Source organism: Salisaeta longa DSM 21114 (assembly GCF_000419585.1).
GTDB lineage: Bacteria > Bacteroidota > Rhodothermia > Rhodothermales > Salinibacteraceae > Salisaeta > Salisaeta longa.
This window is the reverse complement of sequence record NZ_ATTH01000001.1, coordinates 1,896,015-2,010,507: the sequence shown is the minus strand read 5'-3', so window position 1 is coordinate 2,010,507 and position 114,493 is coordinate 1,896,015. Positions and strand designations below refer to the sequence as shown.

Annotated in this window: 99 protein-coding genes, 3 tRNA genes, 1 pseudogene and 1 CRISPR repeat array (2 of these 104 only partly in view); of the genes and pseudogenes, 56 read left to right on the top strand and 47 right to left on the bottom strand. The window is 65.0% G+C overall.

The window, feature by feature from the left end:
• Positions 1–1,141, top strand: partial view of a S10 family peptidase gene (locus tag SALLO_RS16155; RefSeq protein ID WP_022835850.1) — the 3' portion only. It extends 371 nt beyond the left edge of the window; 1,141 of the gene's 1,512 nt are visible here — the last part of the coding sequence; its start codon lies off the left edge, out of view; the stop codon is at positions 1,139–1,141.
• A gap of 26 nt (positions 1,142–1,167) precedes the next feature.
• Here SALLO_RS16155 and SALLO_RS0108335 read toward each other — a convergent pair whose 3' ends face one another.
• The 7 genes from SALLO_RS0108335 to SALLO_RS0108305 form a co-directional block, all read right to left on the bottom strand.
• Positions 1,168–1,845 (bottom strand): hypothetical protein, encoded by a 678-nt coding sequence (locus SALLO_RS0108335; RefSeq protein WP_157621345.1) that lies wholly within the window; start codon positions 1,843–1,845, stop codon positions 1,168–1,170.
• 134 nt (positions 1,846–1,979) lie between these two features.
• On the bottom strand, positions 1,980–2,711 hold the full coding sequence (gene ubiE, locus SALLO_RS0108330) for a bifunctional demethylmenaquinone methyltransferase/2-methoxy-6-polyprenyl-1,4-benzoquinol methylase UbiE (RefSeq protein WP_022835848.1): 732 nt from the start codon (positions 2,709–2,711) through the stop codon (positions 1,980–1,982).
• A 123-nt stretch (positions 2,712–2,834) separates the two neighbouring features.
• Complete coding sequence (gene fabF / locus SALLO_RS0108325; protein WP_022835847.1) at positions 2,835–4,094, bottom strand: beta-ketoacyl-ACP synthase II; 1,260 nt, start codon at positions 4,092–4,094, stop codon at positions 2,835–2,837.
• 138 nt (positions 4,095–4,232) lie between these two features.
• Positions 4,233–4,472, bottom strand: coding sequence for an acyl carrier protein (locus SALLO_RS0108320; protein ID WP_022835846.1), 240 nt, complete (start codon positions 4,470–4,472; stop codon positions 4,233–4,235).
• A gap of 163 nt (positions 4,473–4,635) precedes the next feature.
• Complete coding sequence (holA, locus tag SALLO_RS16150) at positions 4,636–5,730, bottom strand: DNA polymerase III subunit delta (protein WP_022835845.1); 1,095 nt, start codon at positions 5,728–5,730, stop codon at positions 4,636–4,638.
• Between the two features lie 12 nt (positions 5,731–5,742).
• Positions 5,743–6,270: a hypothetical protein gene (locus SALLO_RS0108310; protein ID WP_022835844.1), complete on the bottom strand. Its 528-nt coding sequence runs from the start codon at positions 6,268–6,270 to the stop codon at positions 5,743–5,745.
• Between the two features lie 47 nt (positions 6,271–6,317).
• Positions 6,318–7,043 carry a NuoI/complex I 23 kDa subunit family protein gene (locus SALLO_RS0108305; protein WP_022835843.1) on the bottom strand — a complete coding sequence of 242 codons (726 nt, stop codon included), beginning with the start codon at positions 7,041–7,043 and terminating at the stop codon, positions 6,318–6,320.
• 260 nt (positions 7,044–7,303) lie between these two features.
• On the opposite strand from SALLO_RS0108305, the gene SALLO_RS0108300 reads away from it, so the two are divergent.
• Complete coding sequence (locus SALLO_RS0108300) at positions 7,304–10,417, top strand: PAS domain S-box protein (RefSeq protein ID WP_022835842.1); 3,114 nt, start codon at positions 7,304–7,306, stop codon at positions 10,415–10,417.
• Positions 10,418–10,619: 202 nt separating this feature from the next.
• Complete coding sequence (locus SALLO_RS0108295) at positions 10,620–10,961, top strand: hypothetical protein (protein WP_157621341.1); 342 nt, start codon at positions 10,620–10,622, stop codon at positions 10,959–10,961.
• 702 nt (positions 10,962–11,663) lie between these two features.
• Here the strand turns inward: SALLO_RS0108295 and SALLO_RS0108290 are convergent.
• The 4 genes from SALLO_RS0108290 to SALLO_RS0108275 form a co-directional block, all read right to left on the bottom strand.
• A tRNA-Val gene (locus tag SALLO_RS0108290) sits at positions 11,664–11,737 on the bottom strand.
• A gap of 82 nt (positions 11,738–11,819) precedes the next feature.
• Positions 11,820–12,431, bottom strand: coding sequence for an anti-sigma factor family protein (locus SALLO_RS16145; RefSeq protein ID WP_022835840.1), 612 nt, complete (start codon positions 12,429–12,431; stop codon positions 11,820–11,822).
• A 115-nt stretch (positions 12,432–12,546) separates the two neighbouring features.
• Positions 12,547–14,637, bottom strand: a complete 2,091-nt coding sequence (locus SALLO_RS16140) for a ComEA family DNA-binding protein (protein WP_022835839.1) — start codon at positions 14,635–14,637, stop codon at positions 12,547–12,549.
• A gap of 22 nt (positions 14,638–14,659) precedes the next feature.
• Positions 14,660–15,475 (bottom strand): PorV/PorQ family protein, encoded by an 816-nt coding sequence (locus SALLO_RS0108275; RefSeq protein WP_022835838.1) that lies wholly within the window; start codon positions 15,473–15,475, stop codon positions 14,660–14,662.
• A gap of 217 nt (positions 15,476–15,692) precedes the next feature.
• Here SALLO_RS0108275 and SALLO_RS0108270 point away from each other — a divergent pair, with 217 nt between their 5' ends.
• Both SALLO_RS0108270 and SALLO_RS0108265 read left to right on the top strand, forming a co-directional pair.
• On the top strand, positions 15,693–17,108 hold the full coding sequence (locus tag SALLO_RS0108270) for a TrkH family potassium uptake protein (RefSeq protein ID WP_022835837.1): 1,416 nt from the start codon (positions 15,693–15,695) through the stop codon (positions 17,106–17,108).
• Positions 17,109–17,142: 34 nt separating this feature from the next.
• Positions 17,143–17,814: a potassium channel family protein gene (locus SALLO_RS0108265; RefSeq protein ID WP_022835836.1), complete on the top strand. Its 672-nt coding sequence runs from the start codon at positions 17,143–17,145 to the stop codon at positions 17,812–17,814.
• Between the two features lie 38 nt (positions 17,815–17,852).
• Here the strand turns inward: SALLO_RS0108265 and SALLO_RS0108260 are convergent, their stop codons facing one another.
• From SALLO_RS0108260 to SALLO_RS0108250, 3 genes are all read right to left on the bottom strand, one after another.
• A complete protein-coding gene (locus SALLO_RS0108260; RefSeq protein WP_028567050.1) occupies positions 17,853–18,821 on the bottom strand; it encodes a L,D-transpeptidase in 969 nt (322 codons plus the stop codon).
• 70 nt (positions 18,822–18,891) lie between these two features.
• Positions 18,892–19,932 carry a potassium channel family protein gene (locus tag SALLO_RS16135; RefSeq protein WP_022835834.1) on the bottom strand — a complete coding sequence of 347 codons (1,041 nt, stop codon included), beginning with the start codon at positions 19,930–19,932 and terminating at the stop codon, positions 18,892–18,894.
• Between the two features lie 3 nt (positions 19,933–19,935).
• Positions 19,936–20,454, bottom strand: coding sequence for a hypothetical protein (locus SALLO_RS0108250; protein ID WP_022835833.1), 519 nt, complete (start codon positions 20,452–20,454; stop codon positions 19,936–19,938).
• Between the two features lie 178 nt (positions 20,455–20,632).
• On the opposite strand from SALLO_RS0108250, the gene SALLO_RS0108245 reads away from it, so the two are divergent.
• The gene (locus SALLO_RS0108245) at positions 20,633–21,154 is read left to right on the top strand and encodes a cyclic nucleotide-binding domain-containing protein (protein ID WP_022835832.1); all 522 of its coding nucleotides are present in this window, start codon (positions 20,633–20,635) and stop codon (positions 21,152–21,154) included.
• 43 nt (positions 21,155–21,197) lie between these two features.
• Complete coding sequence (locus SALLO_RS16130; RefSeq protein WP_022835831.1) at positions 21,198–22,187, top strand: endonuclease/exonuclease/phosphatase family protein; 990 nt, start codon at positions 21,198–21,200, stop codon at positions 22,185–22,187.
• 44 nt (positions 22,188–22,231) lie between these two features.
• Here the strand turns inward: SALLO_RS16130 and add are convergent, their stop codons facing one another.
• Positions 22,232–23,314, bottom strand: a complete 1,083-nt coding sequence (gene add, locus SALLO_RS16125) for an adenosine deaminase (protein ID WP_022835830.1) — start codon at positions 23,312–23,314, stop codon at positions 22,232–22,234.
• Between the two features lie 190 nt (positions 23,315–23,504).
• On the opposite strand from add, the gene SALLO_RS0108230 reads away from it, so the two are divergent.
• The 3 genes from SALLO_RS0108230 to SALLO_RS0108220 all read left to right on the top strand — a co-directional run bounded on the left by SALLO_RS0108230 (position 23,505) and on the right by SALLO_RS0108220 (position 27,208).
• The gene (locus tag SALLO_RS0108230) at positions 23,505–25,856 is read left to right on the top strand and encodes a glutamine--tRNA ligase/YqeY domain fusion protein (protein WP_022835829.1); all 2,352 of its coding nucleotides are present in this window, start codon (positions 23,505–23,507) and stop codon (positions 25,854–25,856) included.
• 342 nt (positions 25,857–26,198) lie between these two features.
• Entirely contained in the window at positions 26,199–26,564 is a 366-nt protein-coding gene (locus SALLO_RS0108225) for a hypothetical protein (protein ID WP_022835828.1), read from the top strand.
• A 275-nt stretch (positions 26,565–26,839) separates the two neighbouring features.
• Entirely contained in the window at positions 26,840–27,208 is a 369-nt protein-coding gene (locus tag SALLO_RS0108220) for a hypothetical protein (protein ID WP_022835827.1), read from the top strand.
• Positions 27,209–27,350: 142 nt separating this feature from the next.
• On the opposite strand, the gene SALLO_RS16120 is transcribed toward SALLO_RS0108220, so the two are convergent.
• The 4 genes from SALLO_RS16120 to SALLO_RS0108200 all read right to left on the bottom strand — a co-directional run bounded on the left by SALLO_RS16120 (position 27,351) and on the right by SALLO_RS0108200 (position 31,995).
• Positions 27,351–28,151, bottom strand: a complete 801-nt coding sequence (locus tag SALLO_RS16120) for a hypothetical protein (RefSeq protein WP_022835826.1) — start codon at positions 28,149–28,151, stop codon at positions 27,351–27,353.
• Positions 28,152–28,306: 155 nt separating this feature from the next.
• Positions 28,307–29,143 (bottom strand): thiazole synthase, encoded by an 837-nt coding sequence (thiG, locus tag SALLO_RS0108210; RefSeq protein ID WP_022835825.1) that lies wholly within the window; start codon positions 29,141–29,143, stop codon positions 28,307–28,309.
• Between the two features lie 13 nt (positions 29,144–29,156).
• Positions 29,157–30,068 (bottom strand): 5'-nucleotidase, lipoprotein e(P4) family, encoded by a 912-nt coding sequence (locus SALLO_RS0108205; protein ID WP_022835824.1) that lies wholly within the window; start codon positions 30,066–30,068, stop codon positions 29,157–29,159.
• 166 nt (positions 30,069–30,234) lie between these two features.
• Positions 30,235–31,995, bottom strand: a complete 1,761-nt coding sequence (locus SALLO_RS0108200) for an ATP-binding protein (RefSeq protein ID WP_051141340.1) — start codon at positions 31,993–31,995, stop codon at positions 30,235–30,237.
• An 879-nt stretch (positions 31,996–32,874) separates the two neighbouring features.
• On the opposite strand from SALLO_RS0108200, the gene aroB reads away from it, so the two are divergent.
• From aroB to rnr, 3 genes are all read left to right on the top strand, one after another.
• On the top strand, positions 32,875–33,960 hold the full coding sequence (gene aroB / locus SALLO_RS0108190) for a 3-dehydroquinate synthase (protein ID WP_022835822.1): 1,086 nt from the start codon (positions 32,875–32,877) through the stop codon (positions 33,958–33,960).
• A gap of 96 nt (positions 33,961–34,056) precedes the next feature.
• A complete protein-coding gene (locus SALLO_RS16115) occupies positions 34,057–38,889 on the top strand; it encodes a translocation/assembly module TamB domain-containing protein (RefSeq protein ID WP_022835821.1) in 4,833 nt (1,610 codons plus the stop codon).
• A 64-nt stretch (positions 38,890–38,953) separates the two neighbouring features.
• Complete coding sequence (rnr, locus tag SALLO_RS0108180; protein ID WP_022835820.1) at positions 38,954–41,134, top strand: ribonuclease R; 2,181 nt, start codon at positions 38,954–38,956, stop codon at positions 41,132–41,134.
• Between the two features lie 111 nt (positions 41,135–41,245).
• Here rnr and SALLO_RS0108175 read toward each other — a convergent pair whose 3' ends face one another.
• From SALLO_RS0108175 to SALLO_RS0108140, 8 genes are all read right to left on the bottom strand, one after another.
• On the bottom strand, positions 41,246–41,653 hold the full coding sequence (locus SALLO_RS0108175) for a cupin domain-containing protein (protein ID WP_022835819.1): 408 nt from the start codon (positions 41,651–41,653) through the stop codon (positions 41,246–41,248).
• 99 nt (positions 41,654–41,752) lie between these two features.
• Positions 41,753–42,583 carry a phosphoenolpyruvate hydrolase family protein gene (locus SALLO_RS0108170; RefSeq protein WP_022835818.1) on the bottom strand — a complete coding sequence of 277 codons (831 nt, stop codon included), beginning with the start codon at positions 42,581–42,583 and terminating at the stop codon, positions 41,753–41,755.
• Between the two features lie 125 nt (positions 42,584–42,708).
• Positions 42,709–43,920 (bottom strand): Tm-1-like ATP-binding domain-containing protein, encoded by a 1,212-nt coding sequence (locus SALLO_RS0108165; RefSeq protein WP_022835817.1) that lies wholly within the window; start codon positions 43,918–43,920, stop codon positions 42,709–42,711.
• A 352-nt stretch (positions 43,921–44,272) separates the two neighbouring features.
• Positions 44,273–44,917 (bottom strand): RNA-binding domain-containing protein, encoded by a 645-nt coding sequence (locus SALLO_RS0108160; protein WP_022835816.1) that lies wholly within the window; start codon positions 44,915–44,917, stop codon positions 44,273–44,275.
• A 39-nt stretch (positions 44,918–44,956) separates the two neighbouring features.
• Positions 44,957–45,985 carry an NAD(P)H-dependent glycerol-3-phosphate dehydrogenase gene (locus SALLO_RS0108155; protein WP_022835815.1) on the bottom strand — a complete coding sequence of 343 codons (1,029 nt, stop codon included), beginning with the start codon at positions 45,983–45,985 and terminating at the stop codon, positions 44,957–44,959.
• Positions 45,986–46,025: 40 nt separating this feature from the next.
• Positions 46,026–46,706: a glycerol-3-phosphate 1-O-acyltransferase PlsY gene (gene plsY / locus SALLO_RS0108150; RefSeq protein ID WP_022835814.1), complete on the bottom strand. Its 681-nt coding sequence runs from the start codon at positions 46,704–46,706 to the stop codon at positions 46,026–46,028.
• Between the two features lie 84 nt (positions 46,707–46,790).
• On the bottom strand, positions 46,791–47,390 hold the full coding sequence (locus SALLO_RS0108145; protein ID WP_022835813.1) for a hypothetical protein: 600 nt from the start codon (positions 47,388–47,390) through the stop codon (positions 46,791–46,793).
• A 25-nt stretch (positions 47,391–47,415) separates the two neighbouring features.
• Positions 47,416–48,603 (bottom strand): DNA double-strand break repair nuclease NurA, encoded by a 1,188-nt coding sequence (locus tag SALLO_RS0108140; RefSeq protein WP_022835812.1) that lies wholly within the window; start codon positions 48,601–48,603, stop codon positions 47,416–47,418.
• 83 nt (positions 48,604–48,686) lie between these two features.
• Here SALLO_RS0108140 and SALLO_RS16110 point away from each other — a divergent pair, with 83 nt between their 5' ends.
• Together SALLO_RS16110 and SALLO_RS0108130 are read left to right on the top strand one after the other, a co-directional pair.
• Positions 48,687–49,691 carry a hypothetical protein gene (locus SALLO_RS16110; protein WP_022835811.1) on the top strand — a complete coding sequence of 335 codons (1,005 nt, stop codon included), beginning with the start codon at positions 48,687–48,689 and terminating at the stop codon, positions 49,689–49,691.
• A gap of 34 nt (positions 49,692–49,725) precedes the next feature.
• Positions 49,726–50,874 (top strand): coproporphyrinogen-III oxidase family protein, encoded by a 1,149-nt coding sequence (locus SALLO_RS0108130; protein ID WP_022835810.1) that lies wholly within the window; start codon positions 49,726–49,728, stop codon positions 50,872–50,874.
• Between the two features lie 81 nt (positions 50,875–50,955).
• Here SALLO_RS0108130 and SALLO_RS0108125 read toward each other — a convergent pair whose 3' ends face one another.
• The 3 genes from SALLO_RS0108125 to SALLO_RS0108115 all read right to left on the bottom strand — a co-directional run bounded on the left by SALLO_RS0108125 (position 50,956) and on the right by SALLO_RS0108115 (position 52,850).
• A complete protein-coding gene (locus SALLO_RS0108125) occupies positions 50,956–51,621 on the bottom strand; it encodes a 50S ribosomal protein L25 (RefSeq protein WP_051141339.1) in 666 nt (221 codons plus the stop codon).
• Positions 51,622–51,745: 124 nt separating this feature from the next.
• Complete coding sequence (locus SALLO_RS0108120) at positions 51,746–52,690, bottom strand: ribose-phosphate diphosphokinase (RefSeq protein ID WP_022835808.1); 945 nt, start codon at positions 52,688–52,690, stop codon at positions 51,746–51,748.
• Positions 52,691–52,776: 86 nt separating this feature from the next.
• Positions 52,777–52,850 (bottom strand) — tRNA-Gln (locus SALLO_RS0108115).
• Between the two features lie 189 nt (positions 52,851–53,039).
• Here SALLO_RS0108115 and SALLO_RS16105 point away from each other — a divergent pair.
• Entirely contained in the window at positions 53,040–53,843 is an 804-nt protein-coding gene (locus SALLO_RS16105) for an aspartate/glutamate racemase family protein (protein ID WP_022835807.1), read from the top strand.
• Between the two features lie 26 nt (positions 53,844–53,869).
• On the opposite strand, the gene SALLO_RS16100 is transcribed toward SALLO_RS16105, so the two are convergent.
• On the bottom strand, positions 53,870–55,147 hold the full coding sequence (locus SALLO_RS16100; protein ID WP_169577905.1) for a SpoIID/LytB domain-containing protein: 1,278 nt from the start codon (positions 55,145–55,147) through the stop codon (positions 53,870–53,872).
• Positions 55,148–55,248: 101 nt separating this feature from the next.
• Here SALLO_RS16100 and SALLO_RS0108100 point away from each other — a divergent pair, with 101 nt between their 5' ends.
• The 6 genes from SALLO_RS0108100 (at position 55,249) to SALLO_RS0108075 (ending at position 59,802) form a co-directional block, all read left to right on the top strand.
• Positions 55,249–56,028 (top strand): TatD family hydrolase, encoded by a 780-nt coding sequence (locus SALLO_RS0108100; protein WP_022835805.1) that lies wholly within the window; start codon positions 55,249–55,251, stop codon positions 56,026–56,028.
• A gap of 3 nt (positions 56,029–56,031) precedes the next feature.
• Positions 56,032–57,258 (top strand): bifunctional alpha/beta hydrolase/OsmC family protein, encoded by a 1,227-nt coding sequence (locus tag SALLO_RS0108095; RefSeq protein WP_022835804.1) that lies wholly within the window; start codon positions 56,032–56,034, stop codon positions 57,256–57,258.
• A 9-nt stretch (positions 57,259–57,267) separates the two neighbouring features.
• Positions 57,268–57,939, top strand: a complete 672-nt coding sequence (locus SALLO_RS0108090; protein ID WP_022835803.1) for a heme exporter protein CcmB — start codon at positions 57,268–57,270, stop codon at positions 57,937–57,939.
• A 105-nt stretch (positions 57,940–58,044) separates the two neighbouring features.
• A complete protein-coding gene (locus SALLO_RS0108085) occupies positions 58,045–59,343 on the top strand; it encodes a GlmU family protein (RefSeq protein ID WP_022835802.1) in 1,299 nt (432 codons plus the stop codon).
• A gap of 12 nt (positions 59,344–59,355) precedes the next feature.
• The gene (locus SALLO_RS0108080) at positions 59,356–59,616 is read left to right on the top strand and encodes a hypothetical protein (protein WP_022835801.1); all 261 of its coding nucleotides are present in this window, start codon (positions 59,356–59,358) and stop codon (positions 59,614–59,616) included.
• 94 nt (positions 59,617–59,710) lie between these two features.
• A tRNA-Ser gene (locus tag SALLO_RS0108075) sits at positions 59,711–59,802 on the top strand.
• A gap of 79 nt (positions 59,803–59,881) precedes the next feature.
• Here the strand turns inward: SALLO_RS0108075 and SALLO_RS0108070 are convergent.
• The gene (locus SALLO_RS0108070; RefSeq protein ID WP_022835800.1) at positions 59,882–60,373 is read right to left on the bottom strand and encodes a DUF427 domain-containing protein; all 492 of its coding nucleotides are present in this window, start codon (positions 60,371–60,373) and stop codon (positions 59,882–59,884) included.
• Positions 60,374–60,570: 197 nt separating this feature from the next.
• On the opposite strand from SALLO_RS0108070, the gene SALLO_RS0108065 reads away from it, so the two are divergent.
• The 5 genes and pseudogenes from SALLO_RS0108065 to SALLO_RS18165 form a co-directional block, all read left to right on the top strand.
• Positions 60,571–62,469 (top strand): T9SS type A sorting domain-containing protein, encoded by a 1,899-nt coding sequence (locus tag SALLO_RS0108065; protein WP_022835799.1) that lies wholly within the window; start codon positions 60,571–60,573, stop codon positions 62,467–62,469.
• Positions 62,470–62,569: 100 nt separating this feature from the next.
• A complete protein-coding gene (locus SALLO_RS0108060) occupies positions 62,570–63,214 on the top strand; it encodes a tetratricopeptide repeat protein (RefSeq protein ID WP_022835798.1) in 645 nt (214 codons plus the stop codon).
• On the top strand, positions 63,211–63,828 hold the full coding sequence (locus SALLO_RS0108055) for a hypothetical protein (RefSeq protein WP_022835797.1): 618 nt from the start codon (positions 63,211–63,213) through the stop codon (positions 63,826–63,828). Before SALLO_RS0108060 ends, SALLO_RS0108055 begins: the two co-directional genes overlap by 4 nt.
• 10 nt (positions 63,829–63,838) lie before the next feature.
• The gene (locus tag SALLO_RS0108050; protein WP_169577904.1) at positions 63,839–65,635 is read left to right on the top strand and encodes a BatD family protein; all 1,797 of its coding nucleotides are present in this window, start codon (positions 63,839–63,841) and stop codon (positions 65,633–65,635) included.
• Positions 65,538–66,323 (top strand): annotated as a pseudogene (locus SALLO_RS18165) (hypothetical protein); the annotation flags it as partial. The gene SALLO_RS0108050 and the pseudogene SALLO_RS18165, both read left to right, overlap by 98 nt.
• A gap of 26 nt (positions 66,324–66,349) precedes the next feature.
• Here SALLO_RS18165 and SALLO_RS18905 read toward each other — a convergent pair.
• The 9 genes from SALLO_RS18905 to thiL all read right to left on the bottom strand — a co-directional run bounded on the left by SALLO_RS18905 (position 66,350) and on the right by thiL (position 74,198).
• Complete coding sequence (locus SALLO_RS18905; RefSeq protein WP_022835795.1) at positions 66,350–67,240, bottom strand: hypothetical protein; 891 nt, start codon at positions 67,238–67,240, stop codon at positions 66,350–66,352.
• A gap of 61 nt (positions 67,241–67,301) precedes the next feature.
• Complete coding sequence (locus tag SALLO_RS0108040) at positions 67,302–67,766, bottom strand: hypothetical protein (RefSeq protein WP_022835794.1); 465 nt, start codon at positions 67,764–67,766, stop codon at positions 67,302–67,304.
• A gap of 39 nt (positions 67,767–67,805) precedes the next feature.
• The gene (locus SALLO_RS0108035) at positions 67,806–68,591 is read right to left on the bottom strand and encodes a PspA/IM30 family protein (RefSeq protein WP_022835793.1); all 786 of its coding nucleotides are present in this window, start codon (positions 68,589–68,591) and stop codon (positions 67,806–67,808) included.
• Between the two features lie 135 nt (positions 68,592–68,726).
• Positions 68,727–70,064: a thymidine phosphorylase gene (locus SALLO_RS0108030; protein ID WP_022835792.1), complete on the bottom strand. Its 1,338-nt coding sequence runs from the start codon at positions 70,062–70,064 to the stop codon at positions 68,727–68,729.
• Positions 70,065–70,159: 95 nt separating this feature from the next.
• Positions 70,160–70,399, bottom strand: coding sequence for a 50S ribosomal protein L31 (rpmE, locus tag SALLO_RS0108025; protein WP_022835791.1), 240 nt, complete (start codon positions 70,397–70,399; stop codon positions 70,160–70,162).
• 143 nt (positions 70,400–70,542) lie between these two features.
• Positions 70,543–71,424, bottom strand: coding sequence for an MBL fold metallo-hydrolase (locus SALLO_RS16090; RefSeq protein WP_022835790.1), 882 nt, complete (start codon positions 71,422–71,424; stop codon positions 70,543–70,545).
• Between the two features lie 5 nt (positions 71,425–71,429).
• On the bottom strand, positions 71,430–71,921 hold the full coding sequence (mscL, locus tag SALLO_RS0108015; protein WP_022835789.1) for a large conductance mechanosensitive channel protein MscL: 492 nt from the start codon (positions 71,919–71,921) through the stop codon (positions 71,430–71,432).
• Between the two features lie 3 nt (positions 71,922–71,924).
• A complete protein-coding gene (locus tag SALLO_RS16085; RefSeq protein ID WP_022835788.1) occupies positions 71,925–73,091 on the bottom strand; it encodes an LOG family protein in 1,167 nt (388 codons plus the stop codon).
• A 39-nt stretch (positions 73,092–73,130) separates the two neighbouring features.
• Positions 73,131–74,198: a thiamine-phosphate kinase gene (gene thiL / locus SALLO_RS0108005; protein ID WP_022835787.1), complete on the bottom strand. Its 1,068-nt coding sequence runs from the start codon at positions 74,196–74,198 to the stop codon at positions 73,131–73,133.
• A gap of 719 nt (positions 74,199–74,917) precedes the next feature.
• On the opposite strand from thiL, the gene SALLO_RS0107995 reads away from it, so the two are divergent.
• The 5 genes from SALLO_RS0107995 (at position 74,918) to SALLO_RS0107975 (ending at position 80,979) form a co-directional block, all read left to right on the top strand.
• On the top strand, positions 74,918–75,403 hold the full coding sequence (locus tag SALLO_RS0107995; RefSeq protein WP_022835786.1) for a PTS sugar transporter subunit IIA: 486 nt from the start codon (positions 74,918–74,920) through the stop codon (positions 75,401–75,403).
• A 73-nt stretch (positions 75,404–75,476) separates the two neighbouring features.
• Positions 75,477–75,776 (top strand): Asp-tRNA(Asn)/Glu-tRNA(Gln) amidotransferase subunit GatC, encoded by a 300-nt coding sequence (gene gatC / locus SALLO_RS0107990; RefSeq protein ID WP_028567041.1) that lies wholly within the window; start codon positions 75,477–75,479, stop codon positions 75,774–75,776.
• A 39-nt stretch (positions 75,777–75,815) separates the two neighbouring features.
• On the top strand, positions 75,816–78,350 hold the full coding sequence (locus SALLO_RS16075; RefSeq protein WP_051141337.1) for a YfhO family protein: 2,535 nt from the start codon (positions 75,816–75,818) through the stop codon (positions 78,348–78,350).
• 9 nt (positions 78,351–78,359) lie between these two features.
• Entirely contained in the window at positions 78,360–79,610 is a 1,251-nt protein-coding gene (locus SALLO_RS0107980; protein ID WP_022835785.1) for a cation:proton antiporter, read from the top strand.
• A 43-nt stretch (positions 79,611–79,653) separates the two neighbouring features.
• Positions 79,654–80,979 carry a glycosyltransferase gene (locus SALLO_RS0107975; RefSeq protein WP_022835784.1) on the top strand — a complete coding sequence of 442 codons (1,326 nt, stop codon included), beginning with the start codon at positions 79,654–79,656 and terminating at the stop codon, positions 80,977–80,979.
• Here SALLO_RS0107975 and SALLO_RS16070 read toward each other — a convergent pair.
• Positions 80,976–81,665 carry a TVP38/TMEM64 family protein gene (locus SALLO_RS16070; protein WP_051141336.1) on the bottom strand — a complete coding sequence of 230 codons (690 nt, stop codon included), beginning with the start codon at positions 81,663–81,665 and terminating at the stop codon, positions 80,976–80,978. The two genes, SALLO_RS0107975 and SALLO_RS16070, sit on opposite strands and share 4 nt — an antisense overlap.
• Before the next feature lie 157 nt (positions 81,666–81,822).
• Here SALLO_RS16070 and SALLO_RS0107965 point away from each other — a divergent pair, with 157 nt between their 5' ends.
• Both SALLO_RS0107965 and SALLO_RS0107960 read left to right on the top strand, forming a co-directional pair.
• Positions 81,823–82,296, top strand: a complete 474-nt coding sequence (locus tag SALLO_RS0107965; RefSeq protein ID WP_022835782.1) for a DUF4168 domain-containing protein — start codon at positions 81,823–81,825, stop codon at positions 82,294–82,296.
• 272 nt (positions 82,297–82,568) lie between these two features.
• Positions 82,569–83,093, top strand: a complete 525-nt coding sequence (locus tag SALLO_RS0107960; protein WP_022835781.1) for a DUF2085 domain-containing protein — start codon at positions 82,569–82,571, stop codon at positions 83,091–83,093.
• Here the strand turns inward: SALLO_RS0107960 and SALLO_RS0107955 are convergent.
• Positions 83,053–84,057 (bottom strand): alcohol dehydrogenase, encoded by a 1,005-nt coding sequence (locus tag SALLO_RS0107955; protein ID WP_022835780.1) that lies wholly within the window; start codon positions 84,055–84,057, stop codon positions 83,053–83,055. The two genes, SALLO_RS0107960 and SALLO_RS0107955, sit on opposite strands and share 41 nt — an antisense overlap.
• Before the next feature lie 188 nt (positions 84,058–84,245).
• On the opposite strand from SALLO_RS0107955, the gene SALLO_RS0107950 reads away from it, so the two are divergent.
• The 4 genes from SALLO_RS0107950 (at position 84,246) to SALLO_RS16065 (ending at position 87,254) form a co-directional block, all read left to right on the top strand.
• Positions 84,246–84,632 carry a DUF2237 family protein gene (locus SALLO_RS0107950; RefSeq protein WP_022835779.1) on the top strand — a complete coding sequence of 129 codons (387 nt, stop codon included), beginning with the start codon at positions 84,246–84,248 and terminating at the stop codon, positions 84,630–84,632.
• Between the two features lie 54 nt (positions 84,633–84,686).
• Positions 84,687–85,277, top strand: coding sequence for a thioredoxin family protein (locus SALLO_RS0107945; RefSeq protein WP_028567038.1), 591 nt, complete (start codon positions 84,687–84,689; stop codon positions 85,275–85,277).
• A 78-nt stretch (positions 85,278–85,355) separates the two neighbouring features.
• On the top strand, positions 85,356–86,786 hold the full coding sequence (locus SALLO_RS0107940; protein WP_022835777.1) for a Na+/H+ antiporter NhaC family protein: 1,431 nt from the start codon (positions 85,356–85,358) through the stop codon (positions 86,784–86,786).
• Between the two features lie 276 nt (positions 86,787–87,062).
• On the top strand, positions 87,063–87,254 hold the full coding sequence (locus SALLO_RS16065) for a hypothetical protein (RefSeq protein ID WP_022835776.1): 192 nt from the start codon (positions 87,063–87,065) through the stop codon (positions 87,252–87,254).
• 100 nt (positions 87,255–87,354) lie between these two features.
• Here SALLO_RS16065 and SALLO_RS0107930 read toward each other — a convergent pair whose 3' ends face one another.
• Together SALLO_RS0107930 and pbpC are read right to left on the bottom strand one after the other, a co-directional pair.
• Entirely contained in the window at positions 87,355–87,963 is a 609-nt protein-coding gene (locus SALLO_RS0107930; RefSeq protein WP_157621337.1) for a hypothetical protein, read from the bottom strand.
• Between the two features lie 71 nt (positions 87,964–88,034).
• On the bottom strand, positions 88,035–90,464 hold the full coding sequence (pbpC, locus tag SALLO_RS16060; protein ID WP_084696217.1) for a penicillin-binding protein 1C: 2,430 nt from the start codon (positions 90,462–90,464) through the stop codon (positions 88,035–88,037).
• A gap of 435 nt (positions 90,465–90,899) precedes the next feature.
• Positions 90,900–91,245: direct repeats of the CRISPR family, unit length 37 nt; unit sequence GTTTCAATCCTCTTGGAATGGAGGCAAGACTTCCGAC.
• 1,398 nt (positions 91,246–92,643) lie between these two features.
• Between pbpC and SALLO_RS0107915 the strand changes: the two genes are divergently transcribed.
• A complete protein-coding gene (locus SALLO_RS0107915; RefSeq protein WP_022835773.1) occupies positions 92,644–93,033 on the top strand; it encodes a hypothetical protein in 390 nt (129 codons plus the stop codon).
• Between the two features lie 161 nt (positions 93,034–93,194).
• On the opposite strand, the gene SALLO_RS0107910 is transcribed toward SALLO_RS0107915, so the two are convergent.
• Positions 93,195–94,082, bottom strand: coding sequence for a hypothetical protein (locus SALLO_RS0107910; RefSeq protein WP_022835772.1), 888 nt, complete (start codon positions 94,080–94,082; stop codon positions 93,195–93,197).
• Positions 94,083–94,169: 87 nt separating this feature from the next.
• On the opposite strand from SALLO_RS0107910, the gene SALLO_RS0107905 reads away from it, so the two are divergent.
• Positions 94,170–95,963, top strand: coding sequence for an ABC transporter ATP-binding protein (locus SALLO_RS0107905; RefSeq protein ID WP_022835771.1), 1,794 nt, complete (start codon positions 94,170–94,172; stop codon positions 95,961–95,963).
• Positions 95,964–95,968: 5 nt separating this feature from the next.
• Here SALLO_RS0107905 and SALLO_RS0107900 read toward each other — a convergent pair whose 3' ends face one another.
• On the bottom strand, positions 95,969–96,883 hold the full coding sequence (locus tag SALLO_RS0107900) for a DnaJ C-terminal domain-containing protein (RefSeq protein WP_022835770.1): 915 nt from the start codon (positions 96,881–96,883) through the stop codon (positions 95,969–95,971).
• 169 nt (positions 96,884–97,052) lie between these two features.
• Between SALLO_RS0107900 and accC the strand changes: the two genes are divergently transcribed.
• From accC to ychF, 16 genes are all read left to right on the top strand, one after another.
• The gene (gene accC, locus SALLO_RS0107895) at positions 97,053–98,573 is read left to right on the top strand and encodes an acetyl-CoA carboxylase biotin carboxylase subunit (protein WP_022835769.1); all 1,521 of its coding nucleotides are present in this window, start codon (positions 97,053–97,055) and stop codon (positions 98,571–98,573) included.
• 26 nt (positions 98,574–98,599) lie between these two features.
• Positions 98,600–99,478 carry a cell division protein FtsX gene (locus SALLO_RS0107890; protein WP_022835768.1) on the top strand — a complete coding sequence of 293 codons (879 nt, stop codon included), beginning with the start codon at positions 98,600–98,602 and terminating at the stop codon, positions 99,476–99,478.
• Positions 99,479–99,484: 6 nt separating this feature from the next.
• A complete protein-coding gene (gene rnc, locus SALLO_RS16055) occupies positions 99,485–100,198 on the top strand; it encodes a ribonuclease III (protein WP_022835767.1) in 714 nt (237 codons plus the stop codon).
• Positions 100,198–100,839: an alpha/beta hydrolase gene (locus SALLO_RS0107880; protein ID WP_022835766.1), complete on the top strand. Its 642-nt coding sequence runs from the start codon at positions 100,198–100,200 to the stop codon at positions 100,837–100,839. Before rnc ends, SALLO_RS0107880 begins: the two co-directional genes overlap by 1 nt.
• Before the next feature lie 755 nt (positions 100,840–101,594).
• Complete coding sequence (locus tag SALLO_RS0107875) at positions 101,595–102,257, top strand: AIM24 family protein (RefSeq protein WP_022835765.1); 663 nt, start codon at positions 101,595–101,597, stop codon at positions 102,255–102,257.
• A 272-nt stretch (positions 102,258–102,529) separates the two neighbouring features.
• Positions 102,530–103,525: a COX15/CtaA family protein gene (locus SALLO_RS16050; RefSeq protein WP_022835764.1), complete on the top strand. Its 996-nt coding sequence runs from the start codon at positions 102,530–102,532 to the stop codon at positions 103,523–103,525.
• A 4-nt stretch (positions 103,526–103,529) separates the two neighbouring features.
• Positions 103,530–104,450 carry a heme o synthase gene (gene cyoE, locus SALLO_RS0107865; protein WP_022835763.1) on the top strand — a complete coding sequence of 307 codons (921 nt, stop codon included), beginning with the start codon at positions 103,530–103,532 and terminating at the stop codon, positions 104,448–104,450.
• Positions 104,451–104,495: 45 nt separating this feature from the next.
• Positions 104,496–105,437 carry an ABC transporter ATP-binding protein gene (locus SALLO_RS0107860; RefSeq protein WP_022835762.1) on the top strand — a complete coding sequence of 314 codons (942 nt, stop codon included), beginning with the start codon at positions 104,496–104,498 and terminating at the stop codon, positions 105,435–105,437.
• Positions 105,438–105,449: 12 nt separating this feature from the next.
• Positions 105,450–106,241, top strand: a complete 792-nt coding sequence (locus SALLO_RS0107855; protein ID WP_022835761.1) for an ABC transporter permease — start codon at positions 105,450–105,452, stop codon at positions 106,239–106,241.
• 17 nt (positions 106,242–106,258) lie between these two features.
• The gene (gene rlmN / locus SALLO_RS0107850; RefSeq protein ID WP_028567035.1) at positions 106,259–107,332 is read left to right on the top strand and encodes a 23S rRNA (adenine(2503)-C(2))-methyltransferase RlmN; all 1,074 of its coding nucleotides are present in this window, start codon (positions 106,259–106,261) and stop codon (positions 107,330–107,332) included.
• Positions 107,333–107,404: 72 nt separating this feature from the next.
• Positions 107,405–107,971: a DUF2480 family protein gene (locus SALLO_RS0107845; protein WP_022835760.1), complete on the top strand. Its 567-nt coding sequence runs from the start codon at positions 107,405–107,407 to the stop codon at positions 107,969–107,971.
• A 51-nt stretch (positions 107,972–108,022) separates the two neighbouring features.
• A complete protein-coding gene (locus tag SALLO_RS0107840; RefSeq protein ID WP_022835759.1) occupies positions 108,023–109,186 on the top strand; it encodes a DUF2914 domain-containing protein in 1,164 nt (387 codons plus the stop codon).
• A gap of 25 nt (positions 109,187–109,211) precedes the next feature.
• A complete protein-coding gene (locus SALLO_RS0107835) occupies positions 109,212–109,970 on the top strand; it encodes an SDR family NAD(P)-dependent oxidoreductase (RefSeq protein WP_022835758.1) in 759 nt (252 codons plus the stop codon).
• 107 nt (positions 109,971–110,077) lie between these two features.
• The gene (locus SALLO_RS0107830; RefSeq protein WP_028567033.1) at positions 110,078–111,610 is read left to right on the top strand and encodes a P-loop NTPase family protein; all 1,533 of its coding nucleotides are present in this window, start codon (positions 110,078–110,080) and stop codon (positions 111,608–111,610) included.
• 798 nt (positions 111,611–112,408) lie between these two features.
• Positions 112,409–113,326 (top strand): hypothetical protein, encoded by a 918-nt coding sequence (locus SALLO_RS0107825; protein WP_022835757.1) that lies wholly within the window; start codon positions 112,409–112,411, stop codon positions 113,324–113,326.
• A gap of 105 nt (positions 113,327–113,431) precedes the next feature.
• Positions 113,432–114,493: the 5' portion of a redox-regulated ATPase YchF gene (ychF, locus tag SALLO_RS0107820; RefSeq protein WP_022835756.1), read on the top strand. Its footprint extends 33 nt past the window's final position; the window shows 1,062 of its 1,095 coding nt (coding positions 1–1,062); the start codon lies at positions 113,432–113,434; its stop codon lies beyond the right edge, outside the window.

Here is a 114,493-nt window from a genome sequence, read left to right as displayed (position 1 = left end):
CACGCCCCCGCCCCACGGTGTGCAGGACAATCCGCACAGCTGGCTCAAGTTTACCGATCTGGTGTTCATCGATCCGGTCACCACCGGGTACAGCCGGGCGGCGAAGGGAACGGATGCCTCCGCGGCGTTTCATGGCGTAGAGGCCGATATTGCCTCGGTGGCGCGCTTCATTCGGCTGTACACCACGCGCTACGAGCGGTGGATCTCGCCGAAGTTTCTGGTGGGCGAAAGCTACGGCACCACGCGGGCCGCGGGCCTGGCCGAGACGCTTCAAGAGGATCATGGCATGTACCTGAACGGCATCACGCTGGTCTCCTCGGTGCTCAACTTTCAGGCCTACGACTTTAATGTGGGCAACGACCTGCCGTACGCCACCTACCTGCCCACCTACGCTGCCACGGCGCACTATCACAACGAGCTTCCGGCCGCGCAGCAGCAGAAGTCGCTGGATCAGCTTCTTGCCGACGCCGAGCGGTTTGCCATGAACGATTATACGCTGGCGCTGCGCAAAGGCGACCGACTGGCGGATGCGAAGCGGCAACAGATCGTCGATTCGCTACACGCCTACACCGGCTTGAGCCGGACGTTTATCGAGAACAGCAACCTGCGTATTCACGTCTTCGAGTTCTTTAAGGAGCTGCTGCGCGCGGAAGACCTGACGGTGGGGCGCTTTGACAGCCGGTTTACCGGCCGCGACCGCCGCAGCACCGGCGCAACGCCCGATTACGATCCGAGCTACGCCGTCATCCGCGGGGCGTACACCTCGGCGTTTAATCACTACGTACGCACCGAGCTGGGCTTCACCACCGACTTGCCGTACGAGATTCTGACGGGCCGCGTGTGGCCGTGGAGCTACGACACATCAGAAAATGAGTACCTGAACGTCGCCGAACGCCTCCGCTCCGCGATCCACAAAAATCCGGCCTTGCACGTGCATGTGGCCAGCGGGTACTACGACCTCGCCACGCCCTACTTTGCAAGCGATTACGTGCTAAACCACCTGCAACTTGCGGAGACGTACCAGGACAACATCAGCCGGAGTTACTACCGGGCGGGCCACATGATGTACCTGTACCAGCCGGCACTGGAGACGCTGCTTGAGAACGCAGAGGCGTTTTACCAGCAAGCCCTCCCGGAGTAACGTCGTACGGCGTTCCGCGCGGGGCGCTACTGACGAACAGCGCCCTGCGTGGAGCTTTCGGGCGGCAGAAGATCGTACCGGAATACGTACTCGTGGCCGCCCATTGGAACGTGGATTGCTAGCTTCTGATAGGCCATGTCGAATGGGGCATACACGAAGCCGGAGGCAACATTTCCGGACGATAGCGCGCGGCCTTCGAGAAGTGCAGAGTTGTTGCTCTCTGCCTCGCTGCCGCTAGATCCGTAGCTGCCCCGGTTATCCCGTGAAACCGTCCCGTAATTCTGTGCTTGTTTTCCCATGATGCCCCTGCTCATCTCAGCAGCCATTTGTGCATCCTGGATTGCATCATCGGCCGCAAGCCCCGGTACCTCAGATGCTGCGTAGGCCTGCAGGCGCTTTTCCTCTCCCGATGCTTTGCGAAGCACAATGTACATGTCTTGCGGATTCACCTGTACGGGCGAATCACTTTTGTTTTCAACAGCCAAATACCACTGGACGTAGGACGGTGTCGCTGCACGCATGCTAACCACGACCCGAACATCCTCCTTTTCCTGCTGGAGGTAGCTGTAGGGGCCCGTCATGCGATGACGCACATCCTCCGACTGATTGTTGCTTGGCATGATCACTTTGCCTGAGCTACCACATCCTGTTACCAGCAACAGCAGCGAAAGAAATCCAATAAGCTGAATATTACGTGTTTGCATAGCTATCAGAAAAACAGTTCCAGAAAACACTCCTCACCATTTTAATAAATGGGACAGTAACATTCAAGAATTTTTATCTCACGTCAGAGGATGAAGGCTTGTGTGCGCCAGCCCCAAACGCCTAGCACCTGTATCTATTGAGGGATACGGCCCTTATAGAGCGAAACGATGCCAAATGTGAGGGGCTGCCAGGCCACGTCAACAAAGCCAGCCGCCGCCATGCGTGCGAGGAAGTCGGGGCCGTCGGGGAAGGCGCGTACGGAGGCCGGGAGGTACTCGTAGGCGCTGCTGTCGCCGCTGATGGCGCCGCCAATGCGGGGCAGCACGTGCCGTGAGTAGGCGTCGTAGAGTTGCTTCATCGGGAAGCGGCGCGGGTGGCTGAACTCCAGCACGACGAGGGCGCCACCGGGTCGTATAACCCGTGCAATGCCGCGGAGGCCTGCTTCAAGGTCTTCGAAATTGCGGACGCCGAAGGCCACGAGGCCCGCGTCAAACGCATCGTCGGGCGCGGGGATCTGTTCGGCATCGCCCTGTACGAGGCGAATGCGGGGCGAAAGCCCGCGGCGACGGATCTTCTGGCGGCCCACGTCAAGCATCTGTGCCGAGAGATCGACGCCCACAACCTCACGGGGGTGCAGCCGCCGCTCGGCCATAATGGCCAGGTCGGCCGTGCCGGTGGCCACGTCGATGATACGGCTGTGCGGCTCGGTGGCCAGCCACTGGATGGCCCGGTAGCGCCAGTACTGATCGATCCCGAGGCTTAAGATGCGATTGAGCGCGTCGTAGCGGGGGGCAATCGCATCAAACATCGATTCCACCGCATGGGCTTTCCCATCAACTTCTCCAATGGGCGGTCGGGTAGGCATCGGGCAGCAAGATCATCCAGAGGTATAAGACCGCGCGATGCAACGGCGCGGCCAAGCAGGAGATTCTGCCCGCACGCTCTTCCATCAAGATGGTAAAGAAGCATGCGCTCGGGCAGTGTCGCATCAATCGGTAAAGCGGCGGAACGCTACCGAGGTGTTGTGCCCACCGAATCCAAAGGCATTGCTCAGCGCCACGTCCACCGTGCGTTCTTGCGGCTCGTTGAACGTGTAGTTGAGGTCGCAGGCCGGATCGGGCGCCTCGAAGTTGATGGTAGGCGGTACCACGTTATTTCGAATTGCAAGGATGGACGCGATAGCCTCGATGGCACCCGCAGCTCCGAGCAGGTGGCCCGTCATGCTTTTCGTCGAGGATACGTTCATGTCGTACGCATGGTCGCCAAAGACTTGCTTCAGCGCGCCGGTTTCGGCCGCATCGCCCAGTGGGGTCGAGGTGCCGTGTGCGTTCACGTAGTCGATGTCTTCGGGGTTGAGGCCCGCGCGCTCCATGGTGCGCTCTAGGGCCAGCCGCACGCCGCCGCCTTCGGGGTCGGGGGCGGTGAGGTGGTGCGCATCGGCCGACATGCCCACGCCCAGCACTTCGGCGTAGATGGTAGCACCGCGCGTTTTGGCGTGCTCCAGGTCTTCCAAGAACAATGCACCGGCGCCTTCGCCCATCACAAAGCCGTCGCGCTGCTTGTCGAACGGACGACTGGCGTGGGCCGGGTCGTCGTTGCGGGTGGAAAGCGCGCGCATCGAGGCGAAGCCCGCGATGCCCAGGCGCGTTACGCAGGCATCGGTACCGCCACACACGGCCCCGTCGATGTCGCCGTCGCGGATGAGGCGGTACGCATCGCCAATGTTGTGATTGCCCGTCGCGCACGCCGAAACGATGGCGTGGTTGGGCCCGCGAAAGCCGTGGGCCATCGCAATCTGGCCGCTGGCAATATCCGGAATGAGCATCGGGATGAAGAACGGCGAGACGCGGCGTTCGTCGTGCTCTACGAAATACTTCGTCTGGTCGTAGAACGCCTGCATGCCGCCAATGCCGCTGCCGTAGATGACCCCGATCTGGTCTTTGGTGTCCTGCGGCATCTGTTCAGTATCGAGGCCCGCATCACGCACGGCCTCATCGGCCGCTACAAGGGCGTATTGGCAAAACGGATCCATGCGCCGGACCTCTTTGGCATTGAGGTGCGCCTCGGCATCGAAATCTTTTAGCTCACAGGCAAACGTGGTGCGCAGGCCTTCGGGATCAAACGATTGGATGGTGGCTGCGCCGCTTCGGCCATTCATCAGCCCATCCCAGTAGTCTGCAACGGTGTTGCCAATAGGCGTTAAGGCGCCCATGCCCGTGACTACGACACGGCGGTTGGTGGAAGACATAGGAAAAACGTCAACAGGTCCACAAGTTTAGCAAAGGAACCGCATGCACAGGCATACGGCCCAATATACCGAACCCGGCAAGCCATCACGCCCACAGGCGCCTCGCTCGCCGGGTTTGGCACACAGCCCAAAGGGGGCTTACGCAGCGTTTTCTTCGAGGTAGTCGATTGCGTCGCCCACCGTCGCGATCTTTTCGGCGTCCTCATCCGGAATCTTGATGCCAAATTCCTTCTCAAACTCCATGATGAGTTCGACGTTGTCGAGCGAGTCGGCGCCCAGATCGTTCGTGAACGATGCGTCGCGCTCAACATCGGCTTCGTCTACGCCGAGCTTCTCGACAATGATCGACTTGACTGATCCTTCGATATCGTTAGCCATAAGGGCTACCTCTGGTTGATAGGGAATGTACGGTGTGAATGCTTGTGCCATCTGTAGCACACACCCGGCAGCGTCGACCGTTCCGTATGACGGGGCTGCGCAGGGGGCGTGAGACAGTGACGAATCAGTCAAACGTACGCGTGCGGCGCGTGAGAAGCAATGCCTAGCCGCCCCTTGACGCAGACTTTGCACGCGAGCGCGTGCGGGGAGCATCGGGGATCAGTTGGCGGAGGAGGAGCGCTAAGATCAATTTAGGATCGTGGCTGCTGCCGCCTTTTAGCTCGTAGTCGGCGGCGAGGAGGGCGCGGTAGCTCCGTTCGATGGCGCGGTAGCTGTAGCGCCGCGCGGCTTGTACGTACTCGGGGGCAAAATACGGCGGGACGCCAATGTACTTTGCCACGTCGTATTTTGACGTGGGGGCGTCGTCGGCTTGCAGCTTCCAGAGCTTGTCGATGTAGGCGCTGAGGATGGCGACAATTTTGAGTGCTTCGCCGCGCGGGTTGTTGGCTTGCTGCAGCATCCGGTCGGCGGTGGCGTGGGCCGCGCGCAGTTTTCCTTCGCCCACTTGGCTTTGCAGGTCGAACACGTTGGCCTCGCGCGTTTGGCCGCTGGCCGTGAGCACATCGTCGTCGGTGATGCGCGTGCGGTCGCCGGCGTAGGTAACGAGCTTTTCGACTTCGCTGGCCATCGCCTGCAGGTCGTTGCCCACATAGTCGGCAAGCATTTGCAGGGCCTGCGGGCTAATCTCGCGGCCCTCGTCGCGCACAAAGCGCTGAATCCACTGCGGAACCTCGCGGTCGTACAGCGACCGAAACTCGGCCCACGTGGCGTGTTTTTTGAGCGCTCGGTACGGGTGGGCCGATAGGTTGGGGCGCTTGGTGCAGGCCAGCAGCACCACGGCGTGCGGATTGGGGTGCTGGGCGTACGCCTTAAAGCGTTCCTTGAATTGGTCGCGGTTGGTGCTGCTCAGCCCGGTGCCCACTTGTTCAAACTCGCGCACGACCACCACGCGGCGCTCGGCCATTACGGGGTAGCCCTGGCAAAGCGCAAGGAGCTGCGCGGGCGTCGCGTCGGAGCCGTAGACGATGTCGAGGTTGAAGTCGTGCTGCGCCGGGGGCAGCGCGTGCTCAATCAGCAGCTCCTGCAGGCGTTCGATGAGGTACCCTTCGTCGCCGTAGAAGAAGTACAGCGGATCGAAGTTTTGATGCCGGAAGGCGGTGGCGAGGTCGTCGTACGACGCGCCGGTGTTTTTTGCCATAAGAAGCGTGGGCTACGCGTCGGTGGCAGAGAGGTCGGCCTCGTGGAGGCGCTGCGCGAGCTCGCGGAGGCAGTCGATGTCGTCTTGCACCATGGCGCGCACGAGGGTAAACAGCGTGTGCGTGGTGTCGTGCAAGCGGGCAGTGCGGGTCCATTGCGGTGTGGCGATGGCGTCGAGGCGCTCCACGAGGGCACGGCGTTCGCGCTGCACGGCATCCAAGATGGCAGGCAGCGGCTCGTCGTTCCACCCCGCCGCGCGCGCTAGGTCCGCCCGGTTGGCGGGGGCAAGCACCGGTGAATCCTCGGCGAGGAGGCGTTCGATACGCGGGCCGCGCACATCCGCGTCGAGGGTGGCAAAGCTGCCGTACACCTCGTGCATCGAGAGGGCGTCGGGGGTGGGCCGGCCGGTTTGGACGGCCGGCGGCAGCACATCGAGCATGGGCCGCAGCGCCTCAACCTCATCGATGAGATGAGCCATCTGGGCGATCAGGGCCTCGCGCGCCTCGGTTGGGTTCGGCGGCGGATCCGGAGGGGTAGGCATAAGCCGTAGCGATTAGCAAACAGCGACGGGTGCAGGGGCGCAACGCGCTAGGCCGGGGCGTGCTCGGAGGCCGGAGGCCCTTGCAGGTCTTGGCCGCTGCCCCACGACTGCTCGCCACTGGTGGCCGACCGGTCGTCGCGCAGGTGCGTCGTTTCGAGCTCGTCCATGCCCTCGTCGGCCAGCCAATCCAGGAAGTGCTGGTCCTTTACGCTGTGCAGGTTGTTGTCTTTTTGGAACGACCACTCCTCGCCAAACTGCTGGTTCTTGTACTGGTCGAGGTACTCCAGCCGGTCTTGCAATTGCTCTTTGGGCTGCAAGAGGCGCTCTAAGCCAAAGATGGCCTCGTCGCGGCTCTGGAACGTCAGGTCGTATTCCTTCGACATGACGATGGCCTCCTCGGGGCACACTTCCTCGCAGAAGCCGCAGTAGATGCAGCGGAGCATGTTGATCTCGAACCACTCCGGCTCGCGCTCCTTCACGTTGTCCACTTCGCGGCTCTGCATCGAGATGGCCATGGGCGGGCAGGCGCGGGCGCAGAGGTTGCACGACACGCAGCGCGGCCGCCCCTCTTCTTCCACGAGCACCGGGCGCCCCCGGTAGCTGTCCGGCGGATACCACTGCTCCTCGGGGTATTCGACCGTGTAGCTCTCTTCGTTGGCAATTTTGTTTAGCGAGAAGCCCAAGCCTTTGAACAATTCCGGGACGTAGAGCTTCTCCCAGAAATTTAGTTCGCGCTCGTTTTCTTTTCGCGTGTTGCTGGGCGTACCAGGCATGGATGTAGACGTTCGTGCGCAAAGGATGGCATGTAGCTCTATATACACGTTCCGTGAAGCCCTTTGGGTTCCCGTAGCGCAGGGCGGGGACGTCAAAAGCTGAAAAAGACCCCGTTGGCGTGTGGCTAAATGCACCAACGGTGGATGGCAGTTGAGGCCGTGATGCCTACTCTATGCTGTTTGCAGCGGGACAGGACTGTTGTGGGGCATACCGTTCGTCCCATATATTGCAGCGTCGTTACCAACGAAATGAAAACAGCATGGAAGCGGAAGCCTCCGACATTGCAGGCGGATTGGGGCAGGGGGCGCCCTTGGAGCGCCTTGTGCGCCTCACGCACCACGCGGCCCGCGCCGAAGGGGCGTTTGTGGCGGTGCGGTACGAGGGGCAGTACCACGTGCTGGCCGCAACGGGGCGCGCGCCTACCGAGGCGTGGGCTGCCGACGATCCGTGGATGCGTGCGCTAGAAGCGACACCGGAGGCGCCGGTGGTGCGCACGGCATCTGCGGTGTGGGATGCTGCGCCAACGGTGCGTTGCCTTGTGGGCCAGCGGGCCGAGCATCAGTACGTGCTTGCGGTAACCTACGCGGCCGAGCCCACGGCGGAAGCGATCGAGGCCGCGCAGCACGCCATCCGCGACGGTGCTGTGCTGCTCGACGCGCTCGACGAGGCGCCGGCGCGCTACCGGCTGCTCTTCGAGAAAAATCCGCTGCCGATGTGGGTGTACGATCGCGATACGCTGCGCTTCTTGGCCGTAAATGACGCGGCGGTTGAAACGTACGGGTATAGCCGCGCGGACTTTCGGGAGATGACGCTCTACGACCTGCGGCCGTCCGATGAACGGGCGCGCCTCGATGCGAACCTCGCGGAGGAACGCCCGGCGCGCGAGCGGAGCGGGCCGTGGCGGCACCGCACGCGCGACGGCACCATGCGCTATGTCGATATCGTCTCGCATACCCTCACCTTCAAAAGCCGCCCGGCGGTGCTGGTGTCCGTTCACGATGTCACGGCCCAGCACCAGGCCCACCGGGCCTTGCAGGAGCGCGAAGAGTACCTGGAGGTTACGCTTCAATCCATTGGCGACGCCGTCATTACCACCGACGCCGAGGGGCACGTGCGGCGCATGAACCCGCAGGCTGAGGCCCTCACGGGGTGGACGGCCGACGAAGCGAAAGGGCAGCCCCTCACCACCGTCTTCCATATCATCAACGACGAGACGCGCACGCGGGCAGCCAATCCGGTGGCAGAGGTAATTGCGAGCGGCCACACCGTGAGCCTAGCCAACGGCACCATCCTGATTGCGCGGGACGGAACCGAGCATCGCATTGCCGATAGCGCTGCGCCCATTGCGGCTACGGGCGAGCCGCTGCGGGGCGTGGTGCTCGTCTTTCGTGATGTAACGAGCGACTACGCGCAGGAGGAGGCCCTGCGTCAGAGCCGCGCGCTATTGGAAGAGGCCCAAGCCATTGCGCATACCGGCAGCTTTCGACTCGACCTGCAGGCCCGCACCATCACCCTCTCACGCGAGGGCGGCCGCCTCTTTCAGATGCCGCCCAACACCCCACATCCGCTTGCCCAATTTAGCGAGCGCATCCACCCCGAGGACCTGGATACCGTACGTACGCTACTGGCCTCGCTGGAGGGCGGCGAGGAAAGCTACGACATCACCTACCGCATTGTGCAGCCCGAGGGCAGTGTCCGCTGGGTGCGATCGCGGGGGCGTATGTTGGAAAATGTACAGGGGCAGCCCGCAACCATTGTTGGCATTGCCACGGATGTGACCGAGCGGCGGGCGCGCGAAGCCGCAGCGCAACGCTTTGGCCGCTTGCTCGAAGCCTCCATCAACGAGATTTACTTCTTTCGTGCCGACACCTACACCTTTGTTGATGTCAGCCGCGGCGCGCTTGAAAACCTGGGGTACACGCTCGACGAGCTGCGCTCGATGACCCCGGCCGACATGACGCCGTTCGACCGGGACGGCCTCGATGCGCTCTTTCAGCCCTTGCGCGAGGGCACCGCGGAGCAGGTAGCCATTGAAACGCGGCACATTCGCCGCGACGGCAGCAGCTATCCCGTCGATATTCGCCTGCAACTTTCCGAAAAGGAAGATCCGCCCCTGTTTGTGGCCATCGGACTGGATGCCACCGAGCGGCTGGAGGCGCAAGCACAGCAGATGCACGCCCTGCACCGCATCCAAACGCTGCACAGCATTGGCCGGGCCGTGCTCTCGGCCGCGTCGATTGAGGCCATTGCCGAGGCGGCCTTGCAGCGCCTCACGCACCTGGTGTCGCACGTGCGCTCTAGCGTGGTAACGTACGACGCCGCGCGCGATGTGGCCACCATCCGCGCCGTGCGTGGGCATGAGGCCCCGCAGCTTGCATCCGGCGCGCAACCGTCGCTCGCTTCGTTCCGCGGCGCCCGGGCACTCCAGCGCGACACCGTGCGCTACGTGCGCGACCTGGAGGCCGCCGACCGAACCGCTGCCGAAGACCGCCTGCTGGCGGCCGGGCTACGGTCGTACATTCAGGCCCCGTTGCTTGTGGAAGACAACGTCATCGGGTCGCTCAACATCGCAGCCCAACGCCCCGATGCGTTCAGCGCCGTGGATCGTACCGTGACGCTTGAGGTGGCCGACATGCTTGCGCTGGCCATCAAACAGGCGCGCTACGAGAAACAGCTGATTCGTGCAAAGGAAACCGCCGAAACGATGAATCGGCTCAAGACAACCTTTTTGGCCAACATGAGCCACGAAATCCGCACCCCGCTCACCTCCATCATTGGCTTCTCGGAAGTCATCGGCGACGACCCGTCGGCCGCGGCGACCTACGCCCCGGTCATTCACCGCAGCGGCCGGCGCCTGTTGCGCACGCTCAACTCGGTGCTCGACTTCGCGCAGCTTGAAGCGGGCGCCTTCACGCACGCGCCGGTCGCGCTCAACGTAACAGCGCTGGCCGAGCAGGTGCTCGACGACTTCCGCCCCGATGCGCGCCACAAAAACCTGACGCTTTCCCTGGTTGCCGAGGGGCCCGTAGAAGCGCGGCTCGACGAGCGAGCGCTGGAGCGCGTGCTTGTCAACCTGATTGCCAATGCCATCAAGTTTACGCCCGAAGGAAGCGTCACCGTTTCGGTAACGACCCCCGACGACGCGCACGTTTCCATCGCGGTACGCGACACGGGCGTGGGCATCGATCCGTCGTTCCTGCCCGACGTATTCAACGAGTTTCAGCAGGAGTCGAGCGGCAACACGCGGCAGTTTGAGGGCAGCGGGCTGGGGCTCACCATCACCAAGCGGCTCGTGGAGCTGATGGGCGGCACCATTGCGGTGGAAAGCACGAAAGGCCAAGGGGCGACGTTCACGGTTACGCTGCCCACGTAGCCTGCCGCGGCGGTGGGGGCGCGCCGCCCTTTGGGGACAGGCGTGGGCGCTTGGGGGTGGCGGGTGTAACCTTACGTGCGGCCCATACGTGGAGACGGGTGAACATGCAAGCGCGCGCTTTGCGGTTCGATGCGACGCACCAACGGGTGGCATCCGAACGGTGCGTGGCGCCGCCTACCACGGACCAGAACCGAACAGACCCATGCGACCGTCTAAGCATTTTTTGATTGGTAACTTTCTCACCGCGTACCTCCCCATGCTGCGCCCGCCGCAGCAGCCCCTCGACGATGCCGGCTTTGCCGCGGGCGACTTGGCACGCCGCCTCAAGGCCCGCTCGCGGAAGCGTGCGCGCCGCCGCACACGCCACGCGCTGCTCACCCAGGCCACGTTTGTGCTGGCGCTGCTGCTGGCCCTGGCGGCGGTATCGTGGCCGCCCGCCCCCCGCGCAGCCACGGCAGACGCAGCCATCGAGCGTTCGGTGCCCGCGGCCCCCGCGGCGGTTACGGCGCCTGCGGCCGAATCCGAAGCGCGCACCGCATCGTGAGGTCGTGCATCGGGCGATGTGGTTTCATCATACAGCGGCCGCCGGGGATGGCGGCCGCTTTTTTGTGACGTTGCACGCCATTAGGTGGCGCAGCCCTGCTTCGACGCCTAACGAGTGGAAGCCGCGTCACGAATGAGCCGCATCCGAACGCCCAAAGGCTCCTCAAAAATAGTAGCAGCTGGGCATGCAGGGGGCGCTCGCCGCATCGTCTGGGAGATTCTGACTACAAAAGCTTGGGTTGGGGAAAAGTGTTGTCACCCCGTCCAGTCGTCCAAGCGCTCGGTTGGCCCGCTCGATGCGTTCATAATCCGCGCTTGTAAAGGCAATCTTGGGATCGGAAGGTAGGGGCGCTGGAATGAACGCGCAGACGGACTCGCCGGCAGTCGTGGAGTCGGCGCAGCGTCCTGCACGGTTCTCCATGACAAATACTTTTCGTTAGCGACCAAAATGGATGTCTAAGTAAAAATAAGCCATTAACATTTACTTGGAGAATAGAGTTGGGTTTGCGATGCTCTTTTCTGCCGAGCACCACATCCACCATACTGCACCGATGCCAGTTTGTCTTACCAATGGGCATGCAAGCGACCTTCGATGACGAAGGGGTTCGCTCATAATCACCCGGGGCCCGCGACCAACCAACGCCAAGATGAGGCATGGATCGGATATAGCTCAGGCGGAGCAAAGAAGGGAGAAGCGCAGATGTGGGCCCTCCTGGATTCGAACCAGGGACCTCTCGCGTGTGAGGCGAGCGCTCTAAACCACTGAGCTAAGAGCCCATCAGAAGAAATGCGGTGCTATGCAATGCCCGGCCGGCTGCATGGTGCCCGGCGCTCTATCAAGAACGCGCAAAAGTAGCGGCTACGGGCGCGCCGGCGTGAGCAGCAGGGTGCGCGTCGAGTCGTACGAGCGAACGGTATGAACCGCAGGCGTGCGGCGCGGCATGGGGCGGCGGGCCGTGCGTAGCGGCTGTAGGCCCGACGCGGCGTTGCGCGGCGCGGGCGTCCAGGCGGGGGCGGTGGGAGCCACGGGTGCAACCAGTGTGGCTTCCGGACGCGCCGCCCGCGGATGGTCCGGGAGGCCAATGAGCCCCACAAACACGCCCAGCACCAATGCAAGGGCTACCGAGGAGGCCACGCCGGCGGTCCAGGCCGGGTGGGCCGACAAAAACTCGTGCGACGACTGCCCGGAACGCAACAGCTCGCACTCTACCGTGCGGCAGATGCGGGCCTGCGCGCGCTGCGAGGCGGCCTTGGTGCAGCGGCACCGCTGCAGGAGCTGGCGGGTTGCCTTCAAGTCCTCAATGTGCGCCTTCAGCTGCGGATCAGCGTCAACGTATTGCTCAAAGATGCGGCGCTGCGCCGGTGGCATAGTGCCGTCTACGTACTCACAGAGCCACTCATCCAGCCATTCATACGATGCGTCGTCGTCATCCGACGCGCCGAAGCTGGCGAAATCATCGGGTTGGGTCATGGGATCGCCGTTTCAAGCACGACCGATTGGACATGCGCCATTGCAAATTACGAGGTCTCAACGCATGGCAAGCAACGGGGTTCGCGCCGTGAGCAGAAAGGCCGGCACGCGCCGCCTACGAGGGGCCAAACGTCCAACGCACCTGTAGGCCTACGCTGCGCAGGCGCTGCCCCGGCGTTTCGTTGAGGCCCGAGCCGATGCTGCGCACGTTGCGGTAGCGCGTGACGCCATACTTGGCCTCGATGGTGAGGTCCGACCATGGGCGCGCGCGGACGAGCAGATACGTCCGGTGGCCCTCTCCAAAAAAGGCGGGCACCGAAAAGGCGTAGAGCAGATCGCGCTCGTAGGCAAAGATGCGGCTGGCGTAGTCATCGGTGTCGAAGGCGGCCACGCGGGCGTCGAGGCGAAGCCACGGGGTGGCCTGCCACGTCACATCCTGATAGAGCAGCAGCCCGTATTGCGTGTGCCCTTGTTCGTGCACGCGCTTGCCTTCAAGGCGTGTGCGCAGCTCCAGCGTTTCGCTAAAGGCGTAGCGCGCGTGCCACCGCACCGATTGCCGAATGCGCGGCGTTACGCCATCCAAGAGGCCCTGCGGGGCGGGCACGTCGGTGCCCACGCCTTTGCGCTCGTGGCGCAGCTGCACGTAGTGCGTAAGCCATTGGAAGGGTTCGTGCGTGAGGACCAGGCGGGCGTCGTAGCCGCTCGTGGGACGGGGCACAGCAAACCGCAGCCACGGAAAGCGAAACTGATCGACCGCTGCGGCAAGGGTCCAGCGCGGCGTGAGCGGCACGCGGAGGCCCAGGTATACGCCGGTTTCGTTTTGGGTGGCGCCGTTGCGCTCGCCAAAGGCGTAGCCGTGGAGGCTCGTAAAGCGACGTGGATAGTGACGTGCCATCACGAGGGCATCGAGGCGGCGGGGGATGGATACCGCCGCGCCGGCAATGCCGCCCCAATGGCCGCGCGGGCTGCGGGCGATTTCTCCGAGCACGGTGTAGGAGCCCCAGGTGGCATGCCCGAAGGTCGTGAGCATCGTGGCGCGGTCGCCCTGAAAGTCGAAGCGCTCATACGGTTGATCGGCGCCGCCCAGAGAGGCACCAAACCGCGTGTGGTATCCCGCCGCCCCCACCTGTCCCCACGCCGGGTTCCAGGTGATGGCCCCGCCCCACAGGGTCTCGCGGAGCGCGTCTTTGCGGGCGAGCTCGCTGGTCGTGCGGTGCAGGCCGCCAATGGGCAGGCTGGTAGCGACGGCGGTTGCGGTGGTGTCGGGGGCATCGAGCGATGCATCGAGCGTGCGCCGCGAGGCCCATCCAGAAAGGGAGAGGGTTGGCGAAAGCGCTACGGTGGCGGCGAGGCCCCGAAGGAAGCGATTCTCGGCGGTTGAGCCGGAGGCCGAGAGGCCGTCGCCCTGCCGCAGGAGCGGCTCCACCGGCGCCCGCCCCTTTCCGAACGCCATGCCGCGCCACAGCGCCACACCTTGCCCGAAGGCGGCCGTGTAGTCGCCCACAATGAGGGTGCGCAGGCGGCCCCAATTGCGCAGGGCCAGGGCGGCGCCCGCATGATCGTAGCCGTACGTGCGCGTCGCCGGGTTCCAGCCAAACGCCTCGCCGGGATCCTTGTCGAGCGTAAGGCGCGCGCTCAGGTGCGAACCGACCTGCAGACGGAGGCGCGTGAGCAGCCGCGCGGGACCGCCCCGAAACGTACGGCGCGTCGAGTCGGGGCGGTAGCCGCGGCCCAGGTCGAGGCGGCGGCTGTAGCGCTGCATGACCGTCCCCTCTACGGGGCCCACAAGGGTGCGCCACGCCGGCCAGGCAAGCGACGCGGTCGTTGGGGACGCGTCTCGTGCGGCGCGAAGGTACGGACGCGCCCGGTACAGCACCCGGGGCGTTAGGCCGGGCACGCGCAGCAGGCTGTCAAGGGCCGGAAAGGGGCCGTAGCGCCGGCGGTTGTTTACGATGCGCTGGGCCAGGGCCGGCGTGAGCGCCGGAATGGCACTGAGCGCGGCGGCGGTCGCCTGGTTGACGTCGCGCGGATGGGCGGCGAGCATCATCAGGCGTTCGGCCAGCTGTGTGGGGGTCTCGCTGGTCTGTTCGGCCAACGTCCCGGCGGCCGCGTCGAGGGTGCGGGCAGGAACGTCGGTCGTATCGGCCGGCTGGGCCGCACAGGGGGCAGCAAGCAAGACGAGAAGCGCGAGGGTCGCGTAGCGCATGGCAAGCAAAAGCCCGAGGGCATTACCAGTGGATGCTGAGGGAAGCTGCGGGCGTCCAGCCCAGCACAAGGTGCTGCGTGACGGCCAGGTCGGCGGCGAGGCGCCCCAGCCGAAGGCCCACGCCACTCGTAAAGCGCGTAGGTGCCGTGGTGATGCCCGCGCGCAGCGCCAGCACGTCAACCGGGTGCACCTCCACCCCGCCGCGCACGGCCAGCGGGTAGCGGATTTGCTTGAAGACATCGGCCACAACCGTTACGCGTTCGGTGGCGGCGTAGGCAGCGCCCAGCGCCAGCGTTTGGGGCAGCGTGTGTCCGCCGAGTGCGGCGCCGTGCAGGTTCGTGGCATGCGCGGCCACCGCAAGGGCGGGCCGCGGCCGAAACAGCAAGCCCGCGTTAAACGCGAGGGCCCCGGCGCTGCCATAGCCGGCAATGGCTGTGTGATAGTACCGAGCAGTAGCGCCTGCAAAGAGGGTGCGGCTGGTGCCCAACGACACGCCCCGCGCGTAGCCCGCGCTCACGTGCACCTCGCGGTAGTCCGAAAACCCAAACGTGCTCAGGCCGCCGGCCAGCGTGCCCCAGCCGGTGGGCTCCAGGTACTGAAGCGCCCCGTAGCGAAGCTCCGCGAGCCCGTAGGCCTGGCGCGCAAAGAAGGTGACGGCCCGCGCCGCCCGCGTGGCCCAGGCGGCCGGGTTCGAGTGCACGCCCACGTCGCTAGCGAGCGCGGTGGTGGCCGATCCCAAGGCGCTCGACCGGGCATGCCCCAGCAGGTCGGTAGTCGATTGCGCCGCTACGCTGCCGTACAGCCAGCAGCAGAGAATAAGCCCGCAGGTAACGCGCATCGTGCCGTGTCATCTGATGAGCAAGAGCAGGTGTTCGCAAGACACGGCAGGCGGTGATCCGCAACGTCGCCGCGGCCCGCGGTGCTCTGTAAAGTTGCCATTGATACGCGATGGGTTTGGGGGTATGGAATCGCAATCGTGACGGCTGAGCTGTACCATATGACGTTGGAGCGGCTCCAGCTGCAGCCCGCGCTTGTCCCCGCTACGCATCACGCACATGGCTACTGCCTCAACGTCCAACCACGCCTCGCTGCTGCACCGCCTGTCCATGTGGTGGCGCAGCGTGCCGCCGGCGCAGCTGTTTGTGGGCTCGTTCTTTCTGCTGATTGTGCTGGGAACGGTGGGCTTCAAGGTGCTGCCGGGACTATACACGGGCCCCGAGCTGTCGTGGCTCAACGCCTTGTTTACATCCACCAGTGCGGTGTGCGTCACGGGGCTCATTGTGGTCGACACGGCCACATTTTTTACGACGTGGGGCCAGGCGTACCTCTTGCTGCTTATCCAGCTCGGCGGGCTGGGCATCATCTCGTTCACGTCCATCATCATCGTAGTGCTGGGGCGCCGGTTGTCGTTGCGTCATCAGGCACTCGCCACCGGCGCGGCCGAAATTACCGACGATGTGCACTATGCGGATCTGGCCTGGGCCGTCATGAAGTTTACGCTTGGTACGGAGCTGTTAGGAGCTGTCCTGCTGTACCTCAGTTGGGGCTCTGCCCTAGGCTGGCAGGGGGCGGTGTGGCCGGCCGTCTTTCACTCGATCAGCGCGTTTTGCAACGCCGGGTTCTCCACCTTCTCCACCTCGCTGATGAACTTTCAAGGCAATGCGCCGCTCCTGCTGGTGGTGATGGCGCTCATTGTGATGGGCGGGTTGGGCTTTTTGACGTTAGAGGAGCTAAACGTGTGGTACCGCAAGCGGCAATCGAAACGCTTTCGCCTGTCTACGCACTCGCAGATTGTGCTGGGCACCACGGCGGTGCTCATTGTGGGCGGCGCGGTGGTTATCACGGCCTTCGAGTGGCAGCACACCCTGCAGGGGCTTTCCCTGGTCGATCGGGTCGTGAACGGTTTGTTTGCGAGCGTGACCACCCGCACGGCCGGCTTCAACACGATCGACTACGGCGCAGCGCACCCCAGCACGAATTTCTTCACGATCCTCTGGATGTCTATTGGCGGCTCGCCCGGCTCCACGGCCGGCGGACTCAAAACCACGACGGCGGCCATCTTGTGCCTGGCGGCATGGGCACGTCTGCGCGGCTATCACTACACGCACGTCTCGGGGCGCACCATTCCGCCCGAGACGGTACAGCGCGCCACCAGTCTGTTTGTGCTGGGCTTCGTGGTGGTTACGGCTGGTGTCTTTGTGCTATCGTTTAGTGAGCTGCCAAGCATTCTGGCCATTGCGCCGCAGGGCACCTTTTTGCACCATATGTTTGAAGCCGTCAGCGCGTTTAACACGGTGGGCCTGTCGATGGGCATCACGAGCGACCTTTCCATCACCGGCCGCTGGACAACCATCCTGCTTATGTTTATTGGCCGCGTGGGGCCGCTCACGGTGGCCGCGGCGATGTCTATTGAGCGGCGCACGCAGCGCGACAACTTCCGTTACGCATACGAAGATGTGATTGTGGGCTAACGCGGTTCGATTTTTTCTACCACACGCCAAAGGCATGAAGCGATTCGTTATTGTAGGGATCGGGAATTTTGGATCGAGTGCGGCGGAGGCGCTGTACAGCCGCGGGCACGACGTCATTGCGGTGGACACGCGCGAGAGCGCGGTCGACCAGGTGGCCTCGCACGTCTCGCGGGCGGCCGTGGGCGACGGGCGCAAGCGCGATATGCTGCGTCAGGTGGGCGCCGACGCCTCGGATGCGGCCGTGATTAGCACGGGCGACGACATCACCGCGAGCATCTTGTCTACCATGGCGCTTAAAGACCTGGGCGTGGAGGAGATTTACGTGAAGGTGATCTCGCACGATCACGCCCGCGTGATGAGCCAGTTGGGCGTTACGGAGACGGTTTTTCCGGAGCGCGAGTCGGCCTTCAACCTGGCGAACCGCATTTCTGAGCAGGGCATTCTCAACTACGTGCGCATGTCGGGCGACCTCAGCATTCAGGAGATGGTGGTGCTCGACACGTGGGTGGGCGAGTCGCTGCGCGCGCTAGAGCTGCGGGCGCGATTTGGCATCTCGGTGATTGCGGTGCACGACGTAGAGCGCGATGTAATGGACGTGCCGCCGGACCCCGACGCGCCGCTCAAGGAGTCCGACACGTTGCTGCTCGCCGGCCGGCCCGAGAGCCTTGCGCAGCTGGCCGACGCGGTGGACGAGGACGCGTCGTAGGGTGCGCATTCTCTTTGCGTAAGGCAAACCGGCCTCGTCTACTCGCGGCCCGCGATGCGATCCCACATGCGCTGCTGCTCAGAGCCCGGCGGCACGCTGTACGGGTCGTTGGGTAGCGACACGCGGTCGAGAATGGGGTATCGCTTCTTGTAGATGAACGGCCGCGGCAAGCCCTTCGGCTCGTCGCCCAGCACGAGCACCATAGTGCCGGGGTCGAGCAGGCGTCCGTTGATCGATCCGTAGCCCACGCCGCCCGCGGTGGTATTCCAGGGCTCGGCCCAATCGTAAATCCATTTCGCATCGATGTCCACGAGGCGCACGCAGCCATGGCTGGCTGGGCCGCCGGTGGGCATGGCGTACTGGTGCACGTGGATGCCACGGGCATTGTGGAAATTGAACACCCAGTACATCTCCCACTCCTCGTCGGGCGGACTGAGCGACGAGACGCGGTATTCTTCTTTCCAGTTGAAGTTGAACCGGCCGTTGGGCGTTTCGGTGCTGCCGGCCTTGCCGGTGTTTACGATGCCCCAGCGCACGAGGCGGCCATACTCGTAGGCCGCGAAGGCCTGCACGCGCTTGTGAATGATGAACAGCTTGTTGAGCGAGCGGGCGCCGGGGTAGTAGCGCGGGAAGGGCGAGTACGCCCGGAAGTCGAGTCCGAAGCGCGTGGGCACCACCAGCGTATCGCCCAGCGCTGTGTTGCCGAGGAGCTTGCGGTTCAGGAGCTCCACCAGGTGGGCGCGCTCGGTGCCCAGCTCCACGCTTCCGTCGCCTAGCGTCCGGTAGAACTGGTTGCGCGCCAGCACCGAGTTGCCGCTGGGGTGATCCAGCACGTAGTACTCGTAGAACACGTCGGGCAGCGCATTCAGGCTCGGGGCCCGCGTGCTAAGCAGCTCCTCAAGCTTGTACTGATCGTAAAAGCCCTGGGCGTGGGCGGGTGCAGGGGCCCACAGCACGCCGGCGCCCACCACCATCCAGGCAACAAGGTACAATCGAAAAGAGCGCATGGCCAAGAACGGCATGATTGAAGCGGTAAAGCAGTGAACCGTGTGCTTCGTGCAATGCTGCACGCATGCGTTACGGGCTACATCCTTCACGACGCAGCGTCTCGATAGTTGCCGGGTCGCCCAGTACAATGAGCACATCGCCGGTCTGGATGCGATCGGACGGGGCCGGATTGAAGTGCATCGTCTGCTCGCTCTGGTCGATGATGCCAATGACTACGGCGTCGTACTGCTGCCGGAAGTTGCTCTCGGCGAGCGTTTGACCGGCCAGCGGCGCGCCGGGCTTAATGCGCACCTCCTCCATCTGCAGGCTGAGGCTTCCGGTGTGCAGCACGTGCTCCAAAAACTGATCGACGTTGGGGCGCAGCACCACCTGCGCCATGCGGTCGGCGCCCACCTCGCTGGGGGCCACCACCTTATCGGCCCCGGCATGCAGCAGCTTGCTCCGGTTGCGGTGGTCCATGGTGCGCGTCAGGATGGCCACGTCGGGGTTCATCTCGCGGGCCGTGAGCGTCACGAACACGTTCGAGCTGTCATCCGGCAGGGCGAGGATCAGGCCGCACGAGCGATGGATGCCAGCGGCCGTGAGCGTTTCTTCCTCCTCGGCATCGCCTTCAATGTACAGGTGATTGTTGGCGGCAATGTCTTCAATGACCTCCGGATCGCGTTCTACAACCACGAAGGGGCGATTGGCCTTCTCCAAATCCTCGGCGAGCCGCTGCCCCACCCGCCCGTAGCCACAGACGATGTAGTGGTCGGTAAGGTCTTTGATGCGTTGCTTCATCTGGCGTCGGTAGAAGTTTTCGCTGGCAAGTAGGAGCTGCGCGGCGCGCGTGGCCACAAACGTTACGAGGCCGATGCCCGTGAGGCCAATGAAGACCGTGAACAGGCGGCCGACGGGCGAGAGGGGATGCACCTCTTGAAACCCGATGGTGGCCAGGGTGATGAACGTCATGTAGAACCCGTCAATGAACGGCCAGCCTTCAATGATGCGGTATCCGGCGGTGCCCACGCCAAAGAGCACGCACAGCAGGGCCGTGGCCGAAATGATCTGAAGCTGGGCAACATCGAAGTCGCGCGTCCATCGGGCAAGGTAGCGGCGCGGGGGAGCCATGCGTTAGGCGGAAGCGGTGGAGGCAGGGGCAAGGGAGTAACGCTGCGCCAGCCAAGTAGCGCGGGCCGCGCGGGCGAAGCGCCCGTCGTGCAAGGCGCCAACCGTCTGAATGCTGCGATCGAAGATGGGGGTGTCGCCGGTAATTGCACCGGCAGCAACGCGGTCGGCCAGCGCCGTTCGGGGCACCACGTGCACGCCCGAGGCGTCTTCGTACGCCACATGCAAAGCCGGCGCCCACGCAATGTCGAGGGGCGCAGCCGCTTCGTTGAGGGCCTGCACCGCCGCGTCGATGCCGCAGCCCGAGATGCCCGCATCGTCGGCCTGCACGACGCCCGCGAGCAGTACAAACCGCTGCTTGGCAATCGCGAGTGCGCCGCGCACCGGGCGGCCGTGCGTCGACCACGACGCAAAGAATGGCGCCATGGCCTCGTGCAACGCCGTTTGCTGCGCTTCGGTTAGGGGTGCATCGCTCGTGTGAATCCACAGCCGGGCCGTGGGCGGAAAATCATCAAAAAAAGTCATGGCGGTTGGTCTGCTTGAAAAGGCACAGCGCCCAAAACGCACAGCGCTATGCTTTTGTTTGACGGCGCCAGCGGTGCACCGCTCCACTCGGCTTGCGATTTATCGCCGCTGCGTTGTACGTTTGTATGCTCCCCTACTCGCGCCGCACCCCTTCAAGTCCTGATTGAAACCGCCGGTTATGAAGAAAGCACTGTACATTCTAGGAAAACTGAGCGACTCCGATATCGACTGGATGGTGGCAAACGGTGCCTCGTCCGAGGTAGATGCCGACACCGTAATCATCCGCCAAGGCAAACCGGCCGACTCGCTGTACCTGGTTCTCAATGGCTCGTTTATGGTTATCGATGAGGAGCGGGAGGCCACGGTGGCGGTGCTGGAAAGCGGTGAGATCGTAGGCGAGATGTCGTTTGTCGACGAGCAGCCGCCCTCGGCCACGGTCCGCTCAATTACCGATAGCACGGTTTTCGAGTTGCCGCGGGCCGCGCTGGAGCAAAAGCTGGACGAAGACGACGAGTTTGCCAAGCGGTTCTACCGGGCCGTGGCGGTGTTCTTGTCTGATCGCTTGCGCTCTACGCTCCGCAAAGACGTAGCCAACGGCGACCGCACGCCCAAAGAGGCCTTCGATCCGCAAACCATGGAGCAGATGATTGAGGCCAGCAACCGCTTCGATCGGTTTCTGGAGAAACTGGCCAGCGCATAGGTTCCGCCCAATCCTTCACGTCTGACCTGCCACCCCTGTGCGTATGAAGCGTCTGATTGCAGCACTCGCCCTGCTCGTTGTGCTGGGCGGCATCGAATATGTGACGGGCGTCGAGGTGATGGGCGACCTCGACCTGGTGCCCGAGCAATGGGAGCGTCCGGCGCGCACAGCGGAGGCGCCCCCTACGGCCGCGGCTCCCGCGCCTTCGGCTGCCCCGGCGCAAACGCCCCCGGCCAAGGCCGCACCGGCCGATGCTACGGTGCGCTTCGTCACGTGGAATCTGTACAACTTTGGCCGCTCGAAAAACGCCGAGGAGATCGCCTTCGTCGCCGAGCAGTTGCGCGAGTACGAGGTGGTGGCCATCCAAGAGATTTCCACCTCACCCCCGGGCCCGCAGGCTATTGGGCGGTTGGTGGACGCGCTCGACCGCACCGGCTTCAACTGGGACTACACCATCAGCGACCCCACGACGGGCGACGGCACCGAGCGCTATGCCTTCTTGTGGAAGCCGTCGCGCGTGCGGCTGGTGGGGCGGGCCTGGCTCGAAGACCGCCTGGCCGATACCATCGACCGGGAGCCGTACTGCGCGCGCTTCGAGCACGTGGGCACCGGGCAGCGCATGCTGGTGGCCAGCTTGCACGCCATCCCGCGCTCCAAAGACCCGGAAACCGAGATCCGCCAGCTCCACGCCCTCCACGACCGCTACCCCGACGACAACGTGATGGTGGTGGGCGACTTTAACCTTGACGGCGAAGATGAGGCGTTCAATGGCTTGCGCCGGCGGGGCTACGCCATGGTGCTGCACGATCAAAAGACGAGCCTGGGCCGCAAAGTAGATCCTGGGCCGCAGGGCCACTTGGCCAGCGAGTACGACAACATTTTCTACGAGACGGCAACGCTCGATGCGGTGCGCCGCGGGGTCATCGACTTCACGCAGCAGTTTCCCTCGCTCCGCGCCGCCCGCAAAATCTCGGACCACCTGCCGGTGTACATGCACGTCGGATGGGACGCCGTGCCGCCTGCGCAGCCGTAGCGCGCTGCCTGTCGTAGGGCGGTCGGGGGGCCGCGGGCGCCGGGCTACCAGCGGGGCGTCTGTTCGGTAGCGGGCATCGGGAGATCGGCGGTAACGTCGTCTAGCAGCGCCTCCTTCTCGTCGATGGGCAAGAACGCATACCGGAAGCCGTTGAGGGCAATCTCGCGCAGCGCATTGGCCGTGATGCCGCACCGCTGGTGGACCCGCAGCAGCTCATCGGTCACCGACGTGCGGCTAAACAGGCGGTTGTCGGTGTTTACGGTGACGGGCACATTGGCCTTCACGTAGGTGTTGATGGGGTGCGCCTCGTAGCTGGGCACAACGTGCGTCTGCACATTGCTCGTGGGGCAAATCTCCAGCGGGATACGGTGGTCGGCAAAGTACTGCATCAGCTCGGGATCTTCGCGTAGCGTGATGCCATGGCCAATGCGGTGCGCGCCGCAGTAAAAGAGGGCCTGCCGGATGGAGTCGGGGCCCCACGACTCGCCCGCGTGCAGCGTCAGGTTGAGCAGCGCATTGCGAGCCTTGTAGAAGGCGTGCAGGTGGCCCTTGGGTGGGTTGCCCGCCTCGCCGCCGGCCAGGTCGAAGGCCACCACGCCCCGGTGACGGTACGCCGCGGCCAGCTCGGCCTGCCGCATCGACGCGCTCTCGTAGCGGTCGCGCAGCCCGCACACAATCAGCGACGTCGTGAGGTCGTAGTCGCGCTCCGCCCGCGCGAGGCCCGCGAGCACCGCATCGGTCACGTCCTCCAGCGAAAGGCCCTCCTCGGTGTGCAAGATGGGCCCAAAGCGCACCTCCAGGTAGCGCACGTTCTCCTGCGCATTGTCCTCGGCCAGCTCGTAGGCCACCCGCTCCAGCGCCTCAGCCGTCTGCATCAGCGGGATGGTGTACCGGAACCAGGCAAGGTACGCCTCCAGGGTTTCGGAGTCGTCGATGGCGCGCAAGATTTCGCGCAACCCGTCTTCTGTGTCGGCCGGCAGCACGCTCATCTTGCCCTCGCGGCGGGCGATATCCAACATGGTTGGTAGGCGCAGCGAGCCGTCGAGGTGGCAATGGAGCTCGGCTTTGGGCCACTGCAGCAGATCGTCACGGCTTAGCGAGGCAGCATCGGGGACGTCGGCAGACATAAGCAGAGGGGATCGTGGCAAAAAGAATTGTGCGTCCCAACCGGCCCGTGCGGGCAGCGGTTTCGCAACGGCTGTTATGCCTCGGTGAAGCCCCGCCGGCGCCCGCCGGTCATGGATCTTCCGCGGCCCACAGCCTTCCAACCCTCTTGCACCCTCGCCCCGTTTTCACCGACCGCAGCCCCTGCCTATTGTGAGCGCTTCGCCGCCTTCGGACCGCGACAACTTCATCTACGACATCATCGACGAGGACTTGGCCAACGGCACGCACGACGGACGCGTGGCAACGCGCTTTCCGCCCGAGCCCAACGGCTACCTGCACATTGGGCATGCCAAGTCCATTTGCCTCAACTTTGGCATCAAGCACGACTACGCCGATCGCGCCCGCACGCAGTGCCACCTCCGGTTCGATGACACCAACCCCGAAACCGAATCGATGGAGTACGTCGCCTCCATCAAAGAGGCGGTGCGGTGGCTGGGCTACGACTGGGGCGAGCACCTCTACTTTGCCTCCGATTACTTCGAGCAGTTCTACGCGTACGCCTGCACGCTCATCGCGCAGGGCGATGCGTACGTCGACAGCCTCAGCGAGGAAGAAATCCGCGAATACCGGGGCACGGTCAACGAGCCGGGGCGGCCCAGCCCGTACCGCGACCGCTCGGTGGAGGAGAACATGGAGCTGTTTCGGCGGATGCGCGCCGGCGACTTCCCCGACGGGGCCCACGTGCTGCGCGCCAAGATCGACATGGCGTCGCCCCACATGATCATGCGCGACCCGCTGCTCTACCGCATCAAGCACGCCCACCACTACCGCAACGGCGACGACTGGTGCATCTACCCGATGTACGACTTTGCGCATCCGCTGGAAGATGCCATTGAGGGGATTACGCACTCGCTGTGCACGCTGGAGTTTGACAACAACCGCCGCGTGTACGATTGGGTGCTGGAGCACTGCCTGCCCGCCGAGGAGGTGCCGCAGCGCCCGCATCAGTACGAGTTTGCGCGGCTCAACGTGGACTACACCATCATGAGCAAGCGCAAGCTCCTGCATCTGGTGGAGACCGGTGCGGTGGACGGCTGGGACGATCCGCGGTTGCCTACGCTGGCGGGGCTGCGCCGGCGGGGCGTGCCGCCGTCGGCCATTCGGGCGTTTTGCCACGACGTGGGCGTTACGCGAAGCGAGAGCCGGGTGGAAATTAGCCTGCTGGAGCATGCCATCCGCGACGACCTGAACACGCGCGCGCCGCGGGTGATGGCCGTGCTCGACCCGCTGAAGGTGGTGGTGACCAACGTGGACGAAGACACCGTCGACTGGCTGGAGGTGCCGCACTGGCCGCGCGAAATTGACAACGACGAGACGCGCGCGGTGCCGTTTACCCGCGAGCTGTACATCGAGCGTGACGATTTTCGGATGGACCCGCCGGACGACTTCTACCGGCTGGCGCCCGGCCGCGAGGTGCGCCTGCGCGGCGGCTACTTCCTGACCTGCACCGAGGCCATCACCGACGACGACGGCGCGGTGGTGGAGCTGCGGGCCACCATCGACCCGGCCACGCGCGACAGCACGGCCCCCGACGGGCGCTCGCCCCGCGGCACCATCCACTGGGTGTCGGGCACACACGGGGTGCCCATTGAGGCGCGCCTCATCGACCGCCTGTTCACCGTTCCGGCCCCGGATGCCCAGGACGCGCCCTTCACCGAATTTCTGAACCCCGAGGCCCGCGTGGTACAGGCCGGCATCGTAGAGCCGAGCGTGCGCGACCTGCCCGCCGACACGCGGCTGCAGTTTGAGCGGCAGGGCTACTTCTGGCAAGATCCGGTTGACAGCGCGCCCGACGCGCTGGTGTTCAACCGCATCGTGCCCCTGCGCGACCCGTGGGCCGCGCGCGAAGAGGCGGCGCGCAAGGAGGCGCTGGAGGCCAAACGGAAAGCCAAGGAGGCCGAGAAGGCAAAGCAGCGCAAGCGCTCGATGGAGGCCCAGCGCGACCCGGTCGAGCGCCTGACCGAGGCGCAGCGACAGCGCTTTGCCCACTACCACTTTACCCGCGGCGTGGCCCGCGAGGATGCGGCCGTCCTTGCGGCCGACGATGCGGTGGCCGACTTCTACGAGGCGGCCCTCGACGCGTACGATGCCCCGCAGGCGCTGGCGCACTGGGTGGTCAACGACCTGATGCGCGTGCTGAAAGACCGGTCGCTGGCGGAGTTGCCGTTTGGGCCGGAGGAATTGGCCGCGCTCGTGCGACTGGCCGCGGACGACGTTGTGAATAGCCGCGGCGCGCGCGAGGTGTTCGACGTGCTCGTAGACGCGGGCGGCGATCCGGAAGCCATCGTCGATGCGCGCGGGCTCCGGCAGATCAACGACCGCTCGGCCCTCCAGGAAGCCGTGACGGCCGTCATCGATGCCCATCCCGACGAGGCCGCCCGGTATCGCGCGGGCGAAACGAAGCTGTTGGGCTTCTTCATGGGCCAGGTGATGCGCGAGACGCAGGGCGCCGCCAACCCCGAAGAGGCGCGGGCGCTTTTACGCGACCGCTTGCAAGAATGACACCCTGTCACACCGTGCTGCCGATGGGACAAGCCCCGCAGCCGCGCCCCAGTGCCCGCGTGTGTCTGTGGGGCAATGCCCTACGGCGTTACATTTAGAACGGGCCTCAGGGGCACTGATGGTGGTTCAGGGCATGGCGCCTCGCCCAGGCGCGCGCTCCGGGCGGGCGTGTGCGGGGACGTTTTCCTCGAAGGCGGCGGGCCGCGCACGGTATGGAGCGCTCTTTGTAGTAACGCTTGCCACACAAATGCACGGCCCGATCGTTGCAAGCTCGTGCTGCATTGCTGCAACGCGCCGCTGCATCTCACATACCCTTTCGTTCCACAACAGCACGCCGCTCCTATGGCAAGCATTCAAGAGTCCCTCGAAAAAATCGCAGCAATTGATGGCGCCGTCGGTGCCGCCCTCGTCGATTATCAGTCGGGCATGACGCTCGGCACCATCGGGGGGGGATCTATGGACATGGAACTGGCCGGTGCGAGCAACACCGAGGTGGTTCGTTCGAAGAAAAAGGTGATTGACCAGCTCAGCCTCGACGAGCATATCGAGGACATCCTTATCACCCTCGAATCGCAGTACCACCTCATTCGCATGTTCCACGAGAACGACAACGTATTCACGTACGTCGTGCTCGACCGTGACAAGGCCAACCTGGCCCTGTCGCGCATGACGCTGGAGACCATCGACGAGGAGCTAGAGCTGAAGTAAACAGACGCACGTGTTGTGCCAGTGCATCGGCCGCCTGGCAACGGGCGGCCGTTTCTGTTGGAGGTTACGGGCTCTTTGCACGTTGGGCTTTGAATTCTTCGGTAGCTATTCGCTGTCTAAGGCGTGGCAGCTTTCGTTATCTTGCCTTTCCCCCACGCGATGGGCGATGTTTGATATGCCATTCTGTTGCCCGTACGCGCTAAGGCCCAATGGCGGCTCTCGCGTGTGCTACGGCACTCCCTCGCACCCTACTCACCAACCACCTACCAGAACGTATGGCAAGTATTCAAGAATCGCTCAACCGCATCGCCGACATTGACGGCGCGATTGGGGCCGCATTGGTCGACTACCAGTCGGGCATGACACTGGGCACCATCGGGGGGGGGGGATCTATCGACATGGAACTGGCCGGTGCCAGCAACACGGAAATTGTACGGGCCAACAAGAAGGTGATCGATCAGCTTAGCCTCGACGAGAGCATCGAGGACATCTTGATCACCCTTGAGACGCAGTATCACCTCATTCGCGTCTTTCACGAGAACGACAATGTGTTTACGTACGTCGTGCTCGACCGCGAGAAGTCGAACTTGGCCCTCGCCCGCATCACGCTGGGTGAGATTGATGAGGCGCTAGAGCTGAAGTAGCCCGCGCTGCCCGCGTGTGTCGTAGTGATGCATGCGCATTCCGGCGCGCACAACTCCAACAGGCCGTTGCACGACAAGAGGGTCGCCCCACATGGGACGACCCTCGTCGGTTACAGGGGACAGCCACAGGATGCGGAGGCCATCAGGGACGGCTCAACACGCTGCTGGCCATTCCAAAGTTTACGCGATCGGCGTCGCTTACCACCACCTGAATGTGCGTTGGCAGCTCGCCCGTGGAGGGAACGGGCACCGTGGCGGTGTACTCGCTCGGCGTGCCGGCGTATTCAAGGTCTACCGATGAGACGACAGCGCCCGTTTCATCCACGAGGCGCGCCTTCATCGTGTACGTGTTGCTGTCCCACATACCGCCCGGCTTGGTGGGGCAGCCGCAGAGCATCTGAACTTCAGCGCGCACGTCGAGTGACGCCTCGCCTTCTTCGACGACAACATCAGTCGCTGGCAGCAGCTGTACGATAAAGCCGTGCAGCTCCAGCACCAGCCCATCGCCGGTGATGTCTTGGCCGGGTACCATCAGCAGCGTCTTGGAGGCGCGCTGCACGGACTGCTCGTAGGCGAGCGGGCCCTCGGCCGTAACGAGCACGCGGGTGGGCTTCGTCAGCGGAAGCTCAGCCACGAAGCGCGCAGCCTCATCGCCGGTAAAGATGTCGGCGCCGCGCGTCTTGGCCTGTTCCATGATGGCTTTCGTGCTGCCCGACGTGCCGCGCTGCACGCCCTGCGCCAGGATTTCGTTGGTGATGGCGTTGCGCACGGTGACGCGCGCGCCGCCCACCGGGTCTTGAAGCAGCTTGGCATCGTGCGCCAGCACGTGTACCGTAAGCGTTGTGGGGGTTTGGGCATGCACGGCGCCGGGGCTGCCCACGAGGAGCAGCGCGAGCGCCAGCAGGGTACCGAGGGCGCGAAAAGCAGCGGATGAGGTGGGCATATGAGCGGTAGCCGGTTGGAGTAACAAACGCAAACGCGTGACACAGTGATGCTAACATCTGTACAGCACGCGTTGCCAACGGATGCGTAACGTTCTTTTGACTGCCGCCGTCCCGGCGCGTCCGCGGCGACTACGTGGCAACCGACCATCCGGCGCTAGGAGCCCACGCGGCCCTCGGTGGGGGAGGACGCCTGCGCGTAGAGCCGCCGCGGAATGCGGCCCGCCTGATGCGCAAGCCGCCCGGCGGTCACGGCATGACGCATCGCGCGGGCCATGGCCACCGGGTGCTTCGCTTCGGCAATGGCGGTGTTCGTCAGCACGCCGTCGTAGCCCAGCTCCATTGCCTGCACGGCATCGCTCGCCGTCCCGATGCCCGCGTCAACAATGAGCGGCGTATCGGGCAGGAGCTCGCGGATGAGTCGCAGGTTGTACGGGTTCAACAGGCCCTGCCCGCTGCCAATGGGCGAGGCCAGCGGCATGACGGCGGCACAGCCGACCTCCGCCAGTTTCTGGCACGTGATGGGGTCGTCGTTGGCATAAGCCAACACGGTAAACCCGTCATCAACGAGCGTGCGCGCGGCGTCGAGCAGCTCGTGTGGGTCGGGCAGCAGCGTCTCGTCGTCGCCAATCACCTCCAGCTTTATCAGGTCGGTGCCCAATGCCTCGCGCGCCAGCTGCGCCACCAGCACCGCCTCGCGGGCCGTGTAGCATCCGGCGGTGTTGGGGAGCACCGTGTGGCCGGCATCCCGGATCAGCTGCAAGTGGCTCTCGGGCGCGGGGCGCTCCACATTCACGCGTCGGATGGCCACCGTCACCAGGTCGGCGGCGGCCGCCGCAAGGGCGTCGAGCATGAGCTGCGGATTGGGAAAGCGCCCTGACCCCACGAGCAAGCGCGAGGAAAACGTATGGTCGCCAATCTGTAGCGCGTCGTCGGTTGCGTCGTCGGGGGTTGGCGCCGTCGGATGGTGGGTGGAGGCAGCAGGCGATTCCATGGCGGCAAACGGCTTAGTTGGAAGACTTCGTGCGCAGCGCCTTGTGTTTTTTCTGGAGGCGCTCCAGGTACGGCAGGCCGTAGTTGTAATCGAACAGGGCGCCTTCCCACGATCCGTACTGCGGGTTGGGCAGCACGATCCAGCGCGTGCCCCAAAAGCCCTGGTACTGTTCGGCGAGGCGCCGGCGCGCCGGCACGGACTGCTCCACGTTGGAGATGAAGTCGCCAGCGTTATCGCCGATCAACAGCAAGACGCGGTAGCGATCGGCCACGAAGGCCCGGCGCGGTCCTTTTTCCTCCCACCCGGGGCGCTCGCCCTGGGTGAGGATGACGTCGCTGGTGTCGGAGAGCGGAAAGCCGAGCTGGCGGAGGTTGTCGCGCGTGGCGGCCTCCACGCGGTGGTCGCGGTTGGTGAGGTAGATAACCTGCACCCCGGCGCGGGCGGCGGCCTGGGTAAAGGCCAGCGCACCGGGAATGGCCCCCGCGGCGCGCTCGCGGCACCAGGCGTTCCAGCTCTCGCTGTCGTACGTTTCGTTCTGCCGGATCAGGCGCGCTTGGTAGGCCGAGTTGTCGAGCACCGTCTCGTCTACATCCAGCACCACCGCCGGCGGAAGCGAGCGGTAACGTTCCACGCCGCGGCGGCGCTGCTCCAGCGCCGCGGTCCACGAGGAATCGTGCAGGGCGCGCGTCATCATCAGGTGGGCCGCCTGGTAGGCGCTCCGCGTGACGCCGTCAAACTCCACCGCCGTTTGCGTCCACAACACGCTGTTCAGGTTGGGGTGGCGAAGGTGGGCGCGGCGCTCCAGGCTGTCGATGCGGGCCTGAAGCTGCGCCACGGTGGGGCCATCCGAGGTCGCCGGGCTGCTGCTAGCACAGCCGGAGAGGAGCAAAGCCACGAGCGCAACCGGCACAAGCAGACGCGTCATGAACGGCAGGGGATAGGTGCATGAGTCGGCGGAGGGTACGTACCGCAAGCGGCAGGCAGCGTTCGGGCGCTGCAGGCGAAGGCAGTGAAAAAACGGCGTGCGCTTTTGGGAGACCCGTCGTTGGCTTCCCGCAGGAGCCGCGCGCCACGTGCTCGTTCACGGCGGTCTATATCGAGCGCTTGAGGGCTTCCACCTGCGCCACCACCTCCTTGCGGTCCATGGCGCGGAAGCGCTCGGGGAGGAGGTCGCGGCTCGTGCACTCAAGCACGGCCGCCAGCGTTTGCAGTTCGACCTCGGAGGGGTACGTGGGCGGAATGAAGTCGTCGACGGTGGCCTGCAAAATCGCGGCGGTTACGCGGTCGGTGCCTTGGGCGGCCGCCCGAAACGACGCCCGCGTCAAGAGTGCCTCCATATCGGCCCCGCTGAACGTCCGCTCGCCATCCAAGAGCGCATCGGGCACCTCCGCCATTGGGAGGTCGACGCCGGTGCGGTCCATCATCACGCGCAGCAGCTCCTCGCGCTCGTCGCGGGTAGACGGGTAGAACAGCGCCAGGTGTTCCTCGGCGCGGCCCTGCCGCTTGAGGTCGACGGGCATCAGGTCGGGGCGTGCGGTGACCAAAAAGAAGATGACCCGGCCGCGGTGCTTGGGGTTGCTCATGAACGAAACGATCTGCGAGAAGACGCGCTGCGAGACGCCCGAGTCGCCCTGTGCGTCGCGGTCGCCAAGCGCAGCATCGGCCTCGTCAATCATCACGGCCACCGGCGTCATGGCCTCCAGCAAGTTCAAGATCTTCTCCAGGTTGCCTTCGGTGACGCCCTGCCACTGCGAGCGGAAGTTCTTGAGCTTCACCATCGGAATGCCAATTTCGCCGGCAAAGCAGGTGATCGTAAACGTCTTGCCCGAGCCCACCGGACCGCTGACCAGGTAGCCCATCGGAAGCACATCGGGCCGCCCGTTCTGAAGGGCGGTAGCGGCCTGGCGCAGATGCTTTTTCGCCTCGGTGTGGCCGGCCACAAGGTCGAGCGAGTAATCGGTTTCGATAAACTCCAAGAGCCCGTAGGCTTCCGCTTCAATGAACTCCTTTTTGATGGCCGAGAGCGTCTCGAAGGTCAGCCGGTTGTGGTTTTGCAGCACGTCGGCCAGGATGGTGCGTAGCTGCGTGAAGTTGAGGCCCGCGGTGTTTTCCGCCAGCCCGGCCGCCGAGACGTCGGCATAGCGGCGAAACGTATCGCGCTGCCCGTCAATTGTCCAGTCGATGTAGGTGCGCCGGTCGCTCGCATCCGGAATGGGCACGTGCACCTCCACGGTGTGGGGGCTTTGCACGAGCTGCTGGTTGAGGTCGGTCAGGTTTTCGGTGACGAGGCACGCGGTAAAATCGTGCGCCAAAAAGAGCGGGTCGCGCGACCACTTTTGCAGGTAGACGAGCGCCTGCCGGTCTTCGGCCGAGTACATCGACGCCTCGGCCATGGGCACGATGGTTTCGGCGTAGTCGATGATGCAGGCGATGCGCTTGCCGTCGGCCAGGCGCAGCCGGAAGTAGTTTTCCAGCAGGCTGAAGACGCGCGGTGGGTCTTTGGGCAGCTTCTGCTGGTACTCGGTGCCAAAGATGCTGTCGTAGCCCGAGAGGGCCCGGTTGAAGTCTTTCTTCGACGCCGCGTCGGCGAAGTGGATGCCCGCCGAGCGGTCGTAGAGGATGGTGACATCGCGGGCGGCGAACAGGTCGTTGGTCAGAAAGTCGTGCAGCGGCACGTAGGTGCGGGCGCCGTCGCGGGTTTGCGCGGGCACCAGGTCGCGGACATCGCCGTGTAGGATAAACTCCGATACGGTGTTGGTGAAGTACTTGCGGGCGAGTTCTTTGGCCCAGGCGGGGTAATAGGCGAGATGCGGGGCTGCAGCGGACGAGGGATCGGCAGGTGGTGTAGGCATGGCGATAGAGGTGGTCAGGTTGTGGAAGGAGGCAAACGGCAACGCGGGGACTCACACGCGGGGATTGACACGTGGGCATCTCTTGCAATGTTACGTCGGCCAACCGGTTCGATGCAACCGCAGCGTGCTGCGTGCAAGGCAATCGAATGAGCAATCGTGAATCCGCCCTGTGCGCCTCGAAGACGGCCTCCGCGTCGCTCGCATGCGCACCAGTGGCATGACTAAGGCCCCTCACTCCTCTTGTCATTGCGAGCGAACGCAGTGAGCGCGGGGGCCTTTAGGTCATCCTGGAAGGGGGGCCGAAGGTCATGCCTGTGGCGCAATCTCCGCAATGGGGCGCTCCTGCCCGTACATGGAGATCGCCGCGTCACTCACGTGCGTTCGTTCCTCGCGATGACAAGGAGCGTACTGCTTTTTTGTGTGTTGGGCGTGCAGTTGTTCAGACTCGTCCGAAAAGCCATCTGAACCATTCACGTATCGTTTCTGCACTTCATCCCTTTTGTTATTGCGAGGAGCGGAGCGAGGGCCTAAGATCATACTCGTGGTACGTGGCAATCTCCACAAACGAGCAAGGACCTGCCGCACATTGCAATCAGCGAGACGTACTGATAGAGCAAAAGACGGATCTTCCTTCCGGGGCACGTCATCATCATTTTGCAAATCGCTCCTGATCGGCGTCAGTACGAACCCCAAATTGATGCGATTGCACTGGTGCGGCGTGGTGGGCCTTTGGGACGCTGTGCGGAACGCACGATGGCATGGGACGCTGCGCGACGCCGCGTGCAGATCCGCCGGAAATTTGCGCAGCGCGTGAATCCGATGGGGCGCCGGCTCGTGTGACAAGGCGTCGCTGCAGTCTCCAATCCGCCCCGCCGCCCCGTGCCCGACCCGATCACGCTTTCGTTTGCCGACGGGCGTCGCTACGACGTCCAGTTTCGTCCGCTTGATGCCCTGCCCGCTACGCTGGCCGCGGCCGACGTGCGCCCCGGGCGCTGCCTGCTGGTGACCGACGAGCACGTGGCCGCGCACTATCGCGGGCCGGTGGGGGCCGCGCTGACCAGCGCCGGATGGACGCCGCACGTGCACACGCTGCCGCCTGGCGAAGCCACCAAACGTGCCGAGATGCTGCACCGCATCTACGACGAGGCCCTCCGCTGGGGCATGGACCGGCAGACGCCCGTGTTGGCGGTAGGCGGCGGCGTCATCGGCGATCTGGCGGGGTTTGCCGCGGCTACGCTGCTGCGCGGCGTTCCGCTGGTACACGTGCCCACGTCGCTCATTGCGCAGGTCGATAGCTCCATTGGCGGCAAAACCGGCATCAACCACGCGACCGGCAAAAACCTGATCGGTTCGTTTTATCAGCCGGCGCTGGTGCACACCGACACGGCATGCCTGCGTACGCTGCCTATGCGCGAGTGGACCAGCGGGCTGGCGGAGGTGGCGAAGCACGCCCTGCTTACCGACGGGCCGCTGCGCGCGCTGCTTGCCAAGCACCGCGATGCGCTGTACGCCCGCACCGACGATGCCCCCATCCCGTCGATGGTGCGGGCGGCCGTGGCCGTGAAGGCCGAGGTGGTGCAGGCCGACGAGCGCGAGGCCGGGCGGCGCGCCGTGCTCAACCTGGGGCATACGTTTGCGCACGCCATCGAAGCGGTGGCGGGCTACGGACGCTTCACGCACGGCGGGGCGGTGGCGCTGGGCCTGCGGGCCGCGCTTCACCTGTCCAGTGCGGCGCATCCATCGTTTCCGCTGGACGCGTGCGACGCCCTGGTGCGGCCGCTGGCACCGGTGGACGCCACTGCCGATCTCTCCTTCGAGGCCCTCTACGAAGCCATGCGCGCCGACAAAAAGAACCGCGGCGGCCGTCGCCGCTTCGTGCTGCTGCGGGCGCCGGGCGATCCATACGTCACCAGCGACTGCTCGCGGGCGGCCGTGGCCCGCGCGTGGACGTTCGCCACGTCGTAGATGGATACAGACGCGGCCCCACACGTATGACGATCTCGTTGCACCGCCTTCTGCCACGGCGCTGCGCCCTGCTCCCCCGCTGCCACGCCTGAGCTTGTGTCTGTTCCTTCCTTTGTACGTACCGCGCGCGGACTGCTTGTAGGCGGCCTGTACCTGCTGCTGGCGGCGGTTGTGCTCTTTTTTGGCCTCACGCGCACGCGGGTCGGCCGTGACGTGGTGCGGCAGCAGATTGAGGCGCAGTTCAACGAGCAGTTTCGCGGGACGCTGCGCATTGGCGCGCTGGAGGGCAACCTGGTGTGGGATCTGTTTGCGCGCGACGTGCTTCTGCTCAGCGCCACCGGCGACACCATCGCGCACGTCGATTCGGTGGTGGCGCGGCCCTCGTGGCGGAGCATGTGGCGCGGCTACGCAACGCTCCGGTCGCTCACCCTCATCCGGCCGCACCTGTGGCTGCACCAACGGGCCGATAGCACGTGGACGATTGCGCGGGCGCTTGGTCTTCGCACGGCTGCTCCCTCGAACGGGCCGCCGTCGTTTGCGCTTGGCGATGTGGAGATTGTGGACGGAACGGTGCGCACCACCTCGGCCGCCCCGCCGCCCGCAATCGTCCGAAACGGCTGGCTGTTCGACTACACGACGGCCGAGCTGCGGGGCTTGAATGCGCAGATGCACGTGCAGTGGCTGCCCAAGGCGCGCCGTGTGGACGTAGACGCGCTGCGGTTCGCGTTGTCGGATCAGCGAGCGGCGGTACGCATGACCGGAACGGTGCGGCGCACCGGCGGGGCCTGGCACCTTGACGCCGCCCGTCTGCAATCGGGCGGTACCGACCTGGCCGTGGAGGCCCGCTGGCGCCCGGCCGACGCCGTGGGGCAACGGCGCCTCATGGTGGATGTGGCGCCCAGCACCGTCAACAACACCGCGTGGCAGCGGCTGGTACCGCGCTGGCCGCTGGCGCGCAGCATGCAAGTGGCGGGGCGCGTGCACGGTCCGCTGCGCGGGCTCGTCATCGACTCGCTGATGGTGGCGCACGGCCTATCGCGGGCCTCGGTGCGGGGCACGCTCGTAGGCTGGCCCGATTCGCTGGATGCCGAGCTCGCCGTCCGGCACACCACCGTGCGCCCGTCCGATGTCGACGCGCTGGTGCCCGGGGCGCCGCTGGCCGCGCTGCATCGCACCGGTCCGCTGCGCCTATCGGCCTATGTGCGGAGCACCGTGCACGGGCTATCGTCTGCCGCGACGCCCGTGGCCCTACAGGGCACCGCCGACTGGTCGGTGGCCGGCGCGCCCGGACGGGCCGGCGGCACGGCCCGCCTGCGCTACGCCGCTTCCGACACGCTGGCCTTCCAGGCCGCCCTAACCACGCAACAACTGGCCGTCCACCGGGTGGTGCGGCGCGTGCAGCGGCCCGTGCGTCTCAGCGGCGTGGTGACGCTCAGCGGCGAAGGCCGCAGCCTGCAGGCCCTCCGCACCGCCACGCAGGTGCGCCTCTCCGACGCGCAGCTCGGCCCGCAGCGCCTCGACTCGCTCGCGCTCGATGCGTCGGCGGTGCGCACCGCGGCCGGCCGCCGGGTTGAAGGGACACTGCAGCTTCGGCAACCCGCCGGCGGACGCCTGACGGCACAGGGCGCGTGGGTCGATTCTGTTGCGGTGCCGCGCGTGGCGTTGGAGGCGACGGCCGAGCGCTTCGAGCTGCAGCCGGTGATGGGCGGCCCGCCGACGCAGCTTACCGCAACGCTAACGGCGCAGGCATCGGGGCTGCAGCGGTGGGCCGCCCTGCAGGGTACCGCCGATGTATCTGTGGCACAGGCCATCATTGCACGAAGCGACAGCATCACCACGCTCCCGGCGCATCGCGTGACGGTGGCCCTGAAGCCGCGCAGCGCCACTGGTTCGCGCGTGCGCATCGGCGGCGACGTGGTGGCGGCTACGCTGGCGGGCGACGTGGCCGTCGAGCCGCTGTGGGCCTTGGGGCGCCTCTGGGCGGCCGAGACGCGGGCTGCGGTAACGACCCTGTGGAGCAAGCCGCGCCGCCCCGCGGCGCCCGATTCGCTTGTCACGGCGTCGGCGCAACCATCGCCGCCGTCCACTTCTGCTGCTCGCACCGTGCCTGCGGCCCAGCAAGCCGTCGCGCGCGTGATGCGCGCTGCGGACTATGCGCGGCCGCTGGAGGTCGCCAGCACCCTGCGGTGGAAGCGGCCCGCGATTGTGCGTGCGTGGTGGCCCGCGGCCCCGGCCGTCGACTCGACATTTACAGCAACAATGGCCGCGGTCGTCTCGCCCGACAGCCTCCAACTGCGCGGCACGCTCACCGCCGAGCGCCTGGGCGTGGGCTCATGGCGGGGCCACGATCCGGCGGTTCAGTTTCGGCTGGGCGGCACCCTGCGCGAGCGGCCGTTGCACGAAACGCTTTCGGTGCGGGTGGAGGCGCGCGCCGATCGGTTGGCAAACAGCCGCGTGGCGCTACAAGCGGCCACGGCGTCCTTCGACTTCAAAAACCAGCGCGGCACCCTTGCGGCACAGGCCCAACGCGCAGCTGCAGAAGGGTGGTTCAACCTGCGGGCCACGGTGCAAGCCCACGCGGCCTACAACACGCTAACGCTCCGCGAGCTGTCGCTTGCCGTGCCGCCGGTGGCCTGGGAAGTGCGCGGAACGCCCACCGTGCGCCTCTACCGGGATGCCGTGCAGATGGATCGCCTGACGTTTCAGAGCACGCAGCCGGCCGCGGCCCGCGTGCAGCGCCTTCAACTGGACGGCACGTTCTCGCCGTACCCAACCGACACCTTGGCGGTGGAGGCATCGAACGTGCGGCTCCTTCCGTTCTCGCAGGTCGCTCAGATGAACCATCCGCTGGGTGGTAGCTTGAGCGGGCGCACGGCCCTCACCGGCGGATGGCGCGCACCCGAGCTCAGCGGGTCGTTTGCCGTGCAGCGCCTGTCGCTCGACCAAAACCTGCTGGGGCGCCTCACAGTGTCAAGCCAGTACGCACTCGATCGGCAGGCCGTGCGGCTCAACGCGCGCCTGGCGCCGGCCGATACGACGGTCGATGTCCCCATCTTGGTGCCCGGCGGCCTCACCGATACGCGCCGAAGCACGCTCAGTATGGTGGGCACCGTAGGCCTAGGCACTGCAGGCCGCACGCCTCTCAACCTGTCGGTTAACATCGCCGAGGCCGATCTCTTTTTCTTCAAGTACATCTTCGAGGACGACCTGGGCACTGTCGATGGCTACGTGGCGGGCACCGGCCGCATCGGCGGATACCTCACCGATCCGTTGTTTGAGGCCGATTTGCGCGTGGCCAACGGGTACGCCACCGTTCCCGAGTTTGGGTTGGCCTACAACGTGAGCGGGCCGGTGCGCGTCGATGCGCGCGGCATCCACCTGCAAGATGTGACAGTGCGCGACCAGGGCGAGGGCCGCGCTACCATGAACGGCTCGGTGCTGTTTAACGACTACGAGTTTTTCTCGTTTAACCTGCGCGGCGACCTGCAAGAAATGCAGTTCATCAACGTGGCCGAATCGCAGACGCTGCCGTTCTACGGCGACATCCGCGCGAGCGGCACCGTGCGCCTCGTCGGCCCGCTCTCCAGTGCGCGGCTGTACTCGTCGCGCGTACGTACCACGCCCAACAGTCGGCTCGTCATCCCCGTCATAGAAGGCGGCGTTTCGGAGGATAGCGGCTTCATCATCTTTGCCGACTCCACCGGCCAACTTCCGGACCTGCGCGAGATTAACCGGCGCGACAATGTGCTGGCCGACCGTCCCGAGGGGGAGCCGACGTTCCTCGATGGGCTCGACATCAACCTGAACATTGTAGCGCCCGAGGGCTCGCAGGTCGACCTCGCCTTCGATCCGGTGGTGGGCGACGTGGTGCGCACGACCGGATCGGGCCGCGTGCAGCTGCAACGCACCGAAGGCACCTTCTACGTGTACGGCAGCTTCGATGTGCAGGGCGGCTCGTACCTGTTTACCGCGGGGGAAGTGTTCGTCCGGCAATTTGCGATTGACGGCGGCACGATTACGTGGACGGGCGACCCGATCAACGCGCAGCTCAACCTGAACGCGTCGTACCGCACGCGGGCCGCGCCGGCGGGCTTGCCCGGTTACGACAGCCGCAGCGCGCGCATCCCCGTCATTGTGGAGCTGTTCATCACGGGCACCGTCGAAGTGCCGCGCGTAGACCTTGGACTGGCCATTGATCGCGACCAGCCGGCCCAGCTTGTCGGTACGCGCACGCTCGATGCCATCCTCAACCAGCCCGAGCTGACCACCGAGTACGCCACCAGCGTGCTGCTCACCAACACCTTCTTGCTCACCACCACCTCGGCCGGCGATACCGGAGCCGGCGGCAACCGATTGGCCAGCGCGGGCAACCAGCTGGCCTTTAACAGCGTCTCGCAGCTCGTGGCGAGCCAGCTCAACCGCTACCTGAGCAAGGCGCTGCCCAACGTAGACCTCAACGTGGGCATTCAGGGGGAAAATCCGCAGAACCTGGACATCATCTACGGCGTGGCGCTGCGCCTGCTCAACGAGCGGCTCATCATCCGCGGCGAGGGGGTGTACACGGCCGACGAGGAGGAGCAAACCCAGACGCGCGGCCCGCAGGGCGAGTTTGTGGTGGAGGTGCGGCTCAGCCGCCGTGTATCGGCCGAAGTGTTTTACCGGCGCACCGGCGACACCTTTACGCGCGGGCGCACCCTCACCACCAGCGCCGGGGCCCGCCTGTCGTACCAAACCGAATTTCCGACGTGGAAGCGGCTGCTGTACCGCGTGTTTGGATGGCTCCTGCCCGACCGAACGGCCGCCCGCGGCACAACGTCCGACGACACAACGGCCGACGGCGCCTCCACATCGCCCGACAGCACCGCCGCGCCGCCCGCTTCGGAGGGCACGGCCACCGGCGCCGCTGCGGATTCATCGAATCGGCGTTGAACGTGTGGCCGCTACGTTGGTATCATCTCTCCTATATTGCTTTGTAGACAAAAAGAATTCCTGCGTGGCTCACGATACCGCTGCTCCCTCCGACGATACCATTCGCCGCCGTCTCCTTGAACACCTGCGGGCCCATCCGGACACGGCCTATCGCTCGCACGAGCTGGCGCAAGCGCTCGGGTACGACGACGACAACGATCACTTTTTGGCGTTTTGCGACGTCCTGGCCGACCTGAGCGCCAGTCACCTGGTGCGCCGCGACGGGCGAAAGTACAAGGCCAACCGGCAGCCCAACCACAAGCGGGGCACCCTCTCGGTGCATCCGCAGGGCTTTGGGTTTGTGCAAGATGAGGAGAGCGACGAGGAGTTCTTCATCCGCGAGCACAACATGGCCGAAGCCCTCGACGGCGATCGGGTGCTTGTGGGCGTCGCGGCGCGCTCGAAAGACGACAAAAAGCGCGAGTGCGAGGTGCTCGATGTGCTGGAGCGCCGCCGCACGCAGGTGGTGGGGACCTTTCGGCAGCGGGGGCACTTTGCCTTCGTAGACCCCGACGATCAGCGCGTGCTGCAGGATGTGTACGTGCCCGAGGAGGCGTTCAACGGCGCAGAAGATGGGCAGAAGGTGGTGGCGTCCATCGACCGGTTTGACAGCCGCAAAGCCTCGCCCGAAGGCCGCGTGCTGCGCGTGCTGGGCGATGCCGACGATGCGAACGTGCGCGTGCTGGCGCTGGCCATGAGCATGGACGTGCGCCCCGAGCTGCCCGACGAGGTCATCGCGGCCGCCGAAGCCATCCCCGAAGAGATTCCATCGGATGAGATCGAGCGCCGCCTCGACTTGCGCTCGAAGCCCGTCTTTACCATCGACCCGGACGATGCCAAGGACTTCGACGATGCCATCCACATCCTCCAGAAGCCCGACGGCAACTACGAGGTCGGCGTCCACATCGCCGACGTAAGCCACTACGTGCCCACCGAAGGGCCAATTGAAGACGAGGCCTACGACCGCGCCACGAGCGTCTATCTCGTCGATCGCACCATTCCCATGCTGCCGGAGAAGCTCTCCAACGGGCTCTGCTCGCTGCGGCCGCACGAAGACAAGCTGGCGTTCTCCTGCCTCATGGACGTAACGCCGCAAGGCGAGGTGGTGTCGTACGACATCCGCGAAACCGTCATCCACTCCAAGCAGCGCCTCACCTACGACGAGGCGCAGGCCTACCTGGATGGCGAATCGGGGCCGATGGCGGCGCACGTGCGCCGCGCCTGGGGGCTGGCCGAGAAGCTGACGAAGGAACGCATGAGCACCGGCGGCATCGACTTCGGCTCCGACGAGGTCAAGGTGATCCTCAATGACGACGGCACACCGCAAGAGGTGGTGCGCAAGACCCGCAAGCCGGCCAACCGGCTCGTGGAGGAGTTCATGCTACTGGCCAACCGCACCGTGGCGGCGCACATCGGCGACCCGTCGTACGCGAAGGACCATGCCGCCAACGGCGCTCCCTTCGACGACAACGCACCGCCCTTTGTCTATCGCATTCACGACACGCCCGATGCCGAGCGCATTCGTCAACTGGCGGAGTACGTTCAGGTCTTTGGGCACACCCTCCCGCTTACCGATGGCAACGCGGACTCCGAGGATCTTGCGCAGCTCATCAACTCCGCCCGCGACACGGCCGAGGAGATCGTCATCCGGCGGGCGGCGCTCCGGGCCATGTCGAAGGCCGAGTACAACGTGAACAACATCGGCCACTACGGCCTCTCGTTCGATTTCTACACGCACTTCACCAGCCCCATCCGCCGGTACCCCGACCTGGCGATACACCGGCTCCTGAAGCGTTACCACGCGGGCGGGCGACCCGCCAACGAAGAGCGGCTCACCGCCATTTGCGAGCACTGCTCAGAGCAAGAGCGCGAGGCCGAGCAGGCCGAGCGCGAGTCGGTGAAGCTGAAAAAGGTGGAATACGCCGCGCGCCACGTGGGCAATACCTACGAGGGTGTTGTGAGCGGAGCCACCAAGTTTGGCGTGTTCGTCGAGATCACCGACCTTTTGGTAGAAGGGCTCGTCCACGTGCGCGAAATGGACGACGACTACTACGCGTTCGATGAGTCGACGTACACGCTGCGCGGCGAAAACTACGGCCGCAGCTTTCGGCCGGGCGACACCGTGCAGGTGAAAATCATCGGCGCCGATATCGAGAAGCGCGAAGTCGATCTCGTGTTTGTCGACGACGCCAAATCCGGCAAGTGATGATGGCGCTGGATAAGCGCTCGACGCACGCGTGTGCCCGCGCGGGACGATGGGATCACACCAACGAAGCCTTAACAAAAAGTGGGGGCGGCACGCCTGGTCCTTTTCCGATTACCCATCTGCCGGGATAATCGTGCTCTCTTCCATATCGCGGAAAATCTGCTCGGGACCGGCAGGTGTGTAAACGATAATGAGTTCGAGCGACTCCTCGCCCGTATTCTGCGTGGCATGATATACGCCCTTCGGGATGTAGATAGCGTCTCCGGGCCCAATGGCAACAGGGTCTTTGTCGTCGAGCATCTGCGTCCCAGTCCCGGAGCGGACGAAAATTATCTCATCGGCTTCCGGATGGTTGTGGCGGGCATGCCCGCTGCCTGGATGGACGTGCACTAGGCCAAAGCTCGAGCTGTCGGCCCCGGTAGAGTGCGGGTCGCTGAGCATCTGAAGAGTGCCCCAGTCGAACTGAAGCGTATCGACGTCGTCGGCGGTTGTGATGGCAGCAGGTCCGATATGTTGCATGGCATTTGAGGATTGATTGTGTGAATCAACGTACTGTGTCACTTATTGCGGGGCGGTTGGACGGATGGAAGCCCCAGGGACCGCTACCCGCTCGATACCTTAAAAATTCAACTCCTTGAAGGCACGAGCCTGATGTTCGATCGCCGGTTCGGTAGGCAGCCGCTCGACGCTTGAAGCACCAAAGAACCCGACGACGCCTTCGGTGTGATCAAAAATGTACTGGGCGTCGTCCGGCTCGGCAATGGGGCCGCCGTGGCACAACACAAGGATATCGGGGTTGACGGCCTTTGCTGCATCGTGCATGGCCTGTACACGGTCGGCGGCTTCCTCAAGATTGAGGGCCGTTTCGGCTCCAATATCACCCTTCGTTGTGAGGCCCATGTGCGGCACGAGTACGTCGGCGCCGGCGGTGGCCATGGCCTTTGCTTGTTCGGTGTCAAAGACGTACGGGCATGTCAGGAAGTCCATTTCGTGTGCTAAACGGATCATGTCAATCTCCTTCTGAAAGCTCATCTCCGTCTCTTCCAGGTTTTGCCGGAAGGTACCATCGATGAGGCCCACCGTCGGGAAGTTCTGCACCCCGTCAAAGCCCATCTCTTTAAGTTCGCGGAGGAAGGCCGGCATGAGGCGAAACGGATCGGTGCCGCAGACGCCAGCAAGAACGGGCGTATCCCTCACAACGGGAAGCACCTCGCGGGCCATGTCGACCACGATGGCATTGGCATCACCGTACGGAAGCAGACCAGCAAGGCTGCCGCGCCCGCCCATTCGGTAGCGGCCGGAGTTGTAGATGATGATGATGTCGGTGCCGCCGCGCTCGGCAAACTTGGCCGAGATGCCAGTGCCCGCTCCAGCACCTAAAAGGGGCGTACCGGCGTCTACCTGCGATTGCAAGCGCTGCAACGATTCACTGCGTTCAATAAAAGGCATGGCGGTTGGCGTAGCGTGTGTAAAGAAGCGGACGATGAAAAAGCGAAAGCCCTGTTCTGTTGTGGCCGGGCATCGGGTGGGTTGTCGTCCCATGCATGCCGCTTTTTAGAAGAAGGGCACACCACTCATCCATCAAGCAAATCGATCAGGCGTGTGGCCAATGCGTTCGCAAAGGCCTTGTCGTTAATGTGCGCATCCACCTCCACGAGCTCTACGGACGTGGGGTTAATGTGCTCACGAAGCGCATCGAAGAGAGCAGCGTCAGCCGCGGGATCGTGGAACGGCTCATCAGGGGCATCGATCATGCTCACGCCGCGGAGCGGTAGCATGAGTACGGTGGGGCCGGTGGCAGCGTTAAGCTTCTCGGCAAGAATACGCCCCAGCTCGGCGTTCTCCTCGGGCGTGGTGCGCATCAGCGTGACCTGTGCATTGTGCTGATACAAGGTGCGCTCCTGAAACGCATCGGGCACTGTATCCACAGGGCCAAAATTGACCATGTCGAGGGCCCCAACAGAGACGACCTGCGGGGTGCCCGTTTGCCCGGCAGCGTCGAGGCGCGTGGGGCCCGCGCTCAGCACGCCGCCCACAAGTTCATCGCACCACTCGGTGGTCGTGATGTCTGCCACGCCGGCAATGAACCCATCCTCGATGAGCCCCTCCATGGCGCGGCCGCCGCTCCCGGTGGCATGGAAAGTGACCACCTCGTAGCCTTCCTCTTCAAGATGGTTGCGCACGGCCGTTACGCACGGGGTGGTCACGCCAAACATAGTCGCGGCCACAAGCGGCTTATCGTCGGCTGCGGAAATGGATTGTTCGGCCATTCCACAGGCTGCCCCTACGGCGTTGCCAATCACTTGCCGTGCGATGCGATTCAGCCCGGCAATATCAACCACCGAGTACATCATTGTGATGTCCTTTGCACCGACGTACGGGGCTGTGTCGCCCGATGCCATCGTCGACACCATTACTTTTGGAAGGCCTACGGGCAGCGCCCGCATTACCCCGGTAGCTACGGCCGTATTGCCCGAGCCGCCGAGGCCCAGGACGGCATCAAAGGCATGCGTGTCCAGCCGTTCGCGCGCAATGGCTGTTGCGCCTTCGGTCATCGCATCCATGGCGGCCCCCCGATCGTTGGCCTCGCGCAGTGCTTCAAGCGTAGTACCCGCGGCCTTAGCCACTTCATGGGCGGGAATCGTGGGTTCAACGGTGGGTGCGCCCAGCACCCCCACGTCAAGCAGTACGGCCGTGTGCCCCCGTGCCTCGATCTGGTCGCGGGCAAACGCAAATTCCTCTCCCTTGGTGTCGAGCGTACCAATTAGAAGAATGGTGGAGCTCATTGCAACACATGGGCCTGGTAATGGAAGCGCTTCTATGATTGATGATAAATCTATCGATGTATCTCCGCGCTATCAAAGTCATCTAGATTTAGTACAAAAAAATTACAATTTTTGTATGCTTCGGTTGGCGTTCCCTGGCTCACATCGGGTAATTCTCTTGAGCTGTTTGCGGGTGTGCAGGGCCAACCGTGCAGCGCGTTGCGGCGCTTTCCCGTTCGTTTGTAGCGCCGACCCCGTGGCGCGAAGCCTCGGCAGGTGGCACAGACCGTTCCATGCTGGAATAAAGACAGGTCCTGTCCCGCAGTGCCGTGACACGGCTCAGCAAAGCCCGCGAGGGGTGACAACCAACGGCCTAATACCGTAGCGTAAAGTAGTCGGCGCCGCGGTCGGCGTGTAGGCGCAGCACGTCGGCCCGCACGAGGCGCACAAGAATGACCGACGCCTCGTCGGTCGACACGTCGGCCAACTGGGCAAACTGCGCCACCGTGATCCGGCCATAGTCGTCGAGGTAGCGCATCAGGAGCGATTCGGTTTCGCCGAACGCAAACGTGACACCGTTGGTCGCGTCGCCCGCTTGCATCAGGCGCACCGACTCGTCGCTCGCCTCCACGCTCATCTCCTTCACGCGCACGTACGGCGTGCCATCGCCGGCGGCTGCTGCGTTGAGGAGGCGGTGCGGCTTCTGGTCGCTTTCGGGCACAACCACGAGGAGAACGTCGCGGCCCGGGGCAATGACGATGCGCTCGGTTCGGTACGGAACGGGCGGGGCGGTGTACTGGGCCACGGCCTGATCGAAGGCAAAGGCCTCCTCGCTGGCATCGCTAACGCCGGTGATGGTCCCGTCATCGGCAACGCCAAGCAGGATGCGCCCGCCGTGGGTGTTGGCCAGCGCCACCACCTCTTTGGCAATGCGGGGCGCGCGCGGCACGCGGCGCTTAAACTCAAGACTCACGCCTTCGCCGAGGGCCACCAGTTGTTGCAATTCGCGCAGCGTCATGGGCGCGGGCGGTTGGTGAACAGGGGAGAAGCGGCAGGGCTACGATTCGAGGAGCTCGGGGCGCCAGTTTTCGCGTTTGGCGTCGCGCGTCATGAGGGCGTCGACCATGGCCTCGGGCGCCTGGCCCTCGAAGAGCACGGCGTACACCGCGGCGGTAATGGGCATCTCGATGCCGTGGCGGGCGGCCAGGTCGCGGAGCGACACCGTCGTCTGTACGCCCTCTGCCACCATGTCCATGCGGTCTACGATGGACGCCAGCGCGTGGCCCCGGCCAATCTGTTCGCCCAGGTGGCGGTTGCGGCTGTGTGCGCTCATGCAGGTGACCACGAGGTCGCCGATGCCGGTGAGGCCGGCAAAGGTAGCGGGCTTTGCGCCAAGGGCGAGCCCGAGCCGTTTGATCTCGGCAAGGCCGCGGGTGACGAGCGCGGCCTTCGCGTTGTCGCCATAGCCAACGCCGTCGCTGATACCGGCCGCGATAGCGAGGACGTTTTTGGCGGAGCCGCCCACCTCAACGCCCATCACATCGGTGTTTACGTACACGCGCAGGCGGTCGGTCATGAAGCGGGCCTGGATCGTCTCGGCGGTGTCGAGGTGCGGCGCGGCCACCACCACGGCCGTGGGCTGGTCGAGGGCCACTTCCTCCGCATGGCTGGGGCCGTAGCACACGCTCACGCGGTGGTCCACCGCGGGCCCCAGCACATCGGCAATGACCTGCGACATGGTGCACAGCGTGCCGTTTTCAATCCCCTTGGCCAGCGACACAAGGTGCACCGCGGGATGCAGGAACGGAATCAGTTGCCGGACGAGCGCCCGCATGGCCTGCGACGGAACGGCCAGCGCCCACAGCGACGATGCCTCCGCCGCTGAAGCGAGGCTGGAGGTAACCGTGACGCCCGCGGGGAGCGCCACGTCGGGCAGGTACCGCGGGTTGTGGCGCGTGTGGCGCATGCTAGCTGCCGCCGCGGGGCGGCGCGTCCATAGCGTAACGTCGCGCCCGGCGCGCGCCCAGTGCACCGCGAGCGCCGTGCCCCAGCTGCCCGCGCCCAGAATCGTGATCGGAGCGTTCACAGGAACGGAAGGTTGATCGTAGAAGCCAGTGGAGGCGCGCTCAAATTTCGCCGCGCCCGTGCATCCCTTGCGCCGGTTTGAATGATCCAACCCGGTTCTCGTTGCCCGCCAACAGGCGCTTAATGTTCGATTGATGCGCCGCGATGATGGCGACTGCAACGACGATTCCGAAGAGAAGCAGGCTCAGCGGCTCGTCGGCTTCAAACACGTACCGCCGCAGCGCCACGATGGTGGGGAAGGCCACCGCGCCGGTCATGGAGGCCAGCGACACGTAGCGCGAGGTGAGCAGCACGATGAGAAAAACGGCCATCGTAAGCAGGGTGGAGATGGGCGAGAGGGCCAGCAGAATGCCCGCGGCCGTATTCACGCCCTTGCCGCCCTGAAAGCGCGCCCAGATCGGAAACATGTGCCCCAGCACCGCCGCGAGGCCCGCGAGAAGCCCCACGATGGTGAGTGCATCCCAGCCGCCAAACATAGGCAGCGCGTCGATGCGAATCCACCGCGCAAAGCCGCCTGCCGCCAGCGCGCCCTTGCCCATGTCGATAACCGTAGACAGCACGCCCGCCTTCCACCCCACCACCCGAAACGTGTTGGTGGCGCCGGCATTGCCGCTGCCATGCTCGCGTACGTCAATGCCGTACAGCGCTTTGCCGGCCCAAACACTTCCGGGAATGGAGCCCACCAGGTAGCTCAATACAAGGATGACGGCCAGAGAAAGCATGCGGGTGTGGGGTTGTGCAAAAGAATCGACCGTAGACGTACGGGCACGGCCGGGCAATGGATTCTGCAGCGCTGCAGGCCGGTGTTACAACACGCGGCGCAAAATGGACTGCAGCCGCTCGTGGTCGTCGTCCAGCAGCCGGCTGAGGGCCCGCCCGGCCGTTACGAGCGCATCGCGGCCGCCGTGCGCCCCGCCGTGGGCCGCGTAGGTGCGCTGCAGCACGGCCACCAGAAGGTCGTCGACCGGCACGGCGGGGTCCGGGTGCCGCACGAGCGTGCGGAGGAAGTCGTACGGGGCGCCCAGCGCGGCCACCGCGTCCTCGGGGCACGCCTCAACAAACGCATGCATGGCGGGCGGGTGCGCGGGGAGCGTTTGGTGGAGGGGCGCGTTGGGGCCCCGCCGATACGCCAGGATTTGCGCGCGCACCGTGGTGCGCAGGAGCTCTTGCACCATGGGCAACTCGCGCTTCCGCTCTTCCGCCGAAAGGCCCAGCGCCACGGCCTGCCGGTTGCCGTCGTAGCTGCCTACGGCCACATGGCTCACCAGGCCGTACAACGAGGCGCCATCGTCGGCCGGCACCATCACCCACGAGCCAAACGCGGGCGGGTCGGCCGCGGCGTACACCTCGGCGGTAAACTGTCGGGTGGTCGATTCTACAACTTCGCCAAACGGATCGGTAGGCATAGCACAACAAGGAATGGAGGGGAAGCTACACGCGGGGCCGCTGCTTGCTGAAGCGCTTGCGCGAGCCCTGGGCGGGCAGGCCATCGCGCCGGAAGGTGCGGTCGAGCAGGCGGAAGAACGCCTCGCGCTCCGGTGCGCGCACCACCGCGCGCTCGTGGGCCTCAGACAGCGCAATCGGGTAGCCGTCTCCCTTCTGGCATTCATCCAGCACCAGCGCGTGAATGGTGTCGAGCAGCGCCGGGGCGTCGGCCACCCAGCGCGGGCACTCGATGCGCGCAATCTCGCTGCGGTGCGCTCCCACCGGGATCTTGACGTACACGTAGCAGATGGCGCTTTCGGCCTCGTACGAGGCTTGAATGTGCGAGGTCGATTGAAAGACCGCCGAGCGCTCGCCGACATCCAACACCGCTTGCATGAGCGTGCGATCGAGCAGGCCCTCTAGCGGCGCGCCCTCGGGCACCGCGCCGGTGTCAACAAGCGGCGTCAGCGCGCCAATCTCGGCCAGCACGACGCGCAAAAAGTTGACCACCTCGGTGTTCGCGGGGCGGCTGATGTACGAGGCCAGCGGCAGGGCCTCGTCGCGGAAGGAGCGCAGCATGGAGGCATAACGCGCGATGAGCTCCTCTTCGACGGCGCGGTTGCGCATGCCGCGCAGCATCCAGCGGATGAGCGTGCCATCGGCAAGGGCCACGAGCGGGCGGCCGTCGCAGATGGCGTCGCGCGCCGTATCAAGCAGCATGCGCAGCTCGGCCTCGTCGCGCAGCGCCGATACCACCTCGGTCGTTACGCTGCCCAGGGTTGCATCGAAGTGGGCGTCGAGGCGCTCGCGGAAGTGCAAATCCGGCACGGCATCCAGCACCGGTGGTTCGGTTGTGCCGTACTGAAACGCAATTTTGCTGATGTTGAGCAGAAAGAACGTGGGCTCCACGTGGCGGTCGGGGTAGATCTGAGACCCGTCGGCCGCGACGATGGTGAGCGGCGTGGGCCGCTCGGGTGCCGCGTACCGCGCCGTCGGGTCGTCGCGCAGCTCGGCCACCAGCGGACTTGGATCGCAGGCCTGCACGCGGTCGCGCAGCGCGGCCCAGTCGGCGCCGGCGCAGGCTTCCAATGCCGCACGGGCCCGAGCCAGCTGCTCGGTCCGCCGGTCGCGCATGGTGCGCTCGTGCGTGCGGAAGTCCGCCAGTTGCTCGTGTAATTTCCGGAGATCCAGCATAGGCGGCTACAAACGGCGTTTCATCTTGGCGTGCGCTCTGCGATATTGTATCGACCGTTTCTTCTGAACGATGCGTGGTGTTTATGGCTGCAACCGACTCTCAACGGGCCCGCTGGCTGCTCGTCCTCGATGGTGTCATGCTCGTGCTTATTAGCGCCAACCTGGCGTTGCTCGCAGTGGACTGGCTCTACACCATGCCGTCGGTGCAACGGCTTTTGAGTGCCTACGCCCCCAACGTTTACGCGTTCTATGGCACGTACGTGCACGAGCATTTCATTTTGTACGACCTGGGGTTCGTCTCGATCTTCATCGTAGAAATTACAGTGCGGTGGATCGTGGCCATCCGGCGCGGCACCTACGAGCGCTGGTGGTACTATCCGTTTGCGCACTGGTACGACGTGCTCGGGTGCATTCCGGTGGGCTCGCTCCGGTCGCTGCGCCTGCTACGCATCATTGCAATGGTGCCCAAGCTGCAACGCCTGGGGTGGATTGACGTGCGGCAGCTGGCGGTGTACCAGACGGCGCTGCGGTACTGGGCGGCCCTCATCGAGGAGATTACCGACCGGGTGGCCGCCCGCATCTTGGAGAGCGTAAAAGACGGCATTCGGGAAGGCCATCCGGTGACGGAGCAGATCGTAAACGAAGCCATTGTGCCGCAGCGCGACGTGCTCACCGAGATTGTGACGCAGCGGCTGCAGCAGGCCACCGCGCAGGCGTACATGGAGTATCAGGAGGACTTTCGCACGTATCTTGATGGCGTGATTGCGAAGGCCGTGTCCGAAAATCGCGAGATTGGCACGATTGCGAGCATTCCGGGCGTGGGCGGCACGATAAGCACCTTGCTCGAACATGCCATCAGCGACATTGTGTATCGCGTCATCGACCAGATGGTGGCCGATGTGGCCTCGCCCGAGAACGACGTCGTGCTGGGCCACATTGCCACGATCTCGACGGATGCGGTGCTGATGAGCGACTATGACAAGCGCCTCAGCCGGCTTTCACGGTCCATGCTCATTCAGTCGCTTGACCTTATCCAAGAGCACGTCGAAATTAAGCAGTGGAAGGAGCAGGATCCTTTGCCGTCGTAGGTGCGCCGTTCGTTTCCCATCGTAGCTTGTTGCTGTGGCCGGCCTGTATATCCATGTCCCGTTTTGTCGTACGCGTGCCCCGTACGACGAGAGCTATCAGGTGCCGACCGACGCGACCGCCTTTGATGCATACGTGGAGGCGGTGACGCGGGAGCTGGAAATTTACGCGGCCCGCTATCACGACGAGGCGCCGGTGAAGTCGTTGTACGTGGGAGGCGCTCGGGCGTCGCTGCTGCCGGTCCCCGCGATGCGCGCGCTGGTAACCACCGTGCTCGATGTGTTCGATGCGTCGCTCATCCAAGAGGCCACGCTGGAGGTCCATCCGGCCGATGCGTCGCTCGACTACCTGCAGGCGGTGCACGGCCTGGGGTTCGACCGCGTGAGCCTGTCGGTGCTCTCGTTCTTTGCCGACGACCTCGCGGCCCTGCAGGCCGAGCATTCGGCCGCACAGGCGCAAGACGCGGTGCACCATGCCGAGCAAGCCGGCTTCGAAACGCTTTCGGTTGACCTGCTCTTTGGATGGCGGGAGCAGTCGAGCGATTACTGGAAGGGTAACCTCAACCACGTCCGCCGCATGCACGTGCCGCACGTGGCGCTGATCGAGTGGAACCCCGAGCCCGAGGACGACCCGGTGCGGCACGGCAAACGCCTGTCGTATGCCATGCGCTTCTTGGACGACGAGGGCTATGCGCCGTACGAGCTCACGCACTTTGCCCGCGACGGGCACCGCTCGTTGCATCAGGAGAATTACTACGCGCACGGCAGCTACCTCGGCGTGGGGCCGTCGGCGCATTCATTTTGGTGGCCCGCGCAAACCGACGAGCAACCGGCGCGCCGGTGGGCCAACGTCCAGGATGTTGACGAGTACTGCCGGCTGCTCGGGGAGCCGTACGCGCCCATCTCGTTTCGGGAGGTGGTTCCGCGCACGGCGCGCGCCGAGGAGTACATGCTGCTGCGCCTGCGGACGCTGGAGGGGCTCGACCTGCGCGTGCTCCGCGAGCGCTACGGCGTAGACCTTCAGGCCACGCATCCGCACCTGCTCGATCAGCTGGTGGCGGGTGACCTCATCGAACCGCTCGATCCGTCGGCTCCTTGTGTGCGTCTCACGCCCGATGGGCGGCTCGTGGCCGATGGCATTGCCGAGCGCCTGCTGCGTGGGGTGACGGCGTCGGTTGAGGCGTAACGCTGCGTATCCACCATAACAAAGCGGCCGCTCCGATAGGCAGAGCGGCCGCTTCGCGGGATCTGTTGGATGTTGCAGTTTCTAGGCTTCTTCGGTTCCCGCTTCGCCTTCCTCGCCTTCGGGCAGCTCTTCGCCCTCTTCGCCTTCGGGCAGCTCTTCGCCTTCTTCGAGCTCCTCCTCTTCGGCCGCCTCGGTGGTGGTCGTTTCGATGTGCGGCGCCACAACGGTTACGAGGGTCTGGCCGTCCGCCATCTTGTAGTCGAACTCCTTGTCCAGGTCGTAGACGTGGATGGAGTCGCCAATGGCAAGGTGCGAGATGTCGATCTCAATGGCCGTCGGGATGTTCGACGGCAGGCACGAGATGGTGACCTCACGCACGATAAATTGCGTATCGCCGCCGTTCTTCTGGCCCTCCGGAATGCCCTGGTAGCGGATGGGCACCGTGAGCGTAATCTTGTGGCCCTCGCGGAGCACTTGAAAGTCGACGTGCTGCGGGTGGTCGGTAACCGGATGCAGGTCGTAGTCCTTGAGGATGCAGTTCCACGCTTGGCCGTCTACGCTCACTTCCACCACGTTCGACGTGCGGCGGTAGAGCAACTTCTCCATCTGCACCGTGGGCACCTGGAAGGGCACCGGGTCCGTATCCGAACCGTAGAGGATGCAGGGGACGTGGTCGTTCTTGCGGACCGCTTGCGTGGCCTTCTTGCCGGTTTCGCGCGGTTGGGCTTCGAGGGTTATGGCTTCCATGATGAAACGGTTCGGTTCAATCGTTGGTGCACAGCACGTCGGGTGGCCGAGGCGCGGCCGGTTGTCAGAACAGTTCGTAGGCACACCGCCGCGGTGGAGTTCCTGCGGCGACGTGAGGCCTGCGTTAATCCTTGAAAAGGGTGGACACCGACTGGTTGGTGTAGATGTGGCGAATGGCTTTGGCAAACAGGCCGGCCACCGAAACCACTTCGATGCTGTCGGACGGGCGCTTCAGCGGAATGGTGTCGGTGATGATGAGGCGCTCTAACGGCGAGGCTTCGATGCGCTCGTAGGCCGGCCCCGAGAGGAGCGCGTGCGTGCAGGCGGCCATGATGTCGAGGGCGCCGGCTTCGCGGAGGGCGGTGGCGGCGCGGGTGAGCGTGCCCGCCGTGTCCACGATGTCGTCGATCAGCATGACGTTCATGCCCTCGACGTCGCCAATGATGTTCATGACGCGCGCCTCGTTTTGGCGCGGGCGGCGCTTGTCAATCAGCGCAATGTTCGCGTTCAGCTTCTGCGCGTAGGCCCGCGCCATCTTGAGGGCGCCCACATCGGGCGCAACCACCACGAAGTTTTCCAGCTCGTAGGCGCGCACATGATCGATGAGCACGCCCGAGCCGTACAGGTGGTCGACCGGCACATCAAAAAAGCCCTGGATGGGCGGGGCATGCAGCTCCATCGTCAGCACGCGGTCGGCGCCCGCGGTGGTGAGCATGTTGGCCATCAGCTTGGCCGCAATCGACACGCGCGGCTGGTCTTTCCGCTCCTGGCGGGCATAGCCAAAGTACGGAATGACGGCCGTCACCTGCCGCGCGGAGGCCCGCTTGGCCGCGTCAATCATAAGGAGCAGCTCCATCCAGTTGTCGGCGTGCGGATGGGTGCTCTGTATGATGAAGACATCCGCGCCGCGAATCGACTCGCCGTAGCTCACATAGATCTCGCCGTCGGCAAATTCGCGGATCGTCACGTCGCCGAGGGAGGTGCCATACGAGGCCGCGATGCGGCGGGCGAGCGCCGGGTTCGAGCGGCCCCCGAAGATGACAACGCGGCTGTCGGAGGAAGCAGGCATGGAGGCTGGGGGCGTGGGCACAAGAGAGCGTGGGCCGAAAAAAATCCTGTGCCTCGATGGGAGAGACACAGGATGCGAAACGCAGTTGGCTGCCCGGGGTGGATTCGAACCACCACTGACGGCTCCAAAGGCCGCTGTCCTGCCATTAGACGACCGGGCAGTATGGAATGCTGCTATACGGTAGCAAAAGCACGCGACGCTGTCAACCGCAGGCGCGCCTCCGAGTTCATGAAATTCGGTGAACCGCGCTGGTTTCGCCAAGGATTTACATTGCGCCGCGGGCCGAATCATCCGTTTGGGTCGCTCCGTTGCACGACCGTTCGATGTTCAACCTAACGGCATTCGTTTTATGGCGCAGCCCACGAAGGAAGTCATTGGCGTGCTTGGCGGCATGGGGCCGCACGCAGGCCTCGACCTGGTTCGCAAGATTTTCGATCAGACCGACGCCCGCATCGACCAGGAGCACCTGCCGGTGGCCCTGCTCTCGTACCCGGAGCGCATCATTGACCGAAGCACCTTCCTGTTTGGGCAAACCGACGAAAATCCGGCGTACGCCATGGCCGCCATTGCGCGCCAGCTCGACCGTGTGGGTGCCGTGGTGGGGGCCGTGCCATGCAACACGGCGCATGCCCCGGCGATCTTCGACGTGATGTGCGAGGAGGTTGCGCGCACGGGCCATTCCATTCGCATGCTGCACATGATCGACGAGACGGTGCGCTTTATGCAAACGCACCTGCCCGACATCGGCTGTGTGGGGACGCTCTCCACGCTTGCGGTGTACGAGCTGGGCCTGCACCGCCGCCCGATGGAAGCCGCGGGCTTCGAGGTGGTAACGCCCGACACGGCCATCCAAAAAGAGGTCGTGAACCAAACGATCTTCGACGAAACGTACGGCCTGAAGGCGCACAGCAATCCGGTGACGCCCAAGGCGCGCAAGCAGCTGCTCTACGCCATCGATCATCTCCGCGAGAAAGGCGCCGATGCGGTGGTGCTGGGCTGCACCGAGCTGCCGCTGGCTCCGCTGGTAGGAGAGTTGGACCTGCCGCTCATCGATCCGACAGAAATCGTGGCGCGCGCGCTCATCGAGGCGGTACACCCGGAGCACCTGCGTCCCCTGGCGCCGCACTATGCCGCCTACGCCACCACGCCGTGACGGCGGTTCAGCATGCTGTCGACTTGCTACCAGCCAATGCGGCGGCGCGTCTCCTCGGTGGGGCGATCGGCCAGGGGCTTCGGGGCGTTGGCCACCGGGGCCTGCGGCACGTTCTCTAACGTGGTGATAGAGACACCGTCGTAGTAGAAGGTTAGGATCTCGCGGTACGAGTGGCCGCGCTGCGCCATGACGTGCGCGCCCCACTGCGCGAGGCCCACGCCGTGGCCGTAGCCGCGGCCCTCAATGACGTACGTGTCGCCGCTGCGGCGGGCATCGAACCACGTGCTCTTGAGCGGCGCGCCCGAGACGCCGTTGTTTACCGCCAGGCGAAAGTCGTTGGCCTGCACGCGGGTCGTTTGCCCATTGGGCTTGAGCAGTTTGAAGAACATGAGCCGTCCGTCCTCGCTGCGGTCGCCCAGGTAAAAGCCCTGCACGTCGATGTTGTAGTGGGCCGAGAGGGCGCGCAGCACGGCCGGACGCGACACGCGGGCCGTCCACCGATGATGCGGCGACGGCTTATCGTACGGGTCGGGCCGCCCGCGCAGGTACGGGAGCACTTCGTCGGCATCCCACACGTCCTCGTTGTCGGCCGTGTGGCCGCCGCTGGACGAAAAATAGACCGCTGCGATGAGTTCGCCATCGTAGGTGACCACCTCGCCGCGGGTGTCCTGGGCGGCGTCGCGCGCCGTCGCCGTAACGGCCGACACGCCCTTGTACACCTGCGAGGCGGTGCCGTCCACATGGTCGTACGATCCGCTGAACTTGCCCGTGGCGCGCAGGGCGTAGGTGCGCGCCACAACCGCCATGGCGCGGGCGCCGGCTTCGTCCTTAAACGGATACTCGCTGGCCACCACGCTCGCTACGTAGTCGGGCAACGGCACTTCGTTGACGAGCTGCAGGGCGTTGCCCTCGGGCGTGATGTAGAGCGCGCCGGTATATGCGCGGGCCGCGCCTGCGCTGGGCGTCAACGAAAGCGTTGCCCCCGAGATTTTGAGTGCGCGGGCATAAATCCACCGGTCGCCATGGGCAAGCGCCAGCTCGCCCCCGCGCCGGCTGATGGTGGCCGTCTCGCCAGCGTCAATGCGCAATAGCGGATCGGTGGACAGGTCGGGCAGCGTCACCGTAAGGTCGCCGCCGGTGGCTTGCACGTCCACGCGCTCCACACGCACTCCGTGCAGCAGCCGCACGCGCACCTGTTGTGCGCCCTCCGGCAGTTGCGCCGCGGCCGGCCGGAGGCACAGCAGCAGGCCCACGAGAACGCCCACAGCGCGCGCGGCACGAGTACGAGAAACGAAAGCCACCACAGGAAACACGCATTCGATGAAAATCAGTCGTGAGTTGGTAACTTAAGGAGCCGCGTGCCATTTTCCAAACGTCACGGCCCTTGTCCACGCATTTTTCGGCTATGCTCATCGATACCCACGCGCACGTTTACCTCGATCGCTTCGACGACGACCGCGCGGCGGTGCTCGAACGCGCCCGGGCGGCCGGGGTGCACACCATCGTGCAGCCCGCCATTGACGTGCCATCTATCGAGCAGGCGGTGGAGCTGTCGCGGGCCCACGAGGGCCTCTACGCGATGGCCGCGCTTCACCCGTCGGAAACCGAAACCGCCACCGACGACGATTTTGCGGCGGTGCGCGCGTGGTGCGACGACCCGCATGTGGTGGCGGTGGGCGAGAGCGGCCTCGACTACTACTGGGACCGCTCGTTCGATGACCGGCAACACAAGTTCTTTCGCCGCCACATCCGCCTGGCCATGACGGCCGACCTCCCGCTCATCATCCACAACCGCGAGGCCACCGCCGATGTGCTGCGCCTGCTGGAAGAAGAGCGCGCCGCGCACGCCCATCCCGAGCGCCTGCGTGGCATCCTGCACTGTTTTGTAGATCCGCCCGATGTGGCCGCGCGCGCCACAGATCTGGGGTTCATGCTGGGCATTGGCGGCATTGCCACCTTCTCCAACAGCGACGTGGGCGCCCATGTGCGTGAAATCCCGCTGGAGCATCTGGTGCTGGAAACCGATGCGCCCTACCTGGCCCCCGAGCCCAAGCGCGGGCAGCGTAACGAACCGGCCTTTGTGCGACACGTAGCGGAGCACGTGGCCGCGCTAAAAGATGTACCGCTCGACACCGTGGCCCGTGTAACGACTGCCAATGCCCGCCGCATCTACAATCTCAACTGACCTATGCTCTTTGAGAAAGTCACGTTTCCAAACGCCGATGGTACGTCCCTCGCCGCCCGCTTCGACCGGCCGCCCGCGCCGCCCCGCGCGGTGGTGCTCTTTGCGCACTGCTTCACCTGCTCGAAAGACCTGAAGGCCGTTGGCGCCATCAGCCGGACGCTCGTGGAGGAGGGCTTCGCCGTGCTGCGGTTCGACTTTACGGGCCTGGGCGAGAGCGCGGGCGACTTTGCCGACACCACATTCTCGTCCAACATCGAAGACCTCGTGGCGGCGGCCGACTTCCTCGCGGATGCCTACGCGGCGCCGCAGTTGCTCATTGGCCACTCGCTGGGGGGCGCGGCGGTGCTGCGCGCGGCACACCAGATTCCGAGCGTTGAGGCGGTGGCCACTATTGGCGCGCCCTACGATCCGGAGCACATCAAACACCTGCTCACGGAGGAATTGGACACCATCGCGGCAGAGGGCGCAGCGGAAGTGACCCTCGCGGGCCGCCCGTTCACCATCAAGAAGAAATTTCTGGACGACCTCGCCCGGCAGTCCACCGACGACGTGGTGCGCACGCTCGACCGGCCCCTGCTGCTCTTTCATTCGCCGGTCGACCAAACCGTGGGCATCGAGAATGCCCGCATGATCTACGACGCGGCCAAGCATCCCAAAAGTTTTGTGTCGCTCGATCAGGCCTCGCATCTGCTCACCGATCCGGCCGATGCCGCGTTCGTGGGCCGCGTGCTTTCCGCCTGGGGCGCGCGCCACATCGACACGTCTACGTCGGATCGTGACGGCGAGGACGCCGCGTCTCACGGCACCCACATCGTGGCTCGCACCCCGGCCGAGGGCTTCCGCACCGATGTAGTCGCCGGCGCGCATCGATTCACGGCCGACGAGCCGGAATCCGTGGGCGGCACCGATACCGGCCCCACGCCGTACGACCTGCTGGCGGCCGCGCTGGGCACGTGCACGTCCATGACGCTGCGCATGTATGCCGATCGCAAGGACTGGCCGCTGGAGGAAGCCGTGGTGGCGGTGACGCACGAAAAGATTCACGCCGAGGATTGTGAGGAGTGTGCGACCGAGGAAGGCAAGATCGACCGGCTCACGCGCTCCATTCAGGTGGAAGGCGCATTGGATGCCGAGCAACGCGGGCGCCTGCTGGAGATTGCAAACAAGTGCCCGGTGCACCGCACGCTCACCAGCGAAATCAACGTCGTCTCGCATCTCATCGACGAGTAACAGGCGCTTATGCAGGCATGGTGGCGCGGCGCGTGGGCCGTTTTTCGGAAAGATATGCGGGTGGAGCTCCGCAATCGCTACGCCCTGAACATGCTGGGCATGTTTGTGAGCGCTACGTTGCTGCTGCTGCTTTTTGGCGTGGGCCCCACGGACCTCAGTGCGCGCGTCGAGGCGGCGCTGCTGTGGGTTGTCATCTTGTTCTCGGCGTCGGTGGGGCTGGGGCGCTCGTTTGTGGCCGAGGAGGAAGGCGGCACGACGCTGCTTCTGCAGCTCAACACCCGGGGCAGCATGGTGTTTGCGGGCAAACTGCTGTTTACGTTGCTTTTGGTGGCCGGCCTCACGGTGCTTTCCACCGGCCTCTTTGTGCTCTTTTTTGATGTGACGGTGCAGGACGTGGGCTTGCTGGCTGTAACGCTAGCGCTGGGCGCGCTGGGGCTGTCGGGGGCTACGACCTTGCTGGCGGCGCTCATTGCGCGGGCGGCGCGCCGGGGCCCGCTCTTGCCCGTGCTCCTGCTGCCGGTGCTCGTGCCGCTGCTGCTGTCGGGCGTGGCCGCTACGCGCAGCGCCTTTCTGGGGCTGGGGTGGAACAGCGCGCAAGACGAGCTGCTCACGCTCGTGGGCTTTGCGGGGGCCACGCTCTCGGCCGCCACGCTCCTCTTCGATTACGTGTGGCTCGACTAACCGCAGGCCGCGCTGTGCCCGGCGGGCTGGATTCTTCGGCACGGCTTGGGTATGCTGCATCTGCTACGTCGCCGCTTTTCAGGACATCGATGCTGCTGCCTGCTTATGATCTGCTGTCTGTTTGAGGATGCGCATGTGCCGCACCTGCGCCCGCTCGTCAACACGCGGGCCGCGTACGACCTGCGGCTGGGCGGCCGCACCCTGGCCGAGACGGCGCTGGAGGCGTTTGAGGGGCGGGGCACGGCCGTACACGCCCGGTCGCTGGTGCGCGGCGTCACGCGGCGCGCGCATCCCGAGGCCTTCACGGCTGTGCCCGGCGGCGCCGATGTGCTGTTCGTCAACGGCCGCTGGGTGGCCGAAGAAGGGCCGCTGTTGCAACAAGTGCGGCGCGCCACGCAATCGCCCGAGCCGGCGGCCTTCCTGCAAGACGATGTGCTGGTGGCCGCGTGGTGCCCCGATGCCGCTGCACGCCTGCCCGACGACGTGCTGGAGCGCGAGGCCCTGGGACCCGACGTGGTCGATCGCCTGCCCCCCACGTTTGTGGACGGCGCGACGCTCGTCACCCATCCGTGGGACTTGCTGGATACGCTGCGCCCGGCGCTCCACCGCGATTTTGAAGCGCGCACCGGGCCGTACAACATCCTGGAGTCGATCCACGAGCGCGCCAACACCACGGTGCATCCCAGCGCGGTGGGCGTGCGGCCCGAGGCCATCTACCTCGCGCCCGGCGCGACGGTGCATCCCGGTGCCATCCTCGATGCCAGCGGCGGGCCGCTCTACATCGGCCAAAACGCCACCATTCAGGCCCACGCGCTGCTGCGCGGGCCGGCGTACGTGGGGCCGCAGTGCCAGATCAAGCCGCAGGCCGACATTGAAAACGCGGCCTTCGGGTACTGGAGCAAGGTGGGCGGCGAGGTGCACGATTCAATCATTCAGTGCCTCAGCAACAAAGGCCACGCCGGTTTCCTGGGGCACGCATACCTGGGGCAATGGTGCAACCTTGGGGCCGACACCAACACCTCCAATCTGAAAAACGACTACGGCACCGTACGTGCTTACGACCCGGCCGCCCGCGCGCCGGTAGATACCGGGCGCCAGTTTGTGGGCCTGTTCATGGGCGATCATTCCAAGTGCGGCATCAACACGATGTTTAACACGGGCACCGTCGTGGGTACGTGCTGCAACCTGTTTGGCGGCGACTTTCTGCCGCGCTACGTCCCGTCGTTTGCCTGGGGCGGCGCGCACCACGGCTTTGCGACGTACCGGCTGCCCAAGGCGCTGGCGGTGGCCGAACGCGTGATGGCGCGTCGCGACACGGCCTTTGACGCGGCCGACGAGGCGCTCCTGCGCACCCTCTTTGAGGAGACAACCGACGCGCGTGCTGAGGCTTTGTCCAGCATGTAACCGGTGCCCACTATGCCACGCGTTGACGATGATGGGGCAACCGTACCCCTTAACCTGCACGGCCACTCGGCCACCGGATCGGGGCGCCGGACAATCAAAACGGCGCTGCACGACGCCCTTGACGATGGATTTTTGGCGGGCTACGCGGCGGGGGCGCTGCGGCTGGGCCTCGATCGCTTCGCGGCCCCCGACCCGACGCCCATCACCCTACGAGACGTATGGCAAGCCGTACGATCAACAGAACGGGCGCGGGCCTTCATCCTGAATTTGTGAACGCATGCGGCCAGGGGGCGGAACGCGCAGGGAGGCGTAGGGTACACAGCGACGAACATATTGGCGCATGCAGCGCCTGGCGCTGTATCAAAACGGTGGGGTGGCGGAGCCTGGCTGAACGCACCGGTCTCGAAAACCGGAGTGCCCGTTAGGGTACCGGGGGTTCGAATCCCTCCCCCACCGCCAAATCAAACGCCCGCTTGTGCACAATTCCGTGCGCGGCGGGCGCTTGTGTGTCGACGGCCATTGCATCCCGCACGCGCCCCTACCAGCCCCGTGTTCCGGGCCCGCCCTTAAACGGCCCCACAACGTCTGATGTGATCCAGCCGCCATAGAACGACCCTTCCTGCGGGGCAACATCTTCGCCGTCCACCACGCAGCGGTCCATGCGGTGCGCGTAGAACGAAACGTAGCCCGCGATGTCCTGGAAGCGCGGCCGCGGGTTCGGGTATGCCCAAGCGGCGGCTTCGGCGCGGGCCTCGCCGACGGCTACATCGTAGTACACCGCCTGGCCCTTAAACTCGCACAGCGTTCGCTGTCCGGTTTGCTGCAAGTGCTCCATGGCAATGTCATCGGGCGGCAGATAGTAGGTGGGCGGGTGACTCGTCTCAAGCACGCGATACGCCGCAGTGGTGTCAGCAAGGAGGACGCCGTCAAATATCACCTGCAGGTGGCGGTCGGTGCGTTCCAAACGCGGCGGGCGCGGGTAGTCCCACACCGATTCTTGGTCGGGGCCGGGCGCAGTACGTGAAGGCATAGCAGCAAAAAGCGATGATTAAAAGCGGGCCTCGTATACCGTCCACCGGCGCTCGCGCTCGCACCGAATGTGAATCAGGTGTAAACAATTGTGAAAGCGGTTTTAGCCCTGCATTTTCCTTCGCCCTTTGTTAAATTCGGAAAGGCGTGTGCGCTGTACACGCACAATCGATCTTCTTCGCAGTTGATGTCTGAGCAATGCAACGTCTCCTTTCATTTGTCGGCGTACTGCTGTTTCTTTTCGTAAGCCTTGTCCCTGCGGTGCACGCCCAAGAGCGGCGCGACGGTACAACGGGCGACCTTCCGCATGTGCTGCCGCCGGCTCCCTTTCAAGGGAAGGTGATCGTGCCGCGTCCCGAGCGCCAACCACGGCCCAAGGTGTCGGACATCAACGTGGAGTTCGTCCCCACCGGCGAAACGATCTTCAACGGACAATACAGCTGCGATAGCTGGCCCGCAGAAGCGCAAATTGCCTTTCAGCGGGCGACGACCACGTGGGCCCAAACGATCGATACAGAGGTGCCGCTTACCGTGCGCGCATGCTGGACGTCGCAGTTAGGCGCCAATGTATTGGGCGCTGCGGGGCCGTTTACGTACTTTGCGAACTTCCAGGGTGCGCCCCAACAAGAAACGTGGTATCCCATCGGGCTTGCCAATGCGCTTGCTGGAGAAGACCTCAACGGACAAGACCCAGAGATTTTTGCCCTCTTTAGCGCCAGCCGTAACGACTGGTACTTTGACGAAGACCCGAACGGTTTGCAGCCCAACGAGCTGGACTTTGAGACCGTCATCCTGCATGAAATCGGCCATGGGCTTGGGTTTACCGGCTCGGGCAGCTACGGGCAAGACGGATGCGGCCAAGCCGACGCGGGTTGTTACGGCTTGCAATCGAGCAACGGCGACCTGTTTCCGGTGATCTACGACCTGTTTGTAGAAGACGGGCCGGGCAGCCCGATGCTTTCGTACGCGAATCCGTCGCAGGAGCTGGGCAACTTGTTCACCGGCGGCGCGCCCAGTGGTGGAGCGGGCGGCATCTACTTCAACGACACGCCGGTAAATGCCGAGGTGGGGGCCCCGGCCAAACTCTACACGCCAAGTAGCTGGAGCGGTGGGTCGAGCTACTCGCACTGGGATCAGCAGACGTTTATCACAACGCTCATGAAGCCGGCCCTTCCGGCCGGACAGGCCATTCGCGATCCGGGCCTTTCCGCGGCGCTGATGGAGTCGATTGGATGGCTGCGCTTCAATCCGGAGGTGTTTAACCTCGCGCTTGCCTCGGCCCCGGCAGAAGGCGACGCGACGCTTTCGTGGGAAGTGGGAGACAACGCCCAAATTCAGGAATACTACGTGGATGTGCGCTACTTCGATGAAGCCTACCGGCAAGTGAAGGTCATTGATGGCTCGAACACGGCTGGCGGCACATTGCAAACCACAATCGAAGACCTGGGGCTGGGCCAGCACACCTTCCGCCTGCGGTGGAAGCGGAGCGACGGCACCGAGGGTAGCAGCTCAACAGAGCCGTCGGTGACGTTCCAGCTGACCACCTTTGAGGTAGCAGCTGAGGCCAGCACCGACGATCCGTTGAACCGCGGGCGTCTAACAGCCAATTGGAGCGTGCCGCCGGGGACGGATCTGCGCGATTACGTGTATGAGGTGTCGTACCGATCGGGCCTCACACGTCCCTTCCAGACGATCCGAACGACAACTGAAACGCAAGCAACCCTTGAGAACCTGTTTCCGGGACGGTACACGGTGCGCGTGCGCATGATCGACGAGGTCAGCGGAACGACGTACACCTTGCAACAGGAAGCAAGTGCCAACGTCGAGTTCTCGGGCGACGTGGCCATCACCGACGTGTATCCGAACCCGACCAGCCAGCGAATCCACTTCAACGTAACCACGCGTACCGCACAGCAGGGCAATATTGTGGTGTACAATACACTGGGCCAGCGGGTGTACGAGGCCACGCGCGACTTCGGGCGCCAGACGCCGGAGTCTGTTGATATTCCTGTGGGCGGATGGGGCAGCGGCGTCTACTTCGTGCGCGTCTCCAGCGATGTGTTTCAGCGCACCTTCAAGGTTGCTGTTGTGAACTGAGGCAACGCGCCGGATACGCTCTTCCATGCCGTCCTGAACCGGCAGGGGCAATCTCGCGTAGCAAAACGCGACGTTGCCCCTCTACAAAGGATAGATTGCCATGAGCCTGCGTCTGGCATGGATGCTTGCACTGCTGGGCATGCTAAGCGGTGCCTCTGACGGGCGCACGGGCAATGCGCGGTACGCACAGCAGAACTATGCGGCAGCCGAGGCGGCCTACCGGGCGGGTTTGCGTGCAACCGACGACACGACGGGCGCGGTGTATGCGGCGCTCCAGCACAACCTGGGCCTGGCCTTGCATCAGCAGCAGAAGCACCGGGAGGCGCTGCAGGCGTTTCGGGCGGGCGCGCGGGCCGCGGCCTCCGATGCCGAAGCCGCCCGGGCGTACTACAACGCCGGCAACACATCCGTCACGATGGGCGCGCTGCAAACCGCGCTTCGGCTGTATCGCCAGGCCCTCCTGCGCATGCCCACCATGGACGCGGCGCGGCATAACTACGAAGTGCTCAAGCAAGAACTGGCCCGCCGTCAGAAGCAACGCCGGACGCCCGCGTCGGCCATCGAACCCTCGGCATACGCACGCCAGTTAAAGCAGCAAGCCGATCGCCTCGTGGCGCGCCAGCAGTACGACGCGGCGTACGCGCTGCTCAGCGAGGGCCTCCGTCAAGACTCAACGGTGCGCGCGTATGGCGACTTCATGCGGCGGGTGCAAGACATTGTGGAAATAAACGTGCGGCATCCATGACGCGTCTGTTCCTACTGGCTTTGTTGATGGGCATCGGCTATTGGGCGGGGGGAGTCCACTGCGCACGGGCCCAAGCGGCCCCCGAGGCGCTGCGGTACTACCACGAGGCCGCAGGCCATTACGTGCATCAGCGGATGGACGAAGCACGGGCCGCGGTAGCGCGTGGGTTGGCGCTGGCCCCCAATCATCCACGCTTGCAGGCGCTTCAGCGGCAACTTGAAAAGAAGCGCCCCCCCAAGCAGCAGCCTCAACAGGGCCGCTCGGGGCCCGCGCAACAAAGCGGCGGCCGCGCGAACACCTCGGCGGCACAGGGCGGTGCTCCGCAACCGCCCACCGAGGCAGGGCGTGGACGTCAGGGGGCCCCCCGCGGATCACAAGCCCGCATGGCAGGCGAACGATCGTCGCAGCGCACGTCCGATACGCAGGATGAAGGCGCTGCACGTCGCGCAGCAACGGGCGTGGCCGACGTTGATGGAACCGCTGCCGCCCGGATGCCGCTTACGGCTGCCGAAGCCCGTCGCATTCTGAACGCCATGGCAAACGCCGAGCAGCAGCTGATGCGCGCGGTGAGCCAGCGGGCGTCGGGGGCCTCGCCACCTACGAAAGATTGGTAACGCCATGCGCATGGGCATGCAACACATCGGGTGGGGACTGCTGTGGGGGCTTTGGCTGGCCCTGGCGCCCCTCAGCGTCCGGGCGCAGGCAGTGACGGTCCGTGCAGAAGCGCGGCCTACGGTGGCTTCCGCAGCGGGCACCGTGCAGTACACCCTGCGCATTGAGACCCCGCCGTCGCAGGCGATTCAAACGCCGCAGCCGCCGGCTACCACCAACGCCGTGCTTACGCAGCGCACGCCGAGCCGTCGGCAGGAGGTCTCGTTTAACAGCGGGACGATGAAGCGTGTCGTTACCTTCACGTGGACGTATCAGCCCCTTCGCGTGGGGCAGTTACGGTTTCGCCCGCTCACCCTCTCCGTAAACGGCCAGTCGTACACCACCCAGCCGATTCGTGTGCGCGTGGTGCCCAGCGGGCAAGCGCCGGCCTGGCGTGCACCGCGCGCGCAGCGGCCCGCGCCTGATCCGTCTTCCCGCTTAAGTACCGACGACCTGTTCATACAAGCGGCCCTGAGTGACTCAACCGTTTACGTGGGCGAGCAACTCACCCTAACCTACTGGCTGTATTTTCGTCCGGACGTGCGGATGCGGCGCAGCCGGATGGCTCGTGCGTGGAGCGCGCCGGGATTTTGGCAGGAGCCGTTAGATGTCGATATGCTGCCGCGCTCGCTGCCCACGGTGTTCCTGCGGGGGCGTGCCTACAAGCGCATCATGCTGAAGCGCGCGGCGCTCTTTCCGCTGCACCCCGGGGCGCTGCGTATTGAGCCGTTACAGATCCGGACAGAAGCATACGCGACGGGTGCCTATTCCGGCGATCCGCTGCTTGCGCCGGCCGATCCTTACGAGACGGTGGCGCTCAGCTCCGATGCGCACACGGTGACGGCGATCGCGCGCCCGCCGGGGGCGCCGGCGGCGTTTTCGGGGGCTGTGGGCACCTTCAAGCTGCGCGTTACGCCCACCGTCGACTCGCTCGTGCTGGGAGAGGCGGTGCAGGTGCGCGTAACGATCGCAGGGCGCGGCAACCTCCCGATGATTCGCGCGCCGCGGGTGGAGGCTCCGCCTACCGCCACGGTGTATGCACCCGAGGTGACCACCGACATTGTGCGCGATAGCACGTCGCTGCGGGGCATGAAGCGTTTCACCTTTACCGTGGTCCCGCAAGAAGGAGGCGCCTTGAGGCTGCCGCCGGTGCGGTTTGCGTACTTCGACCCGGCGCGTGCGACATACGTGGTGCGTACGTCCGATGCGGTGCGGTTGCATGTGCAGCCGCAGGCCAACGCCTTTGCAGAACAGTCCCCGGCGCGCCCGCTCAACGACGTGACGCCGCTGCTGCACACCGTGCGCGGCACGGCCCGCGCGCCGCTGCACCGCCAGCTATGGCCGTACGCGGCGCTGCTGCTTCCCCTGCTTGGGGCTACCGGCCGGTGGGTGTATCAGCGCCAGCAGGCCCGTGGGGACGGTACGCCTGTACAGGAGCGGGCCTCGGCCGATGCGCTGCTCAACGCGGCCCGCGCTTCTCGTGCAGACGATCCGGCGCGTGCGGCCCACCAGGTGGAACAGGCGCTTCGCGTCGCGCTGCAGGCGCGCACCGGGCAGCCCACCCGCGGGCGGACCCACGATCAGCTGCGCACCCTGATGGCGCGCCACGATATGCCCGACACGCAGCGGCAGGCCGTGGTGGAACTGCTTGCGGCCTGCGAGCGCCTGTCGTATGCCCCGCAGAACGGCGGATCCGCGGAGGCGTCTGCAGTACTTGCCCGCGCCGAAGCGCTCCTCGCTACACTCTCACACCGCGCGCCCGCAGACTGACATGCTCCTTGTTCTTCTCCTCATTGGTAGCATGACGGGTCCGCCGGCCGATTCGCTCTTTGCCGCCGGCAACGCGGCCTATGCCCGCGGGCACTACGCGGAGGCCGTGGCTGCCTACCAGCAAGCGGTGCGGAGTGGACGCGCGCACGGGGCGTTGTACCACAACCTGGGCAATGCGTACGCGCAACTGCAGGAGCCCGGCGAAGCGTTGTGGGCGTACGCCCGGGCCGAGGCCCTGCTGGGCCCCACCGACGGCCTCCGCCACAACCAGTCGGTGGTGCATGCGCGGCTGCCGCGTTCTACAGTCTTTCGTGCGCCGTTGCCTGCGTGGTACCGGGCAACGATGGCGTGGCCGCTGGTGTGGCTGTTTGCGGGCGGCCTCGTGCTTGGTTGCGCGGGCGGCGCGTGGGGACTGTGGCGCCCGCCGGCATCCCTTGGGCGCTACGGCGGCGCTGTAACGGCTCTCGTTGGCGCACTCGTATGTGTGAGCAGCCTGGGGCTGTCCTACGCCCAATCGCAGGTTCATACCGCCATTGTGCTGGATGCTAACGTTCCGCTACGGTCGGCTGCGCAGACGCAGGCCGCTGCTGACACTTCCGTCTCGGAGGGCACCGTCGTGCGGGTGTTGCAGGCCGACAGCGCGTGGGCGCAGGTCGAATGGGCCCGCAACCGGGTGGGATGGCTCCCGCGGCGCGCGCTCGGCTACGTAACCGTTCACGCCGAGCGCGAACGCGACGCAGATGTTGAGGCGGACGACGAGGCGGCATCCTCCAGCGGCTCGTCCAGGTCCATCAGGTCGTCGACGTCTTCCAAGCCGGCACCACCCGAAAAGACGTCTTCAATCTGACGCACGGACTGCTGGGTCTCTTCCACTTCCTCCATGAGCTGGTCGAGCTGGAAGGAGATCGCCTCGGGATCCTGAAGGGTCCACGATTGCTCGTGGATGTACTTGAATACGTCCTCGATGGTGCCCAGCTGGGCCCCGATAATTTCCAGGTTTTCGTGGCCCCGTGTGAGGCGGTCGCGGCGCCGCTGGAGGATGTGCAGGCGGCGCTTCTTTACGGCCTGCACCCGCTCGGAGGCGTCTGCGATTTCATCTTTCAGGGTTGCGATCGTGCGGTCGATGTCGGCATCGCGCGAGGCGTCCATGTAGCGGCGATAGCGTTCGCGCTGATGCAGCATCTCCAGGTACGACGACAGCAGGTCGTCGAGCTTCTTGAGATGGTTGTCAAGCATCCCCTGCGCCGCGTAGCTGAGGTCGCGGTAGTTCGTCGCGATTTCCGTGCGGAGCTTGCGCAACCGCGCGTAGCGCCGCTGGCTGTGGCGCGTCAGCTGGCGGAAGAGTTCTTTTTGAGACGGCGGCTTGCGGGCTTCCGCGGCTTGTTGCGACCGGATGTGCCGCTTGAAGCGGGCATTGCGTGGCATGACGCCCAGGTACAGGAGCTCGCCACCGGTCGCCAGAAAGAGAATCACCTCAAACAGCCAGGGCGGCGCGCCGGGCACCATGCTGATGCCGATGGCGAGGGCTGCCGCAGCGGTAAGAAACACGAGGTTCCACTGGTGGAGAAAGGCCGCCCGGGTGTAATTAATTTCAGCGGATGTCATAGACCGTCCATCGCAAGTCAAAAGTGCGTCTACCCATAAGACGAACGACAGGCCCGAAGGGTTACGCGTCGGACGCATCGATGCGTCCGATGGTCTTCTGAACGGATGGTTCGTCTGCTGTAGAGGCCGGGGCATCGGGGCGGTCGGCCGGTGGCCCCATGGTTTTTTCCGTCGACGACGGGGCGCCGCCGGAGTGGGCCATCTGTTGGGCTTTGAATTGCCGGACGAGCGCTTCGGCCCGGGCGCGGCGCTGCTCCTTTTCGTGGTGGGCATCCGCGGCGGCATCTGAAGCAGCATCGAGGGCCACTTCAAGGCGGGCCTCGCCGCGGGCAATCTGCTCGGCGAGGCGTTCGGTGAGCGCTGCGCTTTCGCGAAGGAGGCCCGCCGCCCGCGTGGTCATCTGCGCCAAGGCCTGCTGCACGCGATGCGACGCTCGGGCGTTTGTTTGCAACGCGCGCAGTCGGCGTTGCGCACGTAGTTTTTCCTTCTCGGCGGCTTTGATTCGCTCAAACTCTTCGTTGGTCATGGCGCGCAAAGGCAACGGTACGTAGGGCGAGGCAGCGTGCTACTCTGCGGACGTGCGGTTTTTGCCAATGGTCTTGACCTCGTCGGCCGATTCTTTCTCGTCCGGGAGCTCCAGGCGGTCCGCAGCGGCCGTGTCTTCGGTTGCTTGTTTGCCGTTACCCAGCCCCATTTCGTTGCGCATCTGCTTAACTACTTCTTGTGCGCGCAACTTTTCGGCGTCCTCCTCAATTTGCATGCGCTCGGTATCCATCGAGTCGAGGGCGAGCTCCATGCGCGCCTCGTTCTTGGCGGTCTGCTCATCGAGCTGCTGGATCATCTCGTCGTGGGTCTGGTCCATGCCGCCCACTTCAAACTGCTCCAGCGTATCGGCAATTTCGGCTTGCCACTTGGCCCGCTCGTGGGCGCGGAGCGCTTCTTTGGCTTCCTGGATCTTGCGCTCTTTCTCGCGCATGAAGGCCTTCTTCACCTCCAGTGCTTTGTCGTAAGCGCGCCGGGCGTTTTCGAATTGTTTTTTGGTGCTCGCGAGGCTCTCGCGTTCCTTTTCCAGGCGCACCGCATACTCGGTGGCGATGTCGTCGCGGTCTTGCTGAATGGCCGCCTGCACGCGGCTCGTCAGCTTCTGGACGTTCTCCTCAATCTTGTCATGCTCCTTGCGCAGCATGATCATGTTGGCTTTTACCGTGGCGATGTTTTCGTTCATCTGCGGGACCTGGTCGTTGAGCTCCCGGATGTTTTGCTCAAGGATCAGGCGGGGGTTTTCCATCGCCGAGACGGCCCCCCCAAAGATAGACTTGACGAAGCGGGTGAAGCGAGACCAAACAGACATAACAAGCAGGAGATCGAGTGAACGCGGGTCGCGCGAGAGCCTAAGAGGGCTCACTATCGGTTCACAGTACGCCTGCAACGGTGCAAATGTTACAGGCAGGCGGTTCCGTCTGCCAGATGCGCTGCACGGGCGGTCTTACGCCACGGATGTCCACCCATCGTCGCTGTAGCGAGCCATGAGGACGTTGGAGGGCTCGGGGGCCTCGGGACCGAAGGTGAAGGCTTCACGGATGGATGCGGCCGTGGCGTCCATCCGGTCGGTATGGGTCCCATAGATACGAGCGAGGCACGCGCCGGGTGCAACGGAATCGCCGATGTGATGCTCTAACCCGAAGCCCGCGGTGGGATCGACGGTGTCCTCTTTGGTGCGCCGCCCCGCGCCCAGGTCGACCGCCGCCCAGCCCAGCGCGAGGGCGTCGAGATCGGTGACGTAGCCGGAGGCGTCTGCGGGCGCGGTCACTTCGTAGGCCGGGGCGCTGCCGGGGCGCGCGTCGGGGTCGTCAATGACGGACGGGTCGCCGCCTTGCGCGGCCACGAGGGTTCGCAGGCAGTCGAGCGCCTGGCCATTGGCGACGGCGGCCCGGGCTTTGGCGCGCCCCGCGTCGGGCGTATCGGCGACGCCGCCGAGGGCCAGCATCTCGCCGGCCAGGGCGTAGGTGACCGTCATCAGGGGCGTGTCGTCGTGTGCGCCGCGCAGGGCCGCAATGCTTTCCACCACTTCCGGCCAGTTGCCCACAGCGCAGCCCAGCGGCACGTCCATGCGTGTCATGAGCGCCACGGTGGGGGTGTCGTGCGCGGTGCCGATGCCTACCAGGGTTTCGGCCAGGGCGCGGGCGTCGGCCTCCGACTTCATGAAGGCGCCGCGTCCGCATTTTACATCCAGCGTGAGGGCGTCGATGCCTTCCGCCAGCTTCTTGCTCATGATGGACGCCGCAATCAGCGGAATCGATTCGACGGTCGCCGTTACGTCGCGGAGCGCATAGAGCTTGCGGTCGGCGGGGGCGAGGTCGTCGGTCTGCCCAATGAGCACGATGCCTAACTCGTCGAGTTGGGCTTTGTATTCAGTCAGCGACAGGTCGGTGCGGAAGCCGGGAATGGACTCCAGCTTGTCGAGTGTGCCGCCGGTATGGCCGAGGCCGCGCCCCGAGATCATGGGTACGGGTACGCCGCAGCTCGCCACGATGGGCGCGAGGATCAGCGACACCTTGTCGCCCACGCCGCCGGTGGAATGCTTGTCGACCTTGGTGCCGGGCAGCGCGGAGAGGTCGAGCACGCGCCCCGAGTGGAGCATGGCGTCGGTGAGGGCGGCGGCTTCGCTGTCGGAAAAGCCGTTGAGGAAGCCTGCCATGAGCAGCGCGCTCATCTGGTAGTCGGGCACGTCGCCCGCGGTGTAGGCCGCGATGAGTGCACGAATGTCATCAGCGGCTAGGGCGCGGCCGTCGCGTTTGGCTTCAATCAGTCGGGCAGGCGTCATGCGGAGAGACGAGGTGAGGAACAGGGCAGGAAGTCAAATAAAAAAGGGCCACTCCGCCGGGAGCGCCCCTTTTCGTACAGATGGCGCAGCGTGGGCTACGCGTCGTCGTCTTCGTCGTCGTCGCTATCGTCGGTGATGCCGTAGCGGCGATTAAATTTCTCAACGCGGCCCGCGGTATCCACAAACTGGCGGCGCCCCGTGTAAAACGGGTGGTTGGTGGAGTCAACCTCTGAGGCGTAGGTGTCGCGGTCCATGGTGGAGCGCGTCACAAACTCGGTCCCGTCAGCCAGTTGAATGGTGACTTCGTTGTACGTGGGGTGGAGATCCTTCTTCATGGGCAGTTGTCAGTCGTGGCGCAACGAGCAGCTTCCTTCATCAGAGACATCTGCACGAGATGGGCGTCGAAAGGTTTCCGCAAAGAGGGGGCCTTGATCGGTAGTTCGCGAAGTGCGCAAAGAAGCGCGGGCTATGATGCGCCTCAGGAGGCGACGGGCCGCGCGGTATCGAGCGTATCTTCGTGCGGCTGGGCGGCGTCGTCGGCCAGGCAGGAGGCCACCAGGTGCTCTTTCGAGAAGTCGCCGCCGGAAACCCAGCGCAGCCATCCCTCGCGGCCCAGCATCGTTTTGCGGATGTGGTTGATGGATTGTTGGTCGATGACGCGTCGCCGCTGCACGATGCCCATGAGGGCTTCCAGGTAGCGCGCCTTGCGCTGCAGTGCGGCGCGGCCGTCGGGGACGATGCCGCGGTGGCTGCAAAACAGAACGTCGCACGGATGCTCCAGCACCCGATGCAGGCTAGCGAGGAGCTGCTGTACGTCCTCGTCGAAGCGCAGGTACTGCGGACGCGGGGTGATAAACAGGTCGGCGCTAAAGAGCCAGCGGCGTTCGGGCACGTAGTAGCACACCATGTCGTCGGCGTGGCCGGGCGCGGCGATGGGGTGCGCGTGCACGTTGTCGCCCAGGGCGAGGGGTGCGTCGGGCAGGGGGCGGGCCTCGACGGGGGTGGGGCGGCCCCACACCACCCACCGGTACCACTCGATGGAAAAGCCGTCCCGCAGCCGATCGAGGCTGGCGCGGGGCGCATACACCGGGCAGTCGAGGTGCTCGGCGAGGCGCGCGGCGTTGCCGGCATGGTCCTCGTGGTGGTGGGTAAGCAGAATCTGCTCGATGCCGTGGGCCGCGTGTTGCGCCTCGGCAAAGGCCCGCACCGCCGCCCACTGGTTGGGCGGGCCCGTGTCGATGAGGGTGTGGCCCACGCGGTAGCACACGGCCTGCGTGCTAGGGCCCCAGGCAAAGCGCCCCACCTGCAGGCCGGCGACGGCGTCTTCGGCAAACGTAAACGTGTTGGCGTGGCCCATCATCGTCGCTAGTGGTCGGTCGGTGCTTCAGCGGGCGTGGCCGGCGTGACGGTCGCGGTGCAGTGGGGGCAGCGCGAGGCTTCCACCGGAATGTCGGAGATGCAATGGGGACACTTCCGATGCGTGGGCACGACGGGCTCGGGGGTGTCTTGCGGCGAACGTAGCTCGTTGATGTAGCGCACCAGCACGAACACCGCAAACGACACCATCGCAAAGCTGATGCAGCTGTTTGCGAAGGTGCCAAGGTTAAGTGTTACCGCACCGGCATCGCGGGCCGCTTGCAGTGTGGCATACGGCGGCGGTGTGGTGCCGTGCTCAATCACCACAAACCAGTTGGTGAAGTCCACGTCGCCCATGAGCGCGCCCAGCGGCGGCGTGAGGATGTCCTTGACGAGCGACTGTACGATGCCGTTAAACGCCGCGCCGATGATGATGCCAACGGCCATATCCACGACGTTGCCGCGAATGGCAAACGTTTTGTATTCTTCGATGAAGCCCATAGGTTACGCGGTGTGCGAGCGAGCGGAAGCGTGGTGCGTAATGGCATCAACCACCGATGAGACATCATCCGTAATCATCAGCTCCTCGGCATATGGCGTGTCGGCCGCTAGCGCCTGCAATAGAGGAAACACGGGCTTGGTTTCCGTCCAGTACGTGGCGTCGTAAAAAACCATGGGGCTGGGCGGGCCGAAGGTTTCGTAGTGGTTTTGGGCAGCGTCCATGAACACCTCTTGGATGGTGCCCGCACTTCCGGGCGCATAAATCACGCCATAATGTGCCATGGCGAGCAAGCCATCTTCGCGAATGCTGTTGGCAAAGTATTTGGCGACGTGCGTGGCGAACAAGTTGGAGGGTTCGTGCCCGTAAAACCATGTCGGCACGGCAAGGCTTTCGTGTCCGTCGCCGTAGCGCTCGCGCACCGCATACGCCCGTTCAAAATACCCGTCGGTGTCGTACTGTGGGGCATCCGACAGCATCTGCACAGCGGCCGTGATGGTATCGGCATCGCGGCCCGCGAGATACGCCCCAAGGTTGGCAGCCTCCATGGCACCGGGGCCGCCCCCGGTGGCTACAAAAAATCCGTTGCGGGTAAGCGCATGGGCGATGCGGGCAATGGCCGTAAACGCCGGGGCGGTGCGGGCCATGCGGTGGCCGCCCATGATGCCCACCACGCGCCGCGAGGGGCGGCCGTCGGGATGCAGCAGGTCGCGCAGCGCGTCGTCGATGGCATGGTCATGAATCCGAAAGGCCAGCGCGTCCATCACGGGCACGTCCGGGCCGCCGTCGAGCTGTTGCTGCTTGTAGTACCGGTAGATGTCGGCGTCGTGGATGTCCTCCAGGCTCGCCGACTGCCCGCGCTCGTACCCGCGCATCAGCTCGTCGGGCGTGTACAGCGACGCCCGGTACGGATGAAACGGCAGCCCCTCAAACGCCGGAAAGACCGTGCCGCCCGTCTGGTGAATGTGGCCTTCGAGGGCATCGGTGAAGCGGCAGCCCAAAAACACCGCATCCTCCGCCGAAACGTCCAGGAGCCGCGCCTCAACCGTGTCGTCGGTGAGGTCGAGGCCCTGCACAACCACATTTTCGAGTGTGCCGTGGTCGGCAACATGATCGAGCAGGGCCGCCACCGATTCCACTTCGATGGCGTCGCAGGGGCGGCAAGCGTACATAGGCGTCCAGGCGAATGGGAGAGAACGGGCGGTCGCGCGCTAGGCATCGTCAGGCGCGTCGAAATGATCGAACCCGCCCGGCTGCAGACCGATGTTTTCGCCGGTGGGCTGCTGGATTTGTACGCCGTCGTCGGGCGGCGTTACATCGCCGATGACGGTGTAGGTGGTGGCGTCAAGGGCTTGCAGGTCGTCCTCGGGCAGCGCAAACAGTAGCTCGTAGTCTTCCCCCCCGAAGAGCGCGTAGGTATCCACGTCTTCGCCAAAGAGGGTGGCGGCGTTGCGCGTGCCGGGGTGCAGGGGCAGCGCCGGGGCGTAGAGCTGCGCGCCCGTTTCACTCGACTGGCAGATGTGGTGCACCTCGGAGGCGAGGCCGTCGGAGATGTCGATGAGGGCGTGGGGTTGTACGCCGGCTTCGGCCCAGTGCTTAATGGTTTGGAGCTGCGCGGGCGGCGCGAGGTGGCGGCGAATGACGTAGTCGTGCCCCTCAAGGTCGGGCTGAAAGTCGTCGCCGGCGTCTTGCAGTTGCTTGCGTTGCTCCAACAAGACCTTGAGCCCGGCATACGAGGCTCCCAGGTCGCCCGTTACGCAGAGCTTGTCGCCCACCTGCGCGCCACCCCGGTACACGATGTCTTCCTCGGCGGCCGCGCCAATGACGGTAACGGTAAGCGAGAGGCCGTGCGCGCCGGTGGTGTCGCCCCCAATAACGCGCATGTCGTACGCCTCGCAGGCCTGGTGCACGCCCTCGTACAGGGTGCGCATCATCTCCACCGACACATGCTCCGGAATGCCCAGGCTGATGGTGGCATACCGGGGGCGCGCGTTCATGGCCACCACATCGCTCACGTTGGCCGAGAGGGCTTTAAAGCCGAGGTGCTCCAGCGGGACGAACGAGCGGTCGAAGTGAATGCCTTCAAGCAGCGTATCGGTGGTAACCACGTGCACCTGCCCGTCGCCCACGCGGTACACGGCGGCATCGTCCGAGATGCCCATCACAAGGGCCTCATCGTTAGCATCGGGCGGACCAAGCGTGTCCCGAAGGTGGGCGATGAGGCCAAACTCGCCAACATCGGAAATAGGTGTGTGCTGCGGTTGCGCGTCGGCGTCCATAGGCAAGGGTTGGATGGTGTCGGGTCAAAAAGCAAATGTATAGGCTAGTTGTTACGTTGCACCCGGTGGCAGGTTTATTGGATCTGCTGAATGACGCGGCGCGCGACGGCTCTTTTTTGCGTATTCAAGGCAAGGGCGCGCTGCGCGGCGGGTGCCTAGCGCGCTCATCATGCTGGGGCCCTACAATTACTCTCTTATGTGGGCCGTGTAGAAATCACAGGTCTGGTTCCTGCAACGTCCATTGCCACATGTTGGTATGTCGCCACGGTGCCCCATGCCGTCGATCCACGTCCGCTGTTCGAAGTGCTGGAAGAAACGTTTACGTTTGCCCCGATGACACGAAGTGCGCTGCGGGCCGCCTTGGGCGCCGACAATGCTACCGATGTCGAGGATCTATATCGGGCCGCAGCGGGCGCCCACGCCGGAGCAGCGTGCGTTGTGACGAGAAACGAAGCGGACTTCGCGCCAAGCCCTCTCAGGGCCTACCATCCCGATGAGCTTGTGGCAGTGCTTGCGTAGTCCGGCTTTTCTATGCGTTCGGTGCAGTGGAGCAAGCCAAACTAGATGTTCAGTTGCGCTATCGGCGTCCGATCATTCACCGCTGCAGGTTTGCAACGGTTGCCGGGCGATTGCGCTAGTATTCAAGTCGGCATGCTGCATTCGTGTGTGCTGGTTTGTACATTGCTACATATTCGCCCGTTTAGGTCTTCTCACCTGTCATGTCCTCGACGCGCACAACCGACATTAGCCAGCTTTTGGAGCCGTCGTCCATCCGCATTGCGTTGGAGGGCGCGAGCAAAGATGCCGTCATCGATGCGTTGGTGGACGTGCTGCGCGGGCATCCCGCCGTTGACAGCATCGAGGCGGTGCGCCGTGCCGTGAAAGCACGCGAGGCCGTCATGTCGACGGGCGTGGGCAAGGGCTTAGCGCTGCCCCATGCGAAAACGGATGCGGTGCGCGAGACGGTGGGGGCGTTTGCCATCACGCAGCAGGGCATCGACTACGGCGCCATCGACAGCGAACCGGTACGGCTCGTGCTGCTGCTGGTAGGGCCCGAGGCGGATAAGTCGCAGCACATCAAAATTCTGGGACGCATCTCGCGGCTGGTGGGGCGCAGCGACGTGCGCGAGGAGCTGCTGGCGGCCGCGTCTCCCGAGGCGGTCATTCGGGCGTTGCGGGCCGGGGAAGCGACGCTGCGCGGGTGATGCGCGGAAACCCGCGATTTGTCCTGCCGTTGCTGTCGGCTGCATCGTGTGTCTTGTTTTCTTCTGGATTGCTATGGCTGTTTCTCGCGACGACGTTCGGCACACCGCGCGCCTCGCGCGGCTCTCGTTTACAGCGGCCGAAGAGGAAGCGATTGCGCACGACATGGAGCGCATTCTGGACTACATGCGCACCCTCCAAGCGGTGGACACCGCGGGCGTGGCGCCGCTGACGCATGTGCACGACGGGCGCACGGCTGACGACGAAGCCACGCGCGAGGATGTGGCGACGCCGCGCATCGACCGAGCGGAGGCCCTGGCGCCTGCTCCGGATACCGACGATGGCTACGTGCGCACGCCGGCTGCGATTGAGTAGACCCGCCGCCCGCTCTATCTCTCACCTGCTGCCTTCCCCATGGCTCGTTCTGATCGCCGCCCCGCGCCCCGCACCCCCGACACGTTCTGGGGACGCCGCTCGCCTACCGCTCGTCACGCGATTGCGCTGGGGTTTCTGCTGATCGTTTCGCTGGCGTTCTTTTCGCCCATCCACTTTGGCGGAAAAAGTTTGTACGGCGGCGACATCGTCAACTGGCGCGGCATGGCCGAGGCCATGATCCAGTACCAAAACGCGACAGGCAACGACGCGCTCTGGGCGCCCAACGCATTTGCGGGCATGCCGGGCTACCTGATTAAGTACGGCCCGGAGGTGCCCCAGGTGGATACGCTCATTACGTGGACGCGCTCGTTTGCGTGGCCCACCTCGCACCTCTTTCTGCTGCTTGCGGGCACGTACCTGCTGGCGTTCTTCCTCACCCGCGATACGTGGGCCGGACTCTTGGCGAGCGTCGGGTTTGGGTTTACCACCTACCTGCCCATTTTGCTGGTGGCGGGGCATCAGACGAAGTTTGTGGCGCTGGCGTTTGCTCCGTGGCTCCTTTTGGCGTTTGTCTACACCCTGCGTCGCCCGTCCTTACTCGGAGGACTCCTCTTTGCCGCGGCCCTCGCGGCCGAGCTGCGCGCCAAGCACCCGCAGATTACCTACTACGTGCTGATGGCGGCGCTGGTGTGGTGGCTGGTGGCGGTGGTGCGGGCGGTGCGCAAAGGCGACACCCGGCCCATCGCCAAGGCCACCGGCTGGCTTGCCATGGGCACCGGGCTGGGGCTCCTCATGGTCATTCAGCCGTACTGGGTGACGTACGAGTACAAGCAGTATTCCGTGCGTGGGGCGGCCTCGGCCCTGGCCGACGGCGCAGCGGCGGCCGGCGGCGGCAGCATGGGCTGGGAAAACGCCATGCGATGGAGCCAGGGCGTGGGTGAGCTGATCACGCTCATCATAGCAAATGCCTTTGGCGGGGCCGCGCAGTACTGGGGGCCAAAGCCGTTTACCGCCGGTCCGCACTACGTGGGTGGGGCGGTGTTTGCCCTGGCAATGCTTGCGCTGTGGAAGGTGAAGCGCCGCGTGGTATGGGGCCTCGGCGCCGCCGCGCTTGCCACAACGCTCTTTGCCCTGGGGCGCCACGCCGCCTGGCTGAACCGCCCAATGTTTGAGTTCTTTCCCTTCTTCGATGCCTTCCGCGCCCCCGAAACGTGGCTCAGCATCACGGCCCTGCTGCTTGCGGTGCTGGGCGGCTTTGGGCTCAATTACTTGCTGCGCGACCGCGCGGCAGATCGCGCGCGGCCCCTCCTGGTCGTCTTTGGGAGCGTCCTGGGCGTTGTGCTGCTGCTTACCGTGGCCAAAGACACCTTCTTCGACTTTGAGCGGCCGGGCGAGCGGCAGCGCTACGAACGGGCCATTCAGCAGCAGCGCCCCGACCTGCCCATCCAGAGTCCGCGCGTGCAGCGCTTCATTGACCAGCAACTGGCCAAGCAAAAAGACGCGCGCCGGGCGGCGTTTCAGTCGGATGCGACCCGCACGATGATTGTGCTCGTGGTGGTGGCGCTCCTCCTGTGGCTGGCGCGCCGCAAAACCCTGCAGCCCTGGGTGGCGGGCGCGCTTGTGGTGCTCGTGGTGCTCATCGACCTGTGGGGCGTCGACAAACGGTTCCTGGGGCCCGATGCGTACTCCACGGCACCCACGGCCGAACAGGCCATTGCCACGTACGACGTGGATCGGTTCCTGAAGCAGAAGATGCGGGAAGCTGGCGGCTCGGGGCACTTCCGCGTGCTACCGCTCGCGCTAAATCCCATGAACAATGCCCAGCCGTCGTATCACTACGAGTCGCTTGGCGGCTACCATGGGGCCAAGCTGCGGGTCTACCAGGATTACATCGATCACATCCTAAACCTTGACGCCGCCGGGCCGCCAAACGAGACGGCGCTCGACCTGCTCAACACCCGTTACATCATCGCCCGGCAGCAACTGCCGGGCACCACCGTGGCGTACCGCGGTCCGCAGACAGGATTGCGCGTGCTCAAAAACCCCGATGCCGTGCCGCGGGCGTTCTTCGTCGGCCAAACCGATGTTGTGCGATCGGCCGAGCAGCTCTTCGCCCGCCTGCGCAGCCCGTCCTTCACCCCCCGGCACACGGCCCTCCTCTCGGAGCCGCTGGCGGCCGACATCGCGCCCATCGACAGTAGCAGCACCACGCAGGTGACGCTCCAAAAACATACACCGCCGGAGCTGCAGTGGACGGTGCAAACCAACAAGCAGCGCCTGCTGGTCGTGAGCGAAATCTACTATCCTGCCGGCTGGCGCGCCTACATCGACGGCGAGCCGGTGCCCATCCACCGCGTGGACTATCTGCTGCGGGGCGTGGTGGTACCGCCGGGGCAGCACACCGTCACCATGCGGTTTGCGCCCGTTGCCGACACCTACGGCACCTGGATTGCCGCAGCCGCCACGGTGGCAGACTACGGCGGCATTGCGGTGCTGCTGGGGCTGCGCTACCGGCGCCGCAACGCGGCCGATGCGGAGGAGACGGACGACGACGGCGACTCGGAGCCTACGTGAGGGCATGTTATGCCGTACGCTGTATGGTTTGCCTCCAACGGACGGCTCCTGCTGTTGGTCGGCGGCATCGTCATCGTGTCGCTCCTCGCGCGGCGCGCCCTTGAGCGCCGCGGCTTGCCCGATCTGCTGGCGTTCTTGGCCCTGGGCATAGCCCTGCGCGCCCTGAACACGTGGACGGGCGTGCTGTCGCCGGCCGTTGGGCAGGGCCTCAACCTGTTGGCCGACGTGGGCATCATCGTGCTGCTCTTTCGGGTGGGCATGCGCTGCAATGCCGTGGCCCTTTGGCAACGCCTGCCGCGCGCCCTCCCCATTGCGGCCACCACCATGCTCTTTGGCGGAATGCTCGTGGTGGGCATTGCCGCCCTGGGCTTTGGGCGCTCGTTGCTGTCGAGCTTGTTTTTGTGCATCGCCCTTGCGGGAACGAGCGTGGGCGTGGCCTCGCGGCTGTGGCAGCGGCATGGCGTCCTGAACGCGCCGGAAGGGTTTCTGCTGCTGGATGTGGCCGAGCTGAACGACCTGCTGAGCGTGGTGGGGTTTGCGGGGCTCTTGGCGCTGGCCGCGCATCTCAACGAACCCCGGCTGGTGGATTGGATGAGTCCGGCGGCGCATGCGGTGGGAGGGCTCCTGCTCAAACTCGCGGGCCTCACGGTCATCAGCTTCGTTTTGGAGCGCTACGTCGCGCCCCTCGTCACCGATTTGTTGGACACCGGTGCCGATACGTTGCTCGTGCTGCTGGGCATGGCCCTGCTCGTCAGCGGCCTCACGGCCCTGGCCGATGTGCCGATTGCGCTCGGCGGCTTCTTTGCCGGTCTGCTGTTTAGTCGGCAATCGGTGGCGTCAGACATCGACCCGGCGTTCGATACGCTCTACGACCTGTTCGTTCCGTTCTTTTATGTGGGCATCGGGGTGTTGGTGGACGGCCGGGCCGTGCTTGCAATCCTCCCGTTTGCGGCAACGCTGCTTGCGGCGCTGATGGTTGGGCAGGGGCTCGCGGCGTACCTCCCGGCGCGCCAGCTGATGGATGCCACAACGGCCCGCCGCTTTTCGATCAGCTTGCTTCCGCGGTCCGGCATTCCCCTCATCATCGCAGAAAAAGGGTGGCAGCAGAACGTTCTGTCGAGGGCCGACTTCACCGTGGTGGTCGTTATCGTGCTGGCTACGCTGGTGGGCGTTCCGCTCCTGCTACAGCTGTATCTCCCGGAAGGGCCGGAGGGCCCGGCCGAAGATCCCGAGCCGTCGGGGCCGCCGGCCGGACGCTAGCTGCTCGTTTCTATCGTTTGTTTCACCCAACTGCTGCTTCGTTATGGACGCCCCGCCCCGCCGTGTGCTGCTCATCGCGTACTACGTGCCGCCCGCCGGCGGACCGGCGGTGCAGCGTATCCTCCAGTTTACGGACCACCTGCCGCGTGCGGGATGGCAGCCGGAGGTGCTCACCGTGCGCGATGGCGCCTTCCCCAACCGCGATCCACAGTTGCTGCAACGCCTCGCGCCGTCGTTGCCCGTCCACCGCACGCGGGCGTTCGATCCGCTGGCGCTGTACGCGCGGCTCAAAGGAACCGAGGGTGGCCTGCCGGCGGGCGCGCTCGATAGCGACGGCGGCTCGTTCATGGAGCGCCTGGCCCGCTGGGTGCGCGCCAACGTCTTCATCCCCGACGCGCGCGTCGGGTGGTGGCCCTTTGCCGTACGCCGCGGACGCCAGCTGCTGCGCACCGGCCGCTTCGATGCCATCCTGACCAGCGGCGCACCGCACTCCGTCCATCTCATCGGGCATACGCTACACGCTTGTACCGGCGTGCCCTGGGTGGCCGACCTGCACGACCCGTGGACTGACATCAGCTACTACGACGACTTTCCACACACCCGCTGGGCCCGCCGCCTCGATGCGTCGCTAGAGCGCGCCGTTCTGCGCAATGCCACGGCCGTAACCACCGTTAGCCCATCGTGGGCCGACTTGTTTGCGCAGAAGGTGCCGGGCACGTATGCGGTCGTCGAAAATGGATTTGACGCTGCGGCCTTTGCGGCGCTGGAGGAGCCGGTGGCGCGCGACACATTCGTGCTCGCGCACGTCGGCAAGCTGTATGCCAGCCGCAACCCCACGGTGGTGTGGGATGCCCTCGCTGCCCTCCATGCGGACGGGGCCATCCCGAAGCTCACGCTGCGTTGCATTGGCACCGTCGCACCGGTCGTGCGGCAGGCCCTCGCCGCGCGCAACCTGCTGTCGCTGCTGGACGAACGCTCCTTCATCCCGCACGAGGAGGCCATCCGCGCGATGGCCCGCAGCGCGCTTCTGCTGCTGGCCATTGAGCCGTTTGCGCAGGCCCGTGGCATGATTACCAGCAAGCTGTACGAGTACCTGGCCAGCGGGCGTCCGGTGCTGGGCGTAGGCCCCGCCAACGGCGACGCAGCCGCGCTGCTGCATACGCTGCACGCCGGCACCATGGTAGACTGGGACGACGTGGAGGCGGCGACGGCGGCCATCAAGGCGCACTACGACGCGTGGGCCGCAGGCGCGCCGCAAGCCGGCGCGGCCTGGGACGCCATGCAGCAGCACAACCGGACGGCGCAGGCGGCCCGGATGGCAGCGGTGCTCGATGGCATCGTCCCTGTAGAACGCACAGACAGCGCCTAGGCCGCATCCCCGGTCGCCCATTGGTCGTAGGCCACGTAGAGGCCGAAGGCCGCAATGCTTCCCACCGAGACCCATACCAGTCCGTTGACAAGCCGCTCGGCCGAGGCCCCCAGATAGGCCACCAGCACAACCAGCGGCAGCGTGCCCCCACCGGTGGCCGCGAGAAACCGGGGAAAGGACATGCCCAACAAGCCCGCACCGTAGCTCACCGCATCGGTGGAGAGCGCCGGTGCCACGCGCGCCGTCACAATGGCCCACACGCCGTAGCGGCGCACCAGCCCCTCCATCCGCTCGCGGGCCGCGGCGCCCACGAGGGCATCCACCGTTACCGGCTGTAGGAGCGCGCCCAGCGTGTATGCAAGCGCCGCCGCCAGCAGCATGCCCATCCAGGCCAACAGGCCGCCCCACCAGGGGCCGTACAGCAACACCGCAGCAATCAGCGGGAGGATGGAGGGAAGCACCGCCACCACCGATTGCAAAAGCATGAGTGCCAGCAGCGCAGCCGCCCCCCACGCGCCCCACCGATGCACCCAGGCCTCCACCCGCGCCGGCCGCCCGCTGACAAGCGCCGCGTAGGCTCCGTCGACAAACGACTGAACCGATGAGAGGCCCAGGTACGCACCCAGCAGAAGAAGGAGAACCGCGACCGGAAGCATCCATCGCACATACGTCGTTTGGTCTACCATCTTCAAATTGCAGCAGTTAGCAGGCGGGCGGGTCGTCCCCCACGGCGTCCCGTGAAACATCCGCGACGATTGGTTCTTCGTGACTACGTGTTTCTACTCATCGAGCCTCGGCGCGATTGTGCCCTACGCTCGGTTCTTTCGCCTAACGAATAACGTCATGAATATTTTTCGTTTGAAGACGAGCGCGACGTGCTCCGCTATCCTCTTCGCGCTGGGCCTCCTGCTGACGGCCCCTACCGCGTACGCGCAGATGGGCGGCATGACCCCGCCGAAGCCCGCCGAAGAAGTGAGCGGCACTGAGCTGGAAGCGGTCGCGCGCGTCGTGACCGAGCTGCAGGCCTCGCGTGCGCAGATGATGCAAAAGCTGCGCAAGAAGTACGGCAACCCCGCGGAGATGGACTCCACCAAGATGAAGGAAGCCCGCATGGAGGCGCGCCGCATGCAAATGCAAAGCATGCAGCAGGCCCTGAATAAGGAAGACCAGCTGGATCGCAAGCGGTTCATGAGCATCATGATGGCCGCTCGGCAAGACAGCACGCTGGACAAGCGCCTGCGCACTACGATCCAGGAGATGCAGAAGAACAAGATGAAGCAAGGCGGCCCCATGGGGGGTAATGGCGGCGGACAGTAACGCGCTCCTCCCGCTGTGCCCACAAACCCGTAAGACAGCGTTCTTGTGGCATCGCAAAAAGAAGCCCTCCACCGGTTGCAAGTCGGCGGAGGGCTTTTCTTGTGACGTATCGCAACCGCTCAGCGGACGATGGTGAGCCGTCGGGCTGCGTGTGGCAGGTCTAGCCAGCGCATACGACGCCCGCAAGACACCAAGGGCAGCAGGGAAGGATCGTATCTCCTGCATGGCAGGTACGATACTATACCGAGCATCGAAGGGAAAGGGAGCGCCCCATGAAGGAAGCGTCGTCGCGCATTGTGCAAAGCCAGTGGGCGATTGTGCCCGCCGGGGGATGGCTGTGGCTGGGCGGCGTGATTGCCACAGCGCTTCCTCTGGTGGCGGTGTGGTTGCCGCCGTTTGTGGCACCGGAGGTGCAGGCGGTGCTTATGCGCGTGTTCCTCCCGCTGTGTCACCAGCTGCCGGCTCGGTCCATTCACTGGCACGGCGTTCAGCTTGCGGTGTGCGATCGGTGTACGGGGCTGTACACAGGCATCTTCGTGGGAGCCTGCATCGCGCCTTGGATACGCACCGGATGGCAACGGTTGGGGGCCCGGCGCGCGTCCTGGGTGCTGTTGGGCAGCGGCGCGCTGCTAGGCATCCACTGGCTGCTGCCGGTCGTTGGCGTGTGGCCGGGCACCATGCTCGGACGCTACGCTACCGGTGTTATCTTCGGCAGCGTAGCGTCGAGCTACGTGTGGCATGTGCTGGCGCCGCCCGCTAGGGCTGCAGCACCACCCGAAAGCGCGCCTCGTTGTTGATCATGCGATCGTACGCGTCGGCCGCGTCCTCCAGGTCGTAGACTTCAATCTCGGGCGCGATGCCGGTGAGCGCGCTGAAGTCGAGCGTGTCCTCCGAGTCGTCCGGCGTGCCGCTGGGCCATCCGCTGACGCTGCGCCGTCCCTGTATGAGCGCCATCGGCGAGACTTCGATGGGCTCGCCCGTAGCCGCCACGATGAGCAGCGTGCCGTCGCGTCCTACGCCGCCGGTAAGCTGCGAGATGGCCTTGCTGTTGGGCGCTGTGGCCAGAATGACGCGGGCGCCGCCCAGGGCCTGCAGGGCTTCGCTCGGATCGTGCGCCGTGGTGTCGATGAAGTGGTCGGCGCCCAATTCATGGGCCAGCTCCTCTTTGTCCGTTCCACGCGAGAGGGCGGCTACCTCCATGCCGAACATGCTTGCGTACTGCACGGCGAGGTGCCCGAGGCCGCCAATTCCTTGCACCGCCACGAGGTCGCCGGGCGAAAGGTCGGCATTGCGGAGGGCGTTGTAGGTGGTGATGCCCGCGCACAGCAGCGGCGCGGCTTCGTCGAAGGCCAGCGCGTCCGGAAGGGCCGCCACCGCTTCGGCCGGCGCCACCATGTACTCGGCGTAGCCGCCGTCGAACGAGATGCCGGTCACCTTGGCGTTCGCGCAGTTCACGAAGTCGCCCGCCCGGCAGGCATCGCATGTAAAGCAGTGGCCGCCGTGCCAGCCCACGCCTACGCGCTGCCCTTCCGACCATTGCGTGACGCCGTCCCCTACCGCGTCCACCACACCGGTTACTTCGTGGCCCGGCACCCGCGGGTACTGAATGCCTGGATACGTGCCATCCTTTACAAACGCATCGCTGTGACAGATGCCACAGGCACGCACGGCCACGCGCACCTCGCCCGCCCCCGGATCGGGAATGGGCTTTTCGACAACGGTGAGCGCGCCACCGGCTTCTTCTACTTGAACAGCTTTCATAAGACGCTGGGGGTTTGTGTTCGAACATTTGATAAGCAGTAGCCCAACGGCAGCGTATTTGCCGGCGGTCCGCGGGTCGCAAACACGTTACGAGTTTGTGCGGCTTGGCCGGCGGGTCGCGGGGCACACGTGACGGCCGTGTGGGTGTGATAACATGTAACGCAAAACGAACTATCTCCCCCAATACCATGGAAGCGCGTTCCGCCCGTAATGTGCTCGGCACCGCCCTCACGTCATGCTCCGAGGAGCCGCTGACGGGTTTTTATCGCGACGGCTGCTGCCATACCGGGCCGTCCGATCGCGGCTTGCATGTGGTATGTGCAGAGATGACCGATGCGTTTCTTGCGTTTACGAAGGCGCAGGGCAACGACCTGACCACCCCGCAGCCCGCGTTCAACTTTCCGGGGCTGCAGCCGGGCGACCGGTGGTGCGTGTGCGCGGCGCGCTGGCAAGAGGCGCTGGAGGCTGGCGTGGCGCCGCCGGTCGATCTTGCGGCCACGCACGAACGGGCGCTTGCTGTGGTCGCGCTGGAGGACCTGAAGGCCCACGCACGCAATGCTGCGGGCGACGGCTGAAAGTGCCCGGCTTTCTTTCATCGCCGACGTATTCACCAAACCAACGTACTTGTTATGGCTCTCACGGAATCTATCATGGAAGAGCTGGGGCAGACGGCCCCGGCCTTCGAACTCCCTATTGCCAATCCGTCGGTTGACGACCGCGCCGGCGACACCCGCGCGCTGTCGGATTTTGATGACGCCGAGGCGCTCGTCATCGTGTTTATGTGCAACCACTGCCCGTATGTGCAGCACATCGAAGACGCGCTGGTCGACGTTGCGCGCTCCTATCAGGCGCGTGGGGTGCAGTTTGTTGGCATCTGCTCAAACGACCCGGAGCAGTACCCGCAAGACAACTTCGAGGCGATGGCGCAGCGGGCCGAGGCGCACAACTATTCGTTCCCGTACCTCCACGATCCCACCCAAGCGGTTGCCAAGGCGTATGGCGCGGTGTGCACGCCCGACATTTTCGTGTACGATGCCGACCGGACGCTGGTGTACCGCGGGCGCTTCGACGAGACCTCGCCCAAGCGCGGCGGCGCAGCGCACGGCGGCGACCTGAAGGCGGCGCTCGACGATTTGCTGGAGACGGGCACCGTGTCTGCCGATCAGAAGCCCTCGATGGGGTGCAACATCAAGTGGGCGCCGGGGAACGCACCGGCCTAAGCAAGGCCCAGCGCGTGCGTGCGCGGGCTGCTTACCGCTTCACCCCCCAATCCTTCGTAGCTCCCATCTCCTCGCTGTATGGACTGGCTTGTCTTGCTGCCGCCGGTAGTGGCCATTGTGCTCGTGCTGTGGACGCGCCAGGTGTTTTTGGGCCTGCTAGCGGGGGTGTACCTGGGCACGACGCTGCTGGTGGGCGGCAATCCGCTGGCGGGGCTGCGCGAGATGGCAGCGCAAATTGTCGCGGTCTTTCAGTCGGAGAGCAGCACGCGCGTGTTGCTCTTTTCGCTGCTGGTGGGCAGCCTGATTGCGCTGGTGCAGGTTTCTGGCGGGGTGCGCGGCTTTATTGCGTGGACGCAGCGCCGCGGCTGGGGGCAAACGCGTCGCAGCGCCGAGTTGCTGGCTTGGTGCACCGGCGTGCTGGTGTTTGTGGAGTCGAACCTCTCGTCGCTCACCGTTGGGTCGGTTGCCCGTCCCTTCTTCGACCGGCTGAACCTGCCGCGCGAGAAGCTCGCGTACTACTGCGATGCCACGTGTGCGCCGGTGTGCATGTCGATTCCGTTTAACGGATGGGGCGCGTACGTTCTGGGGCTCATTGCGGCGCAGGGCGTCACCACCGGCGCGGTGGCGTTGCTGGCCGAGGCGCTCCTGTACAACTTCTTTGCATGGTTCGCGATCGGATTTGCTCTGGTGCTGGCCCTCACCGGGGCCGGCTTTGGGGCGATGCGCACCGCTGAAGCGCGTGCCGCCGCGGGCCAGCTCACGCGGCCCGGCAGTCAGCCCATGGTGGACGCCTCGGTGGCCGACATTGAACCGCCCGATCACGTAGACCCGCGGCCCATAGCGCTCATCGCACCGCTTGGGCTGCTGGTTGCCATGGTGCTCCTGGGGCTGTGGATTACAGGCGGTGGCTCGATCATGCAGGGCAGCGGCTCTACGGCGGTGTACTGGGGCGTAGCGGTAGCCGTGGCCGGTGCCATGGGCCTGTATGCGCTGCCGCACCCGTTCCCGCGGGGCTCCGCGACGCTTTCCATATCCACCTCGATGGAGTGGGCCGTGAAAGGCGCCTCCGGCCTGGTGCCTGTGATCCTGCTCTTGCTCCTGGCGTTTACCCTCGGCAATGTGGCCGACGCCCTGCAGATGGGCGCCTACGTGGTTTCGTTGGTGGGCAGCGGCGGGCCTACGTGGTGGGTCCCAGCGGCCGTCTACCTGGCGGGGGCCGTCATCTCGTTTACGCTGGGCTCCTCGTGGACGGCGTTTGCGCTGATGGTGCCGGTGGCGCTTCCGCTGGCTGCGGGCGTAGGGCTTCCGCCACCGCTGCTGCTGGGGGCGGTGCTGTCGGGCGGGCTGTTTGGCGATCACGCCTCGCCGCTTTCCGATACGTCGATCATCGCGTCGATGGCGTCGGCCTGCGACCACGTCGACCACGTGCGCACCCAAATGCCGTACGCCTTGTGTCAGGCGGGCGCCGCGGGGGCCGCGTTCCTCGTGGCGGGCTACCTGATGGCGTAACCCCGCCATCCAAGAAGCGACGCCGCTCTTGCGCCAAACCTCCGTGGGCGCATAGGGCAACGACTGAAGCACACGGCCGCACGCACACGGATGTTGATGCGTCCCGGCCGATGCTACGCGCCGCTGCTTCCTCCCGTGAAACATCGGCGAAACGTGCGCCCCATTGCGGCGAACGCGCAGGCAGCGGAACTCCGCTGGAGGCCCCGGCGTCGATCGGAAAAACAGTGCGCATCGTTTCGCACAGCCCCTTAATTGCCCCAAACACCCCAGACGATCATGTTCTACGACGATCCAGAATTTGCCGAAGAGCCTCTCTTCGCCGACGATCCGTTCATGGAAGACGAGTACTTTGGCGATACCGCCGAGGATGACTTCTACGACGAGGAAGATCCCTACTTCGACGACGACTACTCGTACGATGACCTCGACGAGGACTTCGACGATTACTACCTTGACGACGAATACTAAGCCCAAACCCTCCGCTTGGAAAGCCCGAGCGAAGGGTTTGGTGCGTTAGAACGCTTGAAACGCGTGCCGGTCGTCCGGCGCGCGCTCGTCAGCGGCGGGCTCACGAGCCAATGTCGCCAAACAGGTCTTGGAGTTCCCGTACGTCCTCTTCTGTCACCCGCTCTGCGGTAAACGTGCCTTCAGCAGACATCGCTTCCGGCTGGCCGGAAAAGTTGCGTAGGTCGAAGGCCTGTCCATCAAACGAAAATGACCCTTCGACCTCGTCGCTGCCGATACGCGTGAACGACATGGTGCCGCTTTGGGACCCTGCTAATGTGCTGGTTGCGGCGGTGCCGTGGTAGTACAGACCGATAAACTGCTGGTCGGTGGGGTCTGACGAAATGGTGTGGTCTCCTTCGCTTGGAAGCCCTGCGGCGTCGCGGCCAAAGGCCACGAGGAGGGTGTCCTCGGCAGATACATCGAACACGACGAGCGAAAATCCAGAGCTCTCGTCGATGGCGTTTAGGTCGGCTTCGGTTGCGAAGAAGGCGCGGCCGTCGAAGCCCACAACGTTGCTGGCGTTTCCTGAAACCGAGACCGAGCCGTCGCCCCCGGGGCCGATGCGGTCGGTGGCTTCATCTTGGGCCGAATCGCATCCGACAAGGCCGATGGCCGCGATGAGCATGAGAAAAAAGGTGTGGCGTGCGCTGCGTATAGCGGAGTGTTGCATGACCCCCTGATGGATTTGTTTGCGTGTCTGTTGCATGGTCTTGTAGCGCAACACGCCGCGTGCACCGGACATCAGCGGCGAGCGGCGGTGGCCCCGCCGCGCACATGAATCTGCACCGTGTCGCTGCCGACTATGTGCCCGCGCGGGGTGCGGCCCTGCAGGCGAATGGTGTGCGGGCCGGGGCGCAGGGTCCACGTAGCGGCGGGCCCCGACGTCGCCAGGCGTTCCCCGTCAACCGTCCAATGCACCGCGCGCAGCGAGGGGTCGACGACGCCCGCGAGGTGAATCTGTTGGTGGGCCGCGTGCAGCACGGGGTCGATCCAGTAGCGGGCGCCGTCGGGGGGATACGTGATGCGCGGGCGGGGCGGCTCCAACCCATTTGGTGAGGAGCGGCCGGGCGGCAGCGCATGGCCGTGCCGGCGCATCCAGGCATGAAACGCGGGCGGATGCACGGTAAACCGTCGGCGTGCCACAAACCGAGGCGGCGTCTGCGGGGTGGCGCGGACGCCGGTGCGCACGTCAATCGGCACGCGTCGGTGTACGGTGCAGGTGTCGGCGGGCGTGGTGCCCTGCAAAAAGACGCCCCGGCGGGTGGTGGGGCAGTGCGCGCCCGGGCGTTGTCCGCTTACCGGACAAATGGTGGCCGTTGCGATGCCAGCGGGCGTCGAGAAGGAACCGCCACTCCCCAAGGCTTTCATGATGGCGTGAAAGATGGGGCCGGCGCCCGCGACGCCACTCACGCGCTGCATGGGCGCTCCGTCAAAGTTTCCGGCCCAAACGGCCACCGTGTAGCGCGGCGTATAGCCCACCGTCCAGTTGTCGCGGTAATCTTTGGAGGTGCCGGTTTTGACGGCCACGGGGAAGGGAAGCTCCAGCGGGCTGCCGCGTCCAAATCCGGGCGCGCGGGCCGCGGGGTCCTTGAGGATGTTGGTGATGAGGAAGGCCACCGCGGGCGAGAGCCCCGTACGCGCGGGCCGCGCCAGGGCGGGGCGGAGCGTATCCCCCGAGAGGGTGCGGCGCCAGCGCTCGGCCTGCACAGCGGGCAACACGCCGCCTCGGGCCAGGCCGGCGTACGCGCGGGCCAGTTCCAGGAGTTGCACCTCGCCATTACCCAGCGTAAGGCCCACGCCGTAGGTGCGCGCCGCGCGATGGAGCGAGGCAAAGCCGAAGCGGTGCAGCAGATGCAGGAGCCGCGGTGGGCCCAGGGCGCGGGCCACACGAACGGCCGGCACGTTGTAGCTTGATGCCAGCGCCGTGCGCAACGAAACGGGCCCGTGGTACCGCTGATCGTAGTTTTCGGGATGAAACGCGCCCCCCGCTTCGGGCACCTGCAGCGGCAGGTCTTTTAGGATGGTGGCGGGCGTGTAGCGGCGCGTCGAGAGCGCCAGCGCATACAGAAACGGCTTCATGGTGCTGCCCGGCTGCCGCAGCATGCGCACGCCATCGTTTTGACCGGCCGTGCGGGCATTCCAAAAATCCGCGCTGCCCACATACGCACGGATCGCCCCCGATGCATTCTCGAGCACTACGGCGGCGGCGTTGGTGAGGTTGTAGGGCGCGAGGCGCTCAACATGCGTTTGTACGATAGCCGCCACGCGGCGCTGCAGGTGCGCGTCGAGCGTGGTGCGCAGCTCGCGGAGCGACGCATCAGCGGGCAGCCGGTCCAGGCGCCACTGCGTGAAGTGCGGCGCGCGAAACAAAGGATCGGGCGATTGGAGGTCGAGCGGGAGTGCAGCCGTGCGGGCAGCCGCGTCGGCCGAGCAGTAGCCGGCGCGTACCATCGACTGGAGCACGTGCCGCTGCCGTTCTTTGGCGCGCGCCGGGTGGCGGAACGGGTTGTAGCGGCTCGGACTTTGGGGCAGGCCCACCAGGTACGCCGCCTCGGCGCGCGTCAGGTCGCGGGCCGACTTGCCAAAATACAGCTGCGCCGCCGCTTCGATGCCGCGGGCCCGGTTGCCAAAGGACACGCGGTTGAGCCACAGCGCCAGCACGTCTCGCTTGTCAAGCCACAGCGATAGGCGGAGGGCCAGGTGCATCTCCAGCAGCTTGTCGACGATGCCGCGCTGCCTCTCGTTGCGCAGCAGGCGGGCCACCTGCATCGTGAGGGTCGAGCCGCCGCTGAGGATGGCCCCGTGGCGGAGGTCGGTCCAGGCGGCACGCAGCAGCGCCAGGGGATCGATGCCGGGGTGCCACCAGAACCGCTCGTCCTCGGTGGCTACAAGGGCCTGCACCACCGCCGGGTGCACGTCGCGCAGCGCTACCGGCGTGCCGCGGCCGTGGGGGCGCACGGTGCGCAGGAGCGAGCCGTCGCGCGCGGTGATGTGCAGCGTAAGCGCCGGCGGCGTCTGGAGGGCATCGGGGAGGGGCCAAAGCAGCGACGCCAGCCCCAGCAGCACGACCCATGCCCATCCCTTAAACGTTGACGAACGGAGGCGCATGGCGGCACAGGCAGAAGAACGAACGACAGCAACGGCCCCCGCGCGTAGATCGGGAACCGTCATGAACAAGAGAACAAAGGCGCTGCGCAAAATCCAGCGGATCCTTCGTGTTATTCGCGCGGCCGTTGACAGGACAGGAGAGAAACCATCCGTCGATGGCTCGGACTGTTCAGGGTGGTGTGCCCAAACTGCACGCGCAGCGCACCAAAACAGCAAACTCCTCTCCTGTCATCGCGAGGACTGAAGGGCCTTGGTCATGCCACTGGTGCGAAGTGAAGGACGTGGGGGCCGAAGGCCATACCACCGTTAGGGCGGAAGGCCATAGCTGCGATGAAATCGCCCGGTACGAAGAAGAACGCCCCATTGCAAAGGACGCCCGCGCAGCAGGAGCGTACGGTTCGCCCCCAAACACCAAACGCCCACCCGCAGCAGCGGACAGGCGTTTGTGTATTTACAACAGGTACTGCGCAAACGTCGGTCAGGCCTCATCGCCGGAAGCCATCAATCCTCTTGGAATGGAGGCAAGACTTCCGACCAGGACGAGACGGGAAGGTAGAAAACCGGGGCCGTCGTATGTGTTTCAATCCTCTTGGAATGGAGGCAAGACTTCCGACAGGCTCTTGATCTTCCGCAGGTCGGATTAGATTCCAACCTGTTTCAATCCTCTTGGAATGGAGGCAAGACTTCCGACGAGGGTCAAGACGGAAACGTCTTGGCGGTCGTCGAGGCGTTTCAATCCTCTTGGAATGGAGGCAAGACTTCCGACAAGCAGAAAGACTTGCGTTTAAAGAAGGACATGAGTTATACGTTTCAATCCTCTTGGAATGGAGGCAAGACTTCCGACGGTACCTGAAGGAGAGGTGAATACCGGTGCGAAAGGCAGCGGTTGCGGCCGCTGCAGGCCGTTGGTCGTAGCACGGAGGCGTCATTTCTGCAGACCCTGTGCTAGCATGCGCTTGCTTCATGGCTTTTGGTGAAGCCATCGTGAAGGCATTTTGCGCAACCCTATGTAAAAGAACATCTTATGCGTGTGCCGCAGACCCCCCGCCTTGAGCGGACATTTTAGGTCTGCAGCGCGCGTTGAATTCAATGACGTAGCACTGATTTCAACCTCACGCAATTGCAGGGTATATAAGCGGCTGGAGAATGTCAAGTGCCGCGGCCCGCTTTTTTTGCGGTGGGCTAGCGCGGAGGGTTGCCCGGCTGGGGAGATTGCGCTTTCAAGCATGACCCAAGGGCCCCCACGTCGCTCCGCTCCTCGCAATGACAACAATGGTTGATGAAAGATGAAGCGTTGATAGTTCAGATGGCCGTTTGGGGTGGTTCGCCCATCTGCACGCGCAACGCAACAGAGCAGCAAAAAGCAATATGTCATCGCGAGGAACGACCAGAGGGAATAACGCGGGGGCCGAAGGTCATATCTATGATGGGGCCGGAGGTCATGCCTGTGGTGAGATCTCCATGTACGGAGCGTAACGCTCCACTGCGGAGATTGCCACGTCGCTCCGCTCCTCGCAATGACAACAGTGGTTGATGAAAAATGGAGCGTTGATGGTTCAAATGGCCGTCCGGGGTGGTGTGCCCATATGCACGCCCAACGTGTCAAAGCAGCAAAAACTGATGTGTCATCGCGAGGCGCGAGCGGCAGTGAGCAACGTGGCGATCTCCGTGTACAGGCAGAAACGCCTTGTTGCGGAGATTGCCACGCTCACTGCGTTCGCTCGCAATGACAATAGTGGTTGATGAAAAATAGAGCGTTGATGGTTCAGATGGCCGTTCGGGGTGGTCTGCCCATCTGCACGCCCAACGCATCAAAGCAGCAAATTCCTCCCTTGTCATTGCGAGGAATGAGCGCATGCGAATGACCTGGCAATCTCCCCGTATGAAGAAGAACGCCCCATTGCGGAAATTGCACCTTCCGGGACGCCCCAGCAGTTCCCGCTGCCGAACGACGTGATGGTCCCCTCTTCCTGCCGGGTATGTTCCCCGTAAGAGGGGGAGCGGCTGGTAAGCTGGGGGAGGCAAATGGTGCGGAGCTTAGTTCAAGTGACTGTTCGGGCTGGTGTGCCCCTCTGCACGCGCAGCGCAAAAAAGCGCCCTCCGGTGCACTCCAAGGCATTTGCGCTTGCGCTGCCGTAGGCCGCGGCGGCGCGCGAAAGAAACAAAATGACGCTTTCGCAGTTATCCTACAGCTATTTGCAGCACCCCCAATCGTATTCAACACATACGTCTTACAGTCTCTATGCCGGCTACAGCCAAAGCGATCCCGCTTGACGACTTGTCTGAGGAGGTGCAGCTCTCGCGCCAGACCATCGCCCGGTGGATTGATCGTCACCTCATTGATGCCGAGTTGTACTGGACGCTCAATGAGAACAACGAAGAGATTCGGATGATCAAGATTACGGACCAGGCCAAGGACTACCTGGTTTCGTTTGCGGCCGATTACCGTGAGGACGTGGTGAGCCGCACCGACGCCCGCCAAATCCTGAAGCAGATCGATCGGAAGAAGATCAAGAAGCTGATTCGGGCGGGCGACGTGAAGGATGTGGAGGTCGACGAGGAAACCCGCATCGTGGTGGGCAGCATCGAGGATTACCTGATGGCCCGCGAGCGGGGCGAAACGGAAGACTAGGCTGGGTTTGAAAAATCAACGCGAGCGCGAGCCCGTGGGGAAGCCGTAGGTGCACGGCGTTCGAAGCAGCTGTAGCGGGACTACCGCGACGCAGCACAACGCAGCAGCGGCTGTCCAACCGGGCGTAGTCCGCGGAGGGGTTCCAACCAGCCTCACGCCGCCTACTCAGGGGCGCGCTGCTCCACCGCATCTTCTGCGGTGCGCTCCGACTGCCCCACGTAGTTGTAGGAAGCGGCCAGCCCCACCGCAAACAACGCAGCGGCAATGCCTAGCACCACGCTTGCGTAGCGCGGACCGGCCAGGGCCAGCCGAATCATGACGGTGGCGGCCGCAAAGCCCGAGTTGCGAAAGACCACGTGGTAGGTGGTGCTGTAGCGCAGCGAGATGAGCACAATCAGGATGTCGCTGAAGATGAGCACCGTGTAGAAGTCATCGAAGACCGGGATGGGCGCTTGCCCAAGGGCCACGCTCACGATGGTGCCCACGCAGAGGCCCGTGAGCGTCAGAAGCAGCATAAGCGCCAGGCCCTTTTTGGCTGTTACAAACTGGCGCTCTGCAGCGGGCGACGGTGTGATGCGGCGATGCTTCTGGAGCCGGTAGTACGCGCCCACCAGTGCGAAAATGACGAGGGCGCCGCTTGCATCGGTCATGAGGAGCAACACCGCATCGCGCGCTTCGGTGTTTTCAAACGTCCACCGGATGGGTTCGCTGAAGTGAATCAGCTCCTTGAACGACTCGCGCAGGAGAATCAGCGAAAACACTTCAAACTGCTTGCCCAGCGACCCGGCCACCGAGTCGGCCAGGCCCAGCACCAGCTCTACAATTTCGACGATCAGGTAGAGCGTAAAGGCGACGTCGATGGCATAGAAGTGGCTGGTGGGAAGCTGTGGGAGCCCGGCCGGCCACAGGCCCTGGCGTTGCAGCTCGATGCCAATGAGGGCCGCGAAGAAGCTCCCAATCATGACGTTGGTCACCCAGCGCCGCCCCACGGGAGCGCTCCACGTATGCTCGATGGCATCGAACAGGGCGTTAATCCACGACGTTAGCATCAGCCTGGTGAAGCTTCACGAAAAGAGGCGCGTTAGGGATTGTCTACGAATGGCACTGCCTATGCGCTCCGAACGCGATGTCACGTTATGGATTCATCTGCCGCAGCCACACGTGAGACGTCCGATAGTCAAGGGCTCAGGCCCCAGCGTCTGTTGACAGCGCTTCGGCGCATCTTTCAACTGAGTCGCCCGTACCGGGGACGGCTCTACGCGGCGCTCGCGCTGGTAGCGGTGGGTTCGTTGGTAGCCCTGGCGGTGCCGCTGGGGCTGCGGGCCTTGCTGAACGCCGTCTTCCAGGAGGGCAACCGGGCGCTGCTCAACCGGCTTACGCTGGGGCTTGTGGTGCTCTTCCTGGCGCAGGCGCTGCTCTCGTTTGGCGGCAACTACAACCTCGCGTGGGTAGGCGAGCGCGTCGTGGCCGACTTGCGGCAGCGGGTGTACCGGCACCTGCACCGCCTCGATCTCCGCTTTTTCGCCAATCACCGCACCGGCGACCTCACCTCGCGCCTGACCAACGACGTGGGCGCGGTGCGCGATGCCGTGACGCAGGCCCTGGCCGAGCTCCTTACGCAGTCGCTCTCGCTCGTGGGCTCGGTGGTGCTCATGGTGGTGCTCAACTGGCGCCTGAGCCTCATCATCTTCGTGGTGGTGCCGTTGGTGACGGGCCTCGCCATCTATTTCGGCCGGAAGATTCGCGCGCTGGCCCGGCGCATTCAGGACCGCCTCGCAGATACCACGGCCATCGCGGAGGAGGCGCTGGCGGCCATCCGCATGGTGAAGGCATTTGGCCGCGATGCGCACGAGGTAGAGCGTTACAATACGGCGGTAGACGAGCTGTTTGGGGAAGCCCGGCGTCGGGTGCTGCTCTCCTCAGCGTTTAGCGCGGGCGTGGGGCTGCTGTTCTTTGGGGCGCTGGTGGCCATCTTCTGGTACGGCGGCACCGAGGTGCTGAACGGACGCCTGACGGCCGGCGACCTGGTGGCATTTATCTTCTACGCCTTCAACATTGCGCGCAGCGTGGGCGGTCTTTCGCGGCTCTACACGACGTTCAACAGCGCGGCCGGCGCCACCGAGCGGCTGTTTGGGTTGCTGGACACCGCGCCCGCCATCACCGAGGCGCCGGATGCCGAGGTCCTCACGCATGTGCGCGGCGCCGTGCGGTTTGAGAACGTGACGTTTGGGTACGCACCCGAGCAGCCGGTGCTGCGAGACATCACCCTGGAGGTGGCCCCCGGCACGACGCTCGCGCTGGTTGGGCCGAGTGGCGCCGGCAAAACGACGCTCCTCAGCCTCATCCCCCGGCTGTACGACCCGCAGGCCGGGCGCGTGTGCATCGACGGCTACGATGTGCGCACCGTCACGCGGCAGAGCCTGCGGCAGCACATCGCGATGGTGTCGCAAGACATCCACCTGTTCAACGCAAGCATCCGCGCAAACATCCGCTACGGGCGGCTGGAGGCCTCCGATGCGGCGGTGGAGCGGGCAGCGCGCGCGGCCAACGCGCACGATTTCATCCGGGCCCTGCCGGCGGGCTACGACGCGGCAGTGGGCGAGCGCGGCGTAAAGCTCTCGGGCGGCCAGCGGCAACGCATCGCCATTGCGCGGGCCCTGTTGCGGGATGCACCGCTGCTCCTGCTCGACGAAGCCACCTCCTCGCTCGACTCGACCTCGGAGGCCCTCGTGCAAGAAGCGCTGGCGCGCCTGATGGAGCACCGCACCACCTTCATCATTGCGCACCGCCTCTCCACCGTGCAAGATGCCGACCGCCTCGTGGTGATGGACGAAGGGCGCATCGTGCAAACCGGCACCCATCGCACGCTGGCGGCCCAAGACGGCCTGTACCGCACGCTGGCCGCGCATCAATTCGACCTTGCAGCCTAACGGCCTTACGCCGCGTCGGCCGCGGCCTGTATGTGTTCGCGTTGCGCCTCGGAGAGCGATGTGGGGATGCGGACGTCGACCTCCACGTACAAGTCGCCGGTGCTATCTTCGGTCTGGATGCCTTGCCCCCTCAGGCGAAGCTTCTCGCCGGGCTGCGTGCCGGCCGGAATGTTTACCTTGATGTGCTGGCCGTACGGCGTGGGGATGCGCGCCTCGGTGCCCAGGAGCGCGTCGAAGGCCGAGATGGACGCCGTGTGATACACGTCGTCGCCCTTCCGGGTAAACTGGGGATGATCGCCCACCTCGAAGGTGACGTACAGGTCGCCGCGCTGGCCGGAGGGGCCGCGTTGGCCGCGTCCGCGCAGGCGAATCTTGAAGCCGTTGCGCACGCCCTTGGGCACGTTGATGCGCACGGTCTCGCCGGTGGGCAGCTCCACTTGCTTGCGGCCGCCGCGCAGCGCCTCTTGAAACGACAGGCGCAGGCGCGTCTCTACGTCTTGCCCGCGTTGTTGCCCGCGCTGGCGCTGCTGGAAGGGGCCGCCGCCGCGATTTTGCTGGCGCGCGCCGAAGAAGCTCTCAAAGATGTCGCCCAGCCCGCCGGGCGCGCCCCCCCGGCCGCCAAAGAAGTCGTCCTGGTTAAAGCGCACCTCCGGGCCCCCGCGGCCCCCGAAGCCGCCGTTGCCAAAGCCGCCCGCGCCACCAAACTTCCGCTGGGTGTCGTACTGGCGCCGCTTCTCCTCGTCCGAAAGCACCGCGTAGGCTTCTTGAATTTCTTTGAAGCGCTCCTCCGCATTCGTATTGTCGGGGTTGCGGTCCGGATGGTGCTTGCGTGCGAGTGTGCGGTATGCTTTCTTGATCTCGCGGGCGCTTGCGTCTTCACTGACGCCCAGAATGTCGTAGTAGTCTTTTGTTTGCGGCATATCGGGTGCGACACGCCTTCAATGAGCAGCGCAGGTGAACACATCCTGCCATGGCAGGATACATGCGACGATTGGGCAGCCCAGGGCCGCAACAGGTGGGCCATCGGCTGCATACGCCGCATACAGCCGTAGTTACATAATTCATGCCACGACGTAAGATCCAGACGAAATGACGGACGCTTCGCTCCCCGAGCCTATCAATAAAGTGCTGATTGCCAACCGCGGCGAGATTGCCGTACGCGTCATGCGCACGTGTCAGGAGATGGGGCTGGCCACGGTGGCGGTGTACAGCGCCCCCGACCGCCGCGCGCCCCACGTGCGGCTGGCCGATGAGGCCTACGCCATTGGGCCGGCCGAGGCTAATGCCTCGTATCTCGATCAGGAGAAAATCCTGGGCGTGGCCCGGCAGAGCGGCGCCGATGCCATTCATCCGGGCTACGGCTTCCTCTCGGAAAATGCCGACTTTGCGGCGGCGTGCGCCGCGGCGGGTGTGCGGTTCATTGGGCCGTCGCCCGAGGCAATTCGGGCCATGGGCGACAAAACGGCGGCCCGCGAGCTCATGCAGCAGGCCGGTGTGCCAATGGCGCCGGGTACCACCGATGCCGTGGCGGATGCCACCGAAGGCGCGGCCGTGGCTGAAGACATCGGCTACCCGGTGCTGATTAAAGCGGCCGCGGGCGGGGGCGGCAAGGGCATGCGCATTGTGCACAGCCCCGACAATTTTGCGCGGGCGATGGAGATGGCGCAGTCGGAGGCGGAGGGCGCGTTTGGCGACGGCCGCGTGTTTATCGAGAAGTACATCCAGCAGCCCCGCCACATCGAGTTCCAGATTGTGGCCGACGCGCACGGCAACACCGTGCACCTGTTTGAGCGCGAGTGCTCCATTCAGCGCCGCCACCAAAAGGTGATCGAGGAGGCGCCGTCGTCGGTGCTTACGCCCGAGGTGCGCGCCGAGATGGGCGCAGCGGCCATTGCGGCGGCCGAGGCGGTCGACTACGTGAACGCCGGTACCGTCGAATTTCTGGTGGACGCCGATCTCAACTTCTACTTTATGGAGATGAACACGCGGCTGCAGGTGGAGCATCCGGTGACGGAGTGGATTACGGGCATCGACCTGGTGGCCGAGCAGCTGCGCGTGGCGCAGGGGGCGCCGCTCTCGTTTTCGCAGGACGAGCTGACGATGAACGGGCATGCCATCGAGAGCCGCGTGTATGCCGAAGACCCGGCCGCGGGGTTTCTGCCCGACCCGGGGCCGCTGACGCGCCATGCGCCGCCGTCGGGCCTGGGCGTGCGCGTGGATGCGGGCGTGGAGGAGGGCGGCGAGGTGCTCATCCACTACGATCCGATGATCTCGAAGCTCACCACCTGGGCCCCCACGCGCCAGGGCGCCATCGACCGGATGGTGCGGGCGCTCGACGAGTACGAGGTGGCGGGCGTGACGACCACCATCCCCTTCTGCCGCTTTGCCATGCAGCACGAGGCCTTCCGCACGGGCACCTTCTCAACCCACTTCGTGGACGACCACTTTACGCCCGAGGCGCTGCACGTAGACAGCGCGGCCCGCGACCGCCTCGCGGCCATCGCGGCGACGCTGTACTACGCCGAGACCACCGCAGACGACCCGTCGCTTGCCCCCAACGGCGCCTCGCCGGCGCGCGCCTCGGCCTGGCGCCAGCGCCGCCGCCTGTAGCCTCCCTCTCCTAACGCTGTGCTCCCGTGCTGTACGCCCTTCGCGAAGGACTTGCCAGCTTCCGCCGCGCCAAGTTTGCGGCGTTTGCGTCGACCAGTGCCATGACGGTCGCGCTTGTGCTCATTGGCCTCTTTGGGTTGGTGGGCCTCGAAGCGCAGCGCCTCTCGGCCTGGATGCGCCAGCGCGTGGGCGTGATGGAGGTGTTCGTGGAGGAGGACGCGAGCCAGACGCAGGCCTACGCGCTGCATGCCCGCCTGCAAACCCTGACGGCTATTGACTCCACCACCTTCGTGTCGCAGCAGGAGGCGCAGCAAATTTTTCAGCGCGAATTTGGCGAGGGAAGTGACATTTTTGCAGACACGCCGTTTCTGCCGGCGTCGGTGCGGCTGTACCTAAAGCCCGCCTATGTGCATCCCGACAGCCTCGGACAACTCGCGGGCCGCGTGCGCATCTGGCAGCACGTAGACGACGTCGTGTTCAATCAGCCGCTGCTGGTTAAGGTGCAGTCGAACCTGCGGCTCGTAACCACAGGCATCATCGTCCTCGGACTCATCGTGGTGCTGGCTGCTATCTTCTTGGTCGCTAACACCATTCGGCTCACCATCTACGCGCGGCGGCTCCTCATTCGCACCATGAAGCTGGTTGGCGCCACCGACGCGTTCATCCGTCGGCCGTTTTTGGTGGAAGGGGTGCTGCAGGGCCTCATCGCCGGAAGCATCGCGGCAGGCATTGTGGGCGGGTGCTACCGGCTGCTGCTTACGTACCTGCCACAGCTTGCCGCGGCCGCCGATCCGCGCACGCTGTGGGTGCTGGTGGGCGGCGTAGTAACCACCGGGGTGGTGCTGGGCTGGCTGGGCTCGTGGATTGCCGTGCGCCGCTTCATCCGAACCATCCACGTGCATTGACGCGCCATGAGCCAACCGCCCGCTATTGACGTTGAGGCCCTCCGCGACGTGCTGGGATGCGCGCCATCGAACCGCGCGCTCTACCGCCGCGCCCTCACGCACCGATCGGTGCTGCGCGGGGCCGCCCAGGCCGATGCTACCGCCTCGAACGAGCGCCTGGAGTTTTTGGGCGACGCGCTGCTCGACGTCATTGTAGGGGAGGCGCTCTACCATCGCTTTCCGGAGCGAACCGAAGGCTTCCTCACGCGCATGCGGGCGAAGCTCGTCAGCGGAACGGCGCTCGCGCAGTACGCCCGGCGCCTCAACCTTGGGGCGCTGCTGCGCGTGAGCGCGAATGCGGAAGCGGGCGGCGTGCGCGAGAGCGACGCGGTGCTGGCCGATGCCTTCGAGGCGCTGGTGGGCGCGCTGTACCTCGATCAGGGCTTTGCGGCCACCGAGCAGTTCGTGCAAACGCGCCTGCTGGCAACGGTCGACTGGGACGCCCTCACCCGGCGCGCGACCAACTACAAGAGCGCGCTGCAAGAGCACCTGCAGGCGCAGGGGCAGCCGCTGCCTACCTACACGCTGAAGGCCACGCAGGGGCCGAGCCACGACCTCACCTTTACGGTCGAGGTGCGCATCGACGGCGCGGTGCGGGGCACGGGCACCGCCGGAAGTAAAAAACAGGCCGAACAGCGCGCGGCCCGCGCGGCCCTTCGCACCCTAACCGACGACACGTGATGGATACGCACCACCTGCAGGTTGCGCGCACCGCCCGCTACCACGTGTGGGGCACGCCGGCCGACGCATCGGAATGGTGGATCGTGCTGCACGGCTACGGCCAACGCGCCAAGTCCTTCTTGGAAGCGTTTGCCCCCATTGCCACCCCACAGCGCGCGCTCATCGCTCCGGAGGCGCTCTCCCGCTTTTACACCGACGCCCTCACCGAGCACAACCGCGTGGGGGCGTCGTGGATGACAAAGGCCGATCGTACCCACGAAATTGCGGACTACATCGGCTACCTGGATGCCCTGGTGGCCCACATCGGACCGCCGCCCGCGCTGCATGTGCTGGGCTTCTCGCAAGGCGCGGCCACCGCGAGCCGTTGGGCCGTGCACGGCGCGCCGCCGGTGGACCGCCTGATGCTGTGGGGCGGCACCGTCGCGCATGACCTGGACGTGGATGCGCACCGCGCGGCCCTGGCCGGCATGCGCCTCACGCTCATCGCGGGCCGCGAGGACCCGTACGTCACGCCCAGCCGCTGGCAAGAAGCCGGCGACCGTCTGCGCGCGGCCGGCGTCCCGTTTACCACGCATCGCTTCGACGGCGGCCACGCCCTAAACGGCGCCACGCTCCGGCGGCTGGCCAGGACGATCGCATGAGTGGTCGTGAATCCGCCCTGTGCGCTTCAAAGATGGCCCTTGTTTCCGGGACATGTTGTCGTCGCCTTGCAGATCACTCTTGAATGGCGGTAGCACGAATATGCACGATTAATGCAACGGCCCTGGACATCTTCGGAAAGGGGGCCTTTGGTGCAATCTCCGCAATGGGGCGCTCCTGCCCATACATGGAGATCGCCACGTCACTCCCTACGGTCGTTCCTCGCGATGACAAGGAGGACGCTGCTTTTTTGTGCGTTGGGCGTGCAGTTGGTCAAGCCCACCGGAAGAGCCATCTGAACCATTCACGTATCATCCCTGCATTTCACCCCTCTTGTCATTGCGAGCGAACGGAGTGAGCGCGGAGGCCTTTAGGTTATCCCGGAGGGGAGGCCGAAGGTCATGCTGGAAGTGAGGCCTTTAGGTCATCCCGCAGGAGCAATCTCCACAAGCGAGCAAAAACCCGCCACACATTGCAATCAGCGAGACGTACGGACGGAACCATTGCATGCGTCATCGTGAATCCGCCCTGAGCGATTCAACGTCGGCTCCTGCTTCCGAGGCATGTCGTCGTCACTTTGCAAACCTCTCTTGAGCGGCGTCAGCGCGAACCAGCAAGATTGACGCGATTGTACCGGGTGGCTGGCAGACGAGGTGCCGTAACCTATCGCCGGCCACGCGCGTTTGTCCGTTGCACCGGCGCTTTTGCGCAAGTAACCATGCAGGCTCATCACCCATTCATCCAAGCAGTAGATGCCATGAAGCTTCAAGAGTTCATCGATCAGAACCAGGACACGGAGGGCGGACCGGCCTTCCAGCTGGAAAACAGCAAGCTCCTCGACATCACCGTCAATGGCGAGGTGTGGATCAAAACCGGGGCGATGGTTGCCTACACCGGCAACGTCTCCTTCGAGAAGAAAACCAGCGGCGGCATTACCGGCTGGCTCAAGCAGGCGGCGACCGGCGAGGGCGCCAACACAATGGTGGCCTCGGGCCAGGGCCACGTGTACGCAGCCGACGGCGGCAAAAACATTCATGTGCTGGAGCTGGGCGCCGGCGAGTCCATCTCCATCAACGGCAACGACGTGCTGGCGTACGCTTCGAGCGTAGAGGCCGACATCAAGATGATGAAAAAGATCGCGTCGCGCGCCAGCGGCGGGCTGTTTAACGTGCACCTGACGGGCCCCGGATTTATCGCGTTCACGACGCATGGCAGCCCCGTCGTGCTCGATACGCCGGTGCGCACCGATCCGGATGCCACCGTAGCCTGGAGTTCCAACACGCCGCCCAGCTTTACCACCGACATTGGCTGGAAGTCGATGATTGGGCGCTCCTCGGGGGAAGAATACCAGATGGACTTCAACCAGTCGGGCGGCTTCGTGGTTGTGCAGCCCTACGAAGAAATAGGGCCGCAGGCCTAAGGCGGTAACCCGCAGGGCGGCTGCGGGCTGATTGGAGTTTTGGAGTTGTGCGTGCGGGGTCGCCCATGCGCAAACGGCTCAGTCAGAGCCGTGCGCCATGAAATGGTAGCGGGCCGGTCGAGCGATCGATCGGCCCGTTTGTATGGAAAGACCCGGAGGCAGGCACGTTGCACCGTTGTTTCACGCACCAGCAACCCTGAAAATGGAACGGCCCCTTGCAGCCGGTCGTTCATCTTGCACCCGATACCCCTGCACCGGTGCCTCTCATCGCTATGCGCAAACCCCAGGCTCGGGCGTGGCGTTTTCGCTTTACGCTCTTAACCCTTGCAACCACCGCGCTGCTCATCTCGTGGGGCGCGTTTGTGACAAGCATCAACGCCGGTATGGCCGTTCCAGATTGGCCGGCGTCGTTTGGGTCGTACGATCCCCTGGCCACGGGGCTGCCGCAGTGGTGGAGCTACACGCCGGTATTGGCTGAACATGGCCACCGCCTGCTCGGCGCGCTGGTGGGTTTTCTCACGCTGGTGCTCACCGCGTGGACGTGGCTGCGTGAGGAGCGGGGCTGGGTCAAGAAGCTGAGCGCAGCGGTGCTGGGGCTCGTCATCTTTCAGGGCATCCTGGGCGGGCTCCGGGTGACGGAAAATTCGCTCACGCTGGCGGCGATTCATGCCTCAACGGCGCAAATTTTCTTTGGATCGCTTGTGGGATTGGCTGTTTTTACCTCCGATGCCTGGATGCGACGTACGCCCCTCATTCCCGCCACCGCTTCCCGCACCACGCTCCGCCGTCTCACCATCGCAGCCACCGGCACGCTCTTGCTGCAAATTGTGCTGGGCGCAATGCTCCGCCAGTTTGGAAATGGCCTAAACGCGATGTTTGCATACATCCACATCTTTGGCGCGTTCGCCGTTACGGGGCTTGTGATCGCCGTCTTTACCTACGTGCAAAAGCACTTCGATGACGTGACGGTGCTGCGGCGCGGCGCCTGGGCGATGCTGCTGGTGGTTGGGCTGCAGTTTGCGCTGGGGCTTTTTGCGTACCTGTTCATCATCGGAGATGCAGCGCAGGGCGTGCGTCATCTGCCGCAAATCGTGCTTACGATTGCGCACGTCGTCGTGGGATCGGTGCTTGTGGGTTCCACGGCGGCCACGATGATCTACGCCTGGCACCAACCGCTGGCGACGGCCGCGGATGCGGTGCCGGGCGATGGTCTTGCCCAATCGTCGGCCGTCTCCGTCCGCCCATCATCTGCTGCTGATGCCTCCTAGCCCCATGCCTTCGTCCTCTTCTTCATCGGCCGATGCCGTTGCGCCGGTGCCGGCACGTAGCCTGCGCGGGGTGCTCCGCGATTACGTGGAGCTGTCGAAGCCCGAAATCTCGTTTCTGGTGACGGTGTCGGCTCTGGCGGGCTTTCTGCTGGGGGCGCCGCACCACCTCGACGTGCTCGACCTGGTGGTGACCCTGGTGGGCGTGGGCTTGTGCGCGGGCGGCGTGGGGATGCTCAACCATGCGATGGAGGTGCCGTACGATGCGCAGATGAAACGGACCGCGGCGCGCCCCCTCCCCGCCGGGCGCGTGAATCCCAAACGCGTGCGGCAGGTGGGCGTGGGCCTGGTGGTGGCAAGCGCTGCCCTCATCTGCCCCATCGTCAATCCGCTCACGGCCATTTTGGCCGCGCTCACGGCGCTGCTCTACATCTTTGTGTACACCCCGCTAAAGCGCACCACCAAGTACAACACCCTGGTGGGAACGATTCCGGGCGCGTTGCCGGCGCTGGGCGGGTATGCCGCGGCCACCGGCACGCTGGGCGCTACCGGATGGGTGCTCTTCGGCATCCTGGTGTGCTGGCAGATGCCCCACTTCCTGTCGCTCGCCTGGATGTACCGGAAAGACTACGAACGCGGCGGCTACGTGATGCTCCCGGTGGTTGAGCCCGACGGCGGGTCGACCGCGCGCCAAACGCTGGGTTTCACGGCGGCGCTGCTGGGCGTAAGCGTGCTGCCGTTTTGGACCACCCCCACGATGGGCTGGATCTACCTCGCGGGCGCCGTGCCGCTGGGCGGCTGGTTCTTGTGGACCGCGTGGACGTTTTACCAAACACGTAGCAACCAAGACGCGCGCGCCGTTTTGAAAGCGTCTATCGTGTACATTCCGGTGCTCGTCGCCCTCATTGGCATCGACTGGGTGCTGTAACGCCCCCACCGGTCCGTTGCTTCTGGCTTTTGCTCCCTTTGGTTCATGCCCACGCCTGCCGTTCACATTCAGCACGTTACGCACCGCTACGGCACGCAGCGCGCCCTGCACGACCTGTCGCTGCGCATCCCGCAGGGCGCCCTCTTTGGCATGCTGGGCCCCAATGGCAGCGGCAAAACGACCTTGTTCCGGATTCTCTCGACCCTCCTGGCCCCCACCGAGGGCACCGTATCGGTCCTGGGTGCCTCGCCTGTGCACGCGCCGCACGCTGTACGTAAGCACCTGGGCGTCGTCTTTCAGTCGGTGGCGCTGGATGAGCACCTGACGGTGCGCGAAAACTTGCGCTTTCAGGGCGCGCTGTATGGCCTGCGAGGGGCCGCGTTTGCCGAACGCATGCGTACGCTCCTGGCACGCTTTGGCCTGTCCGACCGCACGGACGACCGCGTAAGCACGCTCTCGGGCGGATTGCAGCGGCGGGTGGATTTGGTGCGCGGCCTGCTGCATCGCCCGCAGGTGCTGCTGCTGGACGAGCCCACCACGGGCCTCGATCCCGCCGCGCGCCGTACGCTCTGGGACGCGCTGCGGCAGCTGCAGGCCGACGAGGGTACCACCCTCATCGTGGCGACGCACCTCATGGACGAGGCCGACCGCTGCGACACCGTAGCTATCCTGTCGGAGGGCGCGTGCGTGGTGAACGGCCCGCCCGAGGCGCTGAAGACGGCCCTGGGCGAGCAAACGCTGTGGATCGAAAGCCCGGCCCCGGCCGACCTGCGCGACCGCATCGAGGCGCAAATGGGCGTTGCGGCCCGCGTCATTGGCACACTGGTGCAGGTGCAAACCGATCAGGCGCCGGAGATGCTGCCCCGCATCTACCGCGCCTTTGGTGCCCGCATCACCGCGGCGACGCTGCGCCCGCCCACCCTCGAAGACGTCTTTTTGGCGCACACCGGCCGCTCGGCCGCCGCCCTCCGCGCTCCTGCTCAGTAGTCGCTCTGCGTTATGTCTGCTACCCATGCCCTTCAAACGGTCGCGGCCCTGTCGGGGCGCGAGATGCTCAAGTTCGTGCGCGACCGCAGCCGCCTGCTCGGGGCGCTCGTGCAACCGCTGGCGTTCTGGGGATTGCTGGGCCTGGGCTTTCAGCACACGTTTCAGGTACCAGCGGGCGTACCGGGCAGCGTAGGCTACACCGAATTTCTGCTGCCGGGCATCATCACGCTCATCTTGCTGTTTACGGCCATCTTCTCCACGATCAGCATCGTGGAGGAGCGCACCTCGGGCTTCTTGCAGGCGGTGATGGTGGCGCCTACGCCCCGCACGGCGCTGGTGCTGGGCAATGCGCTGGGCGGCACGCTGCTGGCTACGGCGCAGGCGCTTCTGTTTGTTGCGGCCGCTCCGCTGGTGGGCCTTGTCCCGCCCCTCACGGGGCTCGCGTTCATTGCTGTCATCTGCCTGCTTACGGGCCTGGCCTTCACCGCACTCGGGTTTTCAATCGCCTGGCGCATGGACTCCACGCGCGGCTTTCATGCGGTGATGAACCTCTTCCTCTTGCCGCTCTGGTTTTTGTCGGGCGGGCTCTTTCCGGCCGCGGGCGCCGTGCCGGTGCTGCAAGCGCTGGTATGGATCAATCCGGTGTCGTATGCGGTGAGTGGCGTACGCCACGGCCTCTATGGCCTGGGGCAGGCCCCGGCTGTGCTGGCATCGCCCGGCGTGTGCCTGGCCGTTACCGCCGCCTTTGCGGCGTGCATGCTCGGCCTGGCTGTGTACACCGTGCAGCGCTCGTTTTTCTCGTAGCTACCGCTTGCTGACCCATGGAAGCCACGGATCGTGTGGACTTGAAGACGATGGACGAGGGCGACCTCCGCGCGTTTGCGGCGTCGCTCGATGAGCCGTCGTACCGCGGCCAACAGCTCTTTGAGTGGATCTACGGCAAGGGCGTCACGGACTTTTCCGCCATGACGAGCCTGCCCAAAGACTGGCGCCAGGCCTTGGAGGCGTGTGCCGTGGTCGAAACGCTGACGGTGGTCGGCCGGCAGCGCGACCCCGATGGCACCGTCAAGGTGCTGTTCGAACTGCCGTCCGGGCGGCAGGCCGAGACCGTCCTCATCCCGGCGTTCGACGCGCGCGGCGAGGCCCAGCGCCTCACGGTGTGCGTATCGAGCCAGGTGGGCTGCGCCATGGGCTGCACGTTCTGCGCCACGGGCCAAATGGGCTTCCGCGAGAACCTGACGGCCGGCGCCATCTTCGACCAAGTGGCGCTCATGGACCGCATCGGGCGGGCGCTGTACGACCGGCCGGTGACCAACGTCGTGTTCATGGGCATGGGCGAGCCGCTGCTCAACTACGCCAACGTCGTGAAGGCCATGGGGCTGCTCACGCACGAGTCGACGCTCCACCTCTCGCCGCGGCGCATCACCATCTCTACGGTGGGCCTCTCGCGGCGCATCCGCGACCTGGCCGACGACGGCCTACGCACGCGCCTTGCCGTGTCGCTGCATGCGCCCGACAACGACACGCGCAGCGCCATCATGCCCGTAAACACATCCGAGAAAACCAGCCTGCCGGCGCTCAAGGAGGCGCTTCAGTACTATCACGCCGAAACCGGCCGCCCGGTAACGTACGAATACTGCCTCTTTGAGGGCGTCAACGACCAGATGGAGGACGCCGACCGGCTGGCGCAGGTGGCGCGGTGGATTCCAAGCAAGGTGAACCTGCTGATGTACAACCCGGTGGAGGGCCTCAACTTTGCGCGCACCGATGAGGCGCAGCTCAACCGCTTCGTGCAGCGCCTCGTGCAGCACGGCGTGACCGTGACCGTGCGCCAGAGCCGCGGCCGCACGATTGACGCGGCCTGCGGGCAACTCGCCAATGCGTCGGCGTCGTAACCGGTTGGATATCCCGCACGGCTGGCTCGTATACACCCCGAACTGCTGTTTCTCATTGCTCTTTCATTTGCCATGGAACTGACCAACCGCGTTGCGCAAAGCGACATCACCGTCTACAACCTGGACGACCTGTGGGACGATGCCGCGGTGGCCACGTGCGACATTGCGCCGTTCCTTACGCAGGGCCTGATGCTGAAAGAAAAGGACTTTCGGGCGGCCGTGAAGGCGCACGACTGGGCGGCCTACGAGGATAAGCACGTGGCGCTTTTTTGCTCGACCGATGCCATCGTGCCCACGTGGGGCTACATGCTCATCGCTTCGAAGCTGAATGGCGTGGCCGCATCCGTGAGCTTTGGAGATGAAAAAGCCGCCGTGCGCGATCACTACATTCGCGCGCTGGAGGCCGAGGACTGGGCGCGTTTTGAAGGCAAGCCGGTGGTGATTAAGGGATGCGGCGGCGCGCGCGTCCCCGAGGCGGCCTACATGATTGCGACGCAAAAGCTGCAAGGCGTGGCCCGCAAGATCATGTACGGCGAGCCGTGCTCGTCGGTGCCGCTGTGGCGGAAGCCCACCGACACAGATGCGCGTCCGGGCGCCAAGGCCGTGGGCGTCAAGAAGCCCGACCTGCCCACGGGATAGCGCCTGCGTGCATCTTGCTCACCCGTCGCCCGACCGCTCCTTTGCCCCTCCATGGCCTCCACCACCGATCGTACCGCCGCTGCCTTCCTTTCGCCGCTCATCGATCGGCTGAAGCGCGCGCCGCGGTATCGGCTGGTGCGGCGGCTGTACCACCGGCACGAGCACCTGGCGCCCCCGCTGCTCTTTTTGGGCGGCGTGGGGTGGGACGCCGCCACGTTGAAGCGCATTGACGCGCCCATCGACGACCTGATTCTGTTCGTCTACCTGCTGCTGTTGGGCGCGGCCATCGTGCTGGCCGTGCTAAAGCGCAACGACCGGCTGCCCGACGGCCCGCTGGCCCACATCGGCGAATGGTCGGAAGGCGGCCTGCAATTCTTTGCCGGTGGCCTGTTCAGCGCCTACGTCATCTACTACACGCAAAGCGCCTCGCTGACCACCGCCTCGCTCTTTTTGCTGGTGCTGGTGGCGGTGCTCGTGGCCAACGAGTTTATCTGGAGCCGCACATTTAACGTGGCGGTGCTGTTGGGCGTGTACTTCCTGGCGGTGTTCTGTTACGGCACCTTCGCGCTGCCCATCCTGCTGGGGTTTATGGGCTACGGCCTCTTTCTGCTGGCGGGGGTGCTGGCCCTGGCGGTGGTGGGCGGGCTGCTGTACCTGTTTCGGCAGTGGAAGGTGGTGACGGGGTGGAAGCCCACCGCAGCCACGGCGGGCGTGGCCCTGGGGCTGTTTGGGCTGGTGAACCTGTTTTACGTGCAGAACTGGATTCCGCCGGTGCCGCTTGCCATGAAGGCCGGCGGCATCTATCACGACGTGACCATTCGCGAGAACGTGTACCGGCTCACCTACGAGGCGCCCGCGTGGTACGAGCCGTGGCGCGCGTCGGATGAGGTGTTTCACTACGTGCCGGGCGACACGGTGTACTGCTTCGTCTCGGTCTTTGCGCCGTCCGATCTGCGCACGCGCATCACGCACAACTGGCAGTACTACGACGCGCGCCGCGAGGAGTGGATAGGCACCGACCGCATCGGCTACCGGCTGGTGGGCGGACGGGCGCGCGGGTACCGCGGCTACACGTACAAGCGCAATGTGCGCCCCGGCGCGTGGCGCGTGAACGTGCTCACCACCGAAGACCGCCTCGTGGGGCGCATCCGTTTCTCGATTGTACGCGCCGATACCACGCGCCGCCGGTCGTTTGCCGTGCGGCGGTACGAATAGCTCATCACGCATCCCCCGGCCCGCTATGTCCCTCGACCTTTCCGACCAGATCGTTCTCGTTACCGGTGCCAGCCGCGGCATTGGGCGTGCCATCGCGCAGCAGTGCGCTGCAGCCGGGGCTACCGTGGCCGTGCATTACGGGCAGAGCGCGGATGCGGCGGCCGATGTTGCCGTGCGGTGTGGCCCCACGGCGCAACCGTTTCAGGCCGACCTAACGGCGCTCGATGCCACCGAGGCGCTGGTGGCGCAGGTGCTGCGCGCATATGGCCGCCTCGATGCGCTTGTGCTCAACGCGGGCGTCGCGCGGTCGATGCCGCTGGCGGCCCCCACCGAGGCGTGGGCCGCGGACTGGAACGACACGATGCACGTGAACCTGCGGGCGCCGGAGCTGCTGTGCCGCGCCGCGCTGCCGCACTTTCAGGCGCAAGGGCACGGGCGCATCGTGGGCATCGCTTCGCGGGCAGCCTTTCGGGGCGACGTGCCGGACTACATGGCCTACGCGGCATCCAAAGCGGGCCTCGTGGCGCTCATGCGGTCGCTGGCGCGCGGCTTTGGCAGCGACGGCATCAAAGCGTTTACCGTGGCGCCGGGGTTTGTGCGCACCGACATGGCGCAGGCCTTTATCGACCAGTTTGGGGAAGGCATCGTGCGCGACGACCTCTCCCTCAACGAACTGACCGAGCCGGAGGACGTCGCTCCGCTCGTGGCGTTCTTGCTCAGCGGCGGCGCCGATCACGCCACCGGCACCACCATCGACATCAATGCTGGGAGTTATGTGCATTGAGCGGGCCGCAAGTGGGAAAAGCCTGAACCCTCTGGAACGGCCTTTTTGCGCCTCGCGTGATACTTCAGCACGATTCTGCAGTTTTCTCGGTCGAACGGATCCACGGCATGACGCAAGCGCTCACGAACGCACAAACCCTTGGCGAACTCAAAGCAGCAGGCTACCGGCAGCGCACCGTAAAAGAGGAGATCCGTGCGAACCTGATGCGGAAGCTGCGGGCCGGCGAGACGATTTTTCCGGGCATCCTGGGCTACGAGCGGACCGTGATCCCGCAACTGCAAAACGCGTTGCTCGGAAAGCACGACATCATCCTGTTGGGGCTGCGCGGGCAGGCCAAAAGTCGGATCATCCGGATGATTCCCACCCTGCTCGACGCGCAGGTTCCCATCATCGCGGGCAGCCCGCTGAACGAAGACCCGCTGCAGCCGGTGACGAAGCACGGGCGCGAGCTGGTGGAAGCGCAGGGCGACGACACGCCCATCGAGTGGCTGCCGCGCGAGGCCCGCTACGGCGAGAAGCTGGCCACGCCCGACACCACCATCGCCGATCTCATTGGCGATATCGATCCCATCAAGGCGGCCAACCTGCGGCTCACCTACGCCGACGAAGAGGTCATCCATTTCGGCATCATTCCGCGCACCAACCGGGGCGTGTTTGCCATCAACGAGCTGCCCGACCTGCAGCCGCGCATTCAGGTGGGGCTGCTGAACATCCTGGAGGAGCAAGACATCCAGATTCGCGGATTCAACGTGCGGTTTCCGCTTGACGTGCTGATGGTGTTTTCGGCCAACCCGGAGGACTACACCAGCCGGGGCAACCTCATCACGCCACTGAAGGATCGCATCGACAGCCAGATCCTCACGCACTACCCGAAGACCATCGACATTGGCATCGAGATTACGCGGCAAGAGGCGTGGCAGCAGCGCGACGCCGCCGAGTCCGAGACAGCAGACGTGCGCGTGCCGCATATCTTCCGTGAAGTCATCGAGCAGATCGCCTTCGAGGCGCGCGCGAGTGAGTACGTTGACCAGCAATCGGGCGTGTCGGTGCGCATGACGCGGGCCGCGCTGGAGGACCTGATCTCGGCGGCCGAGCGGCGGGCCCTCATCAACAACGAGCAGGAAACCACCGTGCGCGTCAGCGACCTGAACCTCGTGGCGCCGGCCATCACCGGCAAGGTGGAGCTGGTGTACGAGGGCGAGCAGGAGGGCGCGCAAAACGTAGCGCTCACGCTCATTGGCCGCGCCATCAAGACCATCTTTACGCAGTACTTCCCCGACCCGGCCGACAAAGAGGACGGACGCGATGCGTACCGTACCGTGCTGCAGTGGTTTGCCGAGGGACATACCGTGACGCTCGACCAAGATCAGTCGTTTGAGGCGTACCGCGCGCAGCTCGACCGGGTGGAGGGGCTGCAGGCATTGGTTACGGAGCACACCACGCCGACCGACGCAGCGGCCGAGGCGGCGATGATGGAGTTGGTGCTGGAAGCCCTGCACCAGAACTCGCTCGTTGGAAAAGAACTCTCCGACGGCGGCCGCTCCTACAACGACATGATGGGCTCCATGCTCTCGGGGCTGGGGGGCGACGGTGGATTTGACGATGACGACGACTCCGACGCCTGGGATGCCTACCAATAGGCGCTGTGGGGCATTCACACAGGGCAATCGCATGAGTAATTGTGAATCCGCCCTATGCGCCTCAACGACGGCTCCGGTGTCGCCCGCATGCGCACCGGTAGCATGACCAAGGCCCCTCACTCATCGCGACGACAAGTAGCGTGATGCTTCTTTGTGCGTTGCGCGTGCAGTTGGGCGAATCGAGTCGAATAGCCATCTGAACCATCAACGCATCGTTTTGGCACTCCATTCTCAATGTCATTGCGAGCGAACATAGTGAGCGTGGGGGCCTTTGTCATGCCGTAGGTGCAATCTCCGAAATGGGGCGCTCTTGCCCGTACATGGAGATCGCCGCGTCCTTCGCATCTGCTCAGTCCTCGCGATGACAAGAAAAGTACTGCTTTTTTGTGCGTTGGGCGTGCGGTTGATCAAAACCGCCGAAACAGTCCTCTGAACCATTCACGTATCGTTTCTGCATGTCACCCTTCATGTCATTGTGGGCGAACGAAGCGAGCGCGGGGGCCTTTAGGTTATCCCGGAGGGGCAATCTCCACAAACGAGCAAAAATCTGCTGAACAATGCAATTAGCAGGACATGCGGGAAGAACAACGGCATGAGGGATTGTGAACCTGCCCTGGGTGCATCAAAGCCAGTTCTTACTTCCGGGCCATGTCATCGTCATTGTGCAAATCACTCCTGATCGGCGTCAGGACAAACCCCCAATTGATGCGATTACTCTGGGCATTCACATTGTCCGGTGCAGCGCGTACCTTAGGGCCGTAGCGTCGCCACCGCATTCCCCACACCGGCTTACAGCAGATGGCCCGCACACCTACCGTTATCGCCCTGCGCAGCGTACTCGTCACCGTTCCCGTACTGGCCCCCGCCGTGCGCTTTTTCTCGGGCACACTGGGGCTGCAGGCGGGCGAGCGCCCGGGCCCGTTGCCGCGTGAGTGGTGTGCCTACTGGGGGCTGCCCACCGAGAGCCGCGGGCAGCGGCTGGTGGGTCCCGAAACGGGACGGGGCGGCGCGGTAGACCTGATTGCCATGCGCGAGGCGGCCGATCCGATCCGCACGCCGGCGCGTCCGTGGGCCAACGGCATTGCGGCGTTGCGCCTGCGTACGGCCAACATCGATACGGTGGCCGCGGCCGATGCGCTCGATGCTTTAGCGGGCCCCGCGTCGTACCCCGTGGGCCCGCGCACCGTGCTCGGCGCTCGCGGCTACGGGCCCGAGAACGTGGCCTGCTGGTTTGTGCAGCACGACCCGCCGCGTGACACCCATCACCTCACCGACAGCGGCGTGCAAGGCATTGCGTTTGCTGTCGATCATACCGACGATGTGCTGCCGCTGTTTACGGACGGCTTTGGCGGCACGGTGCAGGCCACCCAAGACCCGGTGCCCGCGGCCATGCGCCCGGTGGTAGGGGCCGCCGAGCGCATCACGTGGATCGAGTGGGCCGGCGAGGAGCCGTTTCACGTCGCGCTGGTCGAGCATCCCACGCCGCTCTCCGAACGCCGCGACCTCTCGTGGCGCTACAACGGACGCTTTACCGGGGTGTGGGGGCTGTCGGTAACCGTCGACTCCGTAGACGCTGTGGTGCAGATGGCCGACCGCTTTCGGCAGCCCGTGCGCGGGCGCGGGCGCGTGACGCAACCGTACAGCGGACGCGCCCGCACCGTAGCCCTGCGCCTGCCCGGCGGCGGCTGGCTGGAGTGCGTCGAGGCGTCGGGCTGACGGCAGCCCACCAATTCTCAACACAGCGCACAGGAACATCCAACTGGAAGAGCCGATACAGCCCGGCTGTGCTATCGCTGACTCTCCTCTGGTTTTTGATCGTCTATGTCGCTGCGCTGTGGCCTCGTCGGACTGCCCAACGTGGGCAAGTCCACCATCTTCAACGCCCTGAGCAACGCGGGCGCGGAGTCTGAGAACTACCCTTTTTGCACGATTGAGCCCAACGTGGGCGTGGTGCCCGTCCCCGACGCCCGCTTAGAGACGCTCGGCGAGCTGGCCGACAGCGCCGACGTCATTCCCACCTCCATCGAGTTCGTCGACATCGCCGGGTTGGTGGAGGGCGCCTCAGAGGGTGAGGGCCTCGGCAACCAATTTCTGGCAAACATCCGCGAGGTCGATGCCATCATTCACGTGGTGCGCTGCTTCGACAACGACAACGTGGTGCACGTGTCGGGCTCGGTCGATCCGGCGCGCGACATCGACATCATCAACACCGAGCTGCTGCTGAAGGACCTGGAGACGGTGGAAAAGCGCGTGGAGAAGGCGCGCAAGCCGGCCAAGTCGGGCGAGAAGGAAGCCAAGCAGCGCTACGAGGTGTACCAGCGCCTGTACGACCACCTCAGCGAGGGGCATTGGGCCCGCACCTTCCCGGCCAAGGCCGCCGAGCTCCCGCTCGTCGATGAGCTCTTTTTGCTGACAGACAAGCCGGTGCTGTACGCGGCCAACGTGGGCGAGGAGGACCTGCCCGCGGGCAACGATTATGTAGACGACGTGCGGGCCATCGCGGCCGACGAGGAGGCGCGCGTCGTGACGATCTCGGCCGAGGTGGAAGCCCAGATTGCTGAGCTGGAAGAAGACGAGCGGGCGTTGTTTTTGGAGGAAATGGGCCTGCAGGAGTCGGGGCTGGAGCGCCTGATTAAGGAGGCGTACGAGCTGCTGGGCCTCATTACGTTCTTTACGGCCGGCCCGAAGGAGGCGCGGGCGTGGACGATCCGGCGCGGGACGAAGGCGCCGCAGGCGGCAGGCACCATCCACAGCGACTTTGAGCGCGGGTTCATCCGGGCCGAGACGCTGCACTACGACGATTACGTGGAGCAGGGCTCGGAGGCCGCGGCTCGCGATGCGGGCGTGCTGCGCATGGAGGGCAAGGAGTACGAGGTGAAGGAT

Excerpts from the sequence above, each read along its gene's own strand:
- thiL (WP_022835787.1), bottom strand. The coding sequence starts at position 74,198 with ATGGACGCCGACGCGCAACCGCAGCACACACCTATTTCCGATGTTGGC.
- SALLO_RS0108225 (WP_022835828.1), top strand. The coding sequence starts at position 26,199 with ATGGCAAGCATTCAAGAGTCCCTCGAAAAAATCGCAGCAATTGATGGC.
- add (WP_022835830.1), bottom strand. The coding sequence starts at position 23,314 with ATGTCTGCCGACGTCCCCGATGCTGCCTCGCTAAGCCGTGACGATCTG.
- pbpC (WP_084696217.1), bottom strand. The coding sequence starts at position 90,464 with ATGACGGTTCCCGATCTACGCGCGGGGGCCGTTGCTGTCGTTCGTTCT.
- SALLO_RS0108120 (WP_022835808.1), bottom strand. The coding sequence starts at position 52,690 with ATGCCTGCTTCCTCCGACAGCCGCGTTGTCATCTTCGGGGGCCGCTCG.
- SALLO_RS0107945 (WP_028567038.1), top strand. The coding sequence starts at position 84,687 with ATGGCTCTCACGGAATCTATCATGGAAGAGCTGGGGCAGACGGCCCCG.
- SALLO_RS16050 (WP_022835764.1), top strand. The coding sequence starts at position 102,530 with ATGCGCAAACCCCAGGCTCGGGCGTGGCGTTTTCGCTTTACGCTCTTA.
- SALLO_RS0107880 (WP_022835766.1), top strand. The coding sequence starts at position 100,198 with ATGGATACGCACCACCTGCAGGTTGCGCGCACCGCCCGCTACCACGTG.
- SALLO_RS0108260 (WP_028567050.1), bottom strand. The coding sequence starts at position 18,821 with ATGCGCTCTTTTCGATTGTACCTTGTTGCCTGGATGGTGGTGGGCGCC.
- SALLO_RS16130 (WP_022835831.1), top strand. The coding sequence starts at position 21,198 with ATGAAGCGTCTGATTGCAGCACTCGCCCTGCTCGTTGTGCTGGGCGGC.
- SALLO_RS0107840 (WP_022835759.1), top strand. The coding sequence starts at position 108,023 with ATGGCCTCCACCACCGATCGTACCGCCGCTGCCTTCCTTTCGCCGCTC.
- SALLO_RS0107905 (WP_022835771.1), top strand. The coding sequence starts at position 94,170 with ATGGATTCATCTGCCGCAGCCACACGTGAGACGTCCGATAGTCAAGGG.
- SALLO_RS0108270 (WP_022835837.1), top strand. The coding sequence starts at position 15,693 with ATGGCTACTGCCTCAACGTCCAACCACGCCTCGCTGCTGCACCGCCTG.
- SALLO_RS0108310 (WP_022835844.1), bottom strand. The coding sequence starts at position 6,270 with ATGCCTACCCCTCCGGATCCGCCGCCGAACCCAACCGAGGCGCGCGAG.
- SALLO_RS0108245 (WP_022835832.1), top strand. The coding sequence starts at position 20,633 with ATGAAGAAAGCACTGTACATTCTAGGAAAACTGAGCGACTCCGATATC.
- SALLO_RS16090 (WP_022835790.1), bottom strand. The coding sequence starts at position 71,424 with ATGATGGGCCACGCCAACACGTTTACGTTTGCCGAAGACGCCGTCGCC.
- SALLO_RS0107930 (WP_157621337.1), bottom strand. The coding sequence starts at position 87,963 with ATGCAACACTCCGCTATACGCAGCGCACGCCACACCTTTTTTCTCATG.
- SALLO_RS0107860 (WP_022835762.1), top strand. The coding sequence starts at position 104,496 with ATGCCCACGCCTGCCGTTCACATTCAGCACGTTACGCACCGCTACGGC.
- SALLO_RS16085 (WP_022835788.1), bottom strand. The coding sequence starts at position 73,091 with ATGTACGCTTGCCGCCCCTGCGACGCCATCGAAGTGGAATCGGTGGCG.
- SALLO_RS0108145 (WP_022835813.1), bottom strand. The coding sequence starts at position 47,390 with ATGCCTACCGATCCGTTTGGCGAAGTTGTAGAATCGACCACCCGACAG.
- SALLO_RS0108125 (WP_051141339.1), bottom strand. The coding sequence starts at position 51,621 with ATGGAAGCCATAACCCTCGAAGCCCAACCGCGCGAAACCGGCAAGAAG.
- SALLO_RS18905 (WP_022835795.1), bottom strand. The coding sequence starts at position 67,240 with ATGACATCCGCTGAAATTAATTACACCCGGGCGGCCTTTCTCCACCAG.
- SALLO_RS0108090 (WP_022835803.1), top strand. The coding sequence starts at position 57,268 with ATGCAGGCATGGTGGCGCGGCGCGTGGGCCGTTTTTCGGAAAGATATG.
- SALLO_RS0108250 (WP_022835833.1), bottom strand. The coding sequence starts at position 20,454 with ATGACTTTTTTTGATGATTTTCCGCCCACGGCCCGGCTGTGGATTCAC.
- SALLO_RS0107975 (WP_022835784.1), top strand. The coding sequence starts at position 79,654 with ATGGACGCCCCGCCCCGCCGTGTGCTGCTCATCGCGTACTACGTGCCG.
- SALLO_RS0108200 (WP_051141340.1), bottom strand. The coding sequence starts at position 31,995 with ATGCCTACACCACCTGCCGATCCCTCGTCCGCTGCAGCCCCGCATCTC.
- fabF (WP_022835847.1), bottom strand. The coding sequence starts at position 4,094 with ATGTCTTCCACCAACCGCCGTGTCGTAGTCACGGGCATGGGCGCCTTA.
- SALLO_RS0107940 (WP_022835777.1), top strand. The coding sequence starts at position 85,356 with ATGGACTGGCTTGTCTTGCTGCCGCCGGTAGTGGCCATTGTGCTCGTG.
- SALLO_RS0107910 (WP_022835772.1), bottom strand. The coding sequence starts at position 94,082 with ATGCTAACGTCGTGGATTAACGCCCTGTTCGATGCCATCGAGCATACG.
- SALLO_RS0107980 (WP_022835785.1), top strand. The coding sequence starts at position 78,360 with ATGCCGTACGCTGTATGGTTTGCCTCCAACGGACGGCTCCTGCTGTTG.
- rlmN (WP_028567035.1), top strand. The coding sequence starts at position 106,259 with ATGGAAGCCACGGATCGTGTGGACTTGAAGACGATGGACGAGGGCGAC.
- SALLO_RS0108160 (WP_022835816.1), bottom strand. The coding sequence starts at position 44,917 with ATGACGCTGCGCGAATTGCAACAACTGGTGGCCCTCGGCGAAGGCGTG.
- thiG (WP_022835825.1), bottom strand. The coding sequence starts at position 29,143 with ATGGAATCGCCTGCTGCCTCCACCCACCATCCGACGGCGCCAACCCCC.
- SALLO_RS16105 (WP_022835807.1), top strand. The coding sequence starts at position 53,040 with ATGGCGCAGCCCACGAAGGAAGTCATTGGCGTGCTTGGCGGCATGGGG.
- SALLO_RS0108175 (WP_022835819.1), bottom strand. The coding sequence starts at position 41,653 with ATGCAACATATCGGACCTGCTGCCATCACAACCGCCGACGACGTCGAT.
- SALLO_RS16075 (WP_051141337.1), top strand. The coding sequence starts at position 75,816 with ATGGCTCGTTCTGATCGCCGCCCCGCGCCCCGCACCCCCGACACGTTC.
- SALLO_RS0107915 (WP_022835773.1), top strand. The coding sequence starts at position 92,644 with ATGCCGGCTACAGCCAAAGCGATCCCGCTTGACGACTTGTCTGAGGAG.
- SALLO_RS0108265 (WP_022835836.1), top strand. The coding sequence starts at position 17,143 with ATGAAGCGATTCGTTATTGTAGGGATCGGGAATTTTGGATCGAGTGCG.
- SALLO_RS0107995 (WP_022835786.1), top strand. The coding sequence starts at position 74,918 with ATGTCCTCGACGCGCACAACCGACATTAGCCAGCTTTTGGAGCCGTCG.
- ubiE (WP_022835848.1), bottom strand. The coding sequence starts at position 2,711 with ATGCCTACCCGACCGCCCATTGGAGAAGTTGATGGGAAAGCCCATGCG.
- SALLO_RS0108060 (WP_022835798.1), top strand. The coding sequence starts at position 62,570 with ATGAGCCTGCGTCTGGCATGGATGCTTGCACTGCTGGGCATGCTAAGC.
- SALLO_RS0108140 (WP_022835812.1), bottom strand. The coding sequence starts at position 48,603 with ATGCTGGATCTCCGGAAATTACACGAGCAACTGGCGGACTTCCGCACG.
- plsY (WP_022835814.1), bottom strand. The coding sequence starts at position 46,706 with ATGCTTTCTCTGGCCGTCATCCTTGTATTGAGCTACCTGGTGGGCTCC.
- SALLO_RS16145 (WP_022835840.1), bottom strand. The coding sequence starts at position 12,431 with ATGACCCAACCCGATGATTTCGCCAGCTTCGGCGCGTCGGATGACGAC.
- SALLO_RS0108295 (WP_157621341.1), top strand. The coding sequence starts at position 10,620 with ATGCGACCGTCTAAGCATTTTTTGATTGGTAACTTTCTCACCGCGTAC.
- holA (WP_022835845.1), bottom strand. The coding sequence starts at position 5,730 with ATGGCAAAAAACACCGGCGCGTCGTACGACGACCTCGCCACCGCCTTC.
- SALLO_RS0107955 (WP_022835780.1), bottom strand. The coding sequence starts at position 84,057 with ATGAAAGCTGTTCAAGTAGAAGAAGCCGGTGGCGCGCTCACCGTTGTC.
- accC (WP_022835769.1), top strand. The coding sequence starts at position 97,053 with ATGACGGACGCTTCGCTCCCCGAGCCTATCAATAAAGTGCTGATTGCC.
- SALLO_RS16140 (WP_022835839.1), bottom strand. The coding sequence starts at position 14,637 with ATGCGCTACGCGACCCTCGCGCTTCTCGTCTTGCTTGCTGCCCCCTGT.
- SALLO_RS0108050 (WP_169577904.1), top strand. The coding sequence starts at position 63,839 with ATGGGCATGCAACACATCGGGTGGGGACTGCTGTGGGGGCTTTGGCTG.
- cyoE (WP_022835763.1), top strand. The coding sequence starts at position 103,530 with ATGCCTTCGTCCTCTTCTTCATCGGCCGATGCCGTTGCGCCGGTGCCG.
- gatC (WP_028567041.1), top strand. The coding sequence starts at position 75,477 with ATGGCTGTTTCTCGCGACGACGTTCGGCACACCGCGCGCCTCGCGCGG.
- SALLO_RS0108085 (WP_022835802.1), top strand. The coding sequence starts at position 58,045 with ATGATCTGCTGTCTGTTTGAGGATGCGCATGTGCCGCACCTGCGCCCG.
- SALLO_RS0107875 (WP_022835765.1), top strand. The coding sequence starts at position 101,595 with ATGAAGCTTCAAGAGTTCATCGATCAGAACCAGGACACGGAGGGCGGA.
- SALLO_RS0107960 (WP_022835781.1), top strand. The coding sequence starts at position 82,569 with ATGAAGGAAGCGTCGTCGCGCATTGTGCAAAGCCAGTGGGCGATTGTG.
- SALLO_RS0107835 (WP_022835758.1), top strand. The coding sequence starts at position 109,212 with ATGTCCCTCGACCTTTCCGACCAGATCGTTCTCGTTACCGGTGCCAGC.
- rpmE (WP_022835791.1), bottom strand. The coding sequence starts at position 70,399 with ATGAAGAAGGATCTCCACCCCACGTACAACGAAGTCACCATTCAACTG.
- SALLO_RS0108220 (WP_022835827.1), top strand. The coding sequence starts at position 26,840 with ATGGCAAGTATTCAAGAATCGCTCAACCGCATCGCCGACATTGACGGC.
- SALLO_RS0107855 (WP_022835761.1), top strand. The coding sequence starts at position 105,450 with ATGTCTGCTACCCATGCCCTTCAAACGGTCGCGGCCCTGTCGGGGCGC.
- SALLO_RS0107825 (WP_022835757.1), top strand. The coding sequence starts at position 112,409 with ATGGCCCGCACACCTACCGTTATCGCCCTGCGCAGCGTACTCGTCACC.
- SALLO_RS0107845 (WP_022835760.1), top strand. The coding sequence starts at position 107,405 with ATGGAACTGACCAACCGCGTTGCGCAAAGCGACATCACCGTCTACAAC.
- SALLO_RS16120 (WP_022835826.1), bottom strand. The coding sequence starts at position 28,151 with ATGCCCACCTCATCCGCTGCTTTTCGCGCCCTCGGTACCCTGCTGGCG.
- SALLO_RS0108165 (WP_022835817.1), bottom strand. The coding sequence starts at position 43,920 with ATGAGCTCCACCATTCTTCTAATTGGTACGCTCGACACCAAGGGAGAG.
- SALLO_RS0107900 (WP_022835770.1), bottom strand. The coding sequence starts at position 96,883 with ATGCCGCAAACAAAAGACTACTACGACATTCTGGGCGTCAGTGAAGAC.
- SALLO_RS0108335 (WP_157621345.1), bottom strand. The coding sequence starts at position 1,845 with ATGCAAACACGTAATATTCAGCTTATTGGATTTCTTTCGCTGCTGTTG.
- SALLO_RS0108070 (WP_022835800.1), bottom strand. The coding sequence starts at position 60,373 with ATGCCTTCACGTACTGCGCCCGGCCCCGACCAAGAATCGGTGTGGGAC.
- SALLO_RS0108205 (WP_022835824.1), bottom strand. The coding sequence starts at position 30,068 with ATGACGCGTCTGCTTGTGCCGGTTGCGCTCGTGGCTTTGCTCCTCTCC.
- SALLO_RS16135 (WP_022835834.1), bottom strand. The coding sequence starts at position 19,932 with ATGGCTCCCCCGCGCCGCTACCTTGCCCGATGGACGCGCGACTTCGAT.
- SALLO_RS0107950 (WP_022835779.1), top strand. The coding sequence starts at position 84,246 with ATGGAAGCGCGTTCCGCCCGTAATGTGCTCGGCACCGCCCTCACGTCA.
- SALLO_RS0108055 (WP_022835797.1), top strand. The coding sequence starts at position 63,211 with ATGACGCGTCTGTTCCTACTGGCTTTGTTGATGGGCATCGGCTATTGG.
- SALLO_RS0108035 (WP_022835793.1), bottom strand. The coding sequence starts at position 68,591 with ATGTCTGTTTGGTCTCGCTTCACCCGCTTCGTCAAGTCTATCTTTGGG.
- SALLO_RS16065 (WP_022835776.1), top strand. The coding sequence starts at position 87,063 with ATGTTCTACGACGATCCAGAATTTGCCGAAGAGCCTCTCTTCGCCGAC.
- SALLO_RS0108095 (WP_022835804.1), top strand. The coding sequence starts at position 56,032 with ATGCTCTTTGAGAAAGTCACGTTTCCAAACGCCGATGGTACGTCCCTC.
- rnc (WP_022835767.1), top strand. The coding sequence starts at position 99,485 with ATGAGCCAACCGCCCGCTATTGACGTTGAGGCCCTCCGCGACGTGCTG.
- SALLO_RS16070 (WP_051141336.1), bottom strand. The coding sequence starts at position 81,665 with ATGGTAGACCAAACGACGTATGTGCGATGGATGCTTCCGGTCGCGGTT.
- SALLO_RS0108100 (WP_022835805.1), top strand. The coding sequence starts at position 55,249 with ATGCTCATCGATACCCACGCGCACGTTTACCTCGATCGCTTCGACGAC.
- SALLO_RS16110 (WP_022835811.1), top strand. The coding sequence starts at position 48,687 with ATGGCTGCAACCGACTCTCAACGGGCCCGCTGGCTGCTCGTCCTCGAT.
- SALLO_RS0108030 (WP_022835792.1), bottom strand. The coding sequence starts at position 70,064 with ATGACGCCTGCCCGACTGATTGAAGCCAAACGCGACGGCCGCGCCCTA.
- SALLO_RS0108305 (WP_022835843.1), bottom strand. The coding sequence starts at position 7,043 with ATGCCTGGTACGCCCAGCAACACGCGAAAAGAAAACGAGCGCGAACTA.
- SALLO_RS0107830 (WP_028567033.1), top strand. The coding sequence starts at position 110,078 with ATGACGCAAGCGCTCACGAACGCACAAACCCTTGGCGAACTCAAAGCA.
- SALLO_RS0108080 (WP_022835801.1), top strand. The coding sequence starts at position 59,356 with ATGCCACGCGTTGACGATGATGGGGCAACCGTACCCCTTAACCTGCAC.
- SALLO_RS0108170 (WP_022835818.1), bottom strand. The coding sequence starts at position 42,583 with ATGCCTTTTATTGAACGCAGTGAATCGTTGCAGCGCTTGCAATCGCAG.
- SALLO_RS0108065 (WP_022835799.1), top strand. The coding sequence starts at position 60,571 with ATGCAACGTCTCCTTTCATTTGTCGGCGTACTGCTGTTTCTTTTCGTA.
- SALLO_RS0108320 (WP_022835846.1), bottom strand. The coding sequence starts at position 4,472 with ATGGCTAACGATATCGAAGGATCAGTCAAGTCGATCATTGTCGAGAAG.
- SALLO_RS0108300 (WP_022835842.1), top strand. The coding sequence starts at position 7,304 with ATGGAAGCGGAAGCCTCCGACATTGCAGGCGGATTGGGGCAGGGGGCG.
- SALLO_RS0107965 (WP_022835782.1), top strand. The coding sequence starts at position 81,823 with ATGAATATTTTTCGTTTGAAGACGAGCGCGACGTGCTCCGCTATCCTC.
- mscL (WP_022835789.1), bottom strand. The coding sequence starts at position 71,921 with ATGGGCTTCATCGAAGAATACAAAACGTTTGCCATTCGCGGCAACGTC.
- SALLO_RS0108040 (WP_022835794.1), bottom strand. The coding sequence starts at position 67,766 with ATGACCAACGAAGAGTTTGAGCGAATCAAAGCCGCCGAGAAGGAAAAA.
- SALLO_RS0108275 (WP_022835838.1), bottom strand. The coding sequence starts at position 15,475 with ATGCGCGTTACCTGCGGGCTTATTCTCTGCTGCTGGCTGTACGGCAGC.